General features: G+C 38.4%; 109 protein-coding genes. 47 read left to right on the top strand and 62 right to left on the bottom strand.

The features are described from left to right. Window positions 1–162: 162 nt before the first annotated feature. The 3 genes from R2Q94_RS06670 to R2Q94_RS06660 all read right to left on the bottom strand — a co-directional run bounded on the left by R2Q94_RS06670 (window position 163) and on the right by R2Q94_RS06660 (window position 2,663). Window positions 163–996, bottom strand: coding sequence for a DUF6266 family protein (locus R2Q94_RS06670; protein ID WP_316820670.1), 834 nt, complete (start codon window positions 994–996; stop codon window positions 163–165). 332 nt (window positions 997–1,328) lie between these two features. Continuing rightward, window positions 1,329–1,823, bottom strand: a complete 495-nt coding sequence (locus tag R2Q94_RS06665) for a GNAT family N-acetyltransferase (RefSeq protein ID WP_316820669.1) — start codon at window positions 1,821–1,823, stop codon at window positions 1,329–1,331. A gap of 9 nt (window positions 1,824–1,832) precedes the next feature. Beyond that, window positions 1,833–2,663 carry an alpha/beta hydrolase gene (locus R2Q94_RS06660; protein ID WP_316820668.1) on the bottom strand — a complete coding sequence of 277 codons (831 nt, stop codon included), beginning with the start codon at window positions 2,661–2,663 and terminating at the stop codon, window positions 1,833–1,835. A 71-nt stretch (window positions 2,664–2,734) separates the two neighbouring features. On the opposite strand from R2Q94_RS06660, the gene R2Q94_RS06655 reads away from it, so the two are divergent. Next, window positions 2,735–3,685: a 2-dehydropantoate 2-reductase gene (locus tag R2Q94_RS06655; protein ID WP_316820667.1), complete on the top strand. Its 951-nt coding sequence runs from the start codon at window positions 2,735–2,737 to the stop codon at window positions 3,683–3,685. Window positions 3,686–3,703: 18 nt separating this feature from the next. Here R2Q94_RS06655 and R2Q94_RS06650 read toward each other — a convergent pair whose 3' ends face one another. The 3 genes from R2Q94_RS06650 to R2Q94_RS06640 are packed head-to-tail and all read right to left on the bottom strand — an operon-like array spanning window position 3,704 to window position 7,695. Beyond that, window positions 3,704–5,299 carry an MFS transporter gene (locus R2Q94_RS06650; protein ID WP_316820666.1) on the bottom strand — a complete coding sequence of 532 codons (1,596 nt, stop codon included), beginning with the start codon at window positions 5,297–5,299 and terminating at the stop codon, window positions 3,704–3,706. Continuing rightward, a complete protein-coding gene (locus R2Q94_RS06645) occupies window positions 5,292–6,353 on the bottom strand; it encodes an HlyD family secretion protein (RefSeq protein ID WP_316820665.1) in 1,062 nt (353 codons plus the stop codon). Before R2Q94_RS06645 ends, R2Q94_RS06650 begins: the two co-directional genes overlap by 8 nt. A gap of 1 nt (window position 6,354) precedes the next feature. Beyond that, the gene (locus tag R2Q94_RS06640) at window positions 6,355–7,695 is read right to left on the bottom strand and encodes a TolC family protein (RefSeq protein ID WP_316820664.1); all 1,341 of its coding nucleotides are present in this window, start codon (window positions 7,693–7,695) and stop codon (window positions 6,355–6,357) included. 85 nt (window positions 7,696–7,780) lie between these two features. Here R2Q94_RS06640 and R2Q94_RS06635 point away from each other — a divergent pair, with 85 nt between their 5' ends. Next, entirely contained in the window at window positions 7,781–8,611 is an 831-nt protein-coding gene (locus R2Q94_RS06635) for an AraC family transcriptional regulator (RefSeq protein WP_316820663.1), read from the top strand. Here the strand turns inward: R2Q94_RS06635 and R2Q94_RS06630 are convergent. Further along, on the bottom strand, window positions 8,601–9,077 hold the full coding sequence (locus tag R2Q94_RS06630; protein ID WP_316820662.1) for a GNAT family N-acetyltransferase: 477 nt from the start codon (window positions 9,075–9,077) through the stop codon (window positions 8,601–8,603). The genes R2Q94_RS06635 and R2Q94_RS06630 overlap by 11 nt on opposite strands. 223 nt (window positions 9,078–9,300) lie before the next feature. On the opposite strand from R2Q94_RS06630, the gene R2Q94_RS06625 reads away from it, so the two are divergent. Next, window positions 9,301–11,304 (top strand): DUF3857 domain-containing protein, encoded by a 2,004-nt coding sequence (locus tag R2Q94_RS06625; RefSeq protein ID WP_316820661.1) that lies wholly within the window; start codon window positions 9,301–9,303, stop codon window positions 11,302–11,304. Between the two features lie 2 nt (window positions 11,305–11,306). Then, window positions 11,307–13,199: a DUF3857 domain-containing protein gene (locus R2Q94_RS06620; RefSeq protein WP_316820660.1), complete on the top strand. Its 1,893-nt coding sequence runs from the start codon at window positions 11,307–11,309 to the stop codon at window positions 13,197–13,199. 13 nt (window positions 13,200–13,212) lie between these two features. Here the strand turns inward: R2Q94_RS06620 and R2Q94_RS06615 are convergent, their stop codons facing one another. Together R2Q94_RS06615 and R2Q94_RS06610 are read right to left on the bottom strand one after the other, a co-directional pair. After that, window positions 13,213–14,487: a pitrilysin family protein gene (locus R2Q94_RS06615; protein ID WP_316820659.1), complete on the bottom strand. Its 1,275-nt coding sequence runs from the start codon at window positions 14,485–14,487 to the stop codon at window positions 13,213–13,215. Beyond that, on the bottom strand, window positions 14,480–15,724 hold the full coding sequence (locus R2Q94_RS06610) for a pitrilysin family protein (RefSeq protein ID WP_316820658.1): 1,245 nt from the start codon (window positions 15,722–15,724) through the stop codon (window positions 14,480–14,482). The genes R2Q94_RS06615 and R2Q94_RS06610 overlap by 8 nt, the downstream gene beginning before the upstream one ends. A 99-nt stretch (window positions 15,725–15,823) precedes the next feature. Here R2Q94_RS06610 and mqnC point away from each other — a divergent pair, with 99 nt between their 5' ends. Next, window positions 15,824–16,948, top strand: a complete 1,125-nt coding sequence (gene mqnC, locus R2Q94_RS06605) for a cyclic dehypoxanthinyl futalosine synthase (protein ID WP_316820657.1) — start codon at window positions 15,824–15,826, stop codon at window positions 16,946–16,948. Window positions 16,949–17,014: 66 nt separating this feature from the next. Here mqnC and R2Q94_RS06600 read toward each other — a convergent pair whose 3' ends face one another. After that, window positions 17,015–17,860, bottom strand: a complete 846-nt coding sequence (locus tag R2Q94_RS06600) for a ferritin-like domain-containing protein (RefSeq protein WP_316820656.1) — start codon at window positions 17,858–17,860, stop codon at window positions 17,015–17,017. Window positions 17,861–17,876: 16 nt separating this feature from the next. Then, window positions 17,877–18,593 carry a ferritin-like domain-containing protein gene (locus R2Q94_RS06595; RefSeq protein ID WP_316820655.1) on the bottom strand — a complete coding sequence of 239 codons (717 nt, stop codon included), beginning with the start codon at window positions 18,591–18,593 and terminating at the stop codon, window positions 17,877–17,879. Between the two features lie 229 nt (window positions 18,594–18,822). Here R2Q94_RS06595 and R2Q94_RS06590 point away from each other — a divergent pair, with 229 nt between their 5' ends. Together R2Q94_RS06590 and R2Q94_RS06585 are read left to right on the top strand one after the other, a co-directional pair. After that, window positions 18,823–19,605: a LytTR family DNA-binding domain-containing protein gene (locus R2Q94_RS06590; protein WP_316820654.1), complete on the top strand. Its 783-nt coding sequence runs from the start codon at window positions 18,823–18,825 to the stop codon at window positions 19,603–19,605. Continuing rightward, on the top strand, window positions 19,592–22,546 hold the full coding sequence (locus R2Q94_RS06585; protein ID WP_316821051.1) for a two-component regulator propeller domain-containing protein: 2,955 nt from the start codon (window positions 19,592–19,594) through the stop codon (window positions 22,544–22,546). The genes R2Q94_RS06590 and R2Q94_RS06585 overlap by 14 nt, the downstream gene beginning before the upstream one ends. Before the next feature lie 252 nt (window positions 22,547–22,798). On the opposite strand, the gene R2Q94_RS06580 is transcribed toward R2Q94_RS06585, so the two are convergent. Beyond that, window positions 22,799–23,470 (bottom strand): acetyltransferase, encoded by a 672-nt coding sequence (locus tag R2Q94_RS06580; RefSeq protein ID WP_316820652.1) that lies wholly within the window; start codon window positions 23,468–23,470, stop codon window positions 22,799–22,801. A gap of 632 nt (window positions 23,471–24,102) precedes the next feature. Here R2Q94_RS06580 and R2Q94_RS06575 point away from each other — a divergent pair. Both R2Q94_RS06575 and R2Q94_RS06570 read left to right on the top strand, forming a co-directional pair. Continuing rightward, window positions 24,103–24,288 carry a hypothetical protein gene (locus R2Q94_RS06575; RefSeq protein ID WP_316820651.1) on the top strand — a complete coding sequence of 62 codons (186 nt, stop codon included), beginning with the start codon at window positions 24,103–24,105 and terminating at the stop codon, window positions 24,286–24,288. 71 nt (window positions 24,289–24,359) lie between these two features. After that, complete coding sequence (locus R2Q94_RS06570; RefSeq protein ID WP_316820650.1) at window positions 24,360–25,478, top strand: GNAT family N-acetyltransferase; 1,119 nt, start codon at window positions 24,360–24,362, stop codon at window positions 25,476–25,478. Between the two features lie 7 nt (window positions 25,479–25,485). Here R2Q94_RS06570 and R2Q94_RS06565 read toward each other — a convergent pair whose 3' ends face one another. The 8 genes from R2Q94_RS06565 to mce all read right to left on the bottom strand — a co-directional run bounded on the left by R2Q94_RS06565 (window position 25,486) and on the right by mce (window position 31,206). Then, window positions 25,486–25,815 carry a helix-turn-helix transcriptional regulator gene (locus tag R2Q94_RS06565; protein ID WP_316820649.1) on the bottom strand — a complete coding sequence of 110 codons (330 nt, stop codon included), beginning with the start codon at window positions 25,813–25,815 and terminating at the stop codon, window positions 25,486–25,488. A gap of 40 nt (window positions 25,816–25,855) precedes the next feature. Further along, window positions 25,856–27,211, bottom strand: coding sequence for a UDP-N-acetylmuramate--L-alanine ligase (locus R2Q94_RS06560; protein ID WP_316820648.1), 1,356 nt, complete (start codon window positions 27,209–27,211; stop codon window positions 25,856–25,858). A 52-nt stretch (window positions 27,212–27,263) separates the two neighbouring features. After that, complete coding sequence (prmA, locus tag R2Q94_RS06555) at window positions 27,264–28,103, bottom strand: 50S ribosomal protein L11 methyltransferase (protein ID WP_316820647.1); 840 nt, start codon at window positions 28,101–28,103, stop codon at window positions 27,264–27,266. After that, window positions 28,103–28,867: a triose-phosphate isomerase gene (gene tpiA, locus R2Q94_RS06550; RefSeq protein WP_316820646.1), complete on the bottom strand. Its 765-nt coding sequence runs from the start codon at window positions 28,865–28,867 to the stop codon at window positions 28,103–28,105. The genes prmA and tpiA overlap by 1 nt, the downstream gene beginning before the upstream one ends. Window positions 28,868–28,926: 59 nt before the next feature. After that, on the bottom strand, window positions 28,927–30,099 hold the full coding sequence (locus tag R2Q94_RS06545) for a GlmU family protein (RefSeq protein WP_316820645.1): 1,173 nt from the start codon (window positions 30,097–30,099) through the stop codon (window positions 28,927–28,929). Between the two features lie 71 nt (window positions 30,100–30,170). Beyond that, window positions 30,171–30,419 carry a type B 50S ribosomal protein L31 gene (locus R2Q94_RS06540; protein ID WP_316820644.1) on the bottom strand — a complete coding sequence of 83 codons (249 nt, stop codon included), beginning with the start codon at window positions 30,417–30,419 and terminating at the stop codon, window positions 30,171–30,173. Between the two features lie 92 nt (window positions 30,420–30,511). After that, window positions 30,512–30,799, bottom strand: a complete 288-nt coding sequence (locus R2Q94_RS06535; RefSeq protein WP_316820643.1) for a hypothetical protein — start codon at window positions 30,797–30,799, stop codon at window positions 30,512–30,514. Beyond that, the gene (mce, locus tag R2Q94_RS06530) at window positions 30,799–31,206 is read right to left on the bottom strand and encodes a methylmalonyl-CoA epimerase (RefSeq protein WP_316820642.1); all 408 of its coding nucleotides are present in this window, start codon (window positions 31,204–31,206) and stop codon (window positions 30,799–30,801) included. The genes R2Q94_RS06535 and mce overlap by 1 nt, the downstream gene beginning before the upstream one ends. 124 nt (window positions 31,207–31,330) lie before the next feature. On the opposite strand from mce, the gene R2Q94_RS06525 reads away from it, so the two are divergent. From R2Q94_RS06525 to R2Q94_RS06500, 6 genes are all read left to right on the top strand, one after another. Further along, window positions 31,331–32,542, top strand: coding sequence for an IscS subfamily cysteine desulfurase (locus tag R2Q94_RS06525; RefSeq protein WP_316820641.1), 1,212 nt, complete (start codon window positions 31,331–31,333; stop codon window positions 32,540–32,542). Between the two features lie 66 nt (window positions 32,543–32,608). Beyond that, window positions 32,609–33,022 (top strand): Fe-S cluster assembly scaffold IscU, encoded by a 414-nt coding sequence (gene iscU, locus R2Q94_RS06520; RefSeq protein WP_316820640.1) that lies wholly within the window; start codon window positions 32,609–32,611, stop codon window positions 33,020–33,022. A gap of 60 nt (window positions 33,023–33,082) precedes the next feature. Beyond that, entirely contained in the window at window positions 33,083–33,409 is a 327-nt protein-coding gene (locus tag R2Q94_RS06515) for an iron-sulfur cluster assembly accessory protein (protein WP_316820639.1), read from the top strand. Window positions 33,410–33,524: 115 nt separating this feature from the next. Then, window positions 33,525–35,432 carry a long-chain fatty acid--CoA ligase gene (locus R2Q94_RS06510; RefSeq protein ID WP_316820638.1) on the top strand — a complete coding sequence of 636 codons (1,908 nt, stop codon included), beginning with the start codon at window positions 33,525–33,527 and terminating at the stop codon, window positions 35,430–35,432. Between the two features lie 203 nt (window positions 35,433–35,635). Beyond that, entirely contained in the window at window positions 35,636–37,357 is a 1,722-nt protein-coding gene (lysS, locus tag R2Q94_RS06505; RefSeq protein WP_410478527.1) for a lysine--tRNA ligase, read from the top strand. 86 nt (window positions 37,358–37,443) lie between these two features. After that, window positions 37,444–37,656 (top strand): hypothetical protein, encoded by a 213-nt coding sequence (locus R2Q94_RS06500; RefSeq protein ID WP_316820637.1) that lies wholly within the window; start codon window positions 37,444–37,446, stop codon window positions 37,654–37,656. 40 nt (window positions 37,657–37,696) lie between these two features. Here R2Q94_RS06500 and R2Q94_RS06495 read toward each other — a convergent pair whose 3' ends face one another. After that, window positions 37,697–38,236 (bottom strand): DUF2892 domain-containing protein, encoded by a 540-nt coding sequence (locus R2Q94_RS06495; RefSeq protein ID WP_316820636.1) that lies wholly within the window; start codon window positions 38,234–38,236, stop codon window positions 37,697–37,699. A gap of 125 nt (window positions 38,237–38,361) precedes the next feature. Here R2Q94_RS06495 and R2Q94_RS06490 point away from each other — a divergent pair, with 125 nt between their 5' ends. Next, a complete protein-coding gene (locus tag R2Q94_RS06490) occupies window positions 38,362–38,874 on the top strand; it encodes a thioredoxin family protein (RefSeq protein WP_316820635.1) in 513 nt (170 codons plus the stop codon). 21 nt (window positions 38,875–38,895) lie between these two features. Then, complete coding sequence (gene ung / locus R2Q94_RS06485) at window positions 38,896–39,573, top strand: uracil-DNA glycosylase (protein ID WP_316821049.1); 678 nt, start codon at window positions 38,896–38,898, stop codon at window positions 39,571–39,573. Between the two features lie 104 nt (window positions 39,574–39,677). Here ung and R2Q94_RS06480 read toward each other — a convergent pair whose 3' ends face one another. Beyond that, entirely contained in the window at window positions 39,678–40,148 is a 471-nt protein-coding gene (locus R2Q94_RS06480) for an Lrp/AsnC family transcriptional regulator (RefSeq protein ID WP_048906633.1), read from the bottom strand. Between the two features lie 139 nt (window positions 40,149–40,287). Here R2Q94_RS06480 and R2Q94_RS06475 point away from each other — a divergent pair, with 139 nt between their 5' ends. The 3 genes from R2Q94_RS06475 (at window position 40,288) to smpB (ending at window position 43,351) form a co-directional block, all read left to right on the top strand. Further along, window positions 40,288–40,941, top strand: coding sequence for a metal-dependent transcriptional regulator (locus tag R2Q94_RS06475; RefSeq protein WP_316820634.1), 654 nt, complete (start codon window positions 40,288–40,290; stop codon window positions 40,939–40,941). A gap of 1 nt (window position 40,942) precedes the next feature. Then, window positions 40,943–42,805 (top strand): Nramp family divalent metal transporter, encoded by a 1,863-nt coding sequence (locus R2Q94_RS06470; RefSeq protein WP_316820633.1) that lies wholly within the window; start codon window positions 40,943–40,945, stop codon window positions 42,803–42,805. A gap of 96 nt (window positions 42,806–42,901) precedes the next feature. Next, entirely contained in the window at window positions 42,902–43,351 is a 450-nt protein-coding gene (smpB, locus tag R2Q94_RS06465; RefSeq protein WP_316820632.1) for an SsrA-binding protein SmpB, read from the top strand. 16 nt (window positions 43,352–43,367) lie between these two features. Here the strand turns inward: smpB and R2Q94_RS06460 are convergent, their stop codons facing one another. From R2Q94_RS06460 to R2Q94_RS06450, 3 genes are all read right to left on the bottom strand, one after another. Next, window positions 43,368–44,024: a protein-L-isoaspartate(D-aspartate) O-methyltransferase gene (locus R2Q94_RS06460; protein ID WP_316820631.1), complete on the bottom strand. Its 657-nt coding sequence runs from the start codon at window positions 44,022–44,024 to the stop codon at window positions 43,368–43,370. Window positions 44,025–44,109: 85 nt separating this feature from the next. Beyond that, window positions 44,110–46,587, bottom strand: coding sequence for a primosomal protein N' (gene priA / locus R2Q94_RS06455; RefSeq protein ID WP_316820630.1), 2,478 nt, complete (start codon window positions 46,585–46,587; stop codon window positions 44,110–44,112). Between the two features lie 2 nt (window positions 46,588–46,589). Further along, window positions 46,590–46,979: a DUF423 domain-containing protein gene (locus R2Q94_RS06450; protein ID WP_316820629.1), complete on the bottom strand. Its 390-nt coding sequence runs from the start codon at window positions 46,977–46,979 to the stop codon at window positions 46,590–46,592. A gap of 91 nt (window positions 46,980–47,070) precedes the next feature. Between R2Q94_RS06450 and R2Q94_RS06445 the strand changes: the two genes are divergently transcribed. Then, complete coding sequence (locus tag R2Q94_RS06445; protein ID WP_316820628.1) at window positions 47,071–48,633, top strand: hypothetical protein; 1,563 nt, start codon at window positions 47,071–47,073, stop codon at window positions 48,631–48,633. 45 nt (window positions 48,634–48,678) lie between these two features. Further along, window positions 48,679–50,088, top strand: coding sequence for a DUF5723 family protein (locus R2Q94_RS06440; protein ID WP_316820627.1), 1,410 nt, complete (start codon window positions 48,679–48,681; stop codon window positions 50,086–50,088). 7 nt (window positions 50,089–50,095) lie between these two features. Here R2Q94_RS06440 and tsaB read toward each other — a convergent pair whose 3' ends face one another. The 7 genes from tsaB to R2Q94_RS06405 all read right to left on the bottom strand — a co-directional run bounded on the left by tsaB (window position 50,096) and on the right by R2Q94_RS06405 (window position 54,360). Beyond that, entirely contained in the window at window positions 50,096–50,779 is a 684-nt protein-coding gene (gene tsaB, locus R2Q94_RS06435; RefSeq protein ID WP_316820626.1) for a tRNA (adenosine(37)-N6)-threonylcarbamoyltransferase complex dimerization subunit type 1 TsaB, read from the bottom strand. A gap of 23 nt (window positions 50,780–50,802) precedes the next feature. Next, complete coding sequence (gene yidD / locus R2Q94_RS06430) at window positions 50,803–51,036, bottom strand: membrane protein insertion efficiency factor YidD (protein WP_316820625.1); 234 nt, start codon at window positions 51,034–51,036, stop codon at window positions 50,803–50,805. Continuing rightward, complete coding sequence (locus R2Q94_RS06425) at window positions 51,020–51,415, bottom strand: ribonuclease P protein component (protein ID WP_316820624.1); 396 nt, start codon at window positions 51,413–51,415, stop codon at window positions 51,020–51,022. Before R2Q94_RS06425 ends, yidD begins: the two co-directional genes overlap by 17 nt. Before the next feature lie 63 nt (window positions 51,416–51,478). Next, the gene (gene rpmH / locus R2Q94_RS06420) at window positions 51,479–51,637 is read right to left on the bottom strand and encodes a 50S ribosomal protein L34 (RefSeq protein WP_073232865.1); all 159 of its coding nucleotides are present in this window, start codon (window positions 51,635–51,637) and stop codon (window positions 51,479–51,481) included. 109 nt (window positions 51,638–51,746) lie between these two features. Next, window positions 51,747–52,484: a LytR/AlgR family response regulator transcription factor gene (locus tag R2Q94_RS06415; RefSeq protein ID WP_316820623.1), complete on the bottom strand. Its 738-nt coding sequence runs from the start codon at window positions 52,482–52,484 to the stop codon at window positions 51,747–51,749. Beyond that, window positions 52,484–53,524 (bottom strand): sensor histidine kinase, encoded by a 1,041-nt coding sequence (locus tag R2Q94_RS06410; protein ID WP_316820622.1) that lies wholly within the window; start codon window positions 53,522–53,524, stop codon window positions 52,484–52,486. Before R2Q94_RS06410 ends, R2Q94_RS06415 begins: the two co-directional genes overlap by 1 nt. 35 nt (window positions 53,525–53,559) lie before the next feature. Continuing rightward, the gene (locus tag R2Q94_RS06405) at window positions 53,560–54,360 is read right to left on the bottom strand and encodes a LiaF transmembrane domain-containing protein (RefSeq protein WP_316820621.1); all 801 of its coding nucleotides are present in this window, start codon (window positions 54,358–54,360) and stop codon (window positions 53,560–53,562) included. 180 nt (window positions 54,361–54,540) lie between these two features. Here R2Q94_RS06405 and R2Q94_RS06400 point away from each other — a divergent pair, with 180 nt between their 5' ends. Next, the gene (locus tag R2Q94_RS06400) at window positions 54,541–55,410 is read left to right on the top strand and encodes a ChaN family lipoprotein (RefSeq protein WP_316820620.1); all 870 of its coding nucleotides are present in this window, start codon (window positions 54,541–54,543) and stop codon (window positions 55,408–55,410) included. A 90-nt stretch (window positions 55,411–55,500) separates the two neighbouring features. On the opposite strand, the gene mscL is transcribed toward R2Q94_RS06400, so the two are convergent. After that, window positions 55,501–55,944: a large conductance mechanosensitive channel protein MscL gene (mscL, locus tag R2Q94_RS06395; RefSeq protein WP_316820619.1), complete on the bottom strand. Its 444-nt coding sequence runs from the start codon at window positions 55,942–55,944 to the stop codon at window positions 55,501–55,503. A gap of 318 nt (window positions 55,945–56,262) precedes the next feature. Between mscL and rpoN the strand changes: the two genes are divergently transcribed. Next, window positions 56,263–57,732: an RNA polymerase factor sigma-54 gene (gene rpoN / locus R2Q94_RS06390; protein WP_316820618.1), complete on the top strand. Its 1,470-nt coding sequence runs from the start codon at window positions 56,263–56,265 to the stop codon at window positions 57,730–57,732. 12 nt (window positions 57,733–57,744) lie between these two features. Here rpoN and R2Q94_RS06385 read toward each other — a convergent pair whose 3' ends face one another. Beyond that, the gene (locus tag R2Q94_RS06385) at window positions 57,745–58,212 is read right to left on the bottom strand and encodes a response regulator (protein ID WP_316820617.1); all 468 of its coding nucleotides are present in this window, start codon (window positions 58,210–58,212) and stop codon (window positions 57,745–57,747) included. 222 nt (window positions 58,213–58,434) lie between these two features. Further along, window positions 58,435–58,902: a response regulator gene (locus tag R2Q94_RS06380; protein ID WP_316820616.1), complete on the bottom strand. Its 468-nt coding sequence runs from the start codon at window positions 58,900–58,902 to the stop codon at window positions 58,435–58,437. A gap of 265 nt (window positions 58,903–59,167) precedes the next feature. Between R2Q94_RS06380 and R2Q94_RS06375 the strand changes: the two genes are divergently transcribed. From R2Q94_RS06375 to R2Q94_RS06355, 5 genes are read left to right on the top strand one after another with little or no spacing between them, the layout of a single operon-like run. Further along, window positions 59,168–61,504, top strand: a complete 2,337-nt coding sequence (locus R2Q94_RS06375) for an Rv1355c family protein (RefSeq protein ID WP_316820615.1) — start codon at window positions 59,168–59,170, stop codon at window positions 61,502–61,504. Beyond that, window positions 61,505–62,194, top strand: coding sequence for a hypothetical protein (locus R2Q94_RS06370; RefSeq protein WP_316820614.1), 690 nt, complete (start codon window positions 61,505–61,507; stop codon window positions 62,192–62,194). Beyond that, window positions 62,194–64,356, top strand: a complete 2,163-nt coding sequence (locus tag R2Q94_RS06365) for a 7TM diverse intracellular signaling domain-containing protein (protein WP_316820613.1) — start codon at window positions 62,194–62,196, stop codon at window positions 64,354–64,356. Before R2Q94_RS06370 ends, R2Q94_RS06365 begins: the two co-directional genes overlap by 1 nt. Before the next feature lie 11 nt (window positions 64,357–64,367). Continuing rightward, on the top strand, window positions 64,368–65,447 hold the full coding sequence (locus R2Q94_RS06360; protein ID WP_316820612.1) for a hybrid sensor histidine kinase/response regulator: 1,080 nt from the start codon (window positions 64,368–64,370) through the stop codon (window positions 65,445–65,447). Next, window positions 65,437–65,841, top strand: a complete 405-nt coding sequence (locus tag R2Q94_RS06355; protein ID WP_316820611.1) for a response regulator — start codon at window positions 65,437–65,439, stop codon at window positions 65,839–65,841. The genes R2Q94_RS06360 and R2Q94_RS06355 overlap by 11 nt, the downstream gene beginning before the upstream one ends. Before the next feature lie 53 nt (window positions 65,842–65,894). On the opposite strand, the gene fabV is transcribed toward R2Q94_RS06355, so the two are convergent. Then, on the bottom strand, window positions 65,895–67,085 hold the full coding sequence (gene fabV / locus R2Q94_RS06350) for an enoyl-ACP reductase FabV (protein WP_316820610.1): 1,191 nt from the start codon (window positions 67,083–67,085) through the stop codon (window positions 65,895–65,897). 262 nt (window positions 67,086–67,347) lie between these two features. On the opposite strand from fabV, the gene R2Q94_RS06345 reads away from it, so the two are divergent. Continuing rightward, window positions 67,348–68,589, top strand: coding sequence for a hypothetical protein (locus R2Q94_RS06345; protein WP_316820609.1), 1,242 nt, complete (start codon window positions 67,348–67,350; stop codon window positions 68,587–68,589). Between the two features lie 79 nt (window positions 68,590–68,668). On the opposite strand, the gene R2Q94_RS06340 is transcribed toward R2Q94_RS06345, so the two are convergent. Together R2Q94_RS06340 and R2Q94_RS06335 are read right to left on the bottom strand one after the other, a co-directional pair. Next, window positions 68,669–69,514, bottom strand: coding sequence for a DUF4249 domain-containing protein (locus tag R2Q94_RS06340; RefSeq protein ID WP_316820608.1), 846 nt, complete (start codon window positions 69,512–69,514; stop codon window positions 68,669–68,671). Next, window positions 69,511–71,853: a TonB-dependent receptor domain-containing protein gene (locus R2Q94_RS06335; protein WP_316820607.1), complete on the bottom strand. Its 2,343-nt coding sequence runs from the start codon at window positions 71,851–71,853 to the stop codon at window positions 69,511–69,513. The genes R2Q94_RS06340 and R2Q94_RS06335 overlap by 4 nt, the downstream gene beginning before the upstream one ends. A gap of 157 nt (window positions 71,854–72,010) precedes the next feature. On the opposite strand from R2Q94_RS06335, the gene R2Q94_RS06330 reads away from it, so the two are divergent. Beyond that, window positions 72,011–73,909, top strand: a complete 1,899-nt coding sequence (locus tag R2Q94_RS06330) for a TonB-dependent receptor plug domain-containing protein (RefSeq protein ID WP_316820606.1) — start codon at window positions 72,011–72,013, stop codon at window positions 73,907–73,909. Here the strand turns inward: R2Q94_RS06330 and R2Q94_RS06325 are convergent. Next, a complete protein-coding gene (locus R2Q94_RS06325; protein ID WP_316820605.1) occupies window positions 73,893–75,242 on the bottom strand; it encodes a MutS-related protein in 1,350 nt (449 codons plus the stop codon). The two genes, R2Q94_RS06330 and R2Q94_RS06325, sit on opposite strands and share 17 nt — an antisense overlap. Window positions 75,243–75,367: 125 nt before the next feature. Between R2Q94_RS06325 and R2Q94_RS06320 the strand changes: the two genes are divergently transcribed. Beyond that, window positions 75,368–76,339 carry a hypothetical protein gene (locus R2Q94_RS06320; protein WP_316820604.1) on the top strand — a complete coding sequence of 324 codons (972 nt, stop codon included), beginning with the start codon at window positions 75,368–75,370 and terminating at the stop codon, window positions 76,337–76,339. 150 nt (window positions 76,340–76,489) lie between these two features. Here the strand turns inward: R2Q94_RS06320 and R2Q94_RS06315 are convergent, their stop codons facing one another. Then, window positions 76,490–77,071: a tRNA-(ms[2]io[6]A)-hydroxylase gene (locus R2Q94_RS06315; protein WP_316821048.1), complete on the bottom strand. Its 582-nt coding sequence runs from the start codon at window positions 77,069–77,071 to the stop codon at window positions 76,490–76,492. A gap of 89 nt (window positions 77,072–77,160) precedes the next feature. Here R2Q94_RS06315 and R2Q94_RS06310 point away from each other — a divergent pair, with 89 nt between their 5' ends. Then, window positions 77,161–78,405: a glycosyltransferase gene (locus tag R2Q94_RS06310; RefSeq protein WP_316820603.1), complete on the top strand. Its 1,245-nt coding sequence runs from the start codon at window positions 77,161–77,163 to the stop codon at window positions 78,403–78,405. Window positions 78,406–78,420: 15 nt separating this feature from the next. Here the strand turns inward: R2Q94_RS06310 and R2Q94_RS06305 are convergent, their stop codons facing one another. The 5 genes from R2Q94_RS06305 to R2Q94_RS06285 all read right to left on the bottom strand — a co-directional run bounded on the left by R2Q94_RS06305 (window position 78,421) and on the right by R2Q94_RS06285 (window position 85,049). Next, window positions 78,421–80,316, bottom strand: coding sequence for an ATP-binding protein (locus tag R2Q94_RS06305; RefSeq protein WP_316820602.1), 1,896 nt, complete (start codon window positions 80,314–80,316; stop codon window positions 78,421–78,423). Between the two features lie 298 nt (window positions 80,317–80,614). Next, a complete protein-coding gene (locus R2Q94_RS06300) occupies window positions 80,615–82,054 on the bottom strand; it encodes an amino acid permease (RefSeq protein ID WP_316820601.1) in 1,440 nt (479 codons plus the stop codon). A gap of 154 nt (window positions 82,055–82,208) precedes the next feature. Continuing rightward, window positions 82,209–82,592, bottom strand: a complete 384-nt coding sequence (locus R2Q94_RS06295; RefSeq protein ID WP_316820600.1) for an META domain-containing protein — start codon at window positions 82,590–82,592, stop codon at window positions 82,209–82,211. Between the two features lie 424 nt (window positions 82,593–83,016). Next, a complete protein-coding gene (locus R2Q94_RS06290; protein WP_316820599.1) occupies window positions 83,017–83,937 on the bottom strand; it encodes a substrate-binding domain-containing protein in 921 nt (306 codons plus the stop codon). Window positions 83,938–83,969: 32 nt separating this feature from the next. Then, window positions 83,970–85,049: a c-type cytochrome gene (locus R2Q94_RS06285; protein WP_316820598.1), complete on the bottom strand. Its 1,080-nt coding sequence runs from the start codon at window positions 85,047–85,049 to the stop codon at window positions 83,970–83,972. 209 nt (window positions 85,050–85,258) lie between these two features. On the opposite strand from R2Q94_RS06285, the gene R2Q94_RS06280 reads away from it, so the two are divergent. The 7 genes from R2Q94_RS06280 (at window position 85,259) to R2Q94_RS06250 (ending at window position 90,377) form a co-directional block, all read left to right on the top strand. After that, on the top strand, window positions 85,259–85,606 hold the full coding sequence (locus R2Q94_RS06280) for a hypothetical protein (RefSeq protein ID WP_316820597.1): 348 nt from the start codon (window positions 85,259–85,261) through the stop codon (window positions 85,604–85,606). 17 nt (window positions 85,607–85,623) lie between these two features. Beyond that, window positions 85,624–86,109 (top strand): tetratricopeptide repeat protein, encoded by a 486-nt coding sequence (locus R2Q94_RS06275; protein WP_316820596.1) that lies wholly within the window; start codon window positions 85,624–85,626, stop codon window positions 86,107–86,109. 286 nt (window positions 86,110–86,395) lie between these two features. Continuing rightward, window positions 86,396–87,139: a ParA family protein gene (locus R2Q94_RS06270; RefSeq protein ID WP_316820595.1), complete on the top strand. Its 744-nt coding sequence runs from the start codon at window positions 86,396–86,398 to the stop codon at window positions 87,137–87,139. A 4-nt stretch (window positions 87,140–87,143) separates the two neighbouring features. After that, entirely contained in the window at window positions 87,144–87,404 is a 261-nt protein-coding gene (locus tag R2Q94_RS06265) for a hypothetical protein (protein WP_316820594.1), read from the top strand. 103 nt (window positions 87,405–87,507) lie between these two features. Then, window positions 87,508–88,596 (top strand): YARHG domain-containing protein, encoded by a 1,089-nt coding sequence (locus R2Q94_RS06260; protein ID WP_316820593.1) that lies wholly within the window; start codon window positions 87,508–87,510, stop codon window positions 88,594–88,596. A gap of 94 nt (window positions 88,597–88,690) precedes the next feature. Further along, a complete protein-coding gene (locus R2Q94_RS06255; protein ID WP_316820592.1) occupies window positions 88,691–89,449 on the top strand; it encodes a hypothetical protein in 759 nt (252 codons plus the stop codon). Window positions 89,450–89,507: 58 nt separating this feature from the next. Next, window positions 89,508–90,377 carry a hypothetical protein gene (locus R2Q94_RS06250; protein ID WP_316820591.1) on the top strand — a complete coding sequence of 290 codons (870 nt, stop codon included), beginning with the start codon at window positions 89,508–89,510 and terminating at the stop codon, window positions 90,375–90,377. Between the two features lie 174 nt (window positions 90,378–90,551). Here R2Q94_RS06250 and R2Q94_RS06245 read toward each other — a convergent pair whose 3' ends face one another. The 5 genes from R2Q94_RS06245 to R2Q94_RS06225 all read right to left on the bottom strand — a co-directional run bounded on the left by R2Q94_RS06245 (window position 90,552) and on the right by R2Q94_RS06225 (window position 93,759). Continuing rightward, window positions 90,552–91,262 (bottom strand): SPFH domain-containing protein, encoded by a 711-nt coding sequence (locus R2Q94_RS06245; RefSeq protein WP_316820590.1) that lies wholly within the window; start codon window positions 91,260–91,262, stop codon window positions 90,552–90,554. 4 nt (window positions 91,263–91,266) lie between these two features. After that, window positions 91,267–91,455, bottom strand: a complete 189-nt coding sequence (locus tag R2Q94_RS06240; RefSeq protein WP_316820589.1) for a hypothetical protein — start codon at window positions 91,453–91,455, stop codon at window positions 91,267–91,269. Window positions 91,456–91,536: 81 nt separating this feature from the next. Then, window positions 91,537–91,764 (bottom strand): hypothetical protein, encoded by a 228-nt coding sequence (locus tag R2Q94_RS06235; RefSeq protein ID WP_316820588.1) that lies wholly within the window; start codon window positions 91,762–91,764, stop codon window positions 91,537–91,539. 196 nt (window positions 91,765–91,960) lie between these two features. After that, window positions 91,961–92,641 (bottom strand): LytTR family DNA-binding domain-containing protein, encoded by a 681-nt coding sequence (locus tag R2Q94_RS06230; protein ID WP_316820587.1) that lies wholly within the window; start codon window positions 92,639–92,641, stop codon window positions 91,961–91,963. After that, window positions 92,638–93,759, bottom strand: a complete 1,122-nt coding sequence (locus tag R2Q94_RS06225; RefSeq protein ID WP_316820586.1) for a sensor histidine kinase — start codon at window positions 93,757–93,759, stop codon at window positions 92,638–92,640. The genes R2Q94_RS06230 and R2Q94_RS06225 overlap by 4 nt, the downstream gene beginning before the upstream one ends. 108 nt (window positions 93,760–93,867) lie before the next feature. Between R2Q94_RS06225 and R2Q94_RS06220 the strand changes: the two genes are divergently transcribed. Continuing rightward, entirely contained in the window at window positions 93,868–95,145 is a 1,278-nt protein-coding gene (locus tag R2Q94_RS06220; RefSeq protein WP_316820585.1) for an erythromycin esterase family protein, read from the top strand. 131 nt (window positions 95,146–95,276) lie between these two features. Here R2Q94_RS06220 and R2Q94_RS06215 read toward each other — a convergent pair whose 3' ends face one another. The 5 genes from R2Q94_RS06215 to R2Q94_RS06195 form a co-directional block, all read right to left on the bottom strand. Beyond that, window positions 95,277–96,476, bottom strand: a complete 1,200-nt coding sequence (locus tag R2Q94_RS06215; RefSeq protein ID WP_316820584.1) for a basic secretory protein-like protein — start codon at window positions 96,474–96,476, stop codon at window positions 95,277–95,279. Between the two features lie 24 nt (window positions 96,477–96,500). Beyond that, window positions 96,501–97,478, bottom strand: a complete 978-nt coding sequence (locus R2Q94_RS06210) for a hypothetical protein (RefSeq protein WP_316820583.1) — start codon at window positions 97,476–97,478, stop codon at window positions 96,501–96,503. Between the two features lie 70 nt (window positions 97,479–97,548). Further along, on the bottom strand, window positions 97,549–99,375 hold the full coding sequence (locus R2Q94_RS06205) for a RagB/SusD family nutrient uptake outer membrane protein (RefSeq protein ID WP_316820582.1): 1,827 nt from the start codon (window positions 99,373–99,375) through the stop codon (window positions 97,549–97,551). A 5-nt stretch (window positions 99,376–99,380) separates the two neighbouring features. Then, window positions 99,381–102,587, bottom strand: coding sequence for a TonB-dependent receptor (locus R2Q94_RS06200; RefSeq protein ID WP_316820581.1), 3,207 nt, complete (start codon window positions 102,585–102,587; stop codon window positions 99,381–99,383). Window positions 102,588–102,622: 35 nt separating this feature from the next. Next, window positions 102,623–103,186: a discoidin domain-containing protein gene (locus R2Q94_RS06195; protein ID WP_316820580.1), complete on the bottom strand. Its 564-nt coding sequence runs from the start codon at window positions 103,184–103,186 to the stop codon at window positions 102,623–102,625. A 233-nt stretch (window positions 103,187–103,419) separates the two neighbouring features. Here R2Q94_RS06195 and R2Q94_RS06190 point away from each other — a divergent pair, with 233 nt between their 5' ends. After that, window positions 103,420–104,868, top strand: a complete 1,449-nt coding sequence (locus R2Q94_RS06190) for a HAMP domain-containing sensor histidine kinase (RefSeq protein ID WP_316820579.1) — start codon at window positions 103,420–103,422, stop codon at window positions 104,866–104,868. A gap of 3 nt (window positions 104,869–104,871) precedes the next feature. On the opposite strand, the gene R2Q94_RS06185 is transcribed toward R2Q94_RS06190, so the two are convergent. Further along, a complete protein-coding gene (locus tag R2Q94_RS06185; RefSeq protein WP_316820578.1) occupies window positions 104,872–105,588 on the bottom strand; it encodes a response regulator transcription factor in 717 nt (238 codons plus the stop codon). A 107-nt stretch (window positions 105,589–105,695) separates the two neighbouring features. Beyond that, window positions 105,696–106,184, bottom strand: coding sequence for a YdeI/OmpD-associated family protein (locus R2Q94_RS06180; protein WP_316820577.1), 489 nt, complete (start codon window positions 106,182–106,184; stop codon window positions 105,696–105,698). 129 nt (window positions 106,185–106,313) lie between these two features. On the opposite strand from R2Q94_RS06180, the gene R2Q94_RS06175 reads away from it, so the two are divergent. Together R2Q94_RS06175 and R2Q94_RS06170 are read left to right on the top strand one after the other, a co-directional pair. Next, window positions 106,314–106,655 carry a VOC family protein gene (locus tag R2Q94_RS06175; RefSeq protein WP_316820576.1) on the top strand — a complete coding sequence of 114 codons (342 nt, stop codon included), beginning with the start codon at window positions 106,314–106,316 and terminating at the stop codon, window positions 106,653–106,655. A 210-nt stretch (window positions 106,656–106,865) separates the two neighbouring features. Continuing rightward, the gene (locus R2Q94_RS06170; protein ID WP_316820575.1) at window positions 106,866–107,120 is read left to right on the top strand and encodes a DUF4180 domain-containing protein; all 255 of its coding nucleotides are present in this window, start codon (window positions 106,866–106,868) and stop codon (window positions 107,118–107,120) included. Between the two features lie 4 nt (window positions 107,121–107,124). Here R2Q94_RS06170 and R2Q94_RS06165 read toward each other — a convergent pair whose 3' ends face one another. Together R2Q94_RS06165 and lepB are read right to left on the bottom strand one after the other, a co-directional pair. Further along, the gene (locus R2Q94_RS06165; RefSeq protein WP_316820574.1) at window positions 107,125–107,586 is read right to left on the bottom strand and encodes a nuclear transport factor 2 family protein; all 462 of its coding nucleotides are present in this window, start codon (window positions 107,584–107,586) and stop codon (window positions 107,125–107,127) included. A gap of 36 nt (window positions 107,587–107,622) precedes the next feature. Continuing rightward, the gene (lepB, locus tag R2Q94_RS06160; protein WP_316820573.1) at window positions 107,623–108,813 is read right to left on the bottom strand and encodes a signal peptidase I; all 1,191 of its coding nucleotides are present in this window, start codon (window positions 108,811–108,813) and stop codon (window positions 107,623–107,625) included. 318 nt (window positions 108,814–109,131) lie between these two features. Here lepB and R2Q94_RS06155 point away from each other — a divergent pair, with 318 nt between their 5' ends. Next, window positions 109,132–109,980, top strand: coding sequence for a DUF5694 domain-containing protein (locus tag R2Q94_RS06155; protein ID WP_316820572.1), 849 nt, complete (start codon window positions 109,132–109,134; stop codon window positions 109,978–109,980). A gap of 242 nt (window positions 109,981–110,222) precedes the next feature. Here the strand turns inward: R2Q94_RS06155 and R2Q94_RS06150 are convergent, their stop codons facing one another. The 3 genes from R2Q94_RS06150 to R2Q94_RS06140 form a co-directional block, all read right to left on the bottom strand. Further along, the gene (locus R2Q94_RS06150; RefSeq protein WP_410478526.1) at window positions 110,223–111,443 is read right to left on the bottom strand and encodes a TCR/Tet family MFS transporter; all 1,221 of its coding nucleotides are present in this window, start codon (window positions 111,441–111,443) and stop codon (window positions 110,223–110,225) included. Between the two features lie 98 nt (window positions 111,444–111,541). Beyond that, the gene (locus R2Q94_RS06145) at window positions 111,542–112,417 is read right to left on the bottom strand and encodes a helix-turn-helix domain-containing protein (protein WP_316820571.1); all 876 of its coding nucleotides are present in this window, start codon (window positions 112,415–112,417) and stop codon (window positions 111,542–111,544) included. Window positions 112,418–113,504: 1,087 nt separating this feature from the next. Continuing rightward, on the bottom strand, window positions 113,505–113,981 hold the full coding sequence (locus R2Q94_RS06140) for an RNA polymerase sigma factor (protein ID WP_316820570.1): 477 nt from the start codon (window positions 113,979–113,981) through the stop codon (window positions 113,505–113,507). A gap of 217 nt (window positions 113,982–114,198) precedes the next feature. On the opposite strand from R2Q94_RS06140, the gene R2Q94_RS22175 reads away from it, so the two are divergent. Beyond that, window positions 114,199–114,429, top strand: coding sequence for an SMI1/KNR4 family protein (locus R2Q94_RS22175; protein WP_410478525.1), 231 nt, complete (start codon window positions 114,199–114,201; stop codon window positions 114,427–114,429). Window positions 114,430–114,633: 204 nt separating this feature from the next. Then, window positions 114,634–114,939 carry an antibiotic biosynthesis monooxygenase gene (locus R2Q94_RS06135; protein ID WP_316820569.1) on the top strand — a complete coding sequence of 102 codons (306 nt, stop codon included), beginning with the start codon at window positions 114,634–114,636 and terminating at the stop codon, window positions 114,937–114,939. Window positions 114,940–115,343: the final 404 nt, after the last annotated feature.

The raw sequence follows: 115,343 nt of genomic DNA, 5'->3' as shown, positions 1-115,343 counted from the left end.
ATATTAGAAAAGTTATTCTAATACTAGAGTAGCATTTTTGACGGATAAAGGAAGGCTTGTAATTTCTCCATCATTAGGCATAGGAATAACCTTCAGCTAAATTTGCCATGCAATTTTGCTGAAAGCTGTAAATAAAAAACAAGATAAAATACCGGGGGTTGTTTAACCAGGCTTTCCGGGTAGGTGTTCGAGCTTCTCTTTCAGCGCCAGGTATTCCTTTTCCAGCACTCTAAAGGCTTTGGTACGTGGTTTCATCCCATATTCGTCTCTAACCTGACTTAAATAACTGGCTCCCACCTGATCAAAGCGCTCTTTTACCTGCTGGTATTTTTTTTCGTCAGTTTTTTCTTTCTCAGTTTTAACCTCACCGTTTAAATTACCCAGATAAACACTATCAGATACACTTTCTCCATCTGCAGAGATGAAAGCGATATAAGGCTCTATCTGTTGATTGAGCTGCTCTTCTAACAATGGGAGAAAACACTTTCCTTCCGATCTTCTGGCAATATTCAGGTATTCGCGGTCTCTTCCGGTTTCCGGAAAACACAGCATCACCATCACACTATCGTTGTGTTGTAATTCATAGCTATGGGTCGGATCCCAACTGATTTGCAATCCGCCTGCGACTTTAACAATTTTTAAATCCCGGGTTGCAGGCATGCTGCCTTCGCTCAGTTTAACTTTCGTATAATCTACACTGATATTGGGATATTCTCCCTTTAAAGCGTGTTTTTTCAAGTAAGAGGTGGCCAGGTTGTGTGCATTATGCACTGTCCCTTTGGCCTGTAAGCCGAATCCCAATTTGATAAAGCTGGTCATATTGCTCAGCAATTTCATGGTAACAGACATTTTCTGGTAATTGGCCAGTTGAAGTAAACTGGGATTGCCTTTATGGCCAATCAAGCGGACTACCGGTTGCCCATTAAGCATGTAATAAACAAGATTTCCTACTTTTCCTTTAAAGTGGCCATGTGGGCCGTTTACAGCTATTGCCATATGAGAGTCGTTAATAGTTTAATATTCAGTTAGCTATCATTCGAAATGAACAATATGAAGATAATAATAAACTTTATAATGATCGGTAAAAGAGGCTATATTTTTTTAAGGAGAAATCAGTATCCTAATGGGTTTAAAATGGAGGCTGATTGGGCTACAAGCTATCTTAGGCCCTATCAACCTCCTATATAATATTCAATAATACCCACATAATTATAAGCTCAGTACGAAAGCACCTTAAAAGGAATAAAAGAGCAGGCGAAACTAATGATAAAGCAGGGGTATAAAGAATCGGAATCCACAGTAAAAACAGATTGTTAAACCTATGAAATTTATTGAAGTGTCATGCCAAATAACAAAAGGTTTTCATGATCATGGACGTATTCTTTCTCGAACACCATTCCTAATTTCTCCAAAAGCCGGATAGATCGCACATTGTCTTTTAAACTGGAGGCCAGCAACCGAGGATGTGCTTTCCTGATTTCCGGATCATTCAGTAAGGCGCAGACCGCCTCGTAAGCATAGCCTTTTCCGGTATACACCGGAAGAAAGGCAAAGCCGATATCATGCTGTGGAAGATAATCTCTTTTGATCAGCGTCACGATTCCCAGCGGCGTATGATCCTGCTGAAGCTTCACGACATAATAAGTTACCGCTGGATTGTCCATGATTTTCTGCACATAGGCTACCGCAGCCGGTAAATCATGGACATTCCTGTCGCCAATGAATTGCTTCCAGCCTTGGGTATTTACTAATTCCATGATAAATGAGGCATCTTTTAAGTTCAAGGCATCAAGCATCAGATTGGAAGTAAGAATTGGTGTCATCGCGCTGAGTTATTTTTTTGGGTTAAAAAGTTCAAACCCTTTATACAAAGCATTGTGTAATACATTCGCATGATTTCCTTCCGGAAAAAAAGCAAAATGAACTTCTAAATTCGTGGTTTTTAAGATCTCAGAGAGTTTTTTAGCATCACCCTCCATTACAGCTCCTTCCTTTCCTACCGCAACATAGACTTTGATCTTTTGTGCTGGCAGCGATTTCAACAGCTCCGGCGCTTTAGCCAGTAGAGATTCGTTATCCCACCACAAGCTTGGGCTCACTATCATATACTGATTGAACAATGAAGGTGATTTCAACAGAATTTCTGTACCTAACAGGCCACCTAAACTTTGACCAAGGAGCATTTTATCTCCATTTGTTTTATAGTTTTTCTGAATATAAGGTTGTAGTTCTTTTCCAATAAAGCTGATGAACTTTGCCGATTGTCCGGTGCTTGGATAGTCTTTTTTATCTTTAGCAATGGTTGTAGGAAAGGTGAAATCTCTTTTTCTATCTACATTCCCTATCCCCACGACAATTGCTGCAGGCATGGTTTCTGTCATTGTTAGGAATTGAACCAGACCAGCCACATGCACAAAATCTTCATTTGCAGAACCATCCAGCAGGTAAATTACTGGATAAGTTTTTGAAGAATCCGGATGATAACCATCTGGAAGATAAATGTTCAGGATCCTGTCTTCGCCTAAAATCTTCGACTTAATCTGATCAGTCTTGCCAATAGAAAATGGAGTGCTTTTAATTTTTTGAGGAATTACTGGTTGCTGCGCATTGGCATTATTCAGGCTAAATAGCCCTAACAGCAACATAAAGAATAGGTTTTTCATAATAGGTGTTTTTTTCCAAAAGTATAAATCATTTGACATATTTGTACTTTTTATCCCTTCTACCCTACGAAATGAAAAAAACAATAAAAAAAATGACCGTCATCGGCCTGGGTGGTGTTGGTGGATATTTTGGATTTAAACTCGCCCAGCGGTATTCCGATCAGCAAGAGTTGAGCATCGCCTTTGTGGCCAGAGGAGAGACTTTTTCGAACGTTAAGAAAAATGGGCTGACCTTGATTTCTCCGGAACATGAAGATCCGATTGCCCATCCTGCTGAAATTCATCAGCAGCCGAGCGAGGTGCTGGATACCGATGTGTTCCTCATTTGCGTGAAAGAATATGACCTGGAAAAGGTTTGTCTGGAATTGAAAGACAAAATCAATGCCGATACCCTGATCCTGCCATTGATGAATGGAGTAGATATTTATGAAAGGATCCGAAAAGTAATTGATAAAGGCATTGTACTGCCCGCCTGTGTCTATGTGGCTTCACACATCAAAGAAAAAGGTATCGTGGAACACAAAGGAAATGCCGGCAAAATTGTGGTCGGAAATGACCCTGAAAATCCGGATTACAATGCTCAGGAACTGGTCAGTTTAATGCAGTCTGCGGGTATAGACATTACCTATAAAAATGATGCTTTCCCAGACATCTGGACCAAATTCTTTTTCATTGCCAGCTTCGGATTGGTTTCTGCAAGATACAATCAATCGATCGGACAGATCAATGAAGTGCCGGAATTACGAAAAAAGGCCACTTTGATTATGGAAGAAATCAAATCAATTGCCAAGAAGAAGCACATTGACATCCCTGAAGAGATCATTGAAAATACCTTCAGCAAAGCAGCAACATTCCCCTATGCGACACCCACTTCTTTACAACTGGATGTTCAGGCTAAAAAAGAACATACAGAACTGGAATTATTTGCCGGAGCAATAATGGATTATGGTAAAGCCCTGGAACTTCCTGTCATAGAAAGCACCAGGATTTACAACGAAATAAAAGGAGGATTACTTCAATAAATAAAGCAGAATTTCAACTTAAAATCCTGCTGCAGCCGGCCTTTTGCCCTTCACATTGATCATTGTTTTACTGATGACTGGTTGAAGGGCAATCAATACAATACTGAATAGACAAAGTGCGGCAATTATTTCATAATAATTGACGCAAAACTGTAGAAATGCCTGCTTCTGAACGGCCTTATTTAACAATCCGACCGCTGCTTTTGCCGCTTCGTCTTTTAACATCCCATGACTGGATAAAGCGGTCTGGTACCCGTTTAATCGCTCCGCGATTCCTAAGTCCAATGCAGACAACCCCGATCTTAGCTCATCCTGATGACTTCCTTTGAAGTACAACTGAAAATAATTAATCAAGGCCAGACTCAGGCTAAAAGTTGAAAATCGAACAAACACACCAACCGAAGCTGCGGATTGTCCCATTTGTGCAGGAACAGCTGATACGATAAACATAACTATTGGGGACATCAGCATTCCGGCTCCTAAGCCCTGCAGAATAAGTGGCAAAATGAAAGTCTCTGCATCAGCCTGTGTAGCAAATAAAAAACGCATCATGGTAAAGAATACCAGCAGCAAAGTAAATCCGCTGATCCACAATACCCGCAGCATTTTCTGCAGAATCAGAAAGCGGATCGCAATGTAAGAACCCAAAATAATGCCCAGAATGTTAAAGATCATCAATGCATTGGCATGTAGGGAATCCATACCCAATACCGTGATAAAATAAGTACTGGTTAAAGTAAAAGCACCGCGAATCAGGTACAGGACGATTAGAAAAACAATCCCGATACTAAAATTGCGGTACTTAAACATGGAAAGATCTACAGTTGGACGTTTTAATGCCTTTTGACGCAGGATTGAAACGATAAATAGCAGGATGATCGAAATGATACTGTAAACGATTGTACGGTCTTCCAGCCAGTCTTTTTGCTGGCCATAAATCAACACATAAGCAATCAGAACCAGCATCACGACAAACAGCAGGAAACTCGCCCAGTCCAACTGGTATAGCGGTTTTTTACGAATCAGGTGTACCCTGTTTAAGATCGCAAAAAGGAGTACTGCGCCAGGTAGAAAGCAAAAAATGATGGCTTTGTACAACACATTATATTCAAAATTCTCTACGATGGGGACGGCAAATAATGCAGTAACCGGAGAAACACAGAGGATCATTCCGTAAAAGATGGTATAGCCTACTTCTCTGGAATGTTCTGATTTTAGTCGGCCAAACAATAAGGTCAGACAAATACTGGTAATTCCACAGTTGACAATTCCCTGTAAAAATCTAAAGGTAAAAACCAGCCATATTTCACGGGTATGGTAACAGCAATAGGCAATCAGGATTTCCAGCACAATACAAATCAACAGGTAATCTTTGGTAATGATCCTTTCAAAAAACCTGCGTTCTACCCCTGCAAAACTGGCTACGGCGGCATAAAACAACAGCAGCGAAAATTGCACATCAGCAGGTTCCATTCCATAGTACCCTGCTGCAGCTGTTCCATCTGCAGTAGATAAGGCAAACAAGAGCACAGAGGCCAGAAGCAATAACAGAATACTGAATTTAATCAGCCATTCCGGTGCCCAGGATTTAAAAATAGGCGCTGTTTTACTCATGGTCCTTTTTAATGTGTACCGTTGCACTCATCCCTGCATTTAAATTGCTTAATTTTTTCAATTCTCCTTCGAGGCGGATCCTTACAGGGATACGTTGTGCGATTTTCACGAAGTTACCAGTGGCATTGTCGGGAGGCAATAATGAAAATCTGGAACCTGTAGCTGCAGAAAGGGATTCAATCTTTCCTTCAAAGGATTGACCTGGAAAAGCATCTATTTCAATATTTACAGGTTCTCCGACATACATTTTTCCGATTTGGGTTTCTTTAAAATTTGCAATCACCCACTTTCCGGCATCTTTATCTACGATATAGGCGATCGTTTGTCCGCTTTGGACCAATTGCCCTGGCTGAATTGTTCTTCTCCCCATTTTACCATTATAAGGTGCTAAAATCACCGTGTAGGAAGTATTCAAATGATTTCTTTTTAACACGGCATCTCTACGTTGGATTTCAGAAAGCAGTACTTCCGACTGTGCTTTGATGTCGTTCGTTTTAGAAATTGCGGCTGCATAGTCTTCCTGTGCAGCATCGTATTCCGCCTGTGCCACTTCCAGTAAACTTTGCATACTTTCCAATTGCTGACGTGTAGCAGACTCTGCGTCAAATAGCTTCTTATAACGCTCAAAATCTGCCTTTTGCTTCCAAAGTTTTGCTTTGGCTGCCGCAATTTTTGCTTTACTGGCATTGGCAACGGTAGTGGCTGTCTGCACATTACTTTGCAACACAGCTACCTGTGCTTTTGCATTGGAAAGTGAAGCCGCTGCCTCGTCTTGTTGTACAGTATAATCGCTATCATCTATCACAAGCAGGGTATCTCCCTTTTTTACTTCCTGATTTTCGATGTAACGTACCGTTTTGATGTAACCATTTACCCTTGCCGTAACCGGGTTGATGTATTCTTCTACCTGCGCATCGTTTGTTTCCTCAAAACGCAAATAAGTAAACAGGGTTTTTCCGCCCCAAATCAACAATACCACCATCACTACGGCGGCAATGCCGGTCGTGACTACTGAAATTCTTTTATCTGTTTTATTTTGTGTTTGCGTGTTCATATTATAAGTTTCCTACAGCTTTTTCTAATTGATAGTATTGTATTTTGGCATTTACTTTTGCGGTGGTCAGTTCAAATCTGGACTGTAAAAGTTGGGTTTCGGCATCCAACAAATCGGTCAGTAAAGACAGCTGATTGAAATAAGTATTTTGTACAATACGGTAACTTTCGGCCGCTTGTTTAATGTTCTCATTTGCTACTTCAATCCTTTTCAATGATTCTGTGTAGCGGATATAGTTTTCCTGTACTTCCTGACGGATCTGGTCTTTTACCTCTTCATCTTCTACCTCCTGCTGATGCAGCTTAATTTCAGCGACTTTCACCTTGTGTTTATTGGTATAAAGTGCAGAAATAGGGACTTTAAGTTTGATTCCGGCCATGCCATTACTATATGGAGCCAATGCATAAGGCACAAACTGAATCTGCGGATAGGCCAGCATATACTCTCCAAATAAACCAAGGGAGGGCAAAACATTTGATTTAACCTGTTTCAATTTCAATTCCCCAAGCTTTTGTTCTTTTTCAGAAATCTGAAGCTTAAATGAATTTGATTGTCCGGCAGCCAGATAACTGGCCAGTCCTTTAATTAAAACCGGATCGGTTTCATCTTCAGAAATAAGGGGTTTTAATGGCGTATCGTCGGGCCTGCCAATCAGCAGATTGAGCTTCTGCTCTGCAATGTGGATGCTGTTTTCTATTTCAGTCAGCATCATTCTTTGTTTTGACAAACGCAGTTCTGCACGCAACACATCGCTTTTAAGGACTGTCCCGTTTTTGTACAATACATTGATTTCATGCAATTGTTTTTCACGGTCCTTGATGTCTTGCAGGACTAAACTTTTATAGGACTGGTTACGGTATACATCATAAAAATAAACCGCAGCGAGGAAATGTATTTCCTGCTTACTTAAGTTCTTTTTTGCAATTGCCAATTCATTTTCCGTCTTTGAAGCGGCGATTTCACGATTGGTTTTTCCACCATTGTAGATGTTCAGGTACGCATCACCGGATACTTTATAATATTTTGGTTCTACCGGATATTGTGTTGGGGTATGAAACAAACCATTTTCATAGATGGGCATTTTAAAAATATTCGCCAATACTCCGTTTGCTGAGATTTCTGGTAATCTTTCAGATCTGGCCACTTTAATACCGGCTTCGGAAGCTAAAACCTCCAACTGGTTCATCTGTAGCTTTTTGCTATTGCTATCTGTTAATTGCCAGACCTGGCTAATGCTGAGTGCATTTTCAGGATTCTCAGGCCCCTGTGCATAGGTAAAAAGAGAGGATAAAAGAACTGGCATTCCGATCAGGAATGTTCTTTTAAACGAGCTAGAATTCATATAAATTGTTTAATGCTACAAATTTCGGATAAGAATTCTTTCTTTGTTTTATCTAAAGTGACATATATTTGTTCAAAGCAGCCACATGGATCAAAGCACAAAAGAAAATCTTTTATCGGCAATAGACGAGCAACCACAGCATACCTATGTGTGGCACAGCAAGTTTGAAGATCGTTTTCGACACCATAAGCACTTGAAAGGGCAATTGACCTATGTAGAAGGTGGGGTCATTTTCCTCTATGCAAACGATAAATCCTATTTCCTGCCTGGCCGTCATTATTTATGGATTCCGGCTGGTGTGGAGCATCATTTAGCGCATCGCTATCGTTCTGCAATTGTGCGGAACATTTATTTTGAAAGCAATGCTGAACACCCGAATCCTTTCTACGATAAAATTGGCATTTACCCGGTCAACAATTTATTATTGGAAATGCTGAAATACTCAGAGCACTGGAATGGAAATATTGCTCCTGGAACACCACAATATGATTTTCTGAACACCCTCAAAAACATCTTGCCGGACATCAGTAAACACCCTTTACCCATTGTGGTTCCTACCACCGACAATGAGCGTCTAAGGCCTGCTTTACAATATATCCATCAACATTTATCGGAAGAATTGACCTTAGCAAAGATTGCCGCAGCAACAGGATTTAGTGAACGTACCCTAAGCAGGGTTTTTCTGGCTTCCCTTGACATTTCGTTTTTTCAATACCTGAAATTGGTGAGGATAACCAAAGCGATGGAAAAGTTATTGGAAAGCGACCTCACCATTAGTGAGATCGCTTATGAAGTAGGTTATGATAGTATTTCTTCCTTTAGCAACACCTTTTTCAAGATGACCGGAAGAAGACCTTCTTCTTTTAAGGAATTAAAAATAGCCAGCCTGAGTCAGGATCCTGGAACTACGCAGTAGGTTCTTCGGGATCTGGCTCTGTATGCAGTCTTTTTTGTTTCGGTCCCTGAGGCCAGATGTAACAGGTAGTTTGTTTTCTCCAACCCAGACTTTTATAAAAATCACCTTTACCAGGAGCAGCGGTCAGGTTCACAAAATGGTAATTATCGCCCAGCTTTTCGTTTAAAGTATTGACCAGGTATTTACCTAGTCCATTCCCCTGAAAATCAGGATCCACAATGATATCTGCAAGAATGGCGTAATACCTTCCATCATCGATCGTTCTTCCAAAAGCTATCAGCTGATCCCCTTTATAAATAAATAAAGTCCAGCTGCTTCTTCTAAAAGCCGCTTCTATGTCTGCCTCTACCCTGGTTCTCCAACCTACCTTATCAAATAACTCACAAACATAAGTCCAGTCGATCGTCGACAAATCAGGATTTAATTTGTAAGTCAGGTCATTCACATCAATTTTAATCGGAGACATATTTAGCTTAAAGATTTAGATTAGGCACAAATATCAACAAATAATTGAATGAATTTAGTGCTTTAGGGAATTCTGTAAAAATCAGTTTAAGGACAAAAACCTACACGAATACTTAACTATAACTAAGAATAACAATAATTCAGCCCTACAAATACAGCTCAACAACTACATTTTTTTTACTTTAGGTAAAAAAAACTTATTATTGTACTTTCAATTAACGCGAATGAACATCATAAAATCACTCTTGTGTGGTCTTTTACTATTGACTGCACTTTCTACCTCTGCCCAACAAAGTAGGCAAGAAAAAAAATCTTTTAAGTTTGGAAAGGTAGATCCTAATGAATTTGAAATTAAACCAGGCGGAGTGGATTCAGCTGCAGCGGCCATAGCCTTATTCGATGTTGGTCGTGGCTGGTTTGAGATAAGTCCAAAAACAAATTCCTTTGTCTATGTTTATGAACGCCATACCCGTTATAAGGTGATCAATAAATCTGCTTATGACCTGGCCAATCTGGAAATCCAGCTTTACAATAACGGTGGGGATAAAAGTACCATTTCCGGTCTCGAGGCTTCCACTTACAATATGGAAAATGGCAAAATCACCGCTTTTAAAATCAATAAAGATGGTAAGTTTTCTGAAAAACAAGACAAGAATTACACCATAAAAAAATACACTTTACCCAATGTAAAAGAAGGATCAATTATAGAGTTTAAATACAAGGTTACTTCTGATTTTACCTTTACGTTGAAGCCCTGGTATTTCCAAAAAGACATACCAGTACTCTATTCCAGTTACCAGGTGACCATTCCGGAATACTTAATTTATAAAATGAATGGTGGGGGCTTTATTTTTCTGAATCCGAGTACCAAAACCAAATCGGAATCATACCATTTATCTGGAAGTCTAATCAATGCACAAGCCACGGAGTATTCATTTTTTGTAGAAAATGTACCTGCATTAAAAACTGAGCCATATATTACCACATTACACGATTACATCAGTAAAGTACAATTTGAACTGAGTGCAACCAGATTTCCCAATCAGCTCTACAAAGACATTACCAGTACCTGGCCAAAAATCATCACTTCTCTTAAAGAGGAAGCCAAATTTGGCTTGTTTACCGCTAAAAGAGGCTATCAAAAATCACTCGTACAGGAATTGATAAAAGATGAGAAAAACCCCGACAGTATCGTTAACATCCTGTTCAACTATGTGAAAAATAAAGTAAAATGGAATGGTGAGACGAGCATTTACACAGATGAAACCAATCCTAAATCGGTATTTGAAAAGAAAACAGGTTGTTCTGCTGATATTAACCTGAGTCTGTATACCTTGTTAAAAGAGGCAAATATCCCTGCTTACCCGGTATTACTGAGTACACGTAGCAATGGGGTACATCCCGGAACACCGATGATTACTCAATTTGACAATGTGATTGTAGCGGTACCAAAGGGAGAGGGTTACCAATTATTAGATGCCGTAAGTAAAAACCATATCCCTGGTTTAATTGGATACAACAACCTAAATCACGAAGGCTTTAAGATAGATCTAGAATCCATGACTGGAGATTGGATTCCTCTTGAACCACTTGAAATGAGTAGAAAACAAATCACCTATTCCCTGCTTTTAGGGGAAGATCATAAGCTGACCGGAAAACGTTATTCTTCTTTTTCCAACTATGAAGGTTTATTTTTCAGAAAAAACTATGAATCATCAGTTAATCAGGATGCATTTATAAAAATCTTCAAGGAGGACAAACCTGGTTTAGGCCTAAAAAATTATGAAATTCAGAATCTGGATGACCAGAAAGAATTACTTATTGAGGCTATGGATGTAGAAATTGAAGACAATATAGAAGAGGCTGGAAACTTAATTTACTTTACACCACTGTTGTACGACAGAACCAAGGAAAACCCATTTAAACTGGAAGACAGAAAGTTCCCTGTCGATTTTGGTTATCCAACAGAAGAAAATTACCGTTTCAACCTTGAATTTCCTGCAGGCTATCAATTGGACAAATTACCGAAAAATGAAAAAATAAAAATGGCGGATGACAGCGCAATTTTCAGCTATTTGACGGCTATGGAAGGAAATACTTTACAGATCAGTAGTAAAATTTCCATTAAAAAAGCAGTTTACACTGCAGAAGAGTATAAAGAACTTCAGGAGTTTTTCAAAAATATCGTTAGAAAACAGGCAGAACAGGTGGTATTAAAGAAAATTTAAAGATGAAGAAGATATTTACAATCGCCATACTCAGCTTTGGCAGTCTGCAGTTGAATGCACAAGGTCTTTATGACACCAGTAAAATTCCTGCCCAGCTTTTGGAGCATGCCAGTGTAGTGGTTAGAAATGAAGAATTAACCTATGAGGTAAAAGGAATTGGCTCAGCCACACAGGAATATAAAACTGCCGTAACCATTTTAAATAAGAGTGGGGAAGGCAGTTCCAACCTGGTTCAGTATTATGATAAATTTTCCAGTATATCCAACTTAAAGGCGAGTATTTATGACGCTAAAGGACAAAAAATAAAAGACTACAAAAGTTCAGATTTCAAAGACCGCAGTGCGGTTTCAGATGGTTCATTATATGAAGACAGCAGGATAAAGTATCTGGAATTTCTTCATAACAACTTTCCTTATACCATTGAATACAGCTATGAGATAGATTATAAGGGGATACGTTCCTACCCTTCCTGGAATACTGCTTCAGACTTTGGGATGGCTGTAGAAAAATCAAGCTATACATTTAAAATCCCTAAAGAGCTTAGTTTTAAATACCTGAAGAGTAAAGGACTAAAAACCGATTCTGCGCTGGTAAAGGACAAAATGGAATACAAATGGTCTTGCGCCGCAATCCCGGCATTAGATACTGAACCTTTAAGCACAGGTTTGAAAAACGTTAATCCATGGGTCACTGTTGCACCGAATCAATTTGAATATGACAATTCAAAAGCCAATATTGAGAACTGGAAAAATCTGGGTTCCTGGATGTTCGACCTGAGCAAGAACAGTCAGGTTTTGGCAGCACCGGCAAAAAATAAAGTGCAAAGCATGATTAGTTCTGCTGCAACACCTGAGGAAAAGGTAAAAGTATTGTATCAATATTTACAGGAGAATACCAGATATGTGGGTGTTCAGCTTGGGATCGGAGGCTATCAGCCAATCGCTGCGGAAAAAGTATCGACCGTTAATTATGGGGATTGCAAGGGGCTTTCGAATTACATGAAATCCTTGTTGGAAGAAGCAGGAATTAAATCTAACCTGGTGGTTATCGGTAATGGAATGCCTTCGTTAAACCGTAAATATGCAAGTATGAATCAGGCCAACCACATGATCCTCTGCGTACCGATGGCAAAAGACACTACCTGGCTGGAATGCACCAGCAACTATAATCCTGCAGGATTCATCGGTAACAACAACGCGGGAAGAACCGTATTACTCGTTACTGAAGAAGGCGGAAAACTCGTAGAGACACCAGGCCTTAAGCCGGAAAGCAATTATATGCGCTGCAAGACGAAGGTTGATCTAAATGAAGAAGGCTCTGCGGTAATACAGATAGACACTAAATATGCGAATGCACAATATGAGGATCAGCTTGGAATGATGCATACTGAGCCCATAAATCAGCGCAAACGAATCCTGAATTCTCTGTCTGTTCCCAACATAGAGATTACTTCTTTAAGTTATACGCAGCCGGATAAAAATCAGCCGATCATCAACTCCAGCATCCTCCTGAAAAGCAGTCAGCTATTGACTAAAGGTGCGGATAAATTATTCCTTACCCTGAATTTACTCAATAGAGTAGACAATACCTTAGCTCTTGTTGAAAACAGAAAAACTCCTTTTGCCGTAAAATATGGGTACATGGATGAAGATGAGGTCGTTTATCAAATTCCTCAAGGATTTAAAGTGGAATTTATTCCCAAAGATGTGACGATTGATTCAGAGTTTGGGAAGTATACAGCAACAGCTGTTGTTAAAGACAATACCCTGATTTATACCCGAAAGATTATCATCTCCAATAAAACCTATCCTGCTGAGAAGTACAATGACTATGTGGCTTTTCGTAAAAAGCTGTATCAGGCAGATAAACAAAAGAGTATCCTGGCTAAAATTTAGCCAGGATAACTTACTATTTCTTACCTACAATCACTTTCGTGAATTCGGCAGTATTTAAATATTGATTAGCCAGTTGTTTTAAATCTTCTGGCGTAATGGTTTTCACCGTATTGATATAGTTATCGTAATACTTATAATCTAAACCAGAGAAATAAGCATTTTTAAACTTATCTGCATGAGAAAAAGCATTTTCTAAACTGCCCAACATAGAACCTAACATGTAGTTACGAACCAGGTTTAACTCTTCTTCCGATACCAATTCAGATTTCAATAAATCAATCTCTTTCTCAATTTCGATCAGGGTAGAGTTACATACGTCCACTCCTACTTCTGTAGCGATAAAGAAGTAGCCAGCGTCTTTTAATGAAACGATGGCAGAGCCGATACCATAGGTATAGCCTTTATCTTCACGAATATTGGCCATTAAACGGGAGCCAAAATAGCCACCCAGTAGGCAGTTCATCACCTGGAAACCAGGAAAATCTTTATGATTTCTGGTAATGGCTAACTTCCCCATACGAATGGCAGATTGAATGGCATCTGGTTTTTCGATCAATAGTTCTCCTGCTGTTCCTGCAGTAAATTCAAACTTATTGATCGCAGCGCTAGCATTGTTGTTCCATGCTTTCCCCAGAATATCATTCAACAGGTCAAATTCTTGTTGTTCGAACTTTCCGGCAACAATGATGGTGCAATTTTCTGGTTTATAAGCCGCCTTAAAATAGCTTAACAGATCAGCTTGTTGGATCGCTTCGTAATCTGCTGCTGCGATGTTGGATCCATAGCTGGAATCCCCAAAAATAGCATGAGCAAAATGCTTCCTTGCCAGGAAATCATTTTTCTGCAAACTTACCTGCAAAGATTGTTTTTGATTCTGAATGTAAATGTCCAGCTCCTGTTGTGGGAAAATACTGTCATTCAAAATAGCTTTTAAGATCGGTAATACCGCAGCGAGGTGCTTGTTTAGCGTATAAACTTTTACGCTCGATTGGTCTGCGCCATACTCTGTCTGTAGAAAAGCACCATAATAGTCTACCTTTTCTGCAATATCTTTGGCGCTTAATTCCGTTGTCCCGTTATTGATCAAATGACTTACCGTTACCGCTTGTAAAGGTTTGGTTTGGTCCCAGTTTACGTTTTCAAAAATAAACTCAATACGTACCAGTTCCTGTTTACCAGCATTGATGGTAAATACCGGGATTCCATTATCCAGCTGCTGCTTTAATGGCTCAATAAAATTTATTTCATCTACCTGTTTTGATTCAGGCGCTAATGTACGGTTAAGCATCTTGGGCAGTTAAATAGTATAAAATTGAAGACTGTTCTTTAACGAAGGTGCGTTTTGCCACTTCTAAAATACGCGATGAAGTCACTTCATGGTACCTGTCGATTTCTGTATTTAATAGACTTGCATCTCCTAAAAGCTCATAATAAGCCAGGTTCATGGCTTTATCTAAAAGGCTCATTTCTGCAAACACAATGATAGACTCCGACTTATTTTTCACTTTCGTCAGCTCGTCTACAGTTACTTCCTGAGTAGCAATGGCATTCAGCTCTTTCCAGATGGCCGCTTCAGCAGCTTCCATCGTAACGCCTTCTACCAGTTTACCTTCTACAATGAAAAGACCTTTGTCTATACTTCCGGTTAGGTAAGCATGGATATCACTAAACAACTGTTGTTCTTTAAGTAAGCTGTTGTACAATCTGGAAGATTGCCCCTGTGAAAGGATATCAGACATCAGGTCATATACCTGGTAATCTTTATCACCACGATCCGGCATTTGGAAAGCCATATAAATGGCATTCAAAGGAACTTCGGCCACTACCGTTTCTTCACGTGGTTCGGTTTGCTCCGGTTCTACAGGAAGATTCCTTTTTATTTTCTCTCCGGCAGGGATTGGCGCAAACCATTTCTCAGCCAAAGCCTTCACCTCTTCAGTTTTCACATTTCCACCTACTACCATAATGGCATTTTGAGGATGATAATGTTTTTTGAAAAATGCTTTCACATCCTCCATTTTAGCTTCTTCGATTTGCTTTAAGTCTTGACCGATCGTTGCCCAGCGGTAAGGGTGTTTTTTATAGGCCAGGGGTCTCAGCTTTAACCAGGCATCACCGTAAGGTTGATTCAAATATCTTTGCTTGAATTCTTCACAAACTACATTTCTTTGTGTTTCCAGACTTTTCTCTGAAAAAGCTAGGCTCAGCATGCGGTCGCTTTCCAGCCAGAAAGCAGTTTCCAGATTTGTTGCCGGTAAAGTGATGTAATAATTGGTGATGTCGTTGCTCGTAAAAGCATTGTTTTCGCCACCTACCCTTTGTAAAGGTTCGTCGTAGCTTGGAATATTTACTGAACCGCCAAACATCAGGTGTTCAAATAAATGGGCAAAGCCAGTTTTATCTTGTTCTTCGTCTCTTGCACCAACGTCGTATAGAATGTTCAACACCGCCATAGGCGTTGTATCATCCTCGTGTACCAGGACACGCAATCCATTGGCCAATGTAAAACGGTTAAAATCTACCATATATATCTAAAATAATCAGGCAAAGATAGGAATAATGCAAAAGGGAAATGTGATAATAATGTGAAATAAAAAGAAAGGAACTTATGGTATATTTGCAGTATGAATACAGCCGAATTATTGCATAGGGCGCTAAAATTCGACTTTCTTACACAAGAAGAAGGCGTTTTTCTGTATCACCATGCGTCAACTGCCGAACTGGCCTATGTGGCCAATGAATTGAGGAAAAAACAAGTACCTAGTGGGAAAGTGACCTGGCAGATAGACCGTAATGTAAACACGACCAATGTATGTATTGCCAATTGCAAGTTCTGTAATTTCTTTAGGAGACCAGGGCATGACGAAAGTTATATTACTGATATTGAAACCTATAAAGTTAAAATCGAAGAAACTTTCAGATTAGGTGGAGATCAGTTGCTGTTACAGGGTGGGCATCATCCGGATCTGGGATTGAAATTTTATGCCGATCTGTTTAAAAAATTAAAAGAATTATATCCTGATTTGAAGCTGCATGCTTTAGGTCCGCCGGAAATTGCCCATGTTGCAAAACTGGAAGGAATTTCACATACTGAAGTATTGCGTGCTTTGAAAGAAGCCGGAATGGACTCTTTACCTGGTGCGGGTGCAGAAATTCTGAACGACCGGGTGAGGAGATTGATTTCCAAAGGTAAATGTGGTGGAAAAGAATGGTTAGATGTGATGCGTGCTGCGCATCAGCTAGACATTACCACCTCCGCTACGATGATGTTCGGTCATGTGGAAACTATTGAAGAGCGTTTTGAACATCTGGTTTGGATCAGAGAAGTGCAAAGTGAAAAACCGGCAGATGCGAAAGGATTCCTGGCATTTATTCCATGGCCATTTCAGGATGACGGTACTTTGTTAAAAAGATTGAGAGGAATCAGCAATAATGTTTCCGGAGATGAGTACATCAGAATGCTTGCTCTGAGTAGAATTATGCTACCTAACATTAAAAACATTCAGGCTTCCTGGCTTACCGTTGGTAAAAATGTAGCAGAGCTTTGCTTACATGCAGGTGCCAATGATTTTGGATCGATTATGATCGAGGAAAATGTGGTTTCAGCAGCAGGTGCTCCACACCGTTTTACAGCGAAAGGCATTCAGGACGCCATCAGAGAAGCAGGTTTCGAACCTCAGCTTCGTGGTCAGCAATACAATTACCGTGACCTTCCTGATCATCTGGAAGAACAGGTGATCAATTATTAGCATAAAAAAAGGGAAGGCGAGATGCTCGTCTTCCCTAAATTAAACCAAACCAAATCCAATTATAACCTAAGAAACTCCAAATAATTTCACAATATCCAACACTTGTTGTGTAGTTAATGGTTCATCAAAAGATTCTGTAGCGGCATTCGCATTTACTGCGGTTCCATTGATTCCTGTAATGGTAATGGTAGCCTGCACCACGTTATCTTCTCCTGCATATACTGCTGCTGCATTGGCAACTCCACTATCATTTCCACCAGTAATCCATGGTTTAATGCTAAAACCATTCTGATTGCGCATGTAGCGGATTTTGGCCGCATGGCGCGCTTCTACAGAGTGAATATTTAATGCAGCTTCCAATACCCCACCCTGCCCTACTAATGCGGGTGCCTGTCCTTTATAGGCACGTACACCAGTATCTTCCAGAGCCTGAGCTACGGCAAGAAAAATTCCATAATTACCTGTAGCGAAAGGATTTGGAAAAGCACCACTGGCAGTCCAGTCATAGCTGGCTTTAGCAGCCACCGCATCTGCACCAATCACCCCTTTAAGAAAGTTAACATGGGAAGTTTCATGAGCACTGATGATCCCAATAGCGGCTTTATCCAAAGTAGCCTGTGTAGAGCCGGAGAAATCCGCACCCCCGGAAGTTTTCAGGGCCTGGGTATAAAATGCCGCTTCGAAATGCTCTAAAGTTAAAGCAAACTGCAATACTGCTTTGACATTTGCAGGTAGTGTACTTTGTCCGTATGCTTTATTAAACATAGATCCCAATGCCAAAGGCATTGCGGCCAGACTTATTTTTTTTCCTACATTGAAGAATTCCTTCATTGCAGCTCTACGTGGACTGAAGCGTTCATACACTTCTCCATCTACTTTTTCAATTTCTTCTAATATATCGACGATATTCATGATGTTCAGGTTTAGACTATAAATTAATGACGTTGATTTTTGTTTTCACAAAGCCACCGGCAATGGCCAAAACCGCTTTTGGGTCACGGGATTTATCGAGCCCATTTACGGCATCTACTACTTCTACATTGGAGAAAGAGTTAGGAGAGATCAGTTCTCTGACATAGGCCGCATGACGTGCTTCCACGGAAACAATTTTCCCTGCCAAAGTCAGGTATACGGCACTTTTAAGTAATTTACCTGCTCCATTATAAGCGGAAACGCCCAAATCTTCAAATGCTTTTGCTGTGCCTAATACACTTGTTCTGTCGGCAAAATTGATTTTTGAAAAGTCCACCTCTAATCCGGCTATAGCAGCCGGGCCCAGGGCATTTTTGAAAAACTCCCGATGGGCAATTTCATGAAATTGTATGTCTTTAAAGTAGGCTAACTCCTGAGCATTGATGTTGGCATAAGGAGTCGCAGCCACTTGAATATAAAATGCGGCTTCTAGTTGTTCTAAGGCATAAGCATAGTTTAATACGCCAAAATCGTCTTTAAAATCCAGCGTAACGCCTCCCATGTTTCCAGGCATTTCGTCGGAATGTCTATCTTTTTTACATCCAGCGGCAATTAAGGCGATACCTGCTGCGCCTGCACCTGCATACTGCAAAAATGAACGGCGTTGTAAGGGAGTGGTAAGAATACTGCGTTCCTCTTGCAGCGCTTCTTTTTCATCGTGTAAATTTTTCATAGTTATAGCTTTGAGTTAAAAAATCAGGATGTTGCTTTCGCAAATCTTAATTCTAGTTTTTAGTTCAAAAGTTTATGAAACTTACCTGCGCAGGATCTAGTTTTCTAAAATTTTCTAGGTTTTATATCGACACTTACGAGAGAAAAGATGGCTTGGTTTTCAGAACGGACAAAAAAGATTCTTACATCCTTCATATTTTTAATAAATTCACCCTATAAACCCGATAGAAGTGCTAAATACGATTATTGTTGATGATGAAGAATTTGCCCGCTCTTCATTATATTTCCTGGTTCAAGAAAATTGCGAGAATATTCAGATCACCGGAATTGCTAAATCGGTAGCCGAAGCGAGGCTACTTTTGAGCAATCACCAAATTGATTTAATCTTCCTGGATATTGCTATGCCCGCTGAAAATGGATTTGAACTGATTCCTATGGCACAACAATCCAACGCTCATGTAATTTTCACGACTGCTTACGATCAGTATGCGCTGAAGGCCATTAAAGCCAATGCCCTGGATTACCTGTTGAAGCCCATTGATATTGACGAGCTTAAACTCGCAGTAGAAAAGGCCACTAAATACATTGCGCTGGATAAAAAGAATCACAACAGGAATGAACGTTTACAAAATTTGTCGGCCAATATTTCTGAACGCTCAGAGATCCGAAAAATTAGTCTGCCGAATGGCCAGGGTTATTCTTTAATAGACATCAACGACATTATTCATATCGAAGCAGACAGCAATTATTCTATTTTTTATCTGGCCAATAAAGAAAAGATTACGGTTTCCAAGGTATTAAAAGAATACGAAGAACTTCTTCCGGAGCAACAATTTGTACGCATTCATAAATCCAGTATTGTTAACCTGAATTATTTAAAAGAATACAATTCCAAAAATGGTGTGGAAGTCCTATTAAAAAACGGAGAAAAGATTGCAGTTTCCAGAAGACGTGCCAGCGATTTTGCGGAAAAAGTTAAATCCTATATCAGAATTGAAAGTGATAAATCATAATCCCAAAGGGATCATTACCTGGATCATCCCTTTTGTTTTCTGCCTGATCAGCAGTTTAAATGTATTTTCCCAAAGTGCATACCTACAGCACTTTGATACAAAGAGTGGTTTACCCAGCAATAATTGTTTTTATACCATGCAGGATAGCAAAGGCTATATCTGGATTGCAACAGATGCAGGTGTGAGTCGGTTTGATGGGAAAATCTTTGAAACCTTCTCTGTTAATGATGGTTTACCAGACAATCAAATCCTCCAGTTGAAAGAAGACAGAACTGGGAAAATATGGTTCCTTGCTTTAAATGGCCAGCTTAGCTATTTTTTAAATGGGAAAATCTATAATGAGACCAATAATCAGCTGCTAAAGCTGTTGAAGTTCAACGCTGTCATTGTTTCTTTTTTTCAGGATAGCAAAGATCGGATTTGGCTGGGTACAAATAAAAATACCCTGGTGATGTACAATGGCAGGTCGATCACCAAATACATCTCCGCTGATCATGACCGGCAGTTTATTAATGCTTTCGTCCACGAAGACAAAGATGGTAAGATCTGGGCGATCAGTAATACCTCTGTCAGGGTGATGGAAAAAGATACTTTCAAGGTAGTTCCGCATCAAACGCTGCCATTGTCTTATAAAACTGCACTGAATTTACCGAATAAAACCCTGGCCTATTTGAATCAGAATGGATTAAACATCCGAAAAGGAAATCAGGAATTATTGAAAGTTAAGATTAGTCCGGAGGTGTTAAATAATGATCCTGGTTATTTTTATACCGATCAAAATCTGGATCTCTGGATCAGCAATGGATTAGGAATCTACCATATTGGGGCAGGCGGGCAAACGCAACGCTACCTAAATAACATCTCCTCCAGCCAGGTCATCAAAGATGCCAAGGGAAATATGTGGTTTACCACCAGCAACGGAATTTATATGCTACCACAAGCAAATGAACGCCTGTATGTACTCAATAAAAGCAATGGCCTCAGCAGCGACATTGTGAAAAGTATTACCAAAGACGATCGCAACAGGATGTGGCTTGGGCTAGATGAGGCAAAAATCAATGTGATAGATTTAAAAGATGGCCATATTCAAAAAATTGCATTGCCGGATCAAAAGAAGTACAACATGATCAAGCAACTCGCTTTTGACTCCCTGAATCATGTCATTTATTTTGCCTCTGATTATGGCCTGGGGAGAATTAACGACATCTATAAAGACAGTCGGAAGTTGGATTTTCTGAGAGAAACCAACAACTCGATGTTTGTTATAAAGAGTTTTAGCATTGCTTCAGGCAAAAACCTAGCCCTGGCTCTTTCCTCAGGTGTGGTCATTATTCCAGACCGGGAACGGAGGTTTGAGTTCACCTCTTTATCCTTTAAACAAGGGGAAGATTTCTTCAACAACCGCTCCTACCGTGTATTTTACGATCGGGCACAACATCTTTGGTTTTCCAATGTTAATGGGCTGTCACAATTTTCTAATGGCGTCTTATCCAACTACTTTGGCAAACAACCACTATTAACAAAAAGGATCAATGATATTCAGGAGCTTTCAGACCAGACCCTGATATTGGCTACCGATGGGAATGGATTGATTTTCATGAGAAATGGCCGGATCTTAAAGGTGATTACGCAGGAAGATGGCCTGGCAGACAATATTTGTAAAAGGCTGTTTGTGAAAAATGATGAGATATGGGTAGTCACTAACAATGGCATCAATAAAATTGATTTCAAAAACGACAAAGCCTTAGTAGAATCATTTGGCTTCACCAACGCTCTCCTGCGGGATGATGTAAACTGCCTGTATATTGGGGATAAAAACGCTTATTTTGCGACCAATAGCGGACTGGTTTATTTTGATGTCAACTATTCTATTCATAAAAACGAAGCGCCAAAAGTCTACATTACTTCGGTAGTGAACAATAAGAATAAACTGGGCTTAAATCACCCGGATCATATTCTGGAACCTTCCAACAACAGCATTACTTTTTTCTATAGTGCCATTGATTTCCAGAATAAAAATATTTTGTATCGTTATCGTCTAAAGCCCGATGCGCCATGGACCGAGACTAAAAGTCGCAGGATCGAATTTTCAACTCTGGAACCTGGTGCCTATGTTTTTGAATTGAGTGCGAAATCCAACAACAGCAACTGGAGTGCTCCGGCTAAACTGAGTTTTGTACTGAAGGCCTATTTCTGGCAAACTACCTGGTTTCTTGTGCTGGTATTTTTACTGGCAGGTCTGGCCTTTTATAAATTAGCCGTGGTGGTTACCCGACGTCAGAAAAACAAAGAGCAGGAACAATTGCTTTTGAAAAATAAGATCCTTATGCTGGAACAACGTGCCTTACAAGCAATGATGAATCCCCATTTTGTATTTAATGTGATGAATTCTATTCAACATTACATCAATACCAAAGACACCAATTCTGCGAACAAGGTGTTAACGGGTTTTGCGAAGCTGATCAGAAAAAATCTGGAAATCTGTACCCGCAGTTTTATTACGCTGGAAGAGGAATTGGATTATCTGGAATTGTATCTCAGTCTTGAAAAAAAGAGGTTTGGAGACAAACTGATTTATCAGATTAAGGTCAGTCCGGCGATAGACAAAGAAGAAACCATGATTCCTTCTATGATTCTCCAGCCTTATATTGAAAATGCGATATGGCATGGCATTATGCCTAAAGAAGAAGGCGGCAAAATAGAGATCCTCATTGACCTGAAAGGCCCCGACCATCTGATCATTAAAATTATAGATGATGGTGTGGGAATTGAAAACTCCCTGAGGGATAAAAAAGGAGAACACCTTAGTAAAGGAATGGATCTGACCATAGAACGCATCCATTTATTAAACCAGGTAGAAGCAAATCCTATACAGATAAATGTCCAGCAAAATGGATTATCGGGCACTTTTGTATCCATTTTAATCCCGCTTTACACTTAATTTACCGTTTACTCAATTAAACGTACCACTTACTAAGTAAAAATTAATGATTGCCAAAATAGCCCTAAACTTGTTATAGATATTAAAAACAAACATAGTTTGTAAAAAGCGTTCTTATAGAATTGATCAAAGATATTTTACCTAACCTAAAACTATATCTCAATTCAGGTTTCATTTGTGTGTTAAAAAATGGTAAAGCCTCAAACTTTACCATTTTTTTTTGTACCGATTTTTTGCTATGCCCTTTTTTATTTAATAGGTTTTTACTGTTTTATGAAAAAGGGTGAATTTCCTCGAATCCGCAATACGGTGAGGAGTTGAAGGATTGGAAATGAGCAAATCGTCATCAGTATTTTTTGTGATAAAAACACCGGCACCAATCACATTTCTCCGCCCTATAAAAACGTCTTCTTTTACGGAGGAATTGATGCCAAGAAAAGAGTTACTCCCAACTGTCACGTTTCCGGCAAGTATATTTCCAGACAACAACACATTGTCCATGATGGTGGAATGGTGACCAATCCTGGCTCCGATTAACATGCAATTATTTCCTATGACCACAAAAGGCTGGATGTCACAACACTGGTCTATAAAGACATTTTGTCCGACCAGCAGATCAGGCCAGACATTGGCTTTAGAAGAGATGTAATTTGCAAAGGTATATCCGGCATCTTTTACTTTATGATAAATAATTTCCCTGACATCATTTCGACCAATGGCAATATGCATACAATGATCCTTCTTAGGACATTGCAGTACAACCTGTTCAAAACTCAGTATCGGCAAACCTAATAATTCGGTTCCTAGTGGTGGTACAAAGGCATCATCCACACAAAAGGCGACCACCTCATAGGAACTATCATTGTTAAAAGAGTAGCAAATAAATTCTGCCATTTTTCCGGTTCCATAAATAACTACTTTCATAATTCCTATTTAGATTTGTCAAATAAAGATAATGTAATTCAAAGGAAAAATCTATGCCTTAAGTGGGATTGAAACCGCCTACTTCACAGATTTACAAGTACTTAAAATATATTCAATTTTTTAATAATCGGCTATAGAGCTGTAAAATTTCACACAAATTACACAAGGTTATATACGAAAAAGACTGATCAGCATTGACCCCGAAGCTGTCGATTGTAAACCTAATTCACAGTTTTTTTTTGGATTTTACATTTTTCAGGACCATCAGTCATGATCTGTTGAAACAACCTGTGTCTGAAAGATACCTGCTCCTCTTCAAAAAATGTTTTTTTGGAGATATCGGAAATGATTAAAATTGAATTTTAATTGATCGCTAAAGTATTTATCCTTAGCCTCATTTATCAAATCAGGATAAATCAGACCAGCCAGACCACATCAATTCAAAAAAAATTACACTGAAAAGTAAGCGACTGTTCCGATCAATTTTTTTCAAAAATACGCTGACTATAAAATTTTTTTATACTAATTTTGATGCACGAAAAAATCAAATAAACACTGTTGTTTATATTTATAAAGATTTTTTGTAATTTTAACGTATCAATACAAACCTTACTGAATTTATTTTTTTTGTAATGAAAACTCCAAAAAACACCACTAGCAAAAGTGCATTAGTTGACCCTGAAACTGACATCGATGATTCAAGTGAAGAAACCGGCAGAAAGAAGTCGTATCAAGATGAAGACGACGACTTTGACATGCCTTTAGACGACCTGGAAGGTTTCGACAATTTCAGTGATGACGATGACGACGACTATTAAGAAATAGAACATAGTATTTTTCTAAGCATCCCCTTCAGGGATGCTTTTTATTTTAATTCAGCCTAGTATACATGCAGATTATCCCCGTATCCGACTCCAGGACAAAAAGAGAATTTTTAAATGTGGCCCGTTTTCTTTACAAAGATGACCCAAACTGGATTTGTCCGCTGGACCAGGATATTGAACAAATCTTTGACCCTAAAAAAAACACTTTCTTTACGCATGGAAAATGTACGCGCTGGATCTTAAAAGACAGCGCAGGGCAGACAATTGGCAGAGTATCTGCCTTTATCAATGACAAAAAAGCACATCAGTATGAACAAGCTACTGGTGGCATGGGATTCTTTGAATGTATCAATGATGAGAAAGCTGCATTTCTCTTGTTTGACACCGCCAAAACCTGGTTACAGGAACATGGTATGGAGGCAATGGATGGTCCGATCAATTTCGGAGAGAACGACTCCTTCTGGGGTTTGCTTGTAGAGGGCTTTACGCCGCCTTCTTACGGCATGAATTACAACCATGAATATTATCATGAGTTTTTCAAAAACTATGGATTTGAAACCTCTTATGAGCAAATCACCAATCATCTTGCAGTTAGAAAGCCTTTCCCTGAACGCTTTACTAAAATTGCGAACTGGGTGGCCAATAAACCTGGTTATACTTTTGAGCATTTTTCTAAAAAGAATGCAGAGAAGTATGTTCAGGATCTGATGGAAATCTATAATGATGGCTGGCAGGATTTTGAGAAGTTTGTTCCCATTAAAAAGGAAACTTTACTGGAAAGTTTTAAGAAAATGGAGACCATTATGGACGAGAAACTGATCTGGTTTGCTTACATCAATGGGGAGCCTGCTTCTTTTGTGGTCATCATTCCTGATGCCAATCAATTGATCAAGGGCTTTAATGGCAAATTAGGCTTAATTCAAAAACTCATGTTTCTTTATAAGCGCTGGGTTGGTGTCAATAGAATGCGTGCTATTGTAATGGGTACAAAAAAGTCATTTCAGAAACATGGGCTGGAATCTGCTTTATTCATCAAACTTAAGGAGTATGTGTTGCCTTTAGATCAATATGATGAATTGGAATTGAGTTGGGTGGGTGACTTTAATGACAAAATGCTGTCAATACATGAAGCAACAGGTGCCACTTTTGGCAAACGACACCTGACGCTACGTAAGATATTTTAATGATTACCTATTTTTCTCTGATCTCTTCATAAAGATCAATCACCTTCTTTTGAAGTTTAATGATCTCTTCTTCTCTCAAAGAAAGTTTTTCTTTGAGGGCGGAAATTTCTTCAAAATTAAGGGATTGCGGATTTTCACCTTCTTTAGAGATGATATCCATCGTTGATACCTGAAACAGGTTAGCAATTTGCTCTAATCTGGAGATGTTGATATCTGTAATACCTGTTTCAATTTTTGAAAAGGCAGGAATTGAAATATTTAGACGTTTAGCCACTTCCCCTTGGCTCCAGCCATTTTTCTGGCGTAATTGTCTAATGTTTTTTCCAATGATATTCATGTGATAAATTTAGGTGTATTATTCTAGTTTATACTTTATGTTAATTGGTAGTCAACTCACGTGCCAATTTCATTAAATCCAGACCAGCAAAATTACCAGAGCTCATTAATAATAAATTTTTGCGATTAAAATTCATACTCAATAAGTAATCATTTAATTCTTCAGAATTATTAAAAAACTGTAATTCATTAGAATTAAACGCATTTTGTACATCTAATTTACTAAATGGTATAATCTTTTTATGTTTAAAAGTTTCTTCATCAATGTATACAATTGAACAGTCAGCCTGTTTCATTGTATCTGCATATTGTGCTAAAAATTCTTTATTCAAACTACTAAATGTATGTAACTCTATACACGCTACCAATTTCCTTTCTGTAAACTGAGTTTTCACCGCCTCTATGGTTGCTTTTAACTTTGATGGGGAATGAGCAAAGTCTTTATACACGTTGGTTTCGTCCTTTTTGATCAACAGTTCCAGCCTTTTTGCGGCGCCGGTAAATGAAGAAATGGCTTCATTAAACTGAGTTGAATTAATTCCCAGTGCCTCACAAACTAAACCTGCGGCATTCAGGTTCATCAGGTTATGATTTCCAAAAACGTTTAATGGGGTATGGTCAGGCAATAGGTAAGTGATCCCATCCTTTACCTCATGCGCAGGAATTTCATATCCTATTTTCTGTACATTGGCTGTAGATCTGTTTACCAGTTGATTTAAATCTTCATCGGCTGAACAGTAAATCAATTTTCCTTCCGGTTGAATGGTATCTATAAACAAGTCAAATTGTCTGGTATAATCTTCGAAAGTTGGGAACACATTGATATGATCCCAGGCAATTCCACTAATTACTGCAACATTTGCTTTATATAAATGAAATTTTGGTCGCCTGTCTATCGGAGAAGCCAGGTACTCATCGCCTTCGATAATGATGAGCGGTGCTTCATCCGTTACCTTTACCATGGTATCAAATCCGGTAAGCTGTGCACCTACCAGGTAATCAAAATCGCGGTTATAGTAATTTAACACATGCAGAATCATGGAAGTGATGGTGGTTTTACCATGACTGCCTCCAATCACTACCCGAAGTTTATCTTTGGTTTGCTCATAGATATACTCCGGATAAGAGTAGATTTTAAGTCCCAATTCCTGTGCCTTCAACAATTCAGGGTTGTCTAGCAAGGCATGCATGCCTAGAATGACTGCATCCAGATCAGGAGTAATGTTGCTGGCATCCCAGCCCATTTGCTCAGGCAAGATACCATGTCGGGCTAACCTGCTTGCAGAAGGTTCAAAAATAACATCATCAGAACCCGTTACCTGATATCCTTTTTTGTGTAAGGCAATGGCCAGGTTGTGCATGGCGGAACCGCCAATAGCTATAAAGTGTATGCGCATATTACAATGATAAAATAAGGGACGAAAAATACCGCCGAAGCGGTATTCATCTTTAATCTTTTTTAAACTGGGCAGCCACCCACTCTCCTATTTTTTTATGATCTACATACCTGATCTGCAAAGCTTCACAGGCTGCCTTAATCATATCCAGATCCGGACTTTCATAGAAGCCACTAAAGAAGATACTTCCTCCAGAGGCTAAAACTCCAGCATAGGTAGGAATTTGATCCAACAGAATATTTCTGTTGATGTTGGCCAGTATGATGTCGAACGTTTGTTGCGGAATGGTTTCTTTACCACCACAAGCAGCCCTTAAATTGGTAATGCCGTTTAGCTCCGAGTTTTCTAAAGTACTCAGATAGCATACGTCGTCGTTATCTATTGCAACTAATGATGCTGCACCTTTCTTGGCCGCTAAAATGGCCAGAATACCTGTTCCACAGCCCATATCAAGGATATTTTTCCCTTGAACATCTGTAGTCAGGATATATTGCATCATCATGGTTGTGGTTTGATGGTGACCAGTACCAAAAGCCATCTTAGGATCAATCACAATCTCATATTGATATTGTGGTTGTGCCTGATGGAAAGTTGCTCTTACATAACATTGCTCGTCGATAATAAGGGGCTCAAAATTTTTCTCCCACTCCTCATTCCAGTTCTCTGCAGCAATCTCTGTTACGGCATATGTAATTTCCAGTTCTTCTTTGTACCTGTCCAATACCTCTTTTAGACTTTCTAAAGTGTAACTGTCCTGGTCAATAAATGCGGCAAAGCCATTTTCGGTATCTTCAAATGTATTAAAGCCAATCTCCGCCAAATCACTGATCAACAAATCTTGTTGATATTCTTCTATCGCTGTAAAGCTGAATGTTACCTTGATGTATTGCATTAAGAATTGAAAGTTTTAACGATGTCAGTAAAGTCTCTTGATTTCAATGAAGCGCCACCAATTAATCCGCCATCAATATCGGTTTGAGCGAATAATTCAGCTGCATTTTTAGGGTTACAGCTTCCGCCATAAAGAATGCTGGTACCTTCTGCGATTTCAATACCATATTTAGTTGCAATTTCTGCACGGATAAAAGCATGAACTTCCTGTGCTTGTTCAGCAGTAGCAGTCAAGCCCGTTCCAATTGCCCAAACCGGTTCGTAAGCGATCACGATTTTAGAAAAGTCTGCAGCTTCTAAACCAAAAACACCATTTACCAATTGAGATTTCAACACATCAAAATAGCTTCCGTTATTTCTTTCGTCTAAAGTTTCACCAATACAGAAAAGTGGGGTCAGGCCATTTTGTAAAGCGATAACAGTTTTCTGAGCCAATAACTCATCTGTTTCTGCAAAGTACTGACGTCTTTCAGAGTGTCCGATGATCACATGACTGCAACCTACAGATTTGATCATCTTTGCAGAAGTCTCTCCTGTATAAGCACCGCTTTCATTTTGGTGACAATTTTGAGCACCAATTTTAACGGTTTCACCACCTAATTGTGCCAAACTGTTTAAATGAATGAATGGAGCGCAGATGATGGCGACCTGGTCACCTTTTTTCTCATCTCTTACCATATTTACAATTTCTGAGAATAAAGATATTCCTTCGGCATAATCTAAATTCATTTTCCAATTTCCGGCAACGATTTTTTTTCTGGTCATATTTTTATTGTTTTAGCGCCATGAAGCTAAGATAAAAGGCTTCAATTCTGCTGTTTTTTTTAATGATTATGAAGTCTGTAGGTCTGAGTCAGCTCAAACACAGCAGTTAATATATTTTTCTCTACTTCATCGAAAGGGGTATCCCGACGTTCAAATACATGTTCCGCAGTTTCAAACATCTTCTCTAAGCGATAGGTTTGAAAGCCCTCTGCTCCACCCCAGGAGAAATCAGGAATAAAGGTTTTAGGGAATCCGGAACCAAAAACATTGACCCCAACACCTATTACAGATCCCGTATTAAACATCGTATTGATCCCACACTTTACGTGGTCGGCCATTACCATACCGCAGAACAACATTCCTGTTGGCCGGAAATCATCCTTCGAATAGTCCCAGATTTTTACCTCTGCGTAATTATTTTTAAGGTTGGAATTATTGGTATCTGCACCAATATTGCACCATTGTCCCAATACGGAGTTGCCAAGATAGCCCTCATGACCTTTAGAGGAATAACCCCAGATAACGGAATTATTGATCTCTCCACCAACCCTGCTAAAAGGACCAATGGTAGTCTGACTGTAGATTTTGGCCCCCATCTTGACTTGTGAATTGTGGCATAATGCAAAAGAGCCCCGAATATGCGCTCCTTCCCAGATTTGACTATTCTTACCAATATAGATGGGTCCGCTTAAGCTGTTTAATGTAGCACATTCGGCGCCACCGCCTTCTTCTACAAATACCTGATCGCCAAGGATCACGTTCGTATTACTCAAGGCTGCTGAAGAACGACCTTTAGTTAATAAACTAAAGTCCTTTTTCAGCTCCACATCATTGTTTTTAAAGATATCTTCCGGATGAAGAATTCTGATCAATTCGCCTTCATAATTTACCGGTCTCAAATCAGCTGTCTGTGCAGGGCTTGTACCAAAAGGCGCGGCATAGGCAATCAGTACTTCTTGTTGTTTCAATACCTCTCCATCGCGCAAAAGGCTTATTGCTTCCAGCAAACCTTCATCGGGACAAACTGAGCCGTTAATGTGTAGCCTTGCGTTAACCGCAGGATATTTCACAGAAAGATAAGGGATTGTCAGGAAACCGGCAGTAGCATTTAAATGCCGCTCCCATTTTTGAGCAATGGTGAGGATACCAACACGAAGATCAGCAACCGGTCTTGTAAAAGATAGCGGACGCAGGGATGCCCAGGCATTATCATCAAATAAATTGATTGTCATAAGCAACAAAAATAAAAAAAGTCCCGAAGCAATAGCATCGGGACTTTAAAATAATTACTTTTTTGGTAGAATTACTTCTTAGCGTAACGAGTTTTGAATTTATCGATACGACCAGCTGTATCTACTAACTTCATTTTACCAGTATAGAATGGGTGAGAAGTATGAGAAATCTCTAATTTATATAGAGGGTATTCGTTACCATCTTCCCAAGTGATGCTCTCTTTAGTATCTACACAAGATTTAGTTAAGAAAGAGTACTCATTTGACATATCTTTAAATACTACAAATCTATAGTTTGATGGATGCAGATCTTTTTTCATGATTTTATATTATTATTTCCTTATTTCTCGCTTATTTTTAAGGTTGCAAATATCCTAAAATTATTTTTCAATAGCAAGGAAGTCTTAAAAAATTATCCACTATACTTTTTTCTGGTCTCTATTTTCTCTTTTTGCCGCCTTAAATAGGCATCAGCAATCACTTCAGCAGAAGGAAGCTCCGAATTACTGATCAAAAGACTTTTCAATTTTTCCTCATCCACGTCGGTACGATACAGAATATTCATCATTTTGGAGATATCATGATCCAGCAGGTAAGCAAAAGCCTGTACCAGCCGCTCCCGGATTTCTGCTTCCGTCCAGAATTCTTCTACTTCAAAATCTCTGCTCAGTATCGTACTTAAGGCTTTTAAATCTTCCATCAGCTGTTTTTTATTTCCTGACACAATTCTACCAGTACCCCATTTGTCCCTTTCGGATGAAGAAAACAAACCAGTTTATTGTCGGCTCCAGGCTTTGGTTGTTCATTCAACAACACAAACCCTTCCTTTTTTAAACGTTCCATCTCTGCCAGGATATCTTCCACATCAAAAGCAATGTGATGAATGCCCTCCCCTTTCTTCTCCAGGAATTTAGCAATCGGACTTTCCGGTCTACTGGCAGCCAGCAGTTCAATTTTATTGGTTCCGGTTTGAAAAAACGCGGTATGCACGCCCTCCGACAAAACTTCTTCTCTTTTATAGCATGGGGAGTTTAATAATTTCTCGTAAAGATCGCAGGATAAATCCAGGTCTTTTACAGCGATACCGATGTGTTCAATTTTCCTCATATCTGATTAAACGGTTAGAAAAATGTAAAAATGCAGGTTTTACCTATACGGTCATAGCTATTATTTATAATTGTTGGCGTTCTTTTTTCGTACATTTGTCTATTATTAAGAATAATTACATACGATGGAACTTCCTATTTACTTAGATAACAATGCAACTACTCCCCTTGACCCAAGGGTTTTAGAAGCGATGCTACCATATTTCACCAACAAATTTGGTAACGCTGCCAGCCGTAACCATGCTTTTGGATGGGTGGCAGAAGAAGGTGTTGACTACGCTCGTGAACAAGTGGCAAAACTAATTGGCTGTACTGATAAAGAAATCATCTTTACTTCAGGTGCTACAGAAGCAGACAATTTAGGTATTAAAGGAGTTTACGAAATGTATCAGGACAAGGGTAACCATATCATTACCGCAACTACTGAACATAAAGCAGTTTTAGATGCTTGTAAACACCTGGAAAAATTAGGTGCTAAAGTAACTTACCTTCAAGTGAAAGAAGATGGTTTGATCGACCTTCAGGAGCTTGAGGCTGCAATGACTGAACAAACCATTTTAGTGACCATCATGTATGGTAACAATGAAATCGGTGTGATTCAACCAATTAAAGAAATTTCTGCCATTGCACACAAACATGGTGCATTATTCATGACAGATGCAACACAGGCTGTAGGAAAAATTCCTGTAGATGTAAATGCTGATGGTATTGACTTAATGGCATTCTCGGCACATAAAATGTATGGCCCTAAAGGTGTTGGTGCATTATATGTACGCCGTAAAAACCCAAGGGTTAAAGTAACTGCACAAATCGACGGTGGTGGCCATGAGCGTGGTATGCGTTCAGGAACATTAAACGTTCCGGGTATCGTTGGTCTGGGTAAAGCTTGTGAACTTTGCCGTTTGGAAATGGATGAAGAAGCAAAACGTTTATCTGCATTAAGAGATAAATTGGAAAGCGCTTTATCTGAAATGGAAGAAAGTTATGTAAACGGTAACACTGCACACCGTTTGCCACATGTAGCCAATATCTCTTTTAAATATGTAGAAGGTGAAGGCTTAATGATGTCTATGAAAGACCTTGCAGTATCTTCTGGATCTGCTTGTACTTCCGCTTCATTGGAACCTTCTTATGTTTTGAAAAGCTTAGGTCTTTCTGATGATTTAGCACACTCATCTATCCGTTTCGGATTGGGTCGTTTCACGACTGAAGAAGAAATTGATTTTGCAATTGAGCACACTAAAGCAGCAGTAAACCACTTGAGAGAACTTTCTCCACTTTGGGAAATGTTTAAAGAAGGAATTGACTTAAGCAAAATTGAATGGGCGGAGCACTAAGCTTCAGACCTGAATAAACAATATTTAATCACAATCCCTGGAAACAGGGATTTAGAGGAAAACAAAATGGCATACTCAGAAAAAGTAATGGAACATTATACCAACCCTAGAAATGTTGGTACTTTAAATAAAGATAACAAGAATGTAGGTACAGGATTAGTTGGTGCACCTGAGTGCGGCGACGTAATGCGTCTACAGATTGAAGTAGATGACAATAATGTAATCACAGATGCAAAATTCAAAACCTTTGGTTGCGGATCTGCAATTGCTTCTTCTTCATTAGCAACTGAATGGTTAAAAGGAAAAACTGTAGATGAGGCTTTGGCTATCGACAATATGGACATCGTGGAAGAATTGGCTTTACCGCCGGTAAAAATTCACTGTTCAGTATTGGCTGAAGATGCCATCAAGTCGGCAATCAACGATTACCGCGTTAAAAACGGTATGGAGCCAATTGAAATGCCTAAATCTCATCACTAATTTCAATCATAGTCTGGCAGGAAATTTGTGTTGTGATGCTAAACTTTAATTTATAAAACGATGATTACGATAACCGATAAAGCGAAAAGCAAAATAGATCACCTGATGCAAGATGCGCAGATGGATGACAGCTATTTTTTGCGTGTCTCTGTAAAAGGTGGAGGTTGCTCTGGTTTATCTTATAATTTAGATTTTGATAACGAAGAGAAAACCGGAGACCAGTTTTTCGAAGACAGAGGGATCAGGATTGCATTAGATATGAAATCCTTCCTATATCTTGCCGGTACTGAGCTTGACTTTTCAGATGGTCTAAACGGAAAAGGATTCAATTTCCATAACCCTAACGCGAGTCGTTCTTGCGGTTGTGGCGAGAGTTTCTCTGTTTAAGTCATACACCTTATTGATTTAAAAGGGCACATCAGTGCCCTTTTTTCATGAACTGATTTTTTCTTAGCAAAGAAAAGTTTATCATTGTTCCTCCAATCAAACAAAACAATACAACATGGTATCATTTAATGAGTCTTCTACTGTACCTAGTCTCTTAAGAAATGTGGTAGAAAACATTCATAAACCAACGGAGACTTTTCTCATTCATAAGAAGAATGCAGATTGGGAAGAAATCTCTTTTGAAAAAACACTCGAACGCGCAGATGCAGTCGCCTCATTTTTCCTGGATAAAGGAATTGTAAAAGGCGACAGAATGGGTTTAATGATCGAGAATTCTCCTGACTATGTTTATTACGACCAGGGTATCCAACAAATTGGTGCCATTAATGTCTCTATTTATCCTACACTCTCTGAACAGGAGGTGACCTATATTATTAATGACTCAGGAATTAGAGCCATTCTAATTGGTAGTCCCTTTCTATTTAAAAAAGTAACCAAGATCGCCGAGAACTGTAGAAATTTGCAGTACATCATTCCTGCTTTTCCAGATTATCAGAAGATTGCTGTACCGGAAGGAATGAAAGCGGAAGTAATTCCATTTTCTACTTTACTGGAAAATCCGGTAACTGAAGACAGACGCGCAGAAATTAAAAGTATCCGTGAAGCAATACGTCCCACAGATACCTCCTCACTAATTTACACTTCAGGTACTACGGGTACACCAAAAGGTGTGGTTTTATCGCACAACAACTTCGTACAAAACGTTAAGGTGTGTTTGCAACAAATCCCGATCATCGACGAAACAGAGACCTTTCTATCTTTCCTTCCCCTATCTCATGTATTTGAACGTACTGCAACCTATCATGTTTGCTGTGCTCAGGGTTGTAAGATCGCCTATGCCCAGAGTTTAGAGCTCCTGGCAAAAAATATGGCGGAGATCAAGCCAACGGTGATGAGCTGTGTGCCTCGTTTATTGGAAAGAATCCATGATAAAGCCATTAAAAGCGGAACTGCTGGCGGCGGACTAAAATCCAAAATTTTCCTTTGGGCATTAGACATCGGACAAGAATACCGCAGCGAGAAAGAAGCGGGCAGACAGCCTGGCCTGATCTTATCGGCTAAAAAAGCGATTGCTGAAAAACTGGTATTTAGCAAGATCAAGGAAAAAACCGGTGGTCGTTTAAAATTCATGTTGTCTGGTGGTGCAGCATTGCCTAAAAATGTAGGTGAGTTTTTCGGAAACCTGGGTATTAAGGTGCTGGAAGGATTTGGCCTGACAGAAACATCCCCTGTAATGGCGGTAACTGAATATGACCGCCAGGTATATGGTACGGTGGGTCGTGTAATTCCTGGAATTGAAATTGGGATTCAGGACGTAGAAACGAAGAAAATCATCAATATTCAAACTCATGAGACTTTCCAGGAAGATTTTGAATGTGCAGAAGGGGAGATTATTGTCCGCGGTCATTGTGTAATGCAAGGTTATTTTAACAAACCTGCAGAAACAGCGGAAGCCATTGACAAGGACAATTGGTTCCACACGGGTGATATCGGCCGTTTTTATAAGGGAAACCTGCAAATTACAGACCGTTTAAAAAATATGATTGTCAACGCTTATGGTAAAAATGTTTACCCTACTCCAGTAGAAAACATTTACCTGAAAAGCCCTAAAATTGATCAGTTGTTCCTGATTGGCGATAAGAGAGAATATTTAACAGCGATTATTATTCCAAACAGAGAAACTTTACAGGAAGAGTTCAAGCTCAAGGATTCCTTTTTCCAACAACCACAACTATTCATTGAAGATAAAGAGATTGTAGATTGGATCGCCAAAGACATCAAAAAACTTTCAAATGAACTGGCCAAGTTTGAGCGCATCAAAAACTTCAAGATCAAAAGAAACCCTTTTAGCATTGAAGATGGAGAGCTCACCCCAACATTGAAAGCGAAAAGAAAAGTCATTGAAAACAAGTATGCCGCCTACATCGAAGAGATGTATCAGGAGGAAGTTGAGGTCGACTAAATCTGCTTTTAAAGCGTTATACGGATCAAAAAGGAGGTTTTTTCCATCACTGGAAAAAGTGTTATCAATTTGCGATATAATAATACCTCCTTTAATCGTATAAAAACCTCACAAATCACTATTTTTGTGAGATCACAGAAATCTGTGGTGATAATCAGCATAAAATAAACCTTTTCCGGCATGATGCCGGACAGATCACAAATATGAGTACAGGACTATCAGAACAAGAGTTGTTGCGTAGAAATTCGCTAAACCAACTTCGTGAATTAGGGATCGATCCCTACCCTGCTGAAGCATTTGAAATCAATGCCAATGCAGCAGATATTTTAGCTAACTACGAAAGAGATAAGACTGCATATAAGAACATCAGCATAGCAGGCCGTATCATGACCCGCAGAATTATGGGGAGTGCTGCCTTCGTAGAATTACAAGACTCAACAGGAAGAATACAAGTTTACTTAAAAAGAGACGAGCTATGTCCTGATGAAGACAAAACCCTATACAATACCGTATTCAAGAAGTTATTGGATCTGGGAGACTTTATAGGCGTACAGGGATATGTTTTCACCACCCAAACAGGAGAAATCTCTGTTCATGTCACTTCTTTCAAATTGTTATCAAAATCCCTGAAGCCTTTACCAGTGGTAAAACGCGACGAGGAAGGAAATATTTACGATGGTTTTACCGATCCGGAGATGCGCTACAGACAGCGTTATGTGGATCTTACGGTAAACCCTGGATTCAAACAGATTTTCATCAACCGTTCGAAGGTCATCAATACAATGAGAAATTACTTTGATGAACAAGGTTGGATGGAAGTAGAAACCCCGATTCTTCAACCGATCCATGGTGGTGCCGCGGCGCGTCCGTTTGCGACACACCACAACACCCTGGATATGCCTTTATATCTACGTATTGCCAACGAACTTTACCTGAAAAGATTAATCGTGGCAGGTTTTGATGGCGTCTATGAGTTTGGTAAGATGTTCAGAAATGAAGGTATGGACCGTACACATAACCCGGAGTTTACTTCGATGGAAATCTATGTAGCTTATAAAGACTACATCTGGATGATGGGTATGGTAGAAGACTGTCTGGAAAAAATCACGGTGGCTATTCATGGAAAAGCAGAAATTGAAGTGGGTAAACACAAAATCAATTTCGAAGGTCCTTATGAAAAACTGACCATGTACGAATCTATCCAGAAATATACTGGAATAGATGTATCAGACATGACAGAAGATCAGATCAAAGAAGTATGCAAAAGCCTGAATATTGAGGTAGATGCTTCTATGGGTAGAGGAAAGCTGATTGATGAGCTATTTAGCGAAAAAGTAGAAGCTAACCTGATCCAGCCTACTTACATCACGGATTATCCTTTGGAAATGACTCCTCTGGCTAAAAAACACAGAAGTAAAGAAGGTCTGGTAGAAAGATTTGAGCTGTTTGTAAATGGTAAAGAAATTGCCAATGCCTACTCAGAACTGAACGACCCTATTGATCAGAAAGAACGTCTGATCGATCAATTGAAACTAGCTGAAAGAGGTGATGATGAAGCGATGGCTATGGATGATGATTTCATTCGTGCATTAGAATATGGCATGCCTCCAACTTCCGGTTTAGGAATTGGTATTGACCGATTGGTGATGTTAATGACCAACCAGTCTACTATTCAGGAAGTTTTATTCTTCCCTCAAATGAGACCGGAGAAAAAAGCGAAAGTAACAACTGATGAAGATTTCGTAAATGCAGGTGTACCAGCTGAATGGGTTCCTGTCATCAGAAAGATGAATATCAATACGATTGAAGAGCTAAAAGCAGCAAATCCAAATAAGGTTTTTAATGACCTTGGCGGAATGCGCAAGAAAATGAAACTGGAATTAACGATGCCTTCAAAAGAAGCCGTTGAAGCCTGGTTTGCTTAACAAACTGATAACATAAACTTAAAGGCTTGCTACAGGAATTGTAGCAAGCCTTTTTTAATTTAGAGCATAATTAAAACCTAGAAATTATGTACAGTTCAAGTTTAGAAATCACAGAAAGCGAATACTGCATTAAGCTCAACAAAGAGGAGTTTGACTTGACTTTAATCCGTCAGTTGATCAGCAGGATCCAATCGGAGCAATTGTTCTTTAGCAGGAAAAAAGAAGACCTGGAAGATGACATCATCAGCAGATCAAACCAGGACAACTATGAGAATTACGACAGATTAAGTGAAAAATAAAAAGCCACATTTTCATGTGGCTTTTTATTCTTTGATATTCTTATTTATATCTTACTTGTTGTTGTCTGTCCATCATCCCCATCTGATCTTTCATTTGTTTGATTTGATCAGCTAGTAATTTATTCTTATCAGCTTTCTTCGCTTCTGCTAAGTACATCTGCGCTTCTCTTTTATTTCTCTTACCCATTGCAATTCCTGCAAGACTTAACTTCGCCAATGCAATGTTATGGTCCATAGTCATTCCCAATGCAAGTGCTTTCTTGAAGTATTTCTCTGAAGCCATTGGTGCTTTTCTGGATTCAATTAAACCAATCAACAAGTTATAATAACCGTGTTGTGCTTTGATCAATTGTTTCTCATAATCAGTAATTCTTCTTAAGAAAACTTCTGATTTAGCCATGTTATCTTTTCTTAAATACCATTGTGCAAGCAACATATTCTCATTAAAGAAGTAGGTAACCAGAATCAGAAGACTGATGAAAAATGCTAAAATTCCCCATCCCCATAAACCGAAGACCATCAGGGCGATGGCCCCTCCTAACACTGCGAAACCTATAATAAGGCGAACTATATTTGGCATATTCCTTTTAAATTATTTTTTGCAAATATCGTGTTTATATCACAAAAAGCAGATTTAATTTATAATTTCAATAAAGAAAAGGAGGATACTCCCTATCGGCCACCAAAACTAAGCTTAAAACTGTGATGAAAAAGTTAATTACCTTTACGCTCTTATTATTTGCTATGACAGCCAGTTCACAAGAAATCAACAAAACCACCAAAGACGAAGCCGGAAAAGTTACCGGATTGATCAATATCTGCAATAGAACGGGCTTTAAGGCCATACCGGAGATGCAGAATAGGTATGAGGTAGAATATCCTGCTTATCAGCCAGATCAAACTACAATTGAAGCCCTTCAACCTTTAATAAAAGATAAAAAAATCACCATTGTAATTGGCACCTGGTGTGGGGATAGTCAGCTACAGGTACCTCATTTTTACAAAATGCTGGATGCCTTGAAAATTCAGGAGAAAGACGTTACCCTAATCTGTGTAGACCGCAGCAAAAAAGCTGAAAACGGATTGATTGATGGAATGAACATTACCAATGTGCCTACTTTCATCTTCAACGCAAATGGGAAAGAACTTGGCCGCATCACAGAATCACCAAGAGAAAGCCTGGAAAAAGATATGTTGAGTATCTTCGCCAAAAAATAACATACCATGATGGATGCAGATATGCCACTGAATTTAGATAAAAGCTGGCAAAATCATTTAGAGCCAGAATTCAATAAGGCTTACATGAAGGCTTTGAAAACATTTTTACTGCAAGAAAAAAGAGAAGGACATGAGGTCTTTCCCGAGCAGCATGATCTATTTAGTGCATTAAACCATACACCTTTTGATCAGGTAAAGGTGGTGATCCTGGGACAGGATCCTTATCATGGACCAGGGCAGGCCCATGGTTTATCGTTTTCTGTAAAAAAAGGAGTAACCGTTCCGCCTTCTTTAAAAAACATTTATAAAGAACTCAACACAGATATTGAAGGTTTTAAAACGCCTGACCATGGAAACCTTACCCAATGGGCAGATCAGGGTGTACTTTTACTCAATGCCACATTAACCGTTCGGGCAAGAACAGCGGGTTCGCATCAGAAAAAAGGGTGGGAATTGTTTACAGACAAAATCATCACCGAACTATCGGAAAAAAGAAAGGGATTGATTTTCATCCTTTGGGGTGCCTATGCTCAAAAGAAAATTGCATTGATTGATACCGCTAAACATACGGTGATTGGCGGTCCACACCCCTCGCCTTTGTCTGCTTACAAGGGCTTCTTTGGCAGTAAACCCTTTTCAAAAACCAATGCGCAATTGATAAAAGAAGGAAAAACTCCAATCAACTGGCAAATCAGCTAAAAAATATAAAAGGGGTTATTCAACCTACATTGAATAACCCCTTTTGATTTAAAAACAGGATTCTCCCTGTTTTTTCCTAATTCAATAGGGCTAAAGAATTCATTTTAATACTCCAAAGGAACAATCGGTTCTTTCTTTGTCGTAGACATGATCATCATCGTTTGAAAAGTTTTCACCACGGAGATCTTGCTGATCTTATCCATGATCAAACGCTCATAAGCTTTAATGTCATTTACATATACCTTTAACAGAAAGTCTGCCTGGCCGGTTACATGGTGACATTCCGTAATTTCTTTGATCTGGTTCACTTCATCAAGGAAAATCTGAATGGTATTGTTCTTATGAAAGTCTAATTGAACCTGGATAAAAGTTTTAATCCCTAAACCAAGTTTCTCCTCATCTACTAAGGCATGATAACTTTTGATGAAACCCGACATTTCCAGTTTACGTACCCTTTCTAAGGTTGGTGCCGGAGAAAGTCCGATTTCCTGGGATAAAAGAAGATTGGTAATCCTACCGTTCTCTTGTAGTAATTTTAGTATTTTAAAGTCTGTTTTATCTAGTTCTGCTGCCATCTGTGTTTAAAATATGACCAAAGGTAGGCTATCAACACCAAATTCACCAAATTTTATTCTAAAAATCGTACTAATAATTGCTGTTTATTTCTTTTTATTTTTTTAGATTTGTCTAAACATTTAGTTAGATACATAAAAAATGCAGTCATTCACTGAAGAGAACTACCTGAAAATCATCTATCATTTGTCGGAGAACAACGAGGAAGCGGTGCAAACCAATGCCATTGCAGAGAAGATGCAAACCAAAGCTGCTTCAGTAACAGACATGCTCAGAAAACTTTCAGAGAAGGAATTGATCCTTTATAAAAAGTATCAGGGTGCTCGTTTAACCCCTATCGGGAGGCAAACTGCCATCAATGTAATCCGGAAACACCGTCTCTGGGAGGTCTTTCTGGTGGAAAAACTAAATTTTAAATGGGATGAAGTACATGATATTGCTGAAGAACTGGAGCATATCAATTCTCCGGAGTTGGTAGAACGTCTGGATGAATTTCTTGCTTTCCCAAAGAATGACCCGCATGGTGATCCGATTCCCGACAAAAATGGAAAATTCGATTTCGTTCCTTTTGTAAAACTTACTAAACTTAAAAAAGAGGAAAGCGGACTAATTATGGGGGTGAGTGAACATTCCTCTGCTTTTCTGAAGCATCTGGAAAAATTAGGCCTTACCCTTGGAAAATCATTAGCCATTAGTACCATCAACGACTTTGATGGCTCAATAGAAATTATTGTAGAAAATAAAAGAATAAGTGTAACGAGAGAAATAGCCAAGCACATACTCATCAGGATTTAACATGAAGCATTCCGAATCTCTAAGCGAAGTAAATCAAAGTGTAGACACCAATAAGCGTAAAGGCTGGCGTCGAATTTTATCATTCATTGGACCAGCCTATTTAGTGAGTGTCGGTTATATGGATCCCGGTAACTGGGCCACAGATATTGCCGGGGGAAGTAAATTTGGCTATCAACTGATCTGGATCCTGTTAATGTCAAATCTGATTGCCTTATTGCTACAATCATTAAGTGCCAGACTAGGGATTGTCAGAGGGCTTGATCTGGCACAAGCCTCAAGGAATGCTTATCCTAAATGGATTAACATTCCTTTATTCGGTTTGGCACAAACAGCCATCATCGCCTGTGACCTCGCAGAGATCATTGGTATGGCCATCGGTTTACAACTGCTATTCGGACTTCCTTTAATCTGGGGAATCAGTGTCACCATTTTTGATACCGTCTTGTTGTTATTTTTACTCAATAAAGGCATGCGAAAAATGGAGGCATTTATCGTTTCCATGGTGTTTATCGTAGGACTCTCCTTCCTTGTGGAAATGTTTATTGTGGAACCCAACATCAAAGAAATCGTAAAAGGATTCGAACCCTCGATGTTGTCTGGAGAAGCTTTATACATTGCCATCGGGATTATTGGGGCTACCGTAATGCCTCATAATTTATACCTTCATTCTTCACTGGTACAAACCAGAAAATTTGATCGGGATGAGAAAGGGATTAAAGAAGCCATAAAATTCAATTTTATTGACACAGCAGTTGCACTTAATCTGGCATTTTTTGTCAACGCCGCGATTCTGATTCTCGCTGCTGCTGCCTTTTATAAAAACGGTTTGCATGAAGTCGCAGAGATACAAGATGCCCATAGACTCCTGCAAAATATCTTCGGAGATGTAGCTCCTGCACTATTTGCCATTGCCTTAATTGCTGCCGGACAAAGCTCAACCGTAACAGGAACACTTGCTGGTCAGATTGTAATGGAGGGTCACTTAAAGCTCAGAATCCAGCCCTGGTTACGTCGCCTGATTACCCGTTTATTAGCAATTATCCCTGCCTTCTTTACCATATTGATTCTTGGAGACAGCGCCCTGGGCGGCCTGCTCATCCTTAGTCAGGTGGTATTGAGCTTACAACTCGGCTTTGCTGTAATCCCCTTGATCCACTTCACTTCGGATAAAAAAACGATGAAAGGCTTTGCCATAAAACCATGGGTAAAAGCACTCGCATGGATCAGCTCCATAGTGATTGTTGCCCTGAATGTAAAACTTGTTATCGAGGAAATCAGTGGCTGGACCAGTGATAACCATAGTTGGTACCTCTATGTACTGGTCATCCCTGCCGCCATTTTGATTGGCTTATTACTATTGTACGTTTTCATTTACCCATTGTTGAGAAAAGCTAAAGAAGGCCAACACAATGCACCTCATGGGAATGCACTGGACATCGAGGAGGTTGAAAAAATCAAATATGCACGTATTGGTATCACGGTCGACTTTTCTAAGAACGACAGAAATACCATTCGCCACGCGCTGACGCAGGGAGGTAAACACGCACATTATTACCTGATCCATGTCGTAGAAACAGCTGTTGCCAGATATCATGGAGATTCCGCTTTAGATGCAGAAACCTTAAGCGATGCAGAAAATCTGGAAAAGTACCGTAGTAATCTAAACGATCTGGGTTATAAATCTACTCCTCATATTGGCTATGGAGGAACTGTGAATGCAATTGTAGAAATCAGCAAACAAAATGACCTGGAGTTATTAGTAATGGGCGCCCATGGTCATCAGGGTTTAAAAGACCTTATCCTGGGAACTACTGTCAATTCTGTACGCCATAAAGTAACTATTCCGGTATTAATTGTCCGATAAAATTCAGAAATCGCTATTTCTTTCGGATATTAGCGGTATTCTTATAAAATCTGGCATGGAATAGATCTGTGCCGGCCTTTGTGAAAATTGAGACCAATGAAGAACGATATTCAAATTAAAAATAAAAGAGCTTACTTCGATTACCATATTATTGAGGAATTTAATGCCGGATTAGCCTTATTAGGTACGGAGATTAAAGCCATCAGACAGGGTAAAGCAAATATGTCCGATGCCTTTTGTATGTTCATCGGTGATGTTCTTTATGTTAGGAACCTACATATCTCTGAGTATAGCCATAGCTCGTTCCACCATCATGACATTAAGCGCGACAGGGTTTTGTTGCTTCATAAAAAAGAGCTTAAGAAATTAAAATTCAGAAGTGAGGAAAAAGGCTATACCATTGTTCCTTTAAGGATTTTCACGAACGACAGGGGCTATGCAAAGATTCAGATTGCTTTGGCGCAGGGTAAGAAAGAATTTGACAAAAGAGACAGCATTAAAGACAGAGAATCCAAAAGAGAGATGGATCGTGCAATGAAAGAATAATGCCTGGAGGTTTAACTTACCAGGCCTGATCTCCTACTAAAGGTACAAAACGGAAGGTATCCAGCTCAATTCTATCGTAATCGGTTTCACTTACCCTAATTACAGTCAGCATTTTCTGGATATTTTCATCACCTACCGGGATGACCAGAATCCCCCCGATTTTCAATTGCTTAAGCAATGTTTCAGGAACCCATGGTGCACCTGCAGTAACGATAATCTTATCATAGGGTGCTTCCTCAGCTATGCCTTTTGAGCCATCACCAAAGAAAAAATGTGCATTATACCCCATTCCAGGCAATACCCGAATGGTATGACGGTAAATGCTTTCCTGGCGCTCAATTGTGTATACATTGGCACCCAGTTCCATTAAAATACAGGTTTGATAACCAGAGCCAGTTCCAATTTCTAGGACCTTATCCCCCTTCTTAATGTGGAGCAGTTCACTTTGATAAGCTACCGTATAGGGTTGTGAAATTGTTTGACCATCGCCAATCGGAAAGGCAATATCTTTATAAGCCTGATTCCAAAAAGTTTCATCAAAGAAAAAATGACGTGGCACCTTCCCTATGGCTTCCAGCACCTTTTTATCAGTGATGCCTCTGCTTTCAAGATGTGTAACCAATTTCTTTCTCGCTCCCCGTTCCCTATAATTATCTACAAACTTATATGCCATTACTCAAAAATAGCTTTTTGAAAACTAATGCGCCTACATAATTGAGGCCTAAATGCTAATTATCACAGTATCAATCCTAATAAAACTAATAAGGGTCTACATCTACCTGCACAATTGCTCCTCTATACTCCTTTTCTGCCTGAAATTGCAAAATAACGTCCTTCAATATAGATTTTACTTTGGTAATTGCGGTATTCTTATCGCTTTTAATGATGATCTGTTTGATGTAAAAATTCCTGATCCGGCCTACCATTGGCTGCTCTGGTCCGAGCACCCGGCTTCCTAAATGTCCTTTCAATACATTTGCAAATTTTTGGGCGGCAACGTTCAGGAGGTTCATGTCTTTATGCTTGATATTGACAAAAATTACCCTGGTAAATGGCGGATACTGAAACTCCCTTCTTTCGCGAATTTCATCCGTATACATTTCCTGGTATTTATTATCAATTACCTGGGTAATGATCCTATGTTTATCATCATAAGCCTGAATAATTACCTTTCCCTGCTTGTCCCTTCTGCCGGCCCTGCCGGCTACCTGGGCCAATAACTGATAACTTCTTTCAAAAGCCCTGAAATCCGGGTAATTCAACAAAGTATCGGCATTAATCACCCCAATCAGTGTCACATTATCAAAATCTAATCCTTTGGCTACCATCTGAGTACCAATAAGAATATCGGTTTTCTTTTCCTGGAAATCAGCGATGATTTGTTGCAGTCCGTTTTTCGTTCTGGTACTGTCTACATCCAACCTTGCAATTTTTGCTTCCGGGAAAATCAGGCTTAGTTCTTCTTCTACCCGCTCCGTTCCAAATCCTTTTTGTTCAATATGTACAGAACCACAGGCCGGGCAAATATTGATACTATTCTGATGGTATCCGCAGTAATGACAATGTAATTTACCACTCGTTTTATGATAAGTTAAACTTACATCACAACTCACACATTTTGGCGCATAGCCACAAGTTGCACAAATCAGGATGGTCGCATAACCTCTTCTATTTTGAAACAGGATCACCTGCTCTTTTAATTTCAGCGTTTCTTCAATCTCCTCTACTAACTGGCTGGAAAAATAGGAAATCATCTTTTTCTTTTTTGTCTCTTCAGCGATACTAATCACTTCCTGAACAGGTAAAGATACCCCTCCAAATCGCTCAGACATGGTGACCAGACCATATTTCTGATGCAAGGCATTGAAATAACTCTCAATGGATGGTGTTGCCGAACCTAATACTACTTTTGCTTTATGCAACCAGGCCAGATAAACAGCCGAATCCCTTGCCTGGTAACGGGGGGCAGGTTCCTGCTGTTTATAAGAAGACTCATGTTCTTCGTCAATTACAATCAGCTTTAAGTTCTGAAAAGGTAGAAACACAGCAGATCTGGCGCCTAAAACGATCCGGTACTTACCGTTAAGGACTTTATTCCAGATTTCTACGCGCTCATTGTTATTAAATTTAGAGTGATATACCCCAATCGCATCTCCGAAATAACGTTGGATACGTTCTACGATCTGGGTAGTCAGGGCAATTTCAGGCAAAAGAAACAGTACTTGTCCGCCGTTCTCAATGGCTTTCTCAATCAATCTGATGTACACTTGAGTTTTACCAGAAGCCGTAACCCCATGCAATAACACCACATCTTTCTTCTCAAATTCAGTCTCAATTTGTGTCAAAGCCAGCTGCTGATTTTCGCTCAGCTCAAAGTTCAGTACGAAATCCTCATCCTGATCCTTAAGACGGCTCACCGGCCTTTTCTCAATTACAAAAACTTCTTTGTCCATTAACGTTTTTAACGCCGCAGGTCCACAATCGCTTTCTTCCATCAGTTGTGCCTTCGGAATCGTACTTTGTTGCCTGGACAACTTTAAAAAAGTCAACAGTGCATTCATTTGCTTGGGAGCTCTTTCCAGAACAGAGAACAATTGTTTCAAATTCTCTTCTTCATGATAAAATGGATGTAGGGCAACAAAGGATTTCATCAAAGGTTTGTACTTTTCGATCACCTCTTCAGCAATATAAACCATCTCTTTATCTAAAAGGGTATTGATGATGGGATACACAGTTTTTTGCCCTAACAAGGCAGATACCTGATCGATGGTCAGACGCCCATGAACTTTTAAAGCGTTGAGCAAAGTTTCCTGTTTTATGTTGAGTACTTCTCCATCCTGAGGAAATTCTTCCTTCAGCACGATGATCGTTTCACTGGCAAGTTTCAGTCCTGCCGGCAAAGCAGCCGCCATCACGTCTCCCTCGTTACAAAGGTAATAGCTGGTCATCCAGTCCCAGAACTCCAATTGCGAAGCGGTAATCACCGGATGTTCATCAACCACATCAATGATGTATTTCGCCTGATAAATTTCCGGTGCCTGCTGACTGATGCTCTTGATCAATGCGGTATAAATCTTACTTTTACCGAATTGGACCACCACGCGTTTTCCGATCGCGATCTGGTCGTTTAATTCAAAAGGTACCCTATAAATATAATTTTTCGCCAGAGAAAGTGGCAGGATGACCTCGATAAACAGGGTTTCCCTTTCTGTGAATTCCAGTTGACCAGAACTCATCCTTATTTATTATTTGAAGCGGCAAAGAACAGGCTTCCCCAACCAAGAATAAACATCAATCCACCAATTGGCGTAATTGGGCCTAAAATAGCGCCAAAACCAATATGAGTAATCTCTCTGGTTGCCAATAGATATAATGATCCTGAGAAAAGGATGATCCCCAAACTGAAGAAAATATACGCCAGTTTAAGCAATTTTGGCTGTTTCATATTCAATTGAGACAGAAACAATAAAGCGAAAGTATGATAAAACTGATATTCCACTCCTTTGCTCCAGACTTCCAATGCTTCCGGACTGACCTGGCTTTTTAAACCATGGGCACCAAAGGCACCTAGAATGACTGCTGTTAGTCCAAATAGAGAGGCGGTTAAAATAATAGGTCTGTTGCTCATAAAATCGGCTTTTTAATCCTTCAAAATTAAGAAACTTGGTTGCATTTTCTTAGTAATCCCAACTTATTAAATTAAATTTGTAAGGACAGCAATGAAAAAGATCCTACTTAGCATTATCACACTCCTAACGGCCATTGTGACCATGGCCTATTTTTATTTTTCTAAATTAAATAAGGCTCATGCGGAGTCCGACCTCAGTTTGCACGCGATAGTGAATGCTTCTGGTTTCATTTTTTCTTTTGAACAGGACAAAAGTGTATTGGATCTCCTAAAAGGACAGGAGAATTTTGAAGAAATCATGGGTGCAGAAAAATTCAAAGCCCTGCAGTCATTAAAAAACATCGTTCGCTCTTCCCCTGCTTTAAATGCACTGACCCAAAAGCAATTAATTTACCTGGGAATACTTCCTGGAAAAGGAAAAGAGCTCAATTTTGTGATCAGTACGCAAAGCGATCAGGAAAACAGCAAGGTTCAATTGTTTCAGGCCTTAAAAACTGCAGCTATAAAACTGGATAGTGCAGGAGATCAAACCAAATTAACCCTGGCAGACAGTAGTATATTCTATCTTGCACTCAAAGATCATTTGATTCTGTTGTCAAATAGCCCGGAACCGATCAAAATGATCCTATCAAAACCATTAAATAAAAATGAGGAGTCTTTTGCAACATATATAAAATCAGGGAGTAAATTAACGAAAAACAGCCTCGCGCAACTGTACATTAATTTCAATCGAATCCCGGAATTACTAAAGCCTTTGCTCCCAGGCAAATTAAATGGCGAACTTACCATTCTCAATCAACAGGATGCTTTTGCATTGTTAACCTATAATTTCAGTAAAGAAAAAGTACTTTTTACCGGAACTACACAAGTTAATGACCCAAACAGTTATTACCAGTTATTTGCTGAGGAAAATCCTCAAAAAATGAGTATTCAGAATATTTTGCCAGAACGTACTGCCAACTTCAGTATTTATGCCCTTGATCAGTATCAACTCTGGAGTAAAAAATTAGATCAGTGGTTTACACAGCATAAAGCGGCTCAGAAACGCCTGAAACTCACAGAAACCATCAACCAGAAATATCATTTAAATCTGGAACTGCTTTTCCCTAAGTATTTTCAAAATCAAATGATAACTTTTCAATTGAATACAGGTGAAAGCCTTGGAGCCATTAACCTGAGCAATGGTGATAAACTAGATCAGTTACTCCTTGATTTAAGTGAAAATTATTCTGAGGATTTAAAACTGTTTAAAGAACCTGAGTTGTTGTACACTTATTTTGGACTACCTTTTCAATCTTTCAAAAAACCATACTATCTGATTCTAGACAATTACCTGGTTTTCGCGAATCATGCGGCCACGTTACAATCTTTTCTTGATGATTACAGGGCTAATAAACTACTGATCAACACCTCCAGGTTCATTTATGTCAGCAACCAACTGCCCAACAGTTGCAATCTTAATTTTTACATAGACCATCAGAATTCCAGGAACCTTTTGGCAAAAAACATGAATACGCCCTTCTCTAAACAATTTAATGATACAAAAGCACTGAAGAATTATGAATCCTTAGTATATCAAATGAGTGGTGATCATGGGAAATTTCAAACCAATCTATTGATCAATAAACACAAAGACATTGAAAAAGATTTCTAATATTCTCATTATAAATCCTCAAGTTTGTTAAGCAAATAACAAACTATGTTAAAAAAAGCGCTACTCATTTTTATACTAATTCTATTCAGTCATCTATCAAAAGCCCAGCAGTATGGTCTTTTCAATACTAAAACACTGTTTGATGGTTTTGAAAATCCGGCACAAAAGGTATTTACTCTGGATTCATCCAGACAATACGCTTCAAATTTCATTTTGCCTTATCTGGGGGTAAATGCTGCTACTAAAGGTAATTCAGAATTTGTCCGTAAATTGATCAACGAACAGATTTACAATTCAAAGGACATCCCACTGGGAACCAAAAAATTCAACACCCTGTACCAACATACCAATGCCTATCTGTTAACCCTCAAAATATTTAATTCCTACAAATACCAGAAAGAGCTGGGATTTTCCTGGCAACTGAGGACAGATGCCCAGGCGAGATATAGTAATGAAACATTGATACTTGTAGATAACTATGCCAGATTAGAAAATGAAATGCCTAAAAGTGGTGCATTTAACAACAAAGCTGCTATGCAAAGCTACCACCAATTCAGCGTGACTTATCGGGAAAACTACAGCAAGAGACTTGCCTTTGGGGCAAAATTAAGTTTGTTGAGTGGAACAAGCTACAACCGGTTAAACATCACGGATTCCGAGCTAGACATCAATCAAAATACAGGCCATTTAAGCGCTAAATTTAAAGGGAGCTATCGTGGTACATTTACAGATGTTGATCAACTCAGCACGAACACCTTTATGCCTACCTTCAGGAATCCCGGTGCATCGATCAGTTTGGGTACTTCCTATCAAAGTAAGAGTGGTTATTTCCTAATGGCCAACCTAAAGGATCTTGGCTTCATCCGATGGAATAATCAATCTTACTATAAAAACGTCAATGAAATCATTGATATCGAAGGTTCATTGGATAGTAAGAATCAATTTCAGAAGCGCCTCACAGACGCCATCTCCAAAGACCCGGAAAGAGGCGGCTTTTATTCCCCTACAAATGCAAAAATCGATGCGATGCTGTCAAAAAGTTTTGGCTTATGGACACCAGCTATTATTCTATCTAAAAATCTGTTTTTTGAGGGTGGAGATGCAGCACTGGTGAATAAATTCAGGTATGAAAATTTTTCGGTAACCGCCACCCCTACTTACAATTTCCAGCATCTGTTTTATCTGGGACTTCAAACCATGTATCAAACTCCAAATTTTGAAGTATTTTTAGGCTCAGACGATTTATTAAAAACCAGCACTCAGGTACAGGGAATCCTCAAGAAAGATGCAACAATAGGAAGTGGTTATAACGGATCTTCGATATACCTGGGAATAGGAATAAAATTCGGGAACTTTGTAGAACATCCACAAAACAGTAGCACCATGCCTGGAATAGGAGAAGAACAACCAGGATTATTCAAACGAATTTTTGGCATTTTTTCCAAGAAGAAATAAATGAATACTATTTTTTCTTTGGTGTAGTCAACACAAAATCCTTTAAATAAAATGGTTCAAAATAGGCCAGATTCTCAAACCTTCCTTGTGTATAGGCAGCCATAGCCAATTCACTCATGTTGCTGGCAGAGTTAAAATTATCTGTTGAAAAATGCGCATTTTCATGTTTTAATGTTTCTGCGCATTTTGCGGCACCGTCACCAATAAAAGTAACCTTTTCAGTCTTCAATAAGCTCTCAAAGCTTTGTTCGTCAATAATTTTCGCTTCTACAGGGGATACGTAATCCAGTTGCGCATCAAAAACTGCAGTAAACACTTCCATTCTTCTGGCATCAATCATCGCGCAAACCAATCCCTGAAGAGCTGGTTCAGCTTTATGGAAACCCGCTGCCATCATCTGCAAGGTATCAATTGCAATTAAAGGTTTATCCAATGCGTAGCAAAGGCCTTTAGCCGTAGATACACCAATTCTCAATCCAGTATAAGAACCTGGTCCTTTACTTACCGCAATCGCGTCCAGGTCTGAAAACTTTAGGCCAGCACTGTTCATGGCAGATTGAATAAATAAAGTAAGGCTACCCGCATGAATATTACTTGCCATTTCTTCTTTCAGTGCAATGGTTTTTCCATCCTGAGAGATTGCGGCAGAACAAACTTGTGTAGCGGTTTCAATTTGAAGTATGGTGATCATCAGATAAAAATAAATATTCAGGATTAAGGAACAGGGTCATGGCCATGCGCACCCCAGGGGTGACAACGTCCAATTCGCTTCAAAGTTAACCATCCTCCTTTAAAAGGCCCATGTTTTTTTATCGCTTCTATTCCATATTGGGAACAAGTAGGTGTGAAACGGCAATTGGCACCAAGCAATGGTGATATAAACCATTGATACAGTTTAATCAGTCCTAAAAAGAACCAACCAATCAGCAGTTTAATTCCCCTGGTCATTTTTGATGTTGCTGACTAATCGCTTCAAAGTAGCTTCCATTTTCTTCTCCAAAAAAGAGAACTCATAGATTTTCTTACCCACATATTGAATAGAAAAAATCAAAAGCTGTTCTGATCCCTCCAAAGCTGGATAAAGTTCCTTTTGCTTTTGTAAACGATATACCTCACGAATCCTCCTCTTGATCAGGTTCCTGTCGACTGCTTTTTTGAAGCGTTTTTTGGGCGCGTTGATCACTACCTGAGCAGGATAACTATTTTGAACATCTACAAAATGATAGGAAATACGGAATGGATATAATAAAAAAGAAGAACCGTCTTTAAATAGCAGATCTAAAAGTTTTCTACTACATAACCGTTCTTCTTTATTAAATGTGTTCATGTTTTTGATCGCAAATTTGCAGATATTGTGATCTGCTAACACTTATTGTGCTGCAATCAAAAATTATGCTTTGTGACGACGTTCGTCAGAAACTGATAGCTTACTTCTTCCTTTTGCACGACGAGAAGCTAATACTCTTCTACCGTTTGCTGTAGCCATTCTTTCGCGGAAGCCGTGTTTGTTTCTTCTCTTTCTTTGCGAAGGTTGGAATGTTCTTTTCATAACTGTATTATATCTTAGACTATTTTTTTAAATAAGAGGTGCAAATATAGCTTGATTTTATTTCAATTGCAAATAGAATTAAAGGTAGTTTTCATTTTTCCTTAAAATCTTACAAGCCAAGCGCTGCTTTAAGCTTAATATACCCCGTTTTACTTACCGGAAGCCATATATCAGATTTTAAAAGAACAATATAACTGTCCTTTTCTTTCAGTTCTATTTTTGTCACCTGGGCCAAATTTATGATATATGATCGATGAATACGAATAAATTGTGAAGATTCTAAAGTTTGTTCAAAAAAGCTCATCGTCTTATTCTTATGAAAAGCGCCTTCAGAGGTACTCAGTTTCACATAATCGTCATCTGCTTCCAGGTAATGAATATCTGCAACGGCAATAATCTTGATAATGCCATTCTTCTTCACCACTACCCTATTCTGTTGTGCTGGATTTAATGCGGCTGAATCCAGCAAATCCCTACTGAGCTGTTCAGTCTGATTTAATCGGACAGGTAACTTCTGTATTGCCTGGTCAAACCTGCTTTTCTCTATAGGTTTCAATAAGTAATCCAGGGCATTTACTTCAAAAGCTTTGATGGCAAATTCATCAAAGGCAGTTGTAAAGATCACAGCAGGTTGTTGTTCCACCAATTCCAGCATTTCAAAACCGTTGATTTTCGGCATTTGAATATCTAGAAAAATAAAATCCGGCTGATGCTGTGTAATGGCTTTAATACCTTCAAAACCATCACTACATTCCGCAACTACCTCAATCTCCGGAAAGCTGCTCAGATAATGTTTCACGACATCCCTGGCCAGGGACTCATCATCTATTAAAATGGTTCTCATCATTATTTCTGAGGTATTTTTAGCGTTGTTATATAAATATTATCTTCTGTTGCCATGGTTCTCAGCAATTGTTCATCAGCAAACAGCAGGTATAACCTGCGTTTGATGGCCGATAATCCAAATCCCGTACCACCTGTCACCTTCATTTCCGGATCAAAAGGATTTTTCACAGTAATCACCAATCTATTATTTTCTACAACCACAGCAATCGCAATCGTAATTGCAGCTGAAGTATTGTACAATCCAAATTTAATGGCATTCTCTACAATCGGCTGAAGCAGTGTACCTGGCAGGCATAAATCTAAGCTTTCTTCTGCAACTTTCACATCAATATTTAACCGATGACTAAAGCGCACCTTTTCAATATCAAGGTAAAGCTGGATGTATTCCATCTCTTCCGCCACTTTCACCCAAATTTCATCATCACGTTTCAGGTTTCCTCTTAGAAAAGCGGCTAATTTCATAATCATGTTTCCTGCCTCAGTAGGATTCATGATGGTGAGTGCATACACAGAATTGAGGCTATTAAAAAGGAAATGGGGTTGCAACTGATGACGCAATTTATTTAATTCTGCTTCCTTACTCAAATTCTGAGCAGTCAGCAGACGTTCCTGGGTAGCGGACTGCTCTTCCAGGCGATACCATAAAATGTTAGCCAATGCACACCAGGCCAGAAAAATAAATACGATGATGAACCTTAAAATCAATGAAAGTTGTAAAAAATTCTGGTACGTAAGCTCATTACTAAACAAATAAGAGAGTGAAACATTACTGACAAAAGTGATCAAGCCAGCCAGCATCAGTGTGATCACCAGTATAAACAGGATGGTTTCATTTTTGGGTTGGTAAAAACCCAGCATATTGCTTAGAATCATGCAACATAAAGCCAATAAACCGTTGGTAACGAGACTGTCGGCAATTGAGATATACCAGTTAAAATTTAACGTATAATAGAATAGCAGGACAAATACAGAAGCCCAGGCCAAAAAAATGGCCAGGGCATATCGTTGTATGTTCTTATTTGCTAATGGTCTGTTGGTCAAAATACAAAGGGTTAAAAATGGTAATAGCTTTAATTTTAAAAATTGCGAATCTCCACGCCACCAAACAAAGCCAGACCGGTAATCTTTATGATCTTATTTCCGCCATCGGAAAGCACCACAGGACCTCTTTTGTCTTCTATCCCACCAAAAACTGCAGTTACTTCTGATTTTACAATCCAACTGGAAGGAATAATGATTTTGACACCGCCAAAAACAGCCACCACTTCCAGTACAATTGCACCTTCAAAATCTGCTTGTGTTAAATTCACATTACATCCTCCAAAAACAGCAACCAGGTCGCCTCCTTTGAAATTTTTAGAATACACATGCTGATCTGTACCACCAAATACACATACTGCATCTATGATGTCATTTTCATCCACCCAGTTCCCCATTTTAGGATCCACCGGATTTCCGTCAGCTCCTTCATATCCTGATATAGGTTCTTCTGTAGCTGCGAATGTAGTTTCTGAAAAGTTGGCTTGTTTCTTTTTCCATTTCTCTCCTTTAATACGACTGGATTTTGGTTTAAAGATCAAGAATAATCCCATGACGATTAATGCCGCTGCAAAATAATACCTGGTGATATCTTCATCTAAAATATCTCTCAAAGTGAAATATCCGCCAATCAATACCAACACCAACCAACCCTTCCCCTCAAAGTTCCTTTTGTAGCCCACAAACAAACCAATAATGACAAGTATGGTATGCCAGCTAAACAACCAACCTGGAAAATCCAAGCCTATATTTTTCAATAGAAAGACCGTTCCAAATGCTAAAAGGAACAGGCCCGCCCAGGTGCTACTATTTTTTTTATCGTCATTCCACTTTTCCATGCTGATCTGTTTATTCGTTTAATCCATGTGTTTTCTACTCAAATGTAACAGATCAATCAGCATTTAAAAACAACTATTACCCCGAATGATGACAATAGTCGGTAAAGCCCCATTTTTTATCGGTAAAAATTATTCGTTAATTTGGAATAATTCTAATTAACACCAAAACCAGGAATGTCCATGAAAAAACTACTCGTTGCACTGATTTGCTTTATGCCCCTATTGTCAATTGCACAAACACCAACAGCACATTATAAAGTATATGATGTGAAAAAGCAAGAGCTCATCACACTGGATGAATTATTAAATGATATAAAGCAAGTAGATGTGCTTTTTTTTGGGGAAGAACACAATGATTCCATTGGTCATTTACTGGAATTTGAACTCTATAAAAGACTAAGCAGTAGCTACCCAAAAACTGCTTTAAGCTTAGAAATGTTCCATACCGATATCCAACCAGTAATGGATGAATACTTGTCAGGATTGATTTCGGAAAAAAACTTTGTGAAAGAAGCCAGAGTCTGGAATAACTATGAAGACTATAAACCAATGATCGAATATGCAAAGGACCACCATCTCCCGGTTATCGCTGCCAATGCGGCCACACGCTACAGCAATGCAGTGAGCAAAGCTGGCTTATCGGTTTTAAGTCAGTTTCCAGCAGGGTCACGTTCATTTCTTCCTCCTTTGCCAGTGGACACCGCAACTGGAAAATATTACGATAAGTTTATAGAAATGCTTGGTGGACATGGAATGGGTGGTATGAAAATATACCAGACACAGAACCTTTGGGACGCCAGCATGTCCTGGTCTATTGCCAGATACTTAAAAAACAATAAAGGCTCAAAAGTTTTTCATTTGAATGGACGTTTTCACAGCGATGAACAACTAGGTACCTTAGCAAAATTAAAAACCTTAGTGCCTAAATTGAAAATAGCAAACATCTCTTGTTTCTCCCCGGAAGATTTTACAAATCCCACTTGGAGCAAGTATACCAAACTTGGCGATTACATCATCCTGACGGATCCCAACATTAAAAGGACATTTTAAGCCCATTCAGACCTGTTCATAAAAAAGCCCTTTAATTAACCAGATACATAACGATTTGGTTGATTAAAGGGCTAACCGATTATAAATACTTTACTTATTTTTCAGTAAATCGCGAATCTCAGTAAGTAATACCTGATCTTGTGTTGGTGCTGGAGCTGGAGGTGGTACCTCTTCCTGTTTTCTTTTCATTTTATTGATGGCTTTTACCATTAAGAAAATGATCATTGCCAGAATCAGGAAATTGATCACCTCAGTTGCAAAGTTACCCCAGGCGAATACAGGTCCAATTTTCCTGGCATCTTCTAATGAAGCAGTAGGATTTGTGGCTACAAACTCTCTCACCTTAGCACTCAGTGGAACATAGAAATTGACAAATCCTTTATCGCCAATCAGCAAACTGATCGGAGGCATAATTAAGTCGTTGACCAATGAGGTGACAATCTTGCCGAAGGCTCCTCCAATAATTACACCGACAGCCAGGTCAATCACGTTACCTTTGACTGCAAATTCCTTAAATTCTTTTACGAAACTCATAAGTAGTATTAGTTTTAGATGTTAAACGTCCTAATAAAAGTAGCTAATTATTTTTTAAACCGGTACCAATTCCTGTTATTGATCGATATTTCTCTAATTTACCTGGACAAAACTAGCTACCTAACAGTAAGCTAATGTGGATTGTTTGCAAGAATACTAACCCTATAAGTAGTAAGGGTTGAAAATATTCTAAAAACAATGGATTTCTAAAACGCTTTACTTCTGTTAAAAACACAATAATACTTTGTCGAGATAGTTTATATATAAACCAAATTCGTATTTTTGGATCGGGTACACATAATACCGCTTTGATAAAACATGCTTAAACAACATCTACAACAAAAACTACTTCAAAAGCTCTCCCCTCAGCAAATCCAATTTATTAAATTGCTGCAAGTACCTACTGTTGCATTAGATACCCGAATTAAAGAAGAATTAGAGGAAAATCCAGCACTCGAAGATCCCAGCTTAATGATTGCTGAGGAGCCAAAAAGTGAATATGATGATCTAAATGACACACCGGATGATTTTGATGCCAGCGCTAAGGAAGAAAACACGGATGAGTTTAATGTAGATGATTATTTACAGGACGATAATGTAAACGATTATAGCACCTCTTATAACAATGAGGATGATGAAGAAAAGAAAGAAACTCCAATTGCAATTGAGAGTACTTTTTTTGAAAGTTTACAGGAGCAATTAGATCTGGTTCCATTATCGAATCAGGATTTTATCATTGGAAAACAAATTATTGGAAGTTTAGATGATGATGGATACTTGCGCAGACCAATTACATCCATGATCGATGACCTTGCTTTCTCACAAAATGCCATGGTAGAAGAAGAGGATGTTTTGGAGATGTTAAAAGTAATTCAAAGTTTTGATCCTCCGGGAATTGCTGCCAGAGATTTACAGGAATGCCTTACTTTACAATTAAAACGTAAAGATCCCTCAAATCCAATCATTCAAAAAGCAATCATTATTGTAGAAAACTATCTGGATGAATTTACCAGAAAGCACTATGATAAATTAGAAAAGGCTTTGGGACTGAGTAGTGAAGATCTAAAAGAAATCATTGCTGAAATCCTGCGTTTGAATCCTAAACCAGGGGACTCAAATCAAGTAACTACCAAGCAGTTACAAGTTATTCCCGATTTCCATGTGACCAATAATGACGGCACTTTAATTCTGACGCTAAATTCAAAAAATGCCCCTGAACTAAGGGTAAGTCGTTCTTATATTGACATGTTTGATCATTATGACAAAGCATCGCAAAAAGATAAAAAATTAAAGGAAGCGGTTCAGTTTGTAAAACAGAAGCTTGATTCTGCAAAATGGTTTATTGATGCCATCAAGCAGAGACAGCAGACCTTGCTAAAAACGATGAACGCCATCATGCAGTATCAGTATGAATATCTGTTGACCGGTGATGAACGTAAAATGCGCCCAATGATCTTAAAAGACATAGCGGACAAAATTGACATGGATATTTCTACGGTTTCCAGGGTTGCCAATTCAAAATATGTACAAACAGAATTCGGAACTTTCCTATTGAAATCTTTCTTCTCTGAAGCCATACAAACAGAGAGCGGTGAAGAAGTATCGAACAAAGAAGTAAAAAAGATCCTGGAAGACTGCATCTCAAATGAGGATAAACGCAAACCTTTGGCAGATGAGAAGCTAACAGAAATCCTGAAAGAACAAGGATATAATATTGCCAGAAGAACGGTTGCGAAATACAGGGAACAAATGAATATCCCGGTGGCACGTTTAAGAAAAGAGCTTTAATAAAAATGGGGACTAAAAATCAGTCCCCATTCTCAATAAATTTTCCAGTTTCTCATTGGCCACCAATAAGCTGGCAGTCAAATCTCTATTGTCTTTTCTTAAAGTATAAAGCTCAAAAGCTTTTTCAATATTAATACGAAGATCATCCTCCATCCAGGGTTTCTGAATGTATCGATAGACCTGACCTTTATTAATCGCATCAATAACGGCATTGATATCCGCGTATCCTGTTAAAAGGATCCTGATCGGATCTGGAAAATCTGGAATAATAGACTCTAGAAATTCAATACCTGTGGTCACAGGCATTCTCTGATCCGTTACAATCACATGAATATCCTCGGCCTCTAATACCTTTCTCCCCTCAATTGCAGAGCTGGCAATAAAAACATTGAATTTACGTCGAAAACTAGCTTTAAAAGCGTTGAGATTATGTACTTCATCATCAACATAGAGAACGTTTACGGAAGTGTCAGAATTCATAGAATTTTTGCCTTTTTTTTGTTAAATATATTTCAATTATTACGAACAAAAAAACGATTTAAATATAAATACTATTTGCTATTTCACGCTTAAATAATTACACAAATAGGCACTAAAATATCTACAAAAAGCTATTTTATTAAAGAAATCAATAAATTAATTCCAGCCTGCTTTTTCAGGTCAATATCAAACCGATATTGACCTGAAGTTCTTGCCCAATCTTTAAGACAACAGGCTTTGACGGAATAGAAACTCCAATTGCTGATTCACGATCAATAGTTTTTCTGTTAGCTCCCGGTTCTCTTTCCTAAGCGAATAGATTTCAAAAGCTTTTTCAATATTGATCCGAAGATCTTCAGCCATCCAGGGTTTCTGAATGTATTTATAAACCTGCCCTTTATTGATGGCGTCAATTACGGCATTAATGTCTGCGTATCCTGTAAGCAAGATTCTGATAGGTTCAGGAAAATCAGGAATAATCGATTCCAGGAATTCAATTCCTGTCATGACAGGCATCCGCTGATCAGTGATGATCACATGGATGAGTTGCTTTTCCAGAATCTTTCTCCCCTCCTCTGCCGACTCTGCAGTAAACACATTAAACATTCGTCTAAATCCCGCTTTAAAAGAGTTTAAATTGTGAGATTCATCGTCTATGTACAGGACATTTATGGATGCGTTAGAATTCATCTTATGAATTTAATATAATTTTTTTAAATATATTGCTTTTATAAGGTTCAATGAACTAATTTGGTTGAAAATTTAAAATAATTAAATATTTCGATTCTGTTTTTTGAACTAATAATCTGAGGAATGATGCTCATTATTAGCGGCTAACGCGTTAATTAAAGTTAACACTATCGTTATAATAAAAATTATACTTTCATTATAACGATGAAAAGTATAATTTTAATAGATTTTTTGCAATGATTAAAGGGTATATTTCATAGAACAAATGCAATTAGATAAAGAATTACGTCAACTTAAAAAAGAACTAGCTTCGCAAACAAAAAAGTATAGTGAAATCTATACGCCAACATTCTTTAGAATTCTAAATCCGGAAGATCAATCTTCACTATTGAATTTGCTAAAAGAAAAACCACATATCCAGGTATTCGACAGCATTAATAACCAACTTACAGACCTCGTTAAAGGATTAAATCCAACTTTGGTACTGACTAAGTCTGAAATTGATGAACTTATAGTAAAACGTTTGAATGGAATTGAATCTGATGCATACGGTGTATGGGTCTATTATCCATGGTTAGAAAAATTAGTACATATCCTTGACAAGGAAGAATTTATTTTGGTTCGTACCAATAGGAATAAACATAAAATAACCCAGCAGGAACAAGACCAACTGATGGAAAAGAAAATTGGCGTCATCGGACTTTCTGTTGGTCAGTCAGTTTCCCTGACACTAGCTATTGAGCGTGGTTGCGGAGAATTACGAATTGCTGATTTTGACCACCTCGATCTCACCAATCTCAACCGCATCCGTAGTGGAGTTCAGAATGTAGACTTAAGAAAAACGGTGATTGTTGCCAGAGAAATTGCTGAGATAGATCCTTTCTTAAAAGTAACTTGTTTTCATGAAGGAATTACCGAAGAAAACATTGAAAGCTTCTTAACTGAAAATGGTAAATTAGATCTTTTGATCGATGAATGTGACGGAATTGACATCAAAATTCTATGCAGGGTAAAAGCCAAAGCTCATCAGATTCCGGTATTGATGGAAGCCAGCGATAGAGGTACTATAGATATTGAGCGATTTGACCTGGAGCCGAACCGTCCGATTCTGCATGGGTATATCGAACACCTCGATATTTCAAAAGTCAAACACCTTAAAACAAACGAAGAAAAAATCCCATATATACTGCCGATTGCCGGGGTAGAGACTTTATCCACCAGGATGAAAGCCTCTATGATTGAAATTCAACAAACCATTACTTCTTGGCCACAATTGGCCAGTGCGGTCACATATGGTGGGGGGATCACAGCAGATTTGTCCAGAAGAATTCTCTTACAGGAGCTCTCTGTGTCGGGTAGGTTCTTTGTCGACATCGAAGAGATTATTGCAGACCCAGTAGATCATTCCGCGAACGCTGAAATCCCTCAGCCAGAAAAAGGCATCACTTTCCCGGAAATGGATACCCTGACTGCTCAATTGAAACTTACCAAACCAGAAAATTCAATTCAGCTGAACGACGAGCAATTGGAATCGTTAATGCTGACGGCACAAAGAGGAAGCTCGGCAGGTAATAATCAACCATGGAAATGGCTGTATAAAGACGGTGCATTACTCCTTTTTCATGATAAAGAACGCTCATTTTCTTTTGCAAACCACAAGAATATCGTGGCATATGTAGGTTTTGGGTTGACCTTAGAAAGCATTCGCCTGAAAGCAGATTCACTAAACCTTCAGGTTCATGAACAACTTTTTCCAGATTCACAGGTTCCTGAGTTAATTGCAGTATTACAATTTAGTCAGGTAAGTAATGGTCATCAAAAGGATGGCTTGGCCGACTTTACCGGGCTTAGAAACACCAATAGAAATCAACCCAAAGAGATCAGATCTATCCCTGCTGAAGCATTGGCGGAGATCAAAGCAGAAACGGAACAGATTGATGGTGCTAAAATCTATTTCATAGAAGATAAAAATGACATCCTTCAGGTGGCAAATATTATGGGCGAAGCGGATAAGCTACGTTTATACACCCCAACCGGTCACCATGAGCTTTTCAATCTGGAACTGAGGTTCACAAAAGAGGATAGTGAAAGAACCGGAGATGGATTAGACCTGGAATCTTTCGGCCTGACAGCTGGTGAAGCCATTGGAATGCGCATCGCCAAAGATCCAAAAGTACTTGATTTATTAAAAAGCTGGAAAATGGGAACCGGACTGGAGCGATTGTCTAAAAAATCGGGTTTGGCCTCTTCGGCAATTGCGTTAGTGACCATGCCAGGCTATACTTCAGATGATTTTATCAGGGGAGGAAAAGCCGTTGAGCGCATGTGGTTAACCGCCAATCGCGCAGGAGTTTCAGTTCACCCTATGACTGCCAGTATTTTACATTTTAATATTTTAAAGTATGGTGATGGACTAAATCAGGACCTTTATCTTAAAGACAAGTTCTCCGAATTAAATGAAATCTTTTACAATAGCTTTTCGGCAGTGAATCAGCAGGAAGTCAGCGTTTTTCTATGTAGATTATTCTATGCTGAGGAAGCAGCAACGCCTTCGAAACGATTGCCAATAGATAAAATATTCATGTCTAATTTAACCCAATAAATGGTAAAGTTCACCGCATTTAAAGCAACAGATAACGAGGCTTTATGTCAAAAATTCATAGATGGACACCGGAAGGTATTGGAAATCTATGGCATCACCATGATCACTTCCGCGAAACATGCCTGGATGGAACATGAAAACACCTATGTCATTCTCGTAGAATCTCTTGAGGATGGAAGGGCATTAGGTGGTGCGCGCATTCAGATTGCTGATGAAGACCTGGCACTTCCTATTGAAGATGCCATTGGAAAACTGGATCCCAAAATATTTGATCAGCTTAAAGAAAGAAAACTTTTGAAAACAGGTGAGCTTTGTGGTCTTTGGAATTCCCGGGAAATTGCTGGTTTTGGGATCGGTAGTATTTTCCTGATCCGTGCATCTGTAGCATTAGCTTACACACTTGGACTCCATAGTTTATTTGCTTTATGTGCTCCTGCTACCGTTAGAGGAGGGAAAAGAACTGGTTTTGATGTCAATATTGCTGTCGGTAACAACGGACAATTCTATTATCCAAAACTTGATTTAATTGCCACTGCCGTGATTATCGACAACCTTAGAACCTTAGAAAAAGCAGAGCCTACCATTAGAGAACTTGTCTTCGATCTTATTGAAAATCCAGTACAAGTGCGTTCAGAGACCGGCCCTAAAGGAGATGTTGATATCATGTACGATTTAAAGTTTGACAGATAATGCTACACCAGAATACCTTGAAAAAGATTGCACCATTTTTTTGTTTTATTTTAATATTACTGCTCATCAGCGGACAGGCTAAAACGCAGGTGATCCAACTGAACAGCCCTACAAATATACAACTCAACATCAGCGATAAAATCGCTACTTATGAGGATTCCTCTGCACAACTTTCACTCGGAGAAGTCATCAAAAAAGGGGAATTTAGGCCTAATTATAATAAGATTGCCAATTTCGGACTTACGAAATCGAATATATGGATCAGGATTAAAATTGTTGATCATAAAATTGCCAGTGATGATTACCTGCAATTAAAAAGTCCGAATCTTGATAAAGTAGTGTTCTATTATCCGGAACGAGGACAGTTTAAAGCAGTTAAATCCGGAAATGAGGTAGCAATTGAACACCGCGAGATTGTTCATCAGGATCCAATTTTCAGACTAAACAGCCATACTGATACGACTACCTATTACCTGAAAGTTTCTGCTTCCAGTCCAATTACACTTCCACTTTTTATCGGATCCTATTCCACAATTATGCAGGGACTTTCTATGGAAAGTAATGTTTTCAGTCTTTACATGGGACTGATCGTTACTATGTTTTTATACAACATTTTCATCTATTTTACGGTGAGAGACAGGAGTTACCTGTTTTATGTGGTTTACATTTTTAGTGTTGGCTTTACCCAATTGTGTTTACAAGGCTATGCTTTCTCCCTGATCTGGGGAGATAATACCTATTTAAACAACCAGGGTCTGGTCTTTTCTATTGTTTTTGTAGGCATCACCTCCATTCTTTTTACCAAGGAATTCTTACATGTTAAAAATTATTACCCCAAACTGGATATTTATCTAAAAATACTGATCTTACTTTATTTGATTTGTTTAGGTATTAGCATCTCTGGCTTTCCGGTAGAGGCTCAGATGGCACTGCAATTACTGACTATTGTAGCATCTATTTCAGTTATTGTTACTGGTATCGCTATTTATAAAAAGAATTACCGACCAGCCTTTTATTTTACAATTTCCTGGTCTTGTTTCCTAATTGGAGTGATTATATTTATATTAAAAGATATTGGTATCTTTTCTTATAATTTCTTAACCAATAATGCCATCTTAATTGGTTCCGGTCTAGAAGCCGTATTGCTTTCTTTTGCATTGGCCGATAAGATCAATATCTTTAAGAAAGAGAAAGAAGAATCACAATCAGAGGCTTTGAGAATCTTAACTGAAAATGAAAAACTGGTACGTGAGCAAAACGTCCTATTGGAAATCAAGGTAAAAGAAAGAACGGAAGCCCTGGAGAATATCAACACCAGTTTAAACGATGCGCTATCTAACCTGAAAGAGACGCAATCTCAATTGGTAGATTCCGAAAAAATGGCTTCTTTAGGTCAGCTAACCGCAGGTATTGCTCATGAGATCAACAACCCGATCAATTTTGTGACCTCTAACATTAAGCCGCTCCAGATGGACATCGATGACCTGAATGAGCTCATCAATATGTACGAGAATATTGATCCTGCACAAGACCTCAGTTCGCAACTGAGCTCCATTGAATCTTTCAAAAGAAATATTGATCTGGATTTTGTCAGAGAAGAAATCAAATCTTTGCTTTCCGGAATTGGAGAAGGTGCACAACGCACAGCAGAAATCATCAGAAGCCTGAAAAATTTTAGCAGACTGGATGAAAATGATACCAAGCCGGTAGATTTGAACGAAGGTCTGAATTCTACCCTGGTTTTATTGAGAAGTACCTTCCCCGGCAATCTTCAGATTGTAAAAGAGTATGGAGAGCTTCCAAAAGTAGAATGTATGCCTGGAAAAATCAACCAGGTCTTTATGAACCTGATCAGCAATGCCATTCAGGCCATTAAAGGAAAAGCATCAACAAATGCTGAAGAAACACTCCACATCAGGACCTGGCAAGAAGGAGATGAAGTAAAAATCAGCATTAAAGATTCGGGATCAGGAATGTCGGAAGAAGTAAAGCAAAAGATATTCGAACCATTTTTCACGACTAAAGATGTTGGAGAAGGTACCGGTTTAGGTTTATCGATTGTATTCAGGATCATTGAAAATCACCGTGGTCATATAGATGTTGTGACAAAAGTAAATCAAGGTACAGAATTTATTATTACCTTACCCCTAATATCACGATAATAAACTTTATTATGAATGCCACAACTATACGTGTTCTATATATTGATGATGAAGAAAATAACTTGCATGCATTTAAAGCGAGCTTTAGAAGGCAGTATGAAATTTACACTGCCTTATCTGCTGACGAAGGGTTAAAAATTCTGGAAAACGTTGCAGTACAAGTGATTATTGCGGATCAAAAGATGCCAAATATTACAGGTGTAGAGTTTTTCAAAAGCATCAAAAATACCTTTCCGGATCCTACAAGAATATTACTGACGGGCTATACCGACATTGAAGCATTGGCTGATGCCATTAACCATGGTGACATTTACCGCTACATCACCAAACCATGGAATGACCTGGAGCTACACAATTCTATTAAAAATGCCTATGATGCCTATAAAGCAAAAATAGACCTCAGAAATAAAGTAGCGGAACTGGAAAAAACAAATGATGAATTAAACCGCTTTATCTATAGTATTTCTCATGAACTAAGAGCACCTTTAGTATCCACGATGGGAATTGTAAATCTGGTAAAAATGGAAGGTCTTTTTAATTCCAGTGGAGAATACTGGGGGCTGATTGAAACCTGTTCCAACCGGTTAGATTATTATATCCAGAAAACGCTCCAATACTATAAAAATAACAAGACAGTTTCGGAACATACGGAAATAGATTTCAAAAAACTGGTTGCCGACCTGATTGAGCTTTACGCTTATACAGATAAGGACATGCAATTTAATGTCAACATCATTCAGGATGAACCATTTTATGGAGATGCCTTCCGGATTGAAGTGATTTTAGGGAATCTGATTTCTAATGCGATCAAGTATCAAAAGGAAACGGAACTGAATAAAAATGTAAACATTGCCATAGAAGTGCAACCCACACAAGTTCACATCTCAATCAATGACAATGGAATGGGCATTCTAAATGAACATTTAGAAAAGATCTTCCTGCAGTTCTTTAAAAGTAAGATTAACCATGGAAGTGGCCTTGGCCTTTTCATAGTGAAAGAAGCATTAAATAAAATCAACGGAAAGATCACTGTAAGTTCCAATGCTATAGAAGGTACCACCTTTAAAATCACGATTCCAAATGTTAAATAAGCTCAGAAAGGTTATGTTAATTGATGACAATGAGGTTGATCTAAAAATCAATAGCAAAATCATCACCATCACTAAGTTATTTGAGGAAATTATCCTTTGCCAATCGGGTGAGGAAGCGCTAAATTACCTCAGTAGGAATAAGCATGAAGAAGCGCTTATTCCAGATTTTATTTTATTGGACATTCAGATGCCGGAAATGGATGGTTTTGAATTTCTGGAAATCTATAAAGAACTACCAAAATCAATTACTGATAAATGTATTATAGCAATTTTATCCTCTACACTTGATTTTGGAGACATCAAAAAAGCGGAAGCAAATCCACATGTTGTTCGGCTATTCCGGAAACCACTCTTTCCAAAAGAACTTGAAGAAGAATTGAGCAAACATTTATAAAAAGAAAAGCGCTTCCAATGGAAGCGCTTTTCTTTTTATAAGGTCAGCATGATCTAAACCAATCCTGGAATTTCTACCATTTCGTTTGCCTCAGCTTCGTAATCTACACCCGCTACGTCAAAACCAAATAAATTTAAGAAATCCTTTTTGTAACCAGCTAAATCACCAATTTCCGGAAGAGATTCTGTAGTTGCTTCCGTCCACAAGCTTGAAATTTGTGCCTGTACATCTTCACGCATCTCTAAATCGTCTACACGGATTCTGCCCTTTTCATCCGTTAATAAAGCTTCACCTGTATACAAACGCTCCTTAAACAAACGCTCAATTTGCTCAATACATCCTTCATGAATGCCTTCTGCTTTCATAATTTTGTACAATAAAGAGATGTACAATGGAATCACTGGAATGGCAGAGCTCGCCTGAGTTACTAAGGCTTTATTTACCGACACATAAGCTTTTCCGTTGATATCTTTCAATTTGTCCGCAATTTCGAACGCTGTAGCCTCTAAATGATCTTTAGCACGGCCGATTGTACCTTTACGGTAAACAGCTTCAGTTAAAGATGGGCCGATATAAGAATAAGCAACTGTAGTTGCGCCATCTGCAAGTAATCCTGCTGATTTCAATTCGTCGATCCACATTGCCCAATCTTCACCACCCATTACGGCAATTGTATTTTCGATATCATCACCAGTAGCTGGCTGAATAGAGATTTCAGAAACCACACCAGTATGGAAATCTACTGTTTTATTGGTATATACTTCACCAATTGGTTTCAAAACTGAATTGTGCACTACACCTGTTACAGGATGAACTCTTTTTGGAGAGGCTAAACTGTAAATCACTAAATCCACCTGACCTAAATCAGCTTTGATCAGTTCCAAAGTTTTTTCTTTGATCTCTTTTGAGAAAGCATCACCATTGATACTTTTCGCATACAAACCAGCCTCATGAGCTTGCTTTTCAAATGCTGCAGTATTATACCAACCTGGAGAAGCAGTTTTTCCTGGCGCTGGTGGTTTTTCAAAATATACACCAATAGTAGATGCATCAGATCCAAAAGCACTTGTAATTCTTGACGATAAACCAAAACCGGTTGAAGCGCCAATTACCAGGACTTTTTTAGGCCCATCAATTGGTCCTTTAGATTTCACATAATTGATCTGGTTTAACACGTTTTGTGCGCAACCATCAGGATGAGCAGTCAGGCAGATAAACCCACGAATTTTAGGTGCAATAATCATATTTATTCTCTTTATACTTTTTTTCTGTGAAATTCCGCAAAGCGGTTCTTATTCAAATTATTCAGCAAACATAATTAAAACAAAATAAGTATGCCAGTTCTGGGGAAAATTGGTTAGAAAAACAAAAGCACCAACAAAAAACATCCCTCCTTAAAAAAGATCAGGTCATTTCTTTTTAAACCCCTTAAGAATTGCGTTTATACACAGTTTTAGTGAAAGTAAGGAAATTTAATTATACATTCGTGCAAATTAACACTTAACGATGAAGAAAAACATTTTATTTTCCGCTTTATTATTTGGCGCCCTCCTTTCCTGTAAAAAGAAAAACTTTACAGAAGAGCCAATAAGCCCTATACTTCCTCCAACTGAATTGGGATATTCGAAACTTTCTGTAGAAGAAAACAAAAAAGCCCTAGAACAAAATGGTCTTGATTTCATCAAAAAAATTGAAGCCTTACCCAATGAAAAATTTATTACACTGATTAACCGTCTGGCAGATTTAGATTTCGAAATGATGTCAAGTACAACATTAGGCCGCGAACTACAAGCCATTGCGATATCTGCAAAAAACAAAGAGGCTGGAAATCTGCTAAATGCCGTAACCAGAGCCGAAGTAGAAGAGAGCATGGCACTCAGCGAATTTTATGGGATTTATAACTGGGATATTAAAACCGGGAAATGGCTTCATACGCCATCGACTGATCAACTTGAAATCCATTATCCAAGTACAGCAGCCAGCAACAGCAATGATGTTGTTTTAAGGGCAAACTATACCGCATCTAAAGTTAAAGCTCAGCTGGATGGTGATCATTTCGAATTACCAGCTACCACCAATGTTTCCCTAAGCATCGCTGGCAAAGAAGAACTGAAACTTACTGGTATTTATGAGTATAAAGAAGATGCTTCTCCAACTAACATCAATATCAAACTAAACATGGGTACTTTCGCATTCCTGGTTAGTGCAACAAGTGATGCCAAAGCACTGAACAGTAAAGTATGGATGTCAAAAGACAATATTGAATTGTTTACTGTGGCTACTACAGCAAATTTAAATGAAAGCCGTCCTGCAGTTAAGAATCTTGAAAATGTTGAGGAAATCATAAAAGATGCCAATACGACAATTGACATCATGAATTTACGACTGATTGGTCAGGCCAATATCAAAGTAATTCAGGATGCCTATAACAAAGAAAATACACTTTCTCAAAAAGAACAACGGGCCCTGCAAATTGAAACGTTAAATAAAAACTCAAAATTATATGCCTTATACAAAGATAAAAATGAAGTTTTTGCTAAGAATGAATTTGTAATGATGGAACGCCCTGGAGTAGAGTGGTTTTACGACACCGTAAATAACAACTGGAATACCAAGGCCATCACTTATTATGAATTAGAACCTCGTCTGGTATTCAATGACAATTCAAAAATGAGTTTAAAAGCTTTCTTTGGTAATGGTTTTACCAAATTTCTGGGTGATTTTGAAACCTTTACAAACAAATTCTAGTTCAAATAGCCCAGGCATAAAATAACGTTACAAAGCCGGTTTTCATCTGAAAATCGGCTTTGTAACGTTAAAACACTTTTTACTTTGCCAGCAATCTATAATAGCTGGAATGATACCCGCACCAGATCCCAACACCGGGTCCTTTAATATTGGTCTTCAATGCTTTTGCACTACTGATCAGGGGATTGGAACCATTCAAAATTTCATCCTGCAAACTGTTCCAAAAATCATATCCAGTAGCAGGAATCGCCGACAACTTTACAATTACATCGTCGCCTACCTGAAAATACGGATCTTGTTTGCTGCTCAGGTTATTGGCTACACCACGGTTGACTTGTAAAACAATGGTTTTTCCATTAAAAAATGAATCGTCCTGATTGGCCAGCATTGTAGGTGTATAGGTGCTTTCCTTTTCTAATTTCGTGGAGAGCCTGTAGTAGTTCTTTTCATTTACTGCATCCACAATCCGAACATTCAATTGTCGGGTATCCTTTGGCCTGGAGCTAAACCAAAGACTGTCCAGGCTTACCGGATTAGGAATCTCCGTTTCTGCTGTCAGGGTATTCCCGGCATACTCAACTTTCAAACTGTATTTATGCCCTGATTTACCTTTTAAACTTGTGCCTCTGTAGACGAAATAAGGAAAAAACTGCTGATCTACAGTTCCTGTAAGCACCTCTGTTTCTAGTCCATCGCTCACTGTTACTTTAGCATATCTAATGATAATTTCAGCGAGTTGGGCAGAATCTACAGCGGCAAAAAAAGGAAGATTGTGAGTCAGGGTTACATAAGGGAAATCATCCTTTTCTATCCAACCCTCCACTACGAATAGGGGTTTGTAAAGCCCAGGATTTTTTTCCTTTTTACAAGCACAAAACAGGCATAGCAGTACTGGAGCTACATAAAAATATCGAAAACTTATCATTTGAAAATTAGTTTATAGTTGATGGATGGCAGTATGGGCAACAAGGCAATAGACTTCTCCTGTACGGATACATGTCCCGTATTTAAACTCCCTCTAGCGATGTAATAATTAAATATCGGGTTATTACGGTTGTACACATTATAGACAGACAAAGACAAAATACTTTGGTATTTACCCTTAGTTGGAAATTGACGACTGGCAGAAAAATCCATTCGATGATAAGTGGGCATTCTGGCGCTATTATAAGCACCATATTCATTGATCACATTTCCTGAAATTAAATACCTACTGATGGGCTTCGTATAGGCATTACCCGTTGCCAGCGTAAACAATGTTGAGAAAGTCCAGTCTGGATTGGGTTTATAATTGGCTACCACGGTAAAGTCATGCGTCCTATCGTACTTAAAAGGAAAACTGTAGCCTTCGTTTATTCCTTCAAAAGTCCGATCAGATTTAGAAAGGGTATAACTGAGATGGCCGGTAACTTTTCCTTTCGTCTTTTTAAAATAAAACTCGGACCCAAAGCTCCTGCCGCTACCCAGGTATACAAAGTCTTCAATCTTCACGCTATTTGATAAATTCATCATCCCTCCGGAAAATTCCACTATATTTTTCATATCCCTGAAGTATAAATCAACATATCCCTCATAACCTGCATTCACCCATTCCTTAAATACCCCCAAACTATATTGATTGCCCTTTTCAGGAGGCATCTTTGATGTTGAAGGAATCCAGAAATCACTGGGAAAATTACTAGCCGAAATAGGAATCAGGTGAACCGTTTGTACATTCCTGGAGTAAGCAAATTTCAAAGCAGTACTGGTATTGAAATGATACTTTAGGGTTAATCCCGGTTCCAGAAAAAAAGCATCGCTTACCTTTTTATTTTTGGTATATCCGATCACACTACCATCAGAAAAAGTGGTACTATAAGGTCCATTGTGACGGTAATAACTTATCCTTATTCCTCCATATAAACTGAAGCGATCGTTAAATCGATAATCGTCGCTCAGGAATATCGCTGTTTCATTTGCATGATAAGTATTTGGTGTTCCATACTCAAATTCCGTATCCAGGTTTCTGGAAAATGGGGAGTTGGGTTGAAATTGATGCTGAATCCTACTGAGTCCGATTTTTAGCCGATGCTGATCAAAATAGGCCTTCAATGTACTGCTGTAATTAAAATCTGTGATTGCCGAATGAATACCAACCTGCAAGCCCTCCTGCTGCATTCTGAAATCAAAGCGATATCCACTATAACTGGCCAGAGTTTCCAGGCTCAAGCGGCTAGAGATCATACTATTCCATTTCATGGATGCTGCTGCATTTTGCCATTTCATCCCATTGGAGATCCCGAACTTGAGTATATCAAGTCCAAAATCATCCCCACCTAAATAAAAGGCGGCAAATAACCTGTCCTTCTTCGTCAATTCTACTGCAGTTGAAAAATTCAGGTCATAGAAATCATACTTTAATTGATTTCCATCCTCATCATCTGCCCTCAGTTTATTGACAATGGGAAAAACCGAATAATTCATAAAGGTTTTCCTCATGGTACTGGCCACAGACCATTTTTTTGTGAGGGGGATTTTAAGGTTGATTTTTGCAACAAAAACGCTCAGTTCTCCATCCAAAACCAATGAATCAGCAATCTGTTGTTCGCTTTGGATATCAATTACGGAGGATAAACGGCCGCCATACTCCGCGGGAATTCCTGATTTATAAAACTTAACTTCTCCTACCGCATCACTATTGAACACGGAGAAAAAGCCCAGTAAATGCGAGGGATTATAAATCACTGCATGGTTAAAAAGCACCAGATTTTGTCCGGGATTCCCGCCACGAACAAACAATCCGGCATTTCCTTCCCCACCATTCCCAGTCCCAGGCAGCGTTTGAATCGTTTTGATCACGTCATTTACCCCCAGAAATCCTGGTGTTTTTCCAAGATCACTTTGCCGGATGAGCTGATGATGATTCAGGCTACTTTGCAGCAGGCTAGTTTTATTACTGTTAATGATCACCTCCTTTAGCTGGGCCGTAATACCCGAGAGATAGAAAACTTTCTCTTGATCCTCCTGAAGATCCAGAGAAAGGTTAAGCTTCTGATAGCCCTCCCTGCTTATGCTTATCTCTCTTAATCCTTTGTCAATTTTTATTTTAAAATAGCCTTTCTCATCACTGATCAACGGTTGCGCTGTACCCTTAACATGAATAATCGCCTCAGAAATTGGTTTTTTACTGAGTTCTTCTTTTAAAAAACCGGAGAAAACTATTTTTTGGCCATCAGCAGAAAAACTAGACAATAACAAAAGGAGGAGGAGTAGCGATTTGGGCATAAATATTTAAAAGTGATAGCGCATTGTAAACTGTAAATAACGTCATTATAAAATATAATCGACTCCTTTAAAAGCAAAAAAATCTAGCAAGTGTAGAAAACTTATAGTGGTTCAAAGTAGCAAAACAACATATCTTTGGCCTTCAAAATAAACGATAATGCTTTTTAAAAATTCCGCATATTTTACAGTCTTAATGGGCTTTAGCCTGACCTTAAATGCACAAACCACCACTCCTACCCAAGCTATTGCTGATACCACAAGAAAATTAAATGAAGTAATGGTGCAGGAAAACCGAATTCAGCTGCCTTTTTCAAAACAAAATAGAAACATATGGATCATTGATGCGGAAAAGATCAAAAGCTTACCCGCGAGGTCAATTTCAGAACTACTCAGTTATGTATCTGGCGTAGATGTAAGACAGCGTGGTCCAGGGGGTAGCCAGGCAGATATCAGTATCGATGGAGGTACCTTTGATGAAACCCTTGTACTGATCAACGGGGTTAAAGTTTCCGATCCACAAACCGGTCACAATATGATGAACCTGCCCATTGTGATGGACGACATCGATCATATTGAAGTGCTCCGTGGCTCTGCTTCCCGGGTATATGGCATCAATGCCTTAACCGGAGCAATTAATATTGTCACACGAAAAGTGCAGAAAACCGGTGTTTCTGCAAATGTATTCGCAGGTAGTAGTTTCAAAAAGAAAGAAGGAGACCAGGGTATTTATGTGAACAACGGGCAATATGCCAGTGGTACACTTGCCTTAAAAGCATCCAGTCACCTGTTCTCTGTCGGACAGGAAAGCGGAAATGGATACCGTTATAATACCGCCTTCAACAATCAGAAGTTTTACTACCAGGGAAAGATCAACGTTGGTAAAGCAGATCAGCTCGACATCATGACCGGTTATATTCACAATAAATTCGGCGCGAACGGATTTTATGCCGCTCCTGGTGATAAGGAAGCCGAAGAAACCGTAAAAACAGCATTAGCTGCATTGGCCTATACCACAAAAATAACTGAAAACTGGACCATGGTACCTAGGATCAGCTTCAGAAATAACGTAGATGATTATATTTACACTAAAATAAACCCAGCACTTTCACATAACCACCATGTCAGCAATGTCCTGGATGCAGAGCTGAATAACACCATTCAAACTACTATTGGAACGTTTGGATTAGGTCTGGAAGCCAGAACAGAGTATATTAAAAGCACCAGTCTTGGAAAAAGAAACCGCAGCAATACTGGTTTCTTTGGAGAGTATAAGTTTGAACCGGTAAAAAACTTAGCAGTTAACATTGGTGCATATACCAATTACAACTCTGATTATGGATGGCAGGCTTTTCCAGGTTTGGATATTGGTTACCAAATCTATGATAACTGGAGGGTATATGGTAATATAGGTACAGGGCAGCGCTTACCTACTTACACAGACCTCTATTATACGGGTAAGGCTAATATTGGAAACGGCCAGTTGGTTCCTGAAAAATCTAAGTATGCGGAAGCTGGTATCAAATTTAACAATGCCCATTTCTCGGGAAATGTAAGCTATTTTACCCGCCGGATCGATCAGTTTATTGACTGGGTAAAAGCGGAAATTTCTGCTCCATGGCAACCTCAGAATTATAGTCAGGTGAATACAAATGGACTAACTGTAAGCGGAGATTATCGCTGGACTGCAGCATCAGATCACAGTATCATCAATGCATTCAGGCTGGGTGTCTCTTATACCTATCTGGATCCAGAAATTAAAACCACGATTCCTAATGTTAATTTTTCGCGATATGCCTTAAGAAGCTTAAAAAATCAATTGAGTGGAACTTTGACCACTTCATTCTGTAAGGTGATGGATCTGACGCTTGCGGCACGTTATCAGGACCGCATCAGTTATAAGGACTATACGGTGATCGATGCAAAACTGGCTTATAAACAGGCTCATTACAGTATTTATGTGGATGCTGCCAACTTGTTTAATGCTCAATTTATCGAAGCTGAAGCCATTCCTATGCCGGGCAACTGGTATACTTTAGGTTTTAAGCTGAATTACTAATTTTCTGCCGGGGAACCGAACGAATGATATCTACAATCCCTTCTTTTTGAAGGATGTACATCCCTAAACGTTCCTCAGACACACCTTCTTTCAGCCGGTATGTGAATACCGGCTGATCTCCTTCAAAAAAAGTATCCAGATGCTTAAAGGCAATGGTATCGAGTTTCTTTAATTCTAGAGCCAGTTCAACAAGATGCGTAGAAATAAAAAAAACGGAATTGCGAATCGCCGACAACTCCGAGATAATAAGTAATGATGCATCATAGGCATCTTTAACATTTGTACCTCTAAAAAGCTCATCAAATACGATAAACATCCGGTTATTCTCCATCAATGTAATAGCCGCCTCTTTTACCCGTTTTACCTCAGTGTAATAATGGCTAAGTCCCTCAGCGATTTGATCAGATAAATTTATTGTGGTCAATAGTCCGTTAAAAACACTGGTTTTCATTACAGTGGCAGGCACAGGAAATCCCAGATGGGACAGATAAATTGCCAAGGCCATCGATTTCAACAGAGAGGATTTACCTGCCATATTTGATCCCGTAAGAAAAATCATATTCTCCTGTTGATTCAAAAAAATATCATTTTTAACAGCTTGCTCAATAGAGGGATGAAAGAAACCGATCAATTCCACTTCAAGATCCTCATTTTCTGAATATTCCGGCAAGCAAAATTTCATCTTTTTTGCGCTTGCTGCAATGGTTTCAAAAGCGTCCAGTTCGTAAACCAATTGAATCAAAATAAGCAGATCCGCATTTTCCTTTCCCCGAAAACTATGGTCTGACCTGCTCACCTGATAAAACTTCATGTTTTTCTCCTTATAGTCAAGAGCAGTTTTTATGCTATCCAGGCTAAGAATCCTTTCCAATTCTTCCAGTTTTTTTCTCAGGTATTCCGGAGGTTTATTCGCTTGCTGTTCGGCTAAAAAGCGCGAAAGATATTTCAAAAGTGCAATCAAAAACTCTAGTCCCTTTGTCACAATGTAATAATCATTGCTCGTTTTCTTCCCTATAAAATCTACCCAGGAGTCCAACATATTGTTCCTGGAAAAAACCTTTTTAAATTTCAGGTAATAGCTGATCAGGTCTAATTGTTCACTTTTGATCTGTAGATGCAATTCCTGATCACAAAAATACTGAATAGCGGATTTACGTCCTTTCAACAATTGGATATCACTAGATGGATGTTCCATCATTTCCTGAATTTTCTCCTTCCCTCCTATTGTTTTTGTTGACTTAAACAAACTAAAAATAGTTTCAGCCCCCCCTGCATCCGAAAATATATTGAGGTCCTTATAAGTTTGGGCATCCATTTTAAAATTAGTCATCATGTCCTCCAGTTTTTTTGATTCGAATCTTTTTCAATATAGTTAATGTTTGATTTTTAATTAAATCTAAAGGAGAGCTACAGAAGAATAAATAGATAGCTTATATTCGTTATTCGAATCTTAAACCTATGGAAGGAAAGTCTATCTGGGCTGCAGCATCTTGGCCAGTAAAAATATTTGTTTTTAGCATCCTCATGATTGGCCTGGGCTACTGGACATTCAAAAGTGGCAGAATTGACGCAGAAACGAGTAATCCCGGTAGGATAAATGGTAAAACTCAGAAAGAAAAACTCTTTAATTTACTTGATTTCAACCATATACCAGCTAAACCAATAAATGGCGTATACAAAGGTGTAGTAGAAGTTGGCGCATCTGGGTTCAATGCTTTCATTATCAATGTAGATAAAGAAAAACGCTGGGAAATTATATCAAAAGATTTTGGCAAATCCTTCGTTTATGAAGGTATGGCCAGCACAGCGGACATCAAAATGGGTTTGAAAGATTACATAAGTGGAATGTTAGATAAAGGTCTGAAATCAAAGAACATTCATTTTGTGATCAGTTCAGGAGCCCAAAGTGAGCCAAAAACAGCCTTGATCTCTACTGAACTAAAGAAATTGGGCTTTGTAGTAAATCTGGTTACCGCAGAACAGGAAGGAAAATTAGCCTTAAAATGTGTGTTACCGGATGTTTATGCCGACAGTTCATTTGTGGTAGATATAGGCTCAGGGAACACAAAAATCTGCTGGATCGATCATGATATCCAGTTCAAGGAAGGCCCGGGAGCAAAATATTACGAGAAGGGAATGCAGGATGCAGAGGTTTACAGGACAGTAAACCTTGATGCTGAAAAAATACCTGATACAAGGCGGAAAATATGCTTTATTATTGGTGGGGTACCTTTCGAATTGGCCAACCAAGGTCGAAAAGCACAGGAAAGATATACCGTTTTAAAAGATCCTTCAAAATATAAAACAGATAAAATCAAAATCCGAAGCGGAGTAAATATCTATAAAGCCATAAAAGACGCTACCGACTGTCCTACTTTTGTATTCGATTGGGATGCTAATTTCACCATTGGATTTTTGTTATCTCTTTAATCCATAGTCTCCCTTATTTATACTCCTGGAATACCCGCCAGAAAAATCCTTTAGAAAATTCCAGGAAAATCTATATAAATTCCTGGAATAGGGCTTAACAAGACTTCTTATCAAGGCTTCAATTTGTATGCTAATGGCTATCCTTAAATCCTAACCGTGTATGGCTTCTTTGTTACCGTAACTCTGGATCAGCTCACCTTCAAATTCCAGCCATTCTTTCCATCTTGCATCCACATCTACATCGATGGTATATTTACGCGCAAAATTCAAAAATGTGGTATAGTGACCTGCTTCGGATACCATTAAATCGTGATAAAATTTTGCCAATTCCTGATCTTTAATGTTTTGAGACAATACGCGGAATCGTTCACAACTTCTGGCTTCAATCATTGCTGCAAATAAAAGGCGGTCAATAAAAGCATTATTTCTACTGCCATCTCTGCGGCTAAATTTCACTAATTGCCCAACATAATCATCTTTACGCTCTCTGCCCAGGGTATATCCACGTTTGTTGATGATATCAATCACCATCTGGAAATGCTGCATTTCTTCTATCGCAATGGCGGTGAGTTCTTCTACCAAATCCATGTGCTCCGAATTATTTGTAATTAAAGTAATTGCATTTGTTGCGGCCTTTTGTTCGCACCAGGCATGATCCGTTAATATCTCTTCTAAATTCGATTCTGCAATATTCGCCCAACGGGGGTCTGTTAATAATTTTAATCCAAGCATGAGGGTATAAATAAAATTCTCCGCCTCAAAATTAGGAATAATCATAGGCTTTGCATTAAAAACATCTATTTTGCGACAATTTTAAAACAATGAGGGAAAAGAAAATACTGATCATCGGTTTGGTCTGGCCAGAGCCAGGCTCTTCTGCAGCGGGAACAAGAATACTACAACTGATAGATTTCTTTATTTCTAAAGGCTCAATAGTGATTTTTGCTTGTGCAGCTGCTAAAACTGAATTCAGTTTTAAACTTCAGACTAAGGGAGTAAATGAGCAGGAAATCGAATTAAATGACGATGGATTTAATATTTTTCTAAAAGAATGTGCTCCAGATCTGGTGCTCTTCGACCGCTTTGTGATGGAAGAACAATATGGATGGAGAGTGCAACAGGAATGTCCTGAGGCCTTAAGAATTCTGGATACAGAAGACCTGCATTGTTTACGACATGCGCGACAATTGGCAGTAAAAACAGGTCGTGCCTTTCAAACCAGTGATTTATTTACAGATATGGCAAAAAGGGAAATTGCAGCAATCCTTAGGTGCGACCTTACTTTAATCATTTCTGAGGTGGAAATGGAAATCTTGAAAACAACTTTTCATATCGATCCTTCATTAATATACTATTTACCCTTTTTAGAAGAAGTCCCTGAAGAAACTGTATTAAAAAACTGGAGAACTTTTGAAGAAAGAACAGGCTTTGTTTTCATTGGTAATTATTTACATGAACCCAACTGGCATACCTTACAAGTGTTAAAAACAAAAGTATGGCCTCTGCTCAGGAAAAAACTTCCTGGGGCCCAGATCCATATTTATGGTGCTTACAGTAGCCAGAAGGTGATGCAGCTTCATAACGAAAAAGAAGGATTTCTGGTGCATGGGAGAGCGGAAGACGCCAGGGCTGCCATTAACAAACATCGCATATTATTAGCACCAATTCAGTTTGGCGCTGGTCTTAAAGGGAAGTTCATTGATGCCATGTTGAGCGGGACTCCCAGTGTCACCACAGGTATTGGTGCTGAGGCCATGGCTGGAGATCTCGATTGGAACGGCGCTATTGCAGATGATCCTGAACTTTTTATTACTGAAGCCATGCATTTGTATCAAATGAAAGATCAATGGCTTCAGGCACAGCAAAACGGATTAATTATACTCCAAACCAGATATAATGCCACCTCATTTTTGAGTGCTTTTGGAAAAACGCTGAAAAATCTAAGCCAGAGTCTGACAAACCATCGTCAGCAAAACTTCTTTGGACAAATCCTGCAATATCACAATGCCAACAGTACTAAATACATGTCTTTATGGATCACTGAGAAAAAACGTCAGCGTCAATAGATCATAACCATAATTTTATCTGATCGGAAGTTCAAAAAACATCGTGGTTCCATGTCCGTATTCACTTTCTGCCCAAATCTCTCCATTGTGACTTTTTACAATTTCGGCACAGAGGTAAAGTCCGATGCCAAAACCTGAGATGTTCTTTGTTTCGGCACTTTCAAACCGTTGAAATCTGGCAAATAAATAGGGCAGGTCGCTTTCCCTGATGCCCATCCCCCGGTCTGCCACAGATACCTGGGCTCTGCTTTCTTTTCTACAACAATTCAAGCTGATATCTCGGTTATGAATGGAGTATTTAGCTGCATTACTTAGTAAATTGGTCAACACCTGACCAATTTTATTACGGTCACCTGTAATCCATAATTCCTCAGCTTGTTGGAAAGTAATGACATGAGGATCTACGATTGCCTTTACCTCTTCAATCACTTCAAGGATTAAAGCATTGAACTCAAACGATGATTTTTCAATCACAATACCACCTGCTTCCAGTCTGGAAATGTTCAGGAAACTGTTGATCATACTCACCATCTTGTTAACCTGAGTATCGGCCTTTTCTAAAGTTTCGAAATTTATGGTATCCTCTCCTTTTCTTTCTATTCTCTTCATCAACTGAACATAAGCTTTAAGGGAAGTGAGCGGGGTTTTTAACTCATGACTCACCATGGCAATGAAATCATTTTTGAGTTGTTCTTCTCTTTTTTGTCTGGTATTATCTAAAACAGTTCCTATGAATCTACCAGGCATTCCCTGTTCATTGAAAAACAATTTCCCCTTTGCCCTTACCCATCTCAATTGCTTATTTAAATTACTCAGGGTACGGAATTCAACATCATAATCCCCATTGAGCAAGGGTCTTTTGAAGGCATTTCTCATGAGTTTAACCAATCTGTTTTTATCATCTTCATGAACTGCATCCATAAATTCCCGTGCCTGATCATACACATCGCCATCAGCTATTCCAAAGATTTCCTTACAACGCAGGTCACATTTTAGTATACCATTTTCTACATCCATGTCAAAAACCCCCAGATCAGCAGCCTCAATAGCGAGCCTGCTTCTTTGTTGCTCTTGCAGTAATTCTGCCTTACTATTGACTTGTTCCGTAACTTCTGCAGCCATGATGATCACCCCATTCACCCGTTCTGAACTATCCCTAAGGGGATGATAAACCATATTAAAATAAGCTTCCTGAAATGAACCCTCCCGGGCAATCAGCATTTTTATATCTTCTTTATAATGGGAACGTCCTGTACAATAGGTCTGACTGATTAAACTTAGAATTTCCAGTTTAATGGCATTAGGCAGTACATCAGACATCCTTTTACCAATAATCTCCTGTGATTTCCCCCATATTTCCAGCATCATTGCATTGGCCAGTTCTACTTTCAACTCCCTTCCCTTCAGCATAGCAATGGCTACTGGTGCATGGGCAAAAAACTCCCTAAGGTGTTTATTGGTCCAGTCTTCTACTTCTAATTCAATCCTTTCTTTTTTGACAAAATCATAGGTTGAAGTCACATCAACATTGGTATGTACGATATAAGCTACATTATCCTGGTCGTCGAGCACCGGGTAATTCGTCACCATCCAATATTTCACTTCATACTGATCCGTACCCCTAATTGGGATATCATACTTCAAAATACTCAGTACATGTTGTTTTTTGGTTTCCAGAACAGTCAGTAGACTATTATAGAAAACCTCGGTATTTTTTGAAGTTTTGTCGTTGGGATTCTGTGGAAATGCGGTCAGAATAGGACGGCCTACCAAATCTTTGAGCGTAGTGGAAGTCACCTTCAAATAAGCATCATTAGCTTCTATGATGGTAAAGTATGGTGGATCCGGCTTCAATACTAAAATTGGAGGTCCCGCTTTATAAAAAGCATCGAAGGTAATATTCGGTTTCAAAGGAGATGGAGGTAAGGATAAATGTCCTCAAAAGTATAAAAACCTATTGTGCTAACTGAGCAAGGCTTGTTTCAGATTAGAATGTGCAACCATAAAAAGGGCTGATACTAGCGTTCTAGCACCCTTTTAAGCAATTCGGGGCGTCCAGGTTTAACTGATATTCATGAGCTAAAACAGGTGGAGAACCTAGCCTAAAAACAGCGTATCCCAGGGAACATTCAGCGCTGGAAATTTTTGGGGCGCAGCAAAGATGGGTAGCTCCTATCATTACCAATGCTAAATGTACAGAAATCATCCGCTATAGTCCTTTTGCTTTCTTTCTTTTATTGACCAATAGATAGCAGATGTACAACAACAATATCCATGCAGGTATCAGTTCTACAGAGAGTTTCATGCCAGTAATCCACATGATCACCAAAATACCAAGCAGGAAGATCAGACAGATATAGTTAGATAATGGATAGATAAAGGAAGGAAACTTCGTTTTTACCTGTGCCGCATCTTTGGACTTTCTGAATTTCAAATGTGTAATACTGATCATCAGCCAATTGATAATCAAAGAAGAAACCACGAGTGACATCAGTATTTCCAATGCTTTTTCAGGAATCAGTTTATTGATCACAATGCATATAGCCGCAAAAAGACCAGATACCAGAATTGCTTTGATCGGCACATGATTTTTGTTGAGTTTTGATAAAAAAGCAGGTGCATTTCCTTGTTCAGCAAGGCCGAAAAGCATGCGACTGTTACTATAAACACAACTATTGTACACTGAAAGTGCAGCAGTAAGCACAATAAGATTCAAGACATTGGCAATAATGCTGGTAAAATAAATGGTTTTTCCAAAGGCCTGGATTTCAAAACCTTTCAGACTTTCAAAAACCATTACAAAAGGACTACTGTCTGTGGTAATATTTTTCCATGGTGATAAAGAAAACAAAATAATTAAAGCCCCTACATAGAAAATCAAGATGCGATAGATGACCTGATTGGTTGCTTTGGGGATTGTTTTTTCTGGATTTTCTGCCTCAGCAGCGGTAATTCCAATAAGTTCTAATCCACCAAAAGAAAACATGATCAGCGCTATTGCAGCAAATAAACCTTGAAAGCCCCCTTTACCATCCGCAGTAAACCATCCTTTTGCAAAGAAACCACCGTCATTCCATAAGTTTTGTACACTAGCCTGTTCTCCACCGGTGCCACTTAATAGTAAATAGGCGCCAAAAGCGATCATGGCAATAATGGCAACTACTTTAATAATTGAAAACCAAAATTCTACTTCCCCATAAACTTTCACAGAAGTAAGATTCAAGGCATTAATCACGAGAAAAAAGAAGAGACTGGAGCCCCATAAAGGGATTTCTGGCCACCAGAAATGCACATAAATACCAATAGCTGTTAATTCAGACATACTGACCAGGATGTACAGTGCCCAATAATTCCATCCGGAAGCAAAGCCGGCAAAAGAGCCCCAATACTTAAAAGCGAAATGGCTGAAACTTCCCGATACAGGTTCTTCCACAACCATTTCACCAAGCTGACGCATGATAAAGAAGGCAATAATCCCAGCAAGGGCATAACCTAAAATTACGGAAGGACCTGCTAAAACCGCAGCTGAACCTATACCTAAAAATAAACCGGTTCCTATTGCACCGCCAAGGGCGATGAGTTGGATATGTCTGTTTTGTAACCCCCGTTGAAGCTTTTGCGCTTCAGGTTTTTCTTCTACTTGCTTCAATCTTTATGGTATTGCGCTAATGATAAATGAATATAAGTTGCACAAAAGTGTGAACTTATATTCATTTGAACGATTAAAAGCCTAAATAATTTACCACATACGGGTCTATGGCTTTTAATCCGCTATTAATGCCGGATCGGCAATAAAGGAAATGCTATTTTTTTGTAAATTTCATTGCTGGAACGTCACCCATCATAAGGGTTAAGGTGTTGCCATCTACGCTGTATGCATCTACTTTTTTCAGCATGTCCAGGAATCTCATTTCACCTTCACCATCGCAATGTCTCATCGTCATTGGCCCATTGGCTTCAATTTTCAATTTGCTGCCTTTTACTTCCATTTTAGCACCAAAAGCATTGCAACTGGTATTTCCACTCAATTGATCAGCCGCAGCATTGATATTGATGCTAGGTTTAGTCTCAGGATACAAGCCATTAAAGGCGATCCTAACTCCTGTAATGTAATTTAACTCCCAGTTACCACTTAATTTTGCTGCTGCAGCATTTTCCTGTGTGTTTTGTTGACCTTTGTTCATCATTTTACAAGATGTTAACGCAGATAAAGAGATCAAGATAGCAAAGATTGCCTTTTTCATAATTTTTGTTTTTTATTAAACGACCTAATTTCCATTAAGCATCAATGCTTTATTTTAAAGGCTTTGGCTAGCCTGGCCATTTAACCTAAAGCATGTTTATTTTTCCTCGCAAAAATAAGCAAAGATCCGGCCATTTTAATGCCTGAAGCATGATCTTTGAGGATCTACCCAGTCTTCATTTGAAAACTTATCTGCCCTGTTATAGCTATTTAGCAGGTATTCAGCGCATCAACACCAAATAAACTTGCACAGCTAATTGCTCAAACCTGAAAAAACCATTACAGGTGGCCTAATACAAATTAATTTTATTTCAATTCTCATTCGAATGGAAAGCAAAGGAATCAGATGAATAAAAAGTGAGGCCTATTTAAGGCAAGTCAAAGCCAAACTTCTTGTAAATCGCATTGGCTTCTGCACCTACCAGGAAGTCCATAAAATCTTTTGCGGCTTCAGGATGTGGTGCATTTTTCAGCTGACCCGCGATATATTGAGAGCGGATATTCTCAGTTTCCGGAACTTCAATCATTTCTACCGGATGGCCAAGCATCTTTTGATAATAAGCTTCGGTGTACCATACCGGTGCCGCATCACTTTGATCATAAAGAATACGCATTGGCGATTGCCGGTGGTGGATTTGTGTCAGATAAGTACTTTTGTCTTTTACTTTACTTTTCATAACCTTTTCTTTTAATTCCTCCCCTCCCGCTTTTACATAGGCTTCTTCTATTCTTTTCCCGATACCCTCAAATTCAGGATTAGGCATCGCAATTCTCAAATCTTTCCTTCCAATATCTTTTAATCCTTTTACATTTTTAGGGTTGCCTTTTTGTACCATGATAGCCAATCTGTTTTTAGCATAGACCTGAGTTTTGCTAAACCATTCCGGTGTTTGTTCAATCCTGCTTTTTCCGGCAGTATACACATCAGGTTTTAAGGTAATTCTCATATTCCCAATTACGATACTACCTGTGGCAATTTGTTTTGCCAAAATCCCCGGAGGGAGTGTTTCTGCAAATACCCGCTGATATTTTGGGTGTTTCTTTTTAAATGCGGCAAGCAATTCATCAATCACCATAAACTGATTTCCAGCAAAAAATACGACTAACTGAGGATCATTAATATCGCCAAAAAGATCAGGAACATTGTCAATTCCAGGAACTGTGAACTGCACTTTACTTTCTGGTGGTGTATTCCATGGCGGATCAAAACGATGTTCCTGGGCATAGACCTGGGAAGTTAAAGGCATCATGGCAAATGCCGCAAAAATTAGCTGGTTTAAAATTTTCATATTTGATAAAGTAAGCAGGTAAATGTTTAAGGTTAAGTCCCGCCTTCGAGTTCTTTCAATGCGAGTATAATGGGCTGGAATGGACCATACTTATGTTGCAGTTCCGGTAATCCATCCAGATAAGGGCCATAAGGCGCATCAATTGGTTTTTTAGTACGGTCCGGGTAATCATTTTTTTGTTCTTTATGAGGTCTGGGTTGAGAATTCACAAATGCAGCAACATCCCAGGCTTCTTCATCCGACAATTGTGCATCAGGGTAACTTATTCCAAAAGGCATGTTATTTTTCACGAAACCAGCGAAATTACTGATTCTGTACATTCCAGCCCCGTCATTATAACTATGCGCTCCCCACAATGGCGGATATACATAAGCCAGTTTGTCTTCGGTTTCAATGCCTTCCCCATGAGCCCCATGGCAACTCTGGCATTTGTTCAGATACACCAATCCTCCTTTTTTAGGATCTGCAGCCCTGTCCATATATTTTAACTTTTCGGTACCTGAACCAAAGGCTTTCTTTCCTTTTTCCTGTTCAGATCCTAACCATTTCATATAGGCCAGCATCGCTTGTACTTCTTTTCCTGAGAGATCCGGAACTTTACCATTCAGGCTTCGCTGGAAACAATCGGCGATACGTTCAGTGGCTTCTGCCATTTTTCCAGATCTTGCACTTTTTTTAGGATAACTGGCAAAAAAAACGGAATAGTTGTTGCCAAAAGTTTTTGTTCCCGCGTCCAAATGACAATTCTGACAGTTCATTCCGTTGCTAATTCTGGCGACCGAACCATTTGGTCCAAAATATTTGGCCGTATTTTTTATCAATTCACGTCCATAGCGCACCATATTACCATACTCATCGTTAGGAATGGTACTTTCTGCCGGAGCCTTCCAGGCATCGGCGGGAATAGAATTAGTTTTTATTATGGCATTGGATTTTTCCAGTTCATCATTGGCTGAAGTTTTTGCCTGAGCTAAATCAGGATTATCCTTCCAGTAAAAGACGCTCATCCCAATAAGGCTTGCTAAAATAAACAGTAATGCCACTAAAACTGCAGATTTTGCAGTATAAATAAGGGCATCCTGGCTCTGGTTTGGTTTAATTTCTTCGCTCAAAATATTTGGTTTGGTATCCAAAAATGACGTTAATCCTGATGATCACAAAAACATATAAAGTTATAAGTCATAACTAAAAGTAATACCGATTTTTCATTAATACTTAAAAGCCTCCTATACACTTCGTTTACGCTCCATCAAAATCTCCATATCAATCAAAATATGGATTAAGGTTTTATTATCCTAATTTTGCGGCCAAAGAATGGATTATGGAATCAAGCGAATTAAGAATAGGAAATTACACATTAGATCACGGTCAGCCGGAACAAATCCCATATGGATCTGATATTGATTCTGCTGGATTGATGGAGCCAATTAAATTAACGGTAGAGTGGCTAACGAAATTTGGCTTCGAAAAATTCGAGTTTGAATATGAAGAAGGAAATGAAATTACCTATGTACTGGAAAAGAAAAATGGGCATCAGTTTGTATTGAGCGATGATTTTCAACCGATGGATGGAGAAATTGCCATGTTAGACTATAAATTACAATATGTTCATCAATTGCAGAATCTGTATTTCTGTTTAACAGCTGAAGAATTAATTCTAAAACCATAGTATTACCATAAATTCCAATGAAATCATTCCAATCTATATTTAGGATCATCCTAATCTCCTCTATCACCTTGTTCGCCATCTCTTGTACCCCAACAAATCGTTATGAACAATGGATTGCCCAGGCTCAGACAGACATAAGGTTATTGCCTAAATATAGTGGTGTGGTTAAAACAAAAGAATATTTAGAGATCGACCAGCGGTTTATTAAAGAGGTTACCGAACAATTTGGCACTAAAGAGCGTGCCTCTTATGTACATTCCAGATGGGGTATGGATTATGTCAGGAAAGGCGACCTCAAAACTGCAATGTACCGTTTAAATCAAGCCTGGTTACTAGATCCCAAAAATCCAGAAACCTATCGTGGATATGGATATGTTCTGGCAAATCTTGGAGCTTTCAAACCAGCATTGGATCAATACAATGAAGGATTGAAGTTTGCACCAGAAAATGAAGAAATGAAAAGGGAACGTGCTACAATCCTGCAAAAGCTAAAAACTCAATAAGCCACTAACCTGCAAGCCTCTATAATACACTAATTTTTCTTTCTGTATCTATTTAACCTAATAAAAAATAGGGTAATCGACATGAAAAACAGGTCGTATTAAGTATTTTTAGATATCAAGATACATTTACCTCCTATTCAAACTCCTTGAATTAAAAATATTATCTGGCTCAAAATCAACAAGCAACATAAAAATCAGCATTAAAGGGCTAAAAAAATCTTTTAAAGATATCTCCACATCAGTATATCTTAGTATCATTGCGTATCGTATAAAGGATATATTTTACATGAAGATTATAGCTGTTATAAATCATAAAGGTGGTACAGGAAAAACAACTTCTACCTTAAATATTGGCGCCGGTTTAGCACGTGCGGACAAAAAAACATTATTAATTGATATTGACCCACAATCGAACTTAACAGAAGGTCTTGGATTCAGAGATGTTAAGATATCGATTTATGACAGTATCAAAAATGACACTCCGCTTCCTATTGAAAAAATCTCAGAAAATCTAGACATTGTACCTTCTTCGTTAGACCTATTAGGCGCAGAGATTGAATTGGTTTCCAGATTGGGTAGAGAGACCATTGTGAAAAGGCTTTTGAAAGCGGTGGAAGGAAAATATGACTACGTGCTGATTGATTGTGCACCAGCTTTAGGGATGCTTACTGTAAACGCATTGGTTGCAGCAGATACCGTCTTGATTCCATTGGAAGCAGAATATTTTGCCTACCGGGGAATTGACCGTCTGGTTTCTATTATATCTGATGTCAGGACACATTACAATGAAAACCTAACTATTGGTGGCGTATTTATTACAAAAATCAACCCTAGAAGGGTAATTACTGAACAAATTACAGATAGTATTAAGAAATATTTCAGCGACAAATTATTTGAGACCTCCATCAGGGTAAACGTTGCCTTAATTGAGGCACAATTAAAAGGTGTGGACGTATTCGAATATGCTCCCTTATCTAATGGTGCGGTAGATTACGAGAATCTTACCGAAGAAATTTTAGTTAAATTATAAGATTATGGCAAAAAAAACATTGGATGGTATAGAGGATAACAATAGAAATTTAGGCGGTGTATCTGCATTGTTCAATGCTCCTACAAAAGAAAGCACTGTCACAAAAAGCGAAAAGCAAGGTCTTCCTTCGGATGATGATATTGTTACTTATCCATTGAGACTTAAAAAGAGTGCTTTGAAAGCCTTAAAGATTCTTGGGGCGCAACAAGGAATAACCGTTAAAGACTTAATTATGAAAGTTGTAGAAAAAGAATACGACTTGTAAAAGATGCCAATAAGTAATTGTATCAAGACATCGTGATACAATTACTTATTCTTTTTTATGACATAAATCTTCAAAGGACTCCGCCCTGCCAGCACAAATAAAGATGAGACTTCTACTTACATTCCTACTGATTACGAGTTTTCAGCACATCGTTTCTGCGAATGATGGTGCATTTTTTGCCAAAGGAAATCAGCTTATTCCCATTACAGAAACGAATATTAAGGTTCAAAAAGAGGTTCTCAGCCTAAAAAAAGTAGCGAATAAGCAGGTAGAAGTCACTGTGCATTACGAGTTCTTTAACCCAGGAAAAGAGAAGAGTTTAACGGTAGGATTTGAGGCTTTTTCTCCTAGCGGAGATGTTGATGGTACAACGAAAAACGGTCAACATCCTTATATGCGGGATTTTACTGTACTGTTAAACGAAAAGCCTTTAAAATACAATATTGCGTATGTTAAAGATAGCGTTTATACTAAAAACGGCATCATTAAAGGAGCGCAACTAAGCGATATCAAAAAGGGTATCGATAATGTAAATGAAGTTGATTTCTTTTACATTTACCACTTTAAAGCCGTATTCAAACCCGGTTTAAACATCATAAAACATACCTATACCTACGACCTTTCCGGTTCTATTGATTACAATTATAACTTTGAGTATGTCCTGACCGCAGCAAACCGATGGGGCAATCAGCAAATAGATGACTTTACGCTCATCGTTGATGTAGGAGAATTTGAAACTTTTAGTATCCTGAAATCCTTCTTTAAAAAGGATACAGAATGGCTGATCAGGGGTATTGGAAAAACCGAGGATGTTAAAGGGCTTAAGAACTCTTTGCAGGAAAATGATGCTTTAAAATTCCATATCCAAAGTGGAACACTTGTATTTCATAAAAAGAACTTTAAGCCCAAAGCTGAGTTATTTTTATATGCTCAAAACTATTTGGGTTTTGAACAACTGGACTACCTTCCCTTCTCTTACTACCAGCAAGACCATATCCCTAAACCTAAAAATGACTGGGAAAAGAAAATCCTCAAGAATCTTCCTTTTGCCAGAAGAGGGTATGTTTTTCAAAGTAGCGATCTTAAAAAATATTACGAACGTCTCGATTGGTACCAGGCAAATCCCAAATACATTCCCGATCTAAAAACCTTAAATGAGGTTGAAAAAGAATGGCTAAAAAACAACAGGTAGCAACATAAAAAAAATAGTCTGTATTTTATTCTTTACAATTCATTTTCTGGGTTAGAATTTGTATTAATTTCAACACACACAAATGTAAACCGTTATGAAAAAATTAATCTTAAGCGCTATGGCATGCTATGCGCTAATTTCCCAGGCACAAGCTCAGGTTCAGGATGCTAAAAACTACTTGTATCTCTATTCAGACTCTGTCATATATGCAAGAAAAATCCAACTGAGGTCTGATTATTCGGGTTACTGGCAGATTAGGGCAGATTCCCGCCGCATACCTGTAGATCAGGTAAAGTTTTTCAACAATGAGGAGGGCTTTTTTGCCAATACCAGAAAACTGACCTTTACTCGGACAACTGAATTTTCAGAACGCATCATAGAAGGAAAAATCAATCTTTTCCAGGAAAGACCTTATGATCCATATGCCTACAACTGGCGCCACAGCCATCACAATAACAGAGCAACTCCCATTAACTTGTCGATCTATTACAACAAAGGTTTTGGTGATCTTAAAAAGGTAAATTATAAAAATCTGAAAGACGATCTGAGCGATCATCCCGAAAGTATGGAATTTTTGAATAACTATAGAAAAAATGCAAATCTCAGTAAGGTAATGTATGTTTCAGCTGGCGCATCAGCAATTGCAGGTTTGGCCTATTTTTTAGTTCAGGGCAAGAGTCAGATGAATTCGACAAGCGGACCGGGCTTCGGTCAATCCAGCATCAAAGAGGTGAATTTTGCCCCTGCTTTCATATTACTAGGACTTAGTGCTGGTTTTGCACTAGGTGGTTTTGTTTTCCAGACTTCGGGACCTAAACATATTGAAAGCGCTATAGAAAGCTATAACAGGTAAGCCGAAACCGGAATATTATAATATCTATTAATTTGTTAGTTTAGCGACAAAAAATTCCATGACTAAAATAGCTTACGTTTCTTATTACATCCGAGAGATTTACACCTCGACTACTGAAGATGAAGAACTGACCTTGTTGAATTTCTTATTAGACAAAGGGCTTTCGGTGGAGCGTGTAGTATGGAATGACCCATCCGTAGATTGGGGGAAGTTTGACCTGGCGCTACTTAAATCACCATGGGATTATACGGAACACCTGACTGAATTTCGGCAATGGCTAAGCCATCTCGAATCCTTAAGCATCAGTTTGCTGAATCCTTTCGACAAGGTACGATGGAATATGGACAAGCATTATCTACAGGAAATTGCAGATGCGGGTTTAGCGGTGATCAACTCTATCTATCTTGAAAAAGGAAGTACATTTGAATTTAACTCCTTACAGAAATCATTTAATACAGATCAATTGATCATCAAGCCTTGTGTGAGTGCGGGTGCCAGAGACACCTATGTCCTTACTCCAGACAACTTTGCAACACATCAGCAACAGATCAATAACTTATTAAAAGACAATTCCTTTATTGCCCAGCCTTTTATGAAAGAGATTTTTAAGGGTGAGTGGTCCTTTCTATTCTTCAATGGAGTTTATAGCCATTGTTTGCTAAAAGTGCCTAAAGATGGGGAATTCAGAGTTCAGCACTATTATGGGGGGAGTATAAATGTTCCCCAAACCACTGATCAGTACATTTTAGCAGCTAAATCCTATGTGGATCAATTTGCTGAAGGCTGTCTTTACGCAAGAGTAGATGGCCTGATTGTGGATGGTATGCTAAACCTCATGGAGCTGGAACTGATTGAGCCTTATCTTTTTCTACATACTGACCCTGAGTCTTTTGAAAATTATTACCAGGCTTTACGGGTCCATCTATAGAGTTAAAGTCAGCTTTTTTTCTTATATACCAGAACAAGAGGCCATTTACGGCGAATACAAAAGCGTATGATTTACCTAAGTTATTGCAACCTGTGCATACAAGCTCAGAAACCTGGGGGATTCAATTAAAGAAAAAACAGCCTTGATACACTCATCAAGGCTGTTTTTATGCAATTACTTTTCTTCAGTTACTGGCTCGTCCTGTTTAACCGTCACTTCCACCTTAGTTGCTCCGGCTCTGGCAGCTGAAACTGCTTTTCCAATTTCCGTTAGCCCCTTCGATTCATAGATTTTCATAGCAGTAACCACATCAATCGCTTGTCTGGTCTGCTCTTCAGGAATTGGAACAAACGACAGAAAGTTTAAAGTTACGCCCTTCGTTTTTAAAAGATGATTTACATTTTTAAGCAATTCCGCCTCGAACTCATTTTGATTAAAATCAACAATATCCTCAGATAACAATAAATCTCTGGCAATTTCTTTGATTCTTTTATCAATTACTGAATTTTCAGCAGTTTCATAAGCTTTTGAACTGTTCACTTCGCTATCGCTGTCGCTATTCATTTTACCCAAATACTTCGCTTCACCAATGTATAACTTGGCATCAGTAATTGAATAATCGTAGGTAACTTCAATTTTTGCCATTACACGATTTTTGAAGGCACTTTTAAAAACGCTTTCCCCCTGCATTGGATAGTCTGGTACTGTAATTTTATAAGAACACATACCTACGCCTTTAGGCACAGTTTCGCCTGCTTTGATCAACTCCCAGGTTACCCCACAATTGCTAGTGTAAAGAGTTTGTACATTGGATTGTGCTCGGTCGCATGAAGAGAGTGTTAAGACCGTCAGACCGATGCCTAATGTAGTAAATAAGTGTTTCATCCTTTTAGTAGTTTTTTATTCGTTTGATTAGTAAGTAAGCAATATAGAGGATCACAATTGGACATAATCCAACAATGGCCGTGAAAAATAAGCCGGCACTGGCATAATACTTACCGGCAACATACACCTGAAACCAGAAGTTAATCAGGCTAACCGCTATACTAACGATCAGAATGTAGAGCATGATTTTCATATCACTAAAATATAGATTTTTAATGGTCTGTCTGCATCACTTCAATTTTTAACTTATTGCTGTTCATAAACTGCTGAGACATCACATCAGGAAATATATCTGATACAAGTCGACTGGATCTATGTAATTCACGTTCATTTCAAATTGTGCTTTCGCAGCTGATTTATTTTCCAGGAAACTTGCTTTTAATTCTACACCTGCATTGTTGATCAGGATGGTCGTATCCCTGCATGCATTGGCACATTGACTGACTTCCAAAGTATTGGTTACATCGAGTTTAATCGGAATAATTATCCCGGCATTGCTCAAACTTAATTCTTCCAGCCCTTAATATTTATACCCGCAGCATAAATTCTCTTAACCTCGTATTATAAAAGCTCGGCAATAAATTCCTTGCCTATTCCTCCATCCGCTCCGGTGAGGAAAACTACACTATTCTTAAATATATGATCTACCTTCATGACCTTGCAAATTTATCGTTTACAAGGGGGATTTCTTTAAGGCTTCAACCATTTAACATCTCTAATAAATCCTTTTTATACAAAGGTCCGATCGGAACAAAAGATTGATTACTCAGTATCAGATTGGCATCTACAATACGTTGCACATGGTTCTTGTTCACGATATACGAGCGATGTGCTTGCAAAAAAAGCCCAGGACGGAGCTGTTCAAGTATTCCCTTCAACGTCTGGTATACCAAATAAGATTTATCATTTGTAAATAACTTCACGTAATCTTTGTTACCCTCTATGTAAATGATATCCTGCTGTTTAAGACTTAAGAGCCCTTGTCCATCCTTAATCAATAAGTGATTGACTGGAGCATCACCATTCATTACTGTTGACAAACCGGCCTTATTTACTGCTTTCATAAAGCGTTCATAAGAAAATGGTTTTAATAAATAATCAACCGCGTCGAGTTCATAACTTTCGAAGGCATACTGCTTATAGGCTGTCGTAAAGATCGTCTTCGGTTTGGTCGTTAGCGCCATCAGGAAGTGTAATCCATTCACTAAAGGCATTTCAATATCTAAAAACAGTAAGTCTACCTTTTGCTTCCCTAAATACTCAAATGCATCTACCGCATTTCTAAAAGAAGCCAAATGCTGTAGTCCGGGAGTTTCGCTAATGTAGTGCTCCAGTACCTGATGAGCCATTGGCTCATCGTCTATAATAATGCATTTCATTTTCGGTTCAGAATTACGGTGGCTATATATTGATCATTTTCTTCTTTTATAATCAGCTGGTGTTGATTTGGATAGTAAAGGTTCAGTCTCTTCCTGATGTTTACCAGTCCGATACCACCTACTTTCCTGACACCGGGATCGGCTGTGGTATGCAACTTATCATTTTGAATGGAAAAGATCATTTCCTCTGAGGTGACATATAAACGGGCCATTACTGAAGCATGGTCTTCCAATTTATGTTTTCCATGTTTAAAGCTGTTCTCTACCAGTGGTAAAAACAACAAAGGGGGGATTTTAATGGATTCATCCACATCAGGGGCCTCAAAAATGACACTTGCTTTGGGAAATTTTTGCTGTTCCAGTTCAAAGTATCCTTTCAAAAAATCAATTTCTTCCTGGAGGCTGACTTCCTCTTTATCACAATCGTATAAAATATACTGCATCATTTGAGAAAGTAACAAAATAAAACGAGGTGTTTCTTTAGCACCTACCAGGCTCAATCCGTACAAACTGTTTAAGGTATTGAACAAGAAATGAGGTTGTAATTGGGTTTTTAACATGTTCAATTGCAGCTGTAGGTGATCCGTTTCAGATTGGTGGCGTTTGGTTTCACTTTGGTAGGAAAACCTGGACAGGCCGATGCAAAAGAAGGCGATAAGGTCGATCAGTAGCATGTTTAGGTCTCGAAAATAATAAGCCTGCTTAAAAAGTGAATTAACCACCGTACCTTTTGTACTTAGATTGAAAATCCAGGAGACTGCAAAGTTGTAATAAGGGACAACCAATAAAAAGTATACAACCGTAATTAACAACAACCACAAATACTTTTTCCTTTGCAAGAAGAAAGGAATCATCCATCGGTAATAGGGAATGAAAATCAAGGCTGAACAAATACTATATAAACAAATCTCCGGATATGGGAAATCATTATTCATGACACGAGGCAGCCGGGCAACCTCTAAATAAAAAGAATATTTATAGCAAACCACATATAGTAACCATATGATCAATTCAAAAAAGAGCGGAAAACTAAATGTGGGTTTCTTCATGACATGACTAAAGTCGTCATATTTATTGATTGTTAAAGGCTTGTTTTCGACAAAGGCTACTTTTTGCACGATAAAAAAAAACGATCCGATTTGATGGGTATGCTGATCTGTTCGGTCGAATAATGCGCATAAGGGCTATTTTTTCTGTGTTGATTTGCTTCAACCAAAATCGAAAATATGAAAACTTCAATTCAACTCCTTATTGCAACACTTAGTTTATCCCTAAACAGTCTGGCACAAAAACCGAATGTTCAAAGCCATAGCCAGAACCTATATGAAGTCAGCACAACTCACCAAAAGAAATTTATAAATGATACTAAAGATCTTATTGAGCAGATGGGTCAGAAAAAAATAGTAGCTCTGGGTGAAGGTACCCATGGTACCGCTGAGTTCTATAAACTACGTTATTGGATTACCCGTGAACTTGTGGAGAAAAAGGGATTTACACATATTGCCTTAGAAAACGATCTGAGTGATGGTCTCTTATTGAACGAAGAACTAAATGGTAAAACAGATTTAAATACCATCATGAGAAAAAGACTGCTCAGCATCTGGCAAAATGAAGAAACTAAAGAATTGCTGGCCTGGGTAAGAAGCTATAATAAAACGCACAAAAAGCAGGTAATTATTGATGGCATTGACTATGTTTTTATCAATGCAGACATAGAGGCCTTAGAAAAAACACTCGCCAACCAGCCCTTACTTTTGAAAGAGGTAACACGCCTTAAAGTACCAGCGGCACTGCAGGATGAAGTCTGGGAAGCTATGAATGTAAAAGGCAGCAAAGTTGACTATGCTGCAATGGGAAAAAGCAGTTACAAAGGCTATTTAATCGCAGATAGTCTTGATCAAAAAATCAATACTGCTCATCTGTCTGCAGCGCAGAAATCCGCAAGCCATTTGATTCTTTTAAACATCAAACAGGCCTTTGCACCATTTTATCATCAGGTTGCAAAAACAGAAGAACTCAGTCGGGATGTAAACATGGCCAATAATGTGGTTGAAATATTAAAGGATTCAAATGAAAAAATGGTCATTTGGGCACACAATGCGCATGTAGCAAAAACTGGGATTTACGATAATACAGTTGGTGGTATGGGTGGTGAAATTATGAAAAGTTTCCCTGGTCAGTATTTTGTAATGGCTACCAGCACTGCTACAGGAACTTTTGCAGCCACCGAACAATCGCGGGATACTTACACCAATCCTATGAATGTCTATCCTCTGGACAAAACGGTACCCGAATCCTGGGAAACACAATTTATAGGGCTGGCTAAACCCGCTTTCTACTTTTTTCCTGCCCAATACAACAGCAAAAACGAAGTAAAACCGACACGCTTTATTGGCTACATGCCAAAGAGTGATGCCAGTACCAATGACAAAACCAATATCAGTAATCTATTTGATGCCTTTTTATTCATTAGCCATTCTAATGCTGCCAGCCCTTTAAAATAAATCTCTAGTATCTTTTTTTATCCCCTAAAAATTTCAGGCAGGCAATCCTCATCAAATTATTTAAGGGCTATGTTCGGTTGAACACAACGAATTATAGCCCTTAAAATAAATTCTTCAAGGTATTCCCAGAATTATATCCCAGGGTTTAGTTTATAGTCGTTCCAAAGTTGCGCTACATCTTTAGTCGTTTCTGATAACCAGAAAGCTCCATTATTATAAGTACCCATACGAGCGGCGTTATTCAATTTAACCATGATTCCTGGATTGCGCTGTTCCAACCAGACAAAAAAACGCGCAGTTATTCTATAAGCATCTGTATAGTTTTGTCCGCTTTGATAATTCGGCAGAGTCCAATTAGCTGTCGCATTACTGATCCCGATCCGGTAGCGTTCATAATCAGCTAAGCCTTCTGTAACCCAGCCCGGAACACCTCCGGAATATTCCTGTACGATATGCATCATTTCATGAGTGGCCACATCCAAATCCAATGGATTAGTTTTAAAATAAACAGGATCATAGCGCACTACCCCAGCACCGTAGGTTGCTGCTACGCCCTTGTACTCCGGATTCATGATAAACACAATATTTGTTAGCGCATTTGGATGATAGGTCGCTACAGTTTTACTATAGTTCTTTTTGAAAACATCAATCAACCCTACTTTAACCGATGGTAATACATCTGTGGATCGGTCAACATAGGTCAGTGTATATTTCCCCTGTGTGATGGTTTCTACAGTCGCAGATGCCGGAGTAATTGTTTGATCCTTTTCCGGCACCTCGATTAAGCGCCATTCCGCAAGCTGAAACAATACGTTTGGCCCTACTCTGTTGTCGTTTATTCCACTAACATTCAAACGGTAATACTTATAAGCTTTAATATTTTTAAAGCTAAATCGCTTGGTTTGCGTTCTAAATCCAAAGGATTCATATTGTCGTGCATCCAATTGAATCCAGGTTGTACCATCATTTGAAGCCGTTATTTTCCAATCCCGGGGATCTCTTCCCTGCGCATCATCCCCAGAAGTCAGGGTGTATGCGGCAACCACTTGTTCCTTTGGGAAGGAGATTTGCATGAAACTGGCTGGATCAAATGAATAAGTCAGAAACTTGGTGCTTGTATTATTGTCTGTTAATTTTGAAGAACCTTCCTTCGCCTGAGCCCCTGAGGTGTTTTCGGTACTGACGGTAAGTGCCCCTGACGAAGTAACATCTTGCTCTTTAGTTATTGTTGATGTTATAGAATTATTTTGTGATATCGTTCCCTTATTACAGGAAGAATGCGCAACAAGCACGCAGAAAAGTGGGGTAAAAAAGCATGAAAATTTCAGCATATAAAATAGTTTAATTGGTATGTATTAATAGGTGATGCCAGGAAAATCAACTTTCGCTTTTACCAGCTGTGGCTTCCAATCATTTCCTTTTTCATCTTTATCTCCAAATGCCTTCAAGGCCTGGTTTTCAAGATCGGCCCCCGAAGCTCCACTCCAGAAATGAATAAATTCACCAAAATTCATTCGACGGTCGTACTCCATATATTGCTTCCCGTTAACAATGATCTGGTGCTTAGGAAAATGCTCCGAAAGCTTTGTAAAAAAATCATTCAAAACACGGGTTTTACCAAATTGATCATAGATAGGGAAAAACCAGTCTTTAAACCATTTTGTTCCGGCTCTTGGATAGGCATCAGACTTATTCGCCATCAGGTCATACCAGCGTTTGGCATCATTAGTTCTATTCAAGCCGAGGTATACATCGTACTGGTATATTTCCATCCATTTACTATCATGCCATATGTCCCATGCTGGTGAGCCCTTAATCCCTTTTGCTGCGCCTTCTACTATATGTCCGATCTCATGTGTGGAGATATCAATATCATTCCCCTCACCCGACATCCATGCATTAAAATCCCCTGAACCACAGTCTGTAACATTTCGATAATCATGACTGGCATCCATATAGGTTGAGGGATGCCCTCCCCCATATTTTCCCGCATGATAAATCACAAATAAACGACCATCGTCACCAAAATTTCCATATGTTTTTTTGGTATAATCCCATGCCTCAGCCATGTATTTATATGGCCAGGTTATGCTTCCTTTAACATCACCATCATAATAAACAGCTACGCTATTGTCGTAATGCACCCGATTGACCACCTGAACATGATCAAACCAATGTTCTTTCCAGGTTTTAGCTGGTGCCCCTGGGGGATCTTTAACTTCTACAATTGGAGGAGCGGGCGGTATTGGTTTGATCATTTCCTTTTTGGAATTACATCCGACACTCAAACCGGCTAAAAATAGGACTATATATACTTGGATATTTTTCTTCATAAAATATGATTTAACAAACTATAAATCACATCAGAGGGATTACCTCCGTCTGATGTGATTCTGCCTTTATTTACCAACCTGTGTTTTGTACAATTAGGGGTACTTTTTGTATTTCACCATTTGGAATAGGCCATAGGTAGTGTCGTTTCTGGAATACTCTGTTTTCTGTGGTGATGACCGTATAGAATGCCGGACCATCTTTGGTGATGTCTAATCCACGAATAATGTTATCTGTACTTTCGGCTATTTTCCATTCTCTAGTATAGAAATATCGGTCCAATTCAAAAGCGAGTTCTACTCTTCTTTCCTTACGGATAGCATCTCTCATATCCGATGGCAAAGGCAATCCTGAACCACCATACTGAGGTATACCAGCACGTTCGCGTATTTTATTTAAGTAGAATAACAGGTCTGGATTGGTTGGATCTGATTCCTGCAATGCCTCTACATAATCCAGGTATATTTCTGCCAAACGGATCATTGAAAATAGTGTTCTACTGGTAGTCCAACCTGCTACTGTCAGGTGTTTCCTTGAAGTATACCCTGTTTTGGTATAATCGGAATTCGCAATACCGGCTTTCCCGGCATTTCCGGTATTGGTAAAATCGGTAATGATATTTGACTGTGGGTTAATCCATTTACGTCCCGTATACGTAATATTGGCATAGAATCGTGGTTCCCGGTTTACGTACATGTTATTAATCGACCTTACCGCATTCTGATCATTCGGATCCGGGGCCTGATAGCTAGAAAAACCATTGGAGGAATAAGCTGGGTCGTTGTTAGGAGACAATCCATTTACAGTGAAAAAAGCATCCACCATTTGCTGCGAGACAGACAAAAAAGAACCACCCTTATCTCCACCCGAGGCACCATTATGATTCGGAGCAAGGGAATATTGATAATTCGTCACATCGCCTGCCCGTCCAAATATCATTTCAGAATTCCAGCCATTCAGCATGACATCCCTGCAAGCAAGAAAGGCCCTGTTAAAAGGAGTATTTGGAAGTCCGGTAGGCGTAGTGCTCACTGTATATAAACTATATCCTGAGTAATTTGCATTGTTTAAAAACTCCTTTGCAGCTGTTGCGACTTTGGTCCATTTAGCCGGGCTATTGGTTTGACTGATCAGTTGTTTACCATCTTTATTTTTAAGATTGGCATAATCGGCATTCCCGTTAAATAAAGGCCTTGCTGCAGTAAGCAGTGCTTTTATTTTATAGGCCTGAGCAACTGAACCGGTAATGTGTCCATAGTCTTCAGTTGCCTGAGGAATTGGGGGAAGACCAGCGGTTGCTGCATCCAGTTCAGATACAATATAATCGATACATTCATCAAATGAATTGCGCGGTTTGCTGATTTCTGCTAACGGGGCATCTGAGGGAATAGGATCATTACCCAACAAGATGACCGGGCCATACTGACGTACTAAATAATAGTAGTAAATAGCTCTTAATGCTCTTGCTTCGTTGAAGTAACGCCCAACAAAATCGATCCCTCCAAGGTTACAATCGGTACATCTGTTTACATTAGCCATAAAAGTACTGGCTGCCTGTATCCCCTTATAAAAGTTCTGCCAATGGTAATTCACTTCTCCTCTTGTGGCATCCCAGGCACCTGTATTTACATTTTCTGAGAAATTGGCAAGGGTATAATCTGCTTCATCAGAAGCTGCTGTCCATGGACCAATGTTACCAGTCTGACTTGGAAAACGATCTGAATTCTGACTAGGTAAGGTAGAATACACATTTGCCAGTGCCTGCTCAACAGTTGCTTTCTTTTCAAAAGCCTGTCCAAAAGTCAATCGGTCGTCAGGTACCTGGTCTAAAAATTTTTTACAACTATAATTTCCAGCAATTAACAGAAAGGCTGTTGTATATATAAATATTCTTTTCATGATGTTTAAAAATTAGCGGTGAAACCCAGGGAATAATTAGCGGTAAGCGGATAACGGGTACCATTATTGGTTAAGAGTTCTGGATCCCAAAGTTTAAACTTGCTGAAAGTATAGACGTTATAACCTGTTACGTATATTCTTAAACGTTTAATGCCTATCGACTTAATCCCCTCTTTAAGGTTGTACCCTAGATCAATATTCTTTAATCTTAAAAAGCTGATGTCACGTTTCCACCAGGTACTTGACTGGTAATTATTATTATTGGTGTTATAAGATAATCTAGGGTAAACGGCATTCTGACGTGGATTATCTACCGTCCAACGGTCAGTAGCCACAGCCAGCATATTGCCTTGTCCGCCAGAATAGGCAAACGAAAGGATGTTCATTAAAATATCGGCATTATCCTGTCCCTGGAAGAAGGCACCAAAATCAAAATTTTTATAGGTTAAAGAAAAACCAAAACCATAGGTGGTAGTTGGCATATCTCCCCTACCGATTATAGTCTTGTCGAAATCGTTTATTTCACCATCCCCATTCATATCCCTGTATTTAATATCACCGGGCATAAGGGTACCAAATTGTTTAGGGCTGGCATCAATTTCGGCCTGATTGTCGAACAATTTCTCTGCAATAAATCCAAAACGGGTCGCGGCTAAGATGTTGTATCCCCGTTGCTCCATCCATGGATAAGCTTTAGGTGCCTGATCATTTTCAATAACTTTGTCTTTGTTATAAGTATAATTCGCCCTGAAGTTGATGGATAAATCCTTGTTAAATTGGGCATTGTACTCGATTGTACCATCTATACCCTTATTCTTTACCTCTCCAAGGTTCCCCAAAGGAGTATTGGCCAGACCAATATAATTTGGTACTACCCCCCGACTAATGAACGTACCTTTCCGATGTTCTTTAAATACGTCAACGATAATCGAAAGGTCGTTTTGTAAGGTTTTTAATTCAAAGCCGAGATCTTGTTTTCGTGTTTCTGCCCAGGTTACATCCACTCCATAGGCTGTAATTCCTAAACCTGAAACGCTATTCTGTCCCGTTTGTCCGAAAGTATAGCCTGGAATGTCTGTATTGCTGATTTTGGTCAGGTAGAAGAATCGATCTGCTTCATTCGATACATAATTTGCAGTACTTCCTCCAGATCCTACGATACCATCGGAGTACCGAAACTTAACCATTTGAAAAGTGTTTTTTAACTTTTCGAAGAAGCGTTCATTGGATAATAACCAACCTACTCCAAACGCTGGAAATGCACCGTAACGTTTGCTTGGTGCAAAATTTTCTGATCCATTATAACCCAGATTAAATTCAGCAAAATACCGATTGTCAAAGGCATAGGTAGCACGGGTAGCCACTCCTTGTAACCTATAAGGTAGGGAAAGTGTTAAATTCCCGGCAAATGGGTTGGTGTTGTCATTCTGATTATAAAGTACCAAACCTGAAACCGCATGCTTACCGAAAGTACGGTTGTAATTAATTCCCACCTCAGCATAGACTTTCTTGTCTCCACCATTACCATTGGCATAGTTCAAAAAGTCTTGTCCTTGTAATACTAATCCATACTTATAGCCTGAAGATGGGTCGTTGGCGGTCATATAGGGATCATTAGGATTAATCCTGTACAAGGATTCTCTTCTTATTCTGTTGATTCTGTTCTCATTTTTAACATCGAAGGAGAACATCCCTGTGATAGACAAACCAGGGGTAATCTCTTTTAAATCCTGAGTTAAACGCAGGTTGGAGTATAGTTGTGTATCATATCCAATCCGATATCCATTTCTGGTAATATCCCCATAAGGATTACGTTGATCTGCTTGTGGACTAATTCCAGGCAGACTACCATTTGGATACAAGATGGGAAATGAGGTTGGATTGATTAGAAAAGCCTGGCTAAAAATATCCTGTGCATTAAAATTGCTAGGAAAATCAGTCTGCGATAAAACACCCTTTATTCCCAGATCCAACTTTGTTGTCCCGGTAATGTCCCAGTTTAAATTAGAACTTACATTGAAACGGTCGTAGCTTTGTTTGATCTTTTTATTATCCGCTTCATTGGTTTTAAACAATCCACCTTCCCCATAATACCCCAGGGAAACATAATATCTCGCATTACTGACGCCCCCAGATAAATTAGCAGTAGCTGTCCGGTTTTGTCCAAAATCATTATAAATTGCATCGAACCAATCTACATTTGGATACAAGATCGGATCTGTCTTATCAGCTGTTTTTTGAATGGCATCCAGACTGAAAGCAGGATTAAAAGCTCCTGCGGCACCACCTCTTAGGTATTCAGTATATTTCGCCTCATTTGCCAGGTTCATATAATCTATACCATCGATTAATTGTGGCTTACGGGTAAACCTGCTAATTCCCTGGTAAAAATCTACAGAGATCTTTGGTACACCGGTTTTACCTTGCTTTGTGTTGATGAGTATCACTCCGTTTGCACCACGAATACCATATACTGCGGTGGCAGCAGCATCTTTAAGCACAGTGAAATTTTCCACGTCATATACACTAATGTCGTTCAGGTTTCTACCCGGAACACCATCAATAATGATTAAAGGACTTCTGTCGCCGGCCGATTGAGAAGTAATACCCCGGATAAAAATGTCAGATCCTGTTGCTCCAGGCTCCCCATTTCGGGTCACGTTAATCACCCCGGGAATACGCCCAGCCAGCATCTGACTTAAACTGGATACGGGTTGCTTTAAATCTTCCACACTTACCGAAGACTGTGCACCTACCAGGCTTTCCTTCTTCTGTGTCCCAAAACCTACGATAGCGATCTCTTTTAAATCTTCTCCTCCTTTTGGTTTCATTTGTATCGTTAATGTGGTTTGTTTTCCTACCGGAATTTCCTGGGTTTCATAGCTGACATAGCTGACAATCAGAACTGCATGCTCATTGGGTACGGTGATGCTAAAAGCCCCATTTACATCCGCAGCAGCAGTAATTGTAGAACCTTTAACTCTAATCCCCGCACCTGGTAAGGGTAATCCCTTTTCATCCTTTATAATACCGCGAACCAACATATCAGCATTTGGTTCTGTGGCGGAGACACTTATAGTTACATTAAGCGCAGACACTGATGCTGAAGCATTTATGCAAGCTCCCATAGTCATAGAAATGACCATTATCCCAGGGACATAGTCCCTTGACAACAGCGCTCTTCCAATTAACATTCGTAATTTTTTTCTCATAATTTTATCTTTTGGTTTGTTGGTTTTTTGATCTGTTACTGTTGATCTTCGGGAACCTCTATCAATCTCCATTCGCTCAATTGGAACAATGAGCCAGAACCTATTGATGAAATGCTAAGGCGGTAATATTTGTAGGAAGTGATGTTCTTGAAATTAAAGAATCTGGTTTGCTCACGACCAGCAAAGACTTCATTTTCCCTGGTATCCAAAGTTGTCCAAGTAGTACCATCATTGGATGCTGTCAGTTTCCAATTCTTTGGATCCCTTAGCGGAGCATCTCCTCCAGAGGTCAATGAGTAAGAAGCCACTTGTTGGCCTTGGGGAAATTCCAGCTGCATATAGAAATCAGGAGCATAGGAAAAAATTAAGAACTTGGTGTTTATATCATCATCCACTACTTTTTTAGAGCTTTCCGAACTCTCTATCCCATCTCTATTTTCTATGCTAACACTTAGGTTCCCTTTGGAGGTGACATCTACCTTTGCCTTCCAGGTAAAAAGTTCGGTTTTTGGATAGTCTTGCTTTTCACAACCCGAGCACAGCGTGGCGGCAAGAAAAAGCACTGGTGATGCTACCCTTGGTAATTTTAATAAGTTCATACAAGTTTGGTTTTTGGTTAATTTTAATGATTTTAGTTTGAGATTACTTGGTCATTAATGTTTCATTTTTCTCGTTTTAAAAGCAGGTAAAAGGTTTTAGGCTTTTTGATAAATAAAAACATTTCAATAAAAATAGGCTTTGACGGATCTCGAAGTTGTTAAGGAATACTTAATGAAATGTTAATGTTCATTTTAAAACAATTTCCCAGCATAAAACAATTATTTTAGCATAAATGACCTTGAATAAAATACAACCATCTCCCATAGCTCATAAAATTATTGCGCTGATTAGTCTGATTATACTCTCCTATTTGCAATTCAATCTGATTTATACTACCTATAAATTAAAAGACAAACAGTATATCCTTAAGGAAAGCCGGATTATAGAAGGTGATTATAAGGAGGTCGTTCGTAACGACAAGCTTTATCCGGGAGGACAGAAAATTGTTGACCTCATTATTTATAGAAATATGGCGGCACTAGAGTATGCCTATTATCATCATCCCGGTGATTTTGCCACTCTAAAACAAAAAGTATGCGATACTATAGTCAGGGACTTGCAATTAAAGAGCAACATGGATAGTGTTTTTAGCGCTATTTTAAAAAAGAACCATCTAGATCGTGATTTAAAATATCTTTTGATCATAAATGACATTGCGATCACCTTTGATGGAATAAATTATATTTCATTGTACAAACCAGAAAACGAGAAGCTATCCTATTTGGCACCCGACATTCAAAATAAATATGGGATTGCCATAGATGGCAGCCTTAAGAATCCTACCAATCAAAATCATACGGCGGGCATCATGGTTAGCTCCCCCACACCAAGAAGCTATTACATGGGCTTTTCGATACATGTAGATTACGACAACCGGAAAGTGATTATCCTGAAGTCTATGTCCTTTACCCTATTACTATCTATATCTTTTATTTTTTTAGTGATCAGCATCTACTACTTTACTTATAGAAATTGGTTAAGACAAAAGAAACTTTCGGATATGAAGTCCGATTTTCTAAATAGCATTACTCATGAATTTAATACACCCATTGCCACTATTTTAGTTGCAAATTCTAGTATTCGAAATAAGGAAATTATTGGCGACCAGGCAAAGGTTTATCCACTTACAGAGGTGATCCAAAGGCAAACCCAGCGACTCCAAACTTTAATCAATCAGGCGCTTGACATTAGCCAAATGAATAAGCATACCACGGAAAAAGAAATTTATGAGATTGGTTCCCTTTTAGAGGAAGTAATCAACGACTATAAGCTAAAAATCACCGAAAATGCAAGTATCATTTACAATTTTGAGGGGCTTCATGCTTTTGTGTTATTAAACAAATTTTCATTGACCACCATGCTTTATAATATTTTCGACAATGCGTTAAAATATAACAAGCAACAACATAAGAAAATTCATATCGGGGTGACAGAACATGAGCAGAAACTGACTCTATGGATTAGGGATAATGGTCTGGGAATGGATAAAAAACTATTAAGATCAATATTTGATAAATTTTACCGTGGTCAAAATGAAATTAAAACCCGAGGACTGGGCTTAGGCTTGTTTTATGTCAAACAAACTGTAGAAGCACATCACTGGGAAGTAAGAGTGACGAGTGCCCCAGCCCATGGCAGCGCATTTTGTATCACGATGCCCCTGGAAAAAGAAAAGTTTTAACCTTTAATTTTTTAAGAGTTCTGCAATACTGAATATGTAACCAACCCCATACACATTCTGAATACTAACCTCTGAGGAATGATTTAAGGCCTTGCGCAATCTGGAAATGAATACATCCAGACTTCTACCGAGAAAATAATCATTCTCTCCCCAGAGTTCCAGAAGAATATCTGCTCTTTTTAAGATGCGATTTTGATGTAAGAACATATATTCCAGCAATTGCGCTTCACGAAGGGTTAAAGAAATCGAGGAGTTATTAGGTAAAAATAACTTTAGCAGGTCCTTTTTAAAGATTAAATCTCCCATCCTCAATTCATTACTGGTAGCTGATACCTCTTCGGTAACATACAGCGGTTCATTCCTTTTTAAGATGTTTTTTATTCTTAAGACAAGCTCATCAATATCAAATGGTTTTACGATGTAATCATCTGCACCAATTTTCAAGCCCCGAAGTCTGTCATTCTTCTCATTCCTTGCTGTAAGAAAAATAAAACTCTGGTTTTTATTCAATTTTTTGATTTTCTCAACCAGTTCAAAACCATCGGAATCCACCAATTGAACATCAACAATCAGCATATGAAATTTTGAGATTTTGTAGGCATCAAATGCATCATGAGCATTAAGACACCATGTTACTTCAAAGCCTACCAGTTCTAAGTACTGCTTCACTACATTCCCAAGATCCCGTTCATCTTCGACAAAAAGTATATGTTGTTTCATTGCTTCATAAGAATAATATTAACACAACCAGTTAACAGGTAAACTTAGCCACAGTAAACATATTCAAAAAAAACAATTGAAGCATAGCAGATTGGGATAAAATTTATTTAAAGCATTTTTTTGCCTATAAAAGAACTTTTACCCAACAAAAAATCAACAGCTCTTTTAATGTTTCGATTTCTGCTTTCCTCTGTTTTTAATGAAGAAATGTATCGTAATATTTCCTTTTGCATATAAGGATTTAGATGATCAAATCTAAACTTTGCTTCTAAATTATTATTGAGAGCCTCTATTAACTTTGGGTGTGGCTTAATCGTTCTATCTGATGGATCAAATTTAATGGTTACTTTAATCGTTTCTCCTATACGTTTCGGAGAATTTTTAAGCATTATTGTATTAATATAAAGTCGCCATAGACCACTATATCTGAGTAGGGTTTGTTGATAAGGCAGGTCATTTACAGTTCCCACGACTGGAATAGGCCCCTTCGTTTTAGCTGCCTGAATAAAAATCTCCATCAAAATCATTTCTGGAACTTGAACATATGGATTAATTCCTATAATTTCTAAGCTGGCCCGGAAGGAATAGGTTTTCATTTGCTATTGGTTGATTTTCATTTAGAGCATTACAAAATTATCATTTCTTTCTTATTTAATTAGACCGTACCATCAGAAGTTATGTTCCTAAAATGATTCAAAATGAAACATTATGATTAAATTAACCACATGCAAAACAACCACATCAATTATATTGAATTTCAGGCTTCAGATCTCATTGCAATAAAGCGTTTCTACCAATTCTCATTTAATTGGAGTTTTACTGATTACGGACCAGAATACATTGCTTTTTCAGAAAGTGGACTTGATGGGGGCTTTTTTAAAAGCGACTCGATCGTGAAAAACGGTGCGTTGGTTATTCTTTACCACGAAAACCTTGCTCAGGTACAGGATAAAATTATTGAAGCAGGCGGGCAAATTTCTAAAGATATTTTCAGTTTTCCAGGAGGAAGAAGATTTCATTTCCTTGACCCAGCCGGAAACGAATTGGCGGTCTGGTCGAATACATAAATAAGTTCTCCTTACTTTCAGGTACCAAATCTTACACCTAAAAATGCTTCGTTTAGTAAAGCGAGGCGTTTTTAGATTTGCAATCTTTGTTTTTTAACATTTAATAACGAATATAGTTGCCATCAAAATGGGGGAATAAAAATTGTAGAAGTTGTTTCTGATTCTTTTGTCATCACCAATGCCGAAGAAAGTCTGTAGCTGATAGTTGATTTGTATTATCAGGATTTTGACAAGATTATTATTCATGAGCCTAGTATCCTACCTGATTTTTTTGATCTGAAAACAGGTATTGCCGGAGAAATGCTGCAAAAATCCTCCAATTACAGGGTTCAGTTGGTTATCGTTGGTGATTTCATTAAATATCCAGGAAAGCCGATTAAAGACTTCATTTACGAAAGCAACAAAGGCAGGCAGGTCAATTTTCTGAGTTCTGTTGAAGAGGCCGTTGAACGACTATCTAAATAAGCAATTATTGATGTCGTTCACTGTCGTGATATTGCCAAAGCACATTAATAATTTTCCATGAACCATTCAACTTTATGAGGTGCATATAGTCGATCCAATCATCTGCAATAAGTTTAATTGATGCAGTTCTATCGGAAATATCAAGAAACCGGACTTCCTTTTTAGGAACTACCGGAAATTTATCTTTTTTCTTATTATAGCTTTCGGCTAAGAGCACCATCGATTCAGGTGTCGTTTCCCTCAGGTACTCTTTACCTGTTCCCCTATCTTTCCAAAAAGTTCGCTTCACCATCCTTGAATGTAAAGCCCTATCCATCTGTGCGGGATTGGGCGTATGCTGCGATTCAATATAATCTAAAACAGCAGCTCTTACGTCTAAACTGTCTTGTTTCGTTTGACCAAAACAGCTTGCATTCACAGCTAATAAAACGATAGAAAACAGCAAAGAATTGAATCTTAATTTCATGAACATTTGGTCTGGTTTTTAATAACTATAAAACTTCTAATTAATTCCTTTCAGCAACCTGTTCCATCTGATTTTATGGAAAAAAGAACCCTCTTTATCCCAGCTCATCCAAATTAACAATGCTTTACCCACCACATGATCTTCAGGTACAAATCCCCAATATCTCGAATCGATAGAATTATGTCGATTATCGCCCATCATCCAGTAGTAATTCATTTTAAATGTATAAGTATTTACTGGTTTATCATTGATGTACCAGGCATTTCCTCTCTTTTCTACTTTATTTCCTTCGTAAGTTCTAATTGCTCTATAATACAGTGGCATTGTGTTGCTATCCAATTGAACCGTCCACCCTGCCGCAGGAATTTTTATAGGACCAAAATTATCGACATTCCATTTCCGATTTGAATCCAGTGGGAAAAGATCGGCATCATTAACCGTTTCCGGCTTCACATTTAAAGCCACGGATTTAATAAAATCAAATGTTTTCAATTTATCTATCATTTCAGAGGTGGCATTTGCTACATAGGTAAAAGGATCTACCTGCTCCATTTCATTAACAGTAAAACCCAGTTCCTTAAACACCTCAAAGTTGATATCAGCTATTTTTAGCTGAATTTTATAGGGCATTTGTCCAGTGTTTTTTAGAGGTTCTACTTTACCATTCACACTGAGTATGCCGTTTTTCATGCTGACTACATCACCTGAAATCCCAATACATCTTTTGATGATATTTTCTCTTTTATCAACTGGCCGACTTGTTACTGTGTATTGACTGTTCACACTTTTCCAGCCAAACTGGCGGACTAAATTATAATAACTCGGCTCTTGATTTTCCAATGCAACGGTATCTCCAACGGGTAAATTAAAAACCACCACATCATTTCTCTTAATTTCGGATAATCCTGGTAAACGACGGTATTTCCATTCAACGCCATCCCAATATGCTTTTGTTCCCGTAATCGGCATGGTATGATGTGCAAAAGGAAATGCAACCGGTGTCATAGGAATTCTGGCACCATAATTCACCTTACTCACAAAAAGGAAATCACCAATCAAAAGAGATTTTTCCATTGAACCGCTGGGAATGGTATAGGCCTCAATAAAAAACACCCTAATTAAAGTTGCTGCAAGTACAGCAAAAATTATGGCATCAAACCACTCCCGTGTTTTTGTTTTTTTACGGTTGTTTACAGCAGACTTATACGAAAACATTCTCCAGCTCATTGATAACAGTTAATTGGATTTGTACTACGTCACTCTTCTAGTCTTTTTAGAGAAAAAATCCTTTGCAATGTTACAATAATGAAGCTTTTAGAGAGCCCATACTATCAAATGACAGTAATTAATAGCAGGTACAAGTATATTTACAAAGAACTATTTACTTCATTCTATGCTTCCAGATAAAGAATAAAACCAATTGAAGGCATTAATGATTTTTATACGCTAATGATCTCAGCAAACATATTTTTAATATATTCGTCATTAAATTACAAGAAACCGTACACCTATTGATTAGATAGCTGTAATATTTAAAAACCATCTATGTTAAAATTTTCCATTCAAAAACTACAAATTCTTCCATTTTTTTTACTTTTCTTCCTAAATTCCTTCTCTCAAAACAAAGTAAATGTTGTCTTAATTGGAACCTATCATTTTAATAACCCGGGAAATGACGCCATCAAAACAGTGGATAGAGACATATTATCTAAAGAGAATCAAATTGGATTAGAGAAAATTACAGATTTAATCATAAAAAAATACAAACCTGATCAAATTTTCGTAGAAAGCAATTATCGAACAAAAAAGGAACTTAATGGTCATTATCAACTCTATTTAAATGATCAGTTTTCATCCTTTACGGACACCATAAAAAACGCTCGCAGTAAACGATTTTATACGGAAGGTGAGACTTATCAACTGGCTTTTCGTTTAGCGAAAAAATCAAGTAATAAGGAGATTTATCCTATTGATAGTTTAATGAATATGCGATTTGATTTATTACAAAAAATAATAAAATCAAATCCAAAAAGTAATCAGATTTTTGAAGCGAAACTTGCAGAGTTAACCAAAAAAAGCAATGAATGTATGGCACAAAAAGACCTGAGAGAGGTTTTTAAAAGCTTAAACACAGATAAAGCTTTAAATGAGAATAAAGGATTTTATATTTCCTTTGCTAACACTATTGGGTTAAATGAAAACTATCTTGGATCGAATTTAGTTGCTGATTGGTATAAAAGAAATCTAATAATGTATGCAAACATTCAGAGTCAGTTAGCGGAAGAAACTAAAAATATCGTGATTTTGGTAGGTACTGGTCATGCTGCTATAATGAAGGATTTCATAAAAAATGATGATAAATTTAATTTAATTGAACTAAATACCATTTTATAAAATCCATAAGTTTTTGGAATGCTACAAATCCTGATTATAAATTACAAAAAGCCGTTCTTCTTTTCAGAACGGCTTTTTGTATGAAATTTGGTGGTTCCTAAAAATGAACCTTCCGCCCATTTTTAAAAGAATTCGGGATTTAGATGACCAATATTTCCCAAATCAATTTCATAAACAGATAAATCGCAATAGAATAAGACATTGACACAAAACAAATAGCGTTAGTGATTATAATTTTCAAGTTATTTTTTGCCTTTTCGTTGAAAAGTTAAGTATACAATAATTACACTAATAGCCATCAAGACTGATGCAAGGAAAAATGGAGCTCCTGAAAACTTGAAAGGAGCTTCATCATTTGTGAAATAATAAAACAAATTTGTCATCAATGGTGGGGCTATAATTGAAGTGGCACTCACTAAACCTGTTAAGGCTCCTTGCAATTCGCCTTGTTCAGTTGGTAGAACATTTTTAGAAATTACTGACTGAATTGCAGGACCACATATACCACCCAGACTGTAAGGGATAAGGAAAACAAACATCATCCATCCTTGATTTGCAAATGCAAATAATAACAATCCCATAGCATAACACATCAATCCATAATAAATGCTTTTTTGCTCTCCAAACTTAGGTGCTGTCCATCTGATTAAAATTCCCTGAACCAATCCGAGCAACAATCCAAGCAGCCCGAGAGAAATACCAACCATTCGCTCTGTCCAACCAAATTTATACATGGTAAAGAAATGCCAATTGCTCTGTACAGCATGCAGACCAATATAAATCAATATCAGAGCGAAGACCAAACCTGAAGTTTCAGGGTGCTTTCTTAAGAATTTAAAGGATCCAACGGGGTTTGCACGTTTCCAGTCAAATCCTCTACGTTTATCTTTATCTAAACTTTCTGGGAGGATAAAATATCCGTACAAAAAATTTAACAAGCATAACGCAGCTGCAGCATAGAATGGAGCCCTTGCATCATAATGGCCTAGTAATCCTCCAACCGTTGGACCTATAATGAATCCAAGCCCCAAAGCAGCTCCAATCATACCAAAATTTTTAGCCCTATCTTTATCAGTTGAAATATCAGCTATATAAGCACTTGCAGTTGAGATGCTAGCACCTGTTACTCCGGCAATGACCCTTCCTAAAAATAACCAACTAATAGATGGAGCAAAAGCAAGAAATATATAATCTATGGCAAATCCAAAAAGAGAAATTAAAATAATAGGACGTCTTCCATATTTGTCACTAAGGTTGCCTACCACTGGCGAAAATATAAATTGTGTAATAGCATAGGCGAAACCCAGCCAACCACCATATTTGGCAGCTTCAGTAATATCACTACGAATAAGTTCTTTAATAAGTTTTGGAACCACCGGAAGTATAATTCCCCATCCAGTAATATCAATCAGCAGGGTTACAAATATGAATCCAATAGCTGCTTTTTTAGTTGAATTTTTCATGGTGTAAAAATAAACAGAGCCTGAGGCTGTTATTTTTACACATTCTTGGTAGTTACGTTCAATTTGTAAGATAACCAGAATATGTGCTCAAGTATTGACTATTGCCCATTTCTAAATACACCTGGCGAAATTCCGGTGATTCTCTTAAAAAACCTGCAGAATAAACTTGTTTCTCCAAAATTTAACTCGTTACTGATCTGCTTGATTGAAAAACCAGAAGATTTGAGTAATGTTTTAGCATGTATGATCATAGCATGATCAACCCATTGCAAAACTGATTTCCCTGTTTTTTGCTTTAGAAAAGTAGAGAGATACTGAGGGGTCAAATGAAGCTTTTCCGCATAAAATTTAACACTCCTTTGCTGGGTTGCATACTTTGAAATCAATATGTAGAAATCGTCGATGATTTCATGCCTGCGGTTCTTCACTAAACTGTTATTCTGACTCAGACCTGAATAGGCTTCAGAAATCATATACATTAGCGCAATAACAAGATGTCGCAGTATTTCAGATTTCCTGGGGCCCTGTTTTTCATGATAGAAGCTTTGTATAAGTTCTACCAGTTGATTCTTTAGCTTCACTTCTTCATTTTGAAGTCTGACTACAGGCTGCCATCGGATTTGATTGTTCATTACAAATTCGCGTAGGATTGGAAACGCAGCAATAAAATCCAACGAAAGACCAATGGTTACTATTTCGGCGTTTTTACTCAGTGATTTTGTATCTATCATCAATTTCGGTTGTAAAACTGCAATGTCGCCTGCCTCGATTTCGTATTCTAAAAAATGTATTTGGGCTTTCATAGAACCTTGTATCATAAAGCCTAGCAGCAATCCATCAAATAAACGACTGTGCTTAGTATACTCCTTTTCGGGGTAGTTCTGCTGATGTAGAACAACTATCCCTTCCATCTTTTTGGAAGAATCAATGTTGTACAGGTTATAGACATTGTCCAACGTTAAGAATAGCGCCATGTTCAAATGTCGGAAAAATGAACATTTATAGCAAAAATTGGCTGTTCAATATTAACTGTAAACTCATAAAAACGAGGAAAAGAATATTATTGCCATCATTGTTCCTTCAGTAGGCTGTAAGTACAAAGCCGAAGATGTAAACAATGTAATTCTAAGGAATAAAACACCTAGTTACTAAAGATGGAATGACTTAAGTATGTGCAAAAACAGTTAACGAAATATATCATTCAGAATCCCCAAAGCTTCTCGAACCATTTCATATCTGATTTATGTTTAATAGCTGGTTTGACTAAAAAATGATAGCACAATAATCAAGCCTTTACGCATTTAGTTTTTTTATTGCTTTGCCGTATCTTAACGAGCGTTATAAATTCCATCGTAAGCCCGAGGCCTGTAAAAAGTCCTTTGATTAAATCTGATAGTAACAGGTAACGACATATTATTGCCGTAATAACAATTATTAGCAGACCGATAATAAGATATGTTAAAGCGGATTTAGAGATATTGTTACGATTCATATTATTGGAGTTGTTTTAAGATTTTTTCTAATTGTTGACGTATAGCATTTAGTTTTTCTTGATCTTTTCTGAAATTTCTCCGCCTTACTACAAACCACATAATGAGTAAATAGACTAAGCTCAGCATGCCCACCGCTATGAACCATATTGTATTCTTAATCATAAGCTCATGTAGGTACAGTAATAGGCCTACCGAGCACAGCAACATAATGACAACCTGTGTTTTTTTATAGTAATAGATTTGGTTTTGTCTGGTTTTCTCAATAAAAGCCAGGAACTGTGTGTGGCTGCAATCGTCAAGCTGATAAAAACGTTTCTGCGACCGGATATTAGTAATTGCAAGTAGAATACTTGAAATCGCTATTAATCCTCCCCCTATGTAAGTAGTCGGTAGTTTAAAATCAACAATACATAAAATAATGATGATAAGACATGAAAGCAAGAACGATGAAATTATAACTACCCATTTACCTCTCAACTTTTGTCGTCTAAAATTTCTGACAATATGTAATATGTCATTAGAACTTGGCAACATATCTGTTTTTGCAGTATGCCAAATGGTTTTAAGATCATCTAAATTGTCCATGCTCCTTAAATTTTTGAGTCAATTTTTCTTTTATGCGGTGAATTTTTACCCGTACATTTCCATTACTCAACCCTACAACAGCAGCAATTTCAGCCTGAGGTAGGCCTTCCAGCTCCAAAGAGATAATGATGCGCTCTGTCTCCCCAAGTTCAGCGATACATTGATATAAAAAATCAAGTTTCTCTTCCTGCGACTCCTCAAATGATTCAGCTAAGTTAAAAGGCAGTTCTGTAGGAGGCATACGTTTTGTAATCTCTATGGCTCGAAGACACTTATTTGTAGCTATTCTAAAAAGCCAGGTACTAATGTGCGACTGGTTGCGAAAACTTGATAAGTTCATCCATGCAGAGATAAAGGTATCCTGAACTAAATCCCTGGCATAATCTATATCGTTTGTATATCCGCGGCAAACTCTGAATATTTGTGGAGCATAACGCTTGTATATATCTTCAAAATTCATTACACTAACTACATTAGTTTTAGGAGATTTTTCATTTGTGCCAGGTTAGATACAAGACCATATTAAATGTTACAATAAACAAATCTAGGTCAGCTCTATGATGTATTCTTTCCTCTTTATTCCACTGCGGGATACTTACTAAGCAAATATTCATTAACTTAAACTTTCTTAAACAATATCCGTTTTTCCATGCTCAAAAATGTGCTAAAAAGAATCTATGAAATCTGGGGATACTCAATTGTCAAATAAACAAATTGAATCTAATTGTAAAGGAAACGATCCTCCAAAAATTGATAATATAGAATCAACTGAAAAAAATCTCGGCATTAGGCTTCCACAAGATTATAACGACTTTCTTTTAATATCTAATGGATTTTCGGCAACAAGAAATAATTCTGAACCCAGATTTGAAACTGTAGAAAGTACTGATTATTTAGTCAACATTTGAAAAACAAACTAGTTCCTAAAAAGCACCTCATTTGGTATGACAGAAAATCCTAGATCCAGAAAATTTTGGACTTAAAATGAGTTTGATGTATTACTAAGAGGCAAATGATGCTTTATTATGTTTAACAATTTGATAAATGAACCTTAAGGCAGCGCGCGCTATATTAGTATAATTTCTATATTGCAATGTACTAACACAGCCAACATGATACTAGAAGCAGCTTTCTTATATATTAAAAAAGGACAAGGCAATGAGTTTGAGAAAGATTTTATTCAGGCTGGGCAATATATAAGGTCAATATCAGGTTATATCAGACATAGTCTACAAAAGTGTTTAGAACAAGATGATAAATATTTATTACTCGTTGAATGGCAGGAATTAGAGGATCACACAATAGGGTTTAGACAATCTGAAGCATACACCCATTGGAGAGAATTATTACATCATTATTACGACCCTTTTCCGATCGTTGAACACTTTCATAGCGTTATTGATTCAAAGGATAATTGACTATAGGCAGCACTCATTAGCGAACCGTTTGATTGGAATGGTGGAAACCTTTTGGGCACTGTTGTCAAGCATCTAGAAGGCAGAAGCTTAGTCATAGATTTGATGAGATGATGTAACCTCCCTTTTTTTGAACTGGTTTAGATTTAGAAAAAAAATAACGCTATACTTTAAGGTCAGTAGGATTCTAAATTTTTGATAGTCAATTTTATCTGAAATTAATTTGCCATTGACCAGAACTCGTTTATAAGAAGAAATACTAACCAATGATACTGCCGAGTCTTTCAATGCAAAGGATAAAAGTTCCGGGGGAACTTCCAGAGACATAATATTCTTTCTCTTCAGACTTCCACAATCTACGCTTAAAATTCTCTTTCACCAAAGATTCCATTTGGTCCGCTTTAATC

This window comes from Pedobacter gandavensis (assembly GCF_032678465.1).
GTDB classification, from domain to species: domain Bacteria; phylum Bacteroidota; class Bacteroidia; order Sphingobacteriales; family Sphingobacteriaceae; genus Pedobacter; species Pedobacter gandavensis_B.
This window is presented reverse-complemented; position numbering and strand designations above follow the sequence as displayed.

Excerpts from the sequence above, each read along its gene's own strand:
- R2Q94_RS06670 (WP_316820670.1), bottom strand. The coding sequence starts at position 996 with ATGGCAATAGCTGTAAACGGCCCACATGGCCACTTTAAAGGAAAAGTA.
- R2Q94_RS06665 (WP_316820669.1), bottom strand. The coding sequence starts at position 1,823 with ATGACACCAATTCTTACTTCCAATCTGATGCTTGATGCCTTGAACTTA.
- R2Q94_RS06660 (WP_316820668.1), bottom strand. The coding sequence starts at position 2,663 with ATGAAAAACCTATTCTTTATGTTGCTGTTAGGGCTATTTAGCCTGAAT.
- R2Q94_RS06655 (WP_316820667.1), top strand. The coding sequence starts at position 2,735 with ATGAAAAAAACAATAAAAAAAATGACCGTCATCGGCCTGGGTGGTGTT.
- R2Q94_RS06650 (WP_316820666.1), bottom strand. The coding sequence starts at position 5,299 with ATGAGTAAAACAGCGCCTATTTTTAAATCCTGGGCACCGGAATGGCTG.
- R2Q94_RS06645 (WP_316820665.1), bottom strand. The coding sequence starts at position 6,353 with ATGAACACGCAAACACAAAATAAAACAGATAAAAGAATTTCAGTAGTC.
- R2Q94_RS06640 (WP_316820664.1), bottom strand. The coding sequence starts at position 7,695 with ATGAATTCTAGCTCGTTTAAAAGAACATTCCTGATCGGAATGCCAGTT.
- R2Q94_RS06635 (WP_316820663.1), top strand. The coding sequence starts at position 7,781 with ATGGATCAAAGCACAAAAGAAAATCTTTTATCGGCAATAGACGAGCAA.
- R2Q94_RS06630 (WP_316820662.1), bottom strand. The coding sequence starts at position 9,077 with ATGTCTCCGATTAAAATTGATGTGAATGACCTGACTTACAAATTAAAT.
- R2Q94_RS06625 (WP_316820661.1), top strand. The coding sequence starts at position 9,301 with ATGAACATCATAAAATCACTCTTGTGTGGTCTTTTACTATTGACTGCA.
- R2Q94_RS06620 (WP_316820660.1), top strand. The coding sequence starts at position 11,307 with ATGAAGAAGATATTTACAATCGCCATACTCAGCTTTGGCAGTCTGCAG.
- R2Q94_RS06615 (WP_316820659.1), bottom strand. The coding sequence starts at position 14,487 with ATGCTTAACCGTACATTAGCGCCTGAATCAAAACAGGTAGATGAAATA.
- R2Q94_RS06610 (WP_316820658.1), bottom strand. The coding sequence starts at position 15,724 with ATGGTAGATTTTAACCGTTTTACATTGGCCAATGGATTGCGTGTCCTG.
- mqnC (WP_316820657.1), top strand. The coding sequence starts at position 15,824 with ATGAATACAGCCGAATTATTGCATAGGGCGCTAAAATTCGACTTTCTT.
- R2Q94_RS06600 (WP_316820656.1), bottom strand. The coding sequence starts at position 17,860 with ATGAATATCGTCGATATATTAGAAGAAATTGAAAAAGTAGATGGAGAA.
- R2Q94_RS06595 (WP_316820655.1), bottom strand. The coding sequence starts at position 18,593 with ATGAAAAATTTACACGATGAAAAAGAAGCGCTGCAAGAGGAACGCAGT.
- R2Q94_RS06580 (WP_316820652.1), bottom strand. The coding sequence starts at position 23,470 with ATGAAAGTAGTTATTTATGGAACCGGAAAAATGGCAGAATTTATTTGC.
- R2Q94_RS06575 (WP_316820651.1), top strand. The coding sequence starts at position 24,103 with ATGAAAACTCCAAAAAACACCACTAGCAAAAGTGCATTAGTTGACCCT.
- R2Q94_RS06570 (WP_316820650.1), top strand. The coding sequence starts at position 24,360 with ATGCAGATTATCCCCGTATCCGACTCCAGGACAAAAAGAGAATTTTTA.
- R2Q94_RS06565 (WP_316820649.1), bottom strand. The coding sequence starts at position 25,815 with ATGAATATCATTGGAAAAAACATTAGACAATTACGCCAGAAAAATGGC.
- R2Q94_RS06560 (WP_316820648.1), bottom strand. The coding sequence starts at position 27,211 with ATGCGCATACACTTTATAGCTATTGGCGGTTCCGCCATGCACAACCTG.
- prmA (WP_316820647.1), bottom strand. The coding sequence starts at position 28,103 with ATGCAATACATCAAGGTAACATTCAGCTTTACAGCGATAGAAGAATAT.
- tpiA (WP_316820646.1), bottom strand. The coding sequence starts at position 28,867 with ATGACCAGAAAAAAAATCGTTGCCGGAAATTGGAAAATGAATTTAGAT.
- R2Q94_RS06545 (WP_316820645.1), bottom strand. The coding sequence starts at position 30,099 with ATGACAATCAATTTATTTGATGATAATGCCTGGGCATCCCTGCGTCCG.
- R2Q94_RS06540 (WP_316820644.1), bottom strand. The coding sequence starts at position 30,419 with ATGAAAAAAGATCTGCATCCATCAAACTATAGATTTGTAGTATTTAAA.
- R2Q94_RS06535 (WP_316820643.1), bottom strand. The coding sequence starts at position 30,799 with ATGGAAGATTTAAAAGCCTTAAGTACGATACTGAGCAGAGATTTTGAA.
- mce (WP_316820642.1), bottom strand. The coding sequence starts at position 31,206 with ATGAGGAAAATTGAACACATCGGTATCGCTGTAAAAGACCTGGATTTA.
- R2Q94_RS06525 (WP_316820641.1), top strand. The coding sequence starts at position 31,331 with ATGGAACTTCCTATTTACTTAGATAACAATGCAACTACTCCCCTTGAC.
- iscU (WP_316820640.1), top strand. The coding sequence starts at position 32,609 with ATGGCATACTCAGAAAAAGTAATGGAACATTATACCAACCCTAGAAAT.
- R2Q94_RS06515 (WP_316820639.1), top strand. The coding sequence starts at position 33,083 with ATGATTACGATAACCGATAAAGCGAAAAGCAAAATAGATCACCTGATG.
- R2Q94_RS06510 (WP_316820638.1), top strand. The coding sequence starts at position 33,525 with ATGGTATCATTTAATGAGTCTTCTACTGTACCTAGTCTCTTAAGAAAT.
- lysS (WP_410478527.1), top strand. The coding sequence starts at position 35,636 with ATGAGTACAGGACTATCAGAACAAGAGTTGTTGCGTAGAAATTCGCTA.
- R2Q94_RS06500 (WP_316820637.1), top strand. The coding sequence starts at position 37,444 with ATGTACAGTTCAAGTTTAGAAATCACAGAAAGCGAATACTGCATTAAG.
- R2Q94_RS06495 (WP_316820636.1), bottom strand. The coding sequence starts at position 38,236 with ATGCCAAATATAGTTCGCCTTATTATAGGTTTCGCAGTGTTAGGAGGG.
- R2Q94_RS06490 (WP_316820635.1), top strand. The coding sequence starts at position 38,362 with ATGAAAAAGTTAATTACCTTTACGCTCTTATTATTTGCTATGACAGCC.
- ung (WP_316821049.1), top strand. The coding sequence starts at position 38,896 with ATGCCACTGAATTTAGATAAAAGCTGGCAAAATCATTTAGAGCCAGAA.
- R2Q94_RS06480 (WP_048906633.1), bottom strand. The coding sequence starts at position 40,148 with ATGGCAGCAGAACTAGATAAAACAGACTTTAAAATACTAAAATTACTA.
- R2Q94_RS06475 (WP_316820634.1), top strand. The coding sequence starts at position 40,288 with ATGCAGTCATTCACTGAAGAGAACTACCTGAAAATCATCTATCATTTG.
- R2Q94_RS06470 (WP_316820633.1), top strand. The coding sequence starts at position 40,943 with ATGAAGCATTCCGAATCTCTAAGCGAAGTAAATCAAAGTGTAGACACC.
- smpB (WP_316820632.1), top strand. The coding sequence starts at position 42,902 with ATGAAGAACGATATTCAAATTAAAAATAAAAGAGCTTACTTCGATTAC.
- R2Q94_RS06460 (WP_316820631.1), bottom strand. The coding sequence starts at position 44,024 with ATGGCATATAAGTTTGTAGATAATTATAGGGAACGGGGAGCGAGAAAG.
- priA (WP_316820630.1), bottom strand. The coding sequence starts at position 46,587 with ATGAGTTCTGGTCAACTGGAATTCACAGAAAGGGAAACCCTGTTTATC.
- R2Q94_RS06450 (WP_316820629.1), bottom strand. The coding sequence starts at position 46,979 with ATGAGCAACAGACCTATTATTTTAACCGCCTCTCTATTTGGACTAACA.
- R2Q94_RS06445 (WP_316820628.1), top strand. The coding sequence starts at position 47,071 with ATGAAAAAGATCCTACTTAGCATTATCACACTCCTAACGGCCATTGTG.
- R2Q94_RS06440 (WP_316820627.1), top strand. The coding sequence starts at position 48,679 with ATGTTAAAAAAAGCGCTACTCATTTTTATACTAATTCTATTCAGTCAT.
- tsaB (WP_316820626.1), bottom strand. The coding sequence starts at position 50,779 with ATGATCACCATACTTCAAATTGAAACCGCTACACAAGTTTGTTCTGCC.
- yidD (WP_316820625.1), bottom strand. The coding sequence starts at position 51,036 with ATGACCAGGGGAATTAAACTGCTGATTGGTTGGTTCTTTTTAGGACTG.
- R2Q94_RS06425 (WP_316820624.1), bottom strand. The coding sequence starts at position 51,415 with ATGAACACATTTAATAAAGAAGAACGGTTATGTAGTAGAAAACTTTTA.
- rpmH (WP_073232865.1), bottom strand. The coding sequence starts at position 51,637 with ATGAAAAGAACATTCCAACCTTCGCAAAGAAAGAGAAGAAACAAACAC.
- R2Q94_RS06415 (WP_316820623.1), bottom strand. The coding sequence starts at position 52,484 with ATGATGAGAACCATTTTAATAGATGATGAGTCCCTGGCCAGGGATGTC.
- R2Q94_RS06405 (WP_316820621.1), bottom strand. The coding sequence starts at position 54,360 with ATGGAAAAGTGGAATGACGATAAAAAAAATAGTAGCACCTGGGCGGGC.
- R2Q94_RS06400 (WP_316820620.1), top strand. The coding sequence starts at position 54,541 with ATGAAAAAACTACTCGTTGCACTGATTTGCTTTATGCCCCTATTGTCA.
- mscL (WP_316820619.1), bottom strand. The coding sequence starts at position 55,944 with ATGAGTTTCGTAAAAGAATTTAAGGAATTTGCAGTCAAAGGTAACGTG.
- rpoN (WP_316820618.1), top strand. The coding sequence starts at position 56,263 with ATGCTTAAACAACATCTACAACAAAAACTACTTCAAAAGCTCTCCCCT.
- R2Q94_RS06385 (WP_316820617.1), bottom strand. The coding sequence starts at position 58,212 with ATGAATTCTGACACTTCCGTAAACGTTCTCTATGTTGATGATGAAGTA.
- R2Q94_RS06380 (WP_316820616.1), bottom strand. The coding sequence starts at position 58,902 with ATGAATTCTAACGCATCCATAAATGTCCTGTACATAGACGATGAATCT.
- R2Q94_RS06375 (WP_316820615.1), top strand. The coding sequence starts at position 59,168 with ATGCAATTAGATAAAGAATTACGTCAACTTAAAAAAGAACTAGCTTCG.
- R2Q94_RS06370 (WP_316820614.1), top strand. The coding sequence starts at position 61,505 with ATGGTAAAGTTCACCGCATTTAAAGCAACAGATAACGAGGCTTTATGT.
- R2Q94_RS06365 (WP_316820613.1), top strand. The coding sequence starts at position 62,194 with ATGCTACACCAGAATACCTTGAAAAAGATTGCACCATTTTTTTGTTTT.
- R2Q94_RS06360 (WP_316820612.1), top strand. The coding sequence starts at position 64,368 with ATGAATGCCACAACTATACGTGTTCTATATATTGATGATGAAGAAAAT.
- R2Q94_RS06355 (WP_316820611.1), top strand. The coding sequence starts at position 65,437 with ATGTTAAATAAGCTCAGAAAGGTTATGTTAATTGATGACAATGAGGTT.
- fabV (WP_316820610.1), bottom strand. The coding sequence starts at position 67,085 with ATGATTATTGCACCTAAAATTCGTGGGTTTATCTGCCTGACTGCTCAT.
- R2Q94_RS06345 (WP_316820609.1), top strand. The coding sequence starts at position 67,348 with ATGAAGAAAAACATTTTATTTTCCGCTTTATTATTTGGCGCCCTCCTT.
- R2Q94_RS06340 (WP_316820608.1), bottom strand. The coding sequence starts at position 69,514 with ATGATAAGTTTTCGATATTTTTATGTAGCTCCAGTACTGCTATGCCTG.
- R2Q94_RS06335 (WP_316820607.1), bottom strand. The coding sequence starts at position 71,853 with ATGCCCAAATCGCTACTCCTCCTCCTTTTGTTATTGTCTAGTTTTTCT.
- R2Q94_RS06330 (WP_316820606.1), top strand. The coding sequence starts at position 72,011 with ATGCTTTTTAAAAATTCCGCATATTTTACAGTCTTAATGGGCTTTAGC.
- R2Q94_RS06325 (WP_316820605.1), bottom strand. The coding sequence starts at position 75,242 with ATGATGACTAATTTTAAAATGGATGCCCAAACTTATAAGGACCTCAAT.
- R2Q94_RS06320 (WP_316820604.1), top strand. The coding sequence starts at position 75,368 with ATGGAAGGAAAGTCTATCTGGGCTGCAGCATCTTGGCCAGTAAAAATA.
- R2Q94_RS06315 (WP_316821048.1), bottom strand. The coding sequence starts at position 77,071 with ATGCTTGGATTAAAATTATTAACAGACCCCCGTTGGGCGAATATTGCA.
- R2Q94_RS06310 (WP_316820603.1), top strand. The coding sequence starts at position 77,161 with ATGAGGGAAAAGAAAATACTGATCATCGGTTTGGTCTGGCCAGAGCCA.
- R2Q94_RS06295 (WP_316820600.1), bottom strand. The coding sequence starts at position 82,592 with ATGATGAACAAAGGTCAACAAAACACACAGGAAAATGCTGCAGCAGCA.
- R2Q94_RS06290 (WP_316820599.1), bottom strand. The coding sequence starts at position 83,937 with ATGAAAATTTTAAACCAGCTAATTTTTGCGGCATTTGCCATGATGCCT.
- R2Q94_RS06280 (WP_316820597.1), top strand. The coding sequence starts at position 85,259 with ATGGAATCAAGCGAATTAAGAATAGGAAATTACACATTAGATCACGGT.
- R2Q94_RS06275 (WP_316820596.1), top strand. The coding sequence starts at position 85,624 with ATGAAATCATTCCAATCTATATTTAGGATCATCCTAATCTCCTCTATC.
- R2Q94_RS06270 (WP_316820595.1), top strand. The coding sequence starts at position 86,396 with ATGAAGATTATAGCTGTTATAAATCATAAAGGTGGTACAGGAAAAACA.
- R2Q94_RS06265 (WP_316820594.1), top strand. The coding sequence starts at position 87,144 with ATGGCAAAAAAAACATTGGATGGTATAGAGGATAACAATAGAAATTTA.
- R2Q94_RS06260 (WP_316820593.1), top strand. The coding sequence starts at position 87,508 with ATGAGACTTCTACTTACATTCCTACTGATTACGAGTTTTCAGCACATC.
- R2Q94_RS06255 (WP_316820592.1), top strand. The coding sequence starts at position 88,691 with ATGAAAAAATTAATCTTAAGCGCTATGGCATGCTATGCGCTAATTTCC.
- R2Q94_RS06250 (WP_316820591.1), top strand. The coding sequence starts at position 89,508 with ATGACTAAAATAGCTTACGTTTCTTATTACATCCGAGAGATTTACACC.
- R2Q94_RS06245 (WP_316820590.1), bottom strand. The coding sequence starts at position 91,262 with ATGAAACACTTATTTACTACATTAGGCATCGGTCTGACGGTCTTAACA.
- R2Q94_RS06240 (WP_316820589.1), bottom strand. The coding sequence starts at position 91,455 with ATGAAAATCATGCTCTACATTCTGATCGTTAGTATAGCGGTTAGCCTG.
- R2Q94_RS06230 (WP_316820587.1), bottom strand. The coding sequence starts at position 92,641 with ATGAAATGCATTATTATAGACGATGAGCCAATGGCTCATCAGGTACTG.
- R2Q94_RS06220 (WP_316820585.1), top strand. The coding sequence starts at position 93,868 with ATGAAAACTTCAATTCAACTCCTTATTGCAACACTTAGTTTATCCCTA.
- R2Q94_RS06215 (WP_316820584.1), bottom strand. The coding sequence starts at position 96,476 with ATGCTGAAATTTTCATGCTTTTTTACCCCACTTTTCTGCGTGCTTGTT.
- R2Q94_RS06210 (WP_316820583.1), bottom strand. The coding sequence starts at position 97,478 with ATGAAGAAAAATATCCAAGTATATATAGTCCTATTTTTAGCCGGTTTG.
- R2Q94_RS06205 (WP_316820582.1), bottom strand. The coding sequence starts at position 99,375 with ATGAAAAGAATATTTATATATACAACAGCCTTTCTGTTAATTGCTGGA.
- R2Q94_RS06200 (WP_316820581.1), bottom strand. The coding sequence starts at position 102,587 with ATGAGAAAAAAATTACGAATGTTAATTGGAAGAGCGCTGTTGTCAAGG.
- R2Q94_RS06195 (WP_316820580.1), bottom strand. The coding sequence starts at position 103,186 with ATGAACTTATTAAAATTACCAAGGGTAGCATCACCAGTGCTTTTTCTT.
- R2Q94_RS06190 (WP_316820579.1), top strand. The coding sequence starts at position 103,420 with ATGACCTTGAATAAAATACAACCATCTCCCATAGCTCATAAAATTATT.
- R2Q94_RS06185 (WP_316820578.1), bottom strand. The coding sequence starts at position 105,588 with ATGAAACAACATATACTTTTTGTCGAAGATGAACGGGATCTTGGGAAT.
- R2Q94_RS06180 (WP_316820577.1), bottom strand. The coding sequence starts at position 106,184 with ATGAAAACCTATTCCTTCCGGGCCAGCTTAGAAATTATAGGAATTAAT.
- R2Q94_RS06175 (WP_316820576.1), top strand. The coding sequence starts at position 106,314 with ATGCAAAACAACCACATCAATTATATTGAATTTCAGGCTTCAGATCTC.
- R2Q94_RS06165 (WP_316820574.1), bottom strand. The coding sequence starts at position 107,586 with ATGAAATTAAGATTCAATTCTTTGCTGTTTTCTATCGTTTTATTAGCT.
- lepB (WP_316820573.1), bottom strand. The coding sequence starts at position 108,813 with ATGAGCTGGAGAATGTTTTCGTATAAGTCTGCTGTAAACAACCGTAAA.
- R2Q94_RS06155 (WP_316820572.1), top strand. The coding sequence starts at position 109,132 with ATGTTAAAATTTTCCATTCAAAAACTACAAATTCTTCCATTTTTTTTA.
- R2Q94_RS06150 (WP_410478526.1), bottom strand. The coding sequence starts at position 111,443 with ATGAAAAATTCAACTAAAAAAGCAGCTATTGGATTCATATTTGTAACC.
- R2Q94_RS06145 (WP_316820571.1), bottom strand. The coding sequence starts at position 112,417 with ATGGCGCTATTCTTAACGTTGGACAATGTCTATAACCTGTACAACATT.
- R2Q94_RS06140 (WP_316820570.1), bottom strand. The coding sequence starts at position 113,981 with ATGAATTTTGAAGATATATACAAGCGTTATGCTCCACAAATATTCAGA.
- R2Q94_RS22175 (WP_410478525.1), top strand. The coding sequence starts at position 114,199 with ATGAAATCTGGGGATACTCAATTGTCAAATAAACAAATTGAATCTAAT.
- R2Q94_RS06135 (WP_316820569.1), top strand. The coding sequence starts at position 114,634 with ATGATACTAGAAGCAGCTTTCTTATATATTAAAAAAGGACAAGGCAAT.